Source organism: Streptomyces panaciradicis (genome assembly GCF_023516615.1).
GTDB classification, from domain to species: Bacteria; Actinomycetota; Actinomycetes; order Streptomycetales; family Streptomycetaceae; genus Streptomyces; species Streptomyces panaciradicis.
In genome coordinates this window covers 1-114,065 of the sequence record NZ_JAMGBF010000020.1, presented here as the reverse complement: position 1 = coordinate 114,065, position 114,065 = coordinate 1, and the positions used below count along the sequence as shown (strand labels likewise).

The following is a 114,065-nucleotide window of genomic DNA, read 5'->3' as shown; positions in this document are numbered from 1 at the left end:
GTGTTCTTCTCCGGGGATCTGCTGTTCGCCGGCTCCATCGGACGCACCGACCTGCCCGGCGGTGACATGGCCGAGATGCTCGACTCGCTGGCCCGCGTGTGCCTGCCGCTCGACGACTCGACCGTGGTGCTGTCCGGCCACGGCGCCCAGACGACCATCGGCCAGGAGCGCGCCACCAACCCGTATCTGCGGCAGGTGGCCGCCGGCCAGGGAGCCGCAGAGGCTCCCCGACGAGGAATGTGACGAGAGACTTCGTGAGCACCTTCAAGGCCCCCAAGGGCACGTACGACCTGATCCCGCCGGACTCCGCGAAGTTCCTGGCGGTGCGCGAGGCGATCGCCGCCCCGCTGCGCGCCGCCGGCTACGGCTACATCGAGACCCCCGGCTTCGAGAGCGTCGAGCTGTTCGCGCGCGGTGTCGGCGAGTCCACCGACATCGTGACCAAGGAGATGTACGCCTTCGAGACCAAGGGCGGCGACCGGCTCGCCCTGCGCCCCGAGGGCACCGCCTCCGTGCTGCGCGCCGCTCTGGAAGCCAACCTGCACAAGACGGGCAACCTCCCCGTCAAGCTCTGGTACTCCGGCTCGTACTACCGCTACGAGCGCCCGCAGAAGGGCCGTTACCGCCACTTCTCGCAGGTCGGCGCCGAGGCGATCGGCGCGGAGGACCCGGCGCTCGACGCCGAGCTGATCATCCTCGCCGACCAGGCGTACCGCTCGCTGGGCCTCAGCGACTTCCGCATCCTGCTCAACAGCCTGGGCGACAAGGAGTGCCGTCCGGTCTACCGGGCCGCGCTGCAGGACTTCCTGCGCGGTCTCGACCTCGACGAGGACACCCTGCGCCGCGCCGAGATCAACCCGCTGCGCGTCCTGGACGACAAGCGCGAGTCCGTGCAGAAGCAGCTGGGGGAGGCCCCGCTGCTGCGCGACTACCTCTGCGACGCCTGCAAGGCGTACCACGAGGAGGTCCGTGAGCTGATCACGGCGGCGGGCGTGGCCTTCGAGGACGACCCCAAGCTGGTGCGCGGCCTGGACTACTACACCCGTACGACCTTCGAGTTCGTGCACGACGGTCTGGGCTCGCAGTCCGCGGTGGGCGGCGGCGGCCGCTACGACGGCCTGTCGGAGATGATCGGCGGCCCCGCGCTGCCGTCCGTCGGCTGGGCCCTCGGCGTCGACCGCACGGTCCTGGCCCTGGAGGCGGAGGGCGTCGAGCTCGAACTGCCCTCCACCACCAGCGTGTTCGCGGTACCCCTCGGCGAGGAGGCCCGCCGAATCCTGTTCGCGAAGGTCACCGAACTGCGCAAGGTCGGCGTCGCCGCGGACTTCTCCTACGGCGCCAAGGGCCTCAAGGGCGCGATGAAGAACGCCAACCGCAGCGGCGCCCGCTACGCGATCGTCGCCGGCGAACGCGACCTCGCCGAGGGCGTCGTCCAGCTCAAGGACATGGAGTCCGGCGAGCAGACGGCCATCGGCGTGAACGAGATCGTGGCGGAGCTGGAGTCACGGCTCGGCTGACGACGGGACAAGGGCGCCGGAGACCGCTCCGGCGCCCTTCTCACTGCTCCAGCAACCCGAACCGCATGGCGCTGGTCACCGCGGCCGTGCGGTCGTCGACGCCCAACTTGCCGAAGGCGCGCAGCAGATGGGTCTTCACGGTCGACTCGCCGATGCCCTGTCGTTGTGCGGCTGCCGCCGCGGGGGCCGTCGTCCGATCTGCGTGTTCATGCGGTTGTGGGGTTCGTCGTCATTGGTCGAGCAGTCCGTGGCGCATGGCGCTGGTCACCGCGGCCGTGCGGTCGTCGACGCCCAACTTGCCGAAGGCGCGCAGCAGATGGGTCTTCACGGTCGACTCGCCGATGCCCTGTCGTTGTGCGGCTGCCGCCGCGGGGGCCGTCGTCCGATCTGCGTGTTCATGCGGTTGTGGGGTTCGTCGTCATTGGTCGAGCAGTCCGTGGCGCATGGCGCTGGTCACCGCGGCCGTGCGGTCGTCGACGCCCAACTTGCCGAAGGCGCGCAGCAGATGGGTCTTCACGGTCGACTCGCCGATGCCCTGTCGTTGTGCGGCTGCCGCCGCGGGGGCCGTCGTCCGATCTGCGTGTTCATGCGGTTGTGGGGTTCGTCGTCATTGGTCGAGCAGTCCGTGGCGCATGGCGCTGGTCACCGCGGCCGTGCGGTCGTCGACGCCCAACTTGCCGAAGGCGCGCAGCAGATGGGTCTTCACGGTCGACTCGCCGATGAACAGGCGCCGGCCGATCTCCGCGTTGGTGCAGCCCTCCGCCACCAGGCGCAGCACCGCCGTCTCGCGCTCCGACAGCCGGGGCCGCTCCGGTTTCGTCCGCAGCCGGTCCACCAGCCGTGCCGCGACCGACGGGGCCAGGACCGTCTCGCCGCGCGCCGCCGCCCGTACCGCCTCCGCCAGTTCACCGCGGGGCATGTCCTTGAGCAGGTAGCCCGCGGCCCCGGCCTCCACGGCCCGCAGGATGTCCCGGTCCGTCTCGTACGTCGTCAGGACGACCACCCGGCAGGGCAGTCCCGCCTCGCTCATCCGCACGATGGAGTCGACGCCTCCGCCGCCCGGCATCCGCAGGTCCATCAGGACGATGTCGGGCCGCAGTTCGGCCGCCAGCGCCTCCGCCTGCGGACCGCTCGCCGCGTCGGCGACCACGTCGAGGTCCGGCTCGGCGCTGAGCATCGCCCGCAGACCCTCGCGGACGACGGGATGGTCGTCGGCGAGGACGATACGGATCACGGGTGACTCCTCACCGGAGAGAGGGGCAGGCTGACCGTCACCGTCGTACCGCCCCCCGGCGTGCTGTCGATCCGTGCCGTGCCGCCGACCTCGGTGGCCCGGGCGCGCAGCCCCGCAAGACCGTAGCCGTCGCAGGGGGCACCCGGGTCGAAGCCGCGGCCGTCGTCCCGTACCCGAAGCGTGAGCACGTCGTCGGCGTACGTCAGCTCGATGCCCACCGAGGCCGAACTCCCCGCGTGCTTACGGGCGTTGGCCAAGGCCTCCTGACAGGAGCGCAGGGCCACGACCTCGGGCCCGGCCGGCAGCGTGCGCACCGGGCCGCGCACCCGCAGCGCCGCCCCGTGGCGGGCGGCCAGGCGGCGCAGGGCGTCGGGGAGGGAGGCGCCGTCGAGGTCGGCCGGCGCGGCACCGGCGACCAGGGCGCGCGCCTCGGCGAGGTTCTGCCGGGCCGTCTCGTCCATCAGCGCGAGGTGCCGGCGGGCCTCGGGCAGGTCGTGGTCCAGTTCCGCCTCCACCGCCTGCACCAGCATCAGCAGGCTGGTGAAGCCCTGCGCCAGGGTGTCGTGGATCTCCCGGGCCATCCGCTCCCGCTCGGCCAGGGCGCCGTGCGCGGCCGACAGCCGGGAGATCTCGTGGCGGCTGGCGTCGAGTTCGGCGATCAGCTCGGCCCGCTCCTCGCTCTGCTCGATGATCCGGATGATCCAACTGCCCACCACCGTCGAGAAACCGAGACTGACCAGCGCGGACAGCGAGTTCCCCAGCAGGTCCCGGCCGTCCGGGCGCCACAGCAGCGCCCAGCCGACCACGGGCGCGACATTGATCAGCGTGACGGCGACGAGCGCCCGCCGCATCCGCAACGCCATGAAGCACTGGGGGACGAGCGCGAACGCCATCAGCCGGGTCTCTCCGGCCAGCACCGACGACGGCAGGAACAGCGCCATCGTCCCGCCCAGATACCGCAGCGCCCGGCGCTCGTCCGGCTGCGCCTGCTGCAACAGGGCACGCCCCAGGGCGATGTACCAGGGCACGAGGGGCACCAGCAGCCCGGCGGCGACCGCGCGCACCGGACCCCGCGAACCCCCGCCGACCAGAACGAACGCCAGGGTGGCGGCCCACGCGAGCGCGAAGTAGACGTCCCACAGCCGGATCGTGCGGTCCCACGCGTGGTCGCCGCGGGCCGCGCCGCGGCCGGTCAGCCGTCGCGCCGGTCCTTCCAGCGAAAGGTCAGCAGACACAGCACCAATCCTCCGACGCACCAGGCGGCCAGCACCAGGGCCACCTTCCCGAACTCCCAGCTCCCGGCCTGCTCCAGGACTTGCGCCGAGTCCGGCAGGAAGACGCCCCGAAGACCCTGGCACAGCCACTTCAGCGGGAACAGGGCACCGACGTTCAGCATCCAGTCGGGGATCGTGTCGATGGAGATGTACACCCCGGAGATGAACTGCAGGACCAGGAAGGGCAGGACGACCACGGAGCTCGCGCTCTTCGCCGACCTGGGCACCGAGCTGATCGCGATGCCGAGCAGCGAGCAGCCCGTCAGCCCGAGCACGAGGATCCAGCCGAAGTCGGCCCAGCGGGAGGCGTCCGACGGCAGCCGCACGCCGTAGAAGGCGGTGCCGACGAACAGCAGGATCGCCGTCTCCAGGGCCCCGGTGAACAGAACCAGCCAGATCTTGCCCAGGAAGTACGCGGCCGGCGGCATCGGTGTGCCGCGCAGCCGGCGCAGCACCTTCTCGTCGCGCTCCACGGCGATCGAGATGCCCAGCGACTGGAAACTGGTCGACATGATGCCGGAGGCCATCATCGCGGGGACGTACAGCTGGGAGGCGTTGACGCCGGAGCCGCGCACGTCGTCGTGGAAGATCGCCGCGAACAGGAACAGGAAGACGACCGGGAAGGAGAAGGTGAAGACGACCTGGTCGCGCTGGCGGAAGAACTGTTTGATCTCCAGCGCTCCCCGGCTCAGCCCCAGGGTCCAGGCCCCGGGCAGCCGCCCGGTCCGCGCCCGGGTCCGGCTCGCCACGGCGGTCGTGGTCATCGCGCGTCCTCCTGTCCGGTCAGCCGGAGGTAGACGTCCTCCAGAGTGGGGCGGGTCACCAGCAGCCCCGGGATCTCGCCGTCGAAGCGGTGCGTGAGCTCGGCGACCGTCCTGGTCGGGGTGTCGGTGCGCTCGCGGCGCGCGGTGCCGTCGGCCTCGGTCCACTCCACCGTGGCCCCGGTGCCGTACCGCTCCCGGAGGGCGGCGGGCTCGCCCTCGGCCACCACCCGGCCCCGGGCGACCACCGCGAGCCGGTCGGCCAGGGCCTCCGCCTCCTGCAGGTAGTGCGTGGTCAGCAGGATCGTCGTGCCCTCGTCGGCCAGCAGCCGGATCAGGTCCCAGAACCGGCGGCGGGCGGCCGGGTCGAAGCCGGTCGTCGGCTCGTCCAGGAGCAGCAGTTCGGGATCGCCGATCACGCCCAGGGCCACGTCGAGACGGCGGCGCTGGCCGCCCGACAGCGCCTTGACGCGGCTGCCCGCCTTCGCCTCCAGACCCACCAGCGCGATGACCTCCTCGGGGTCGCGCGGTGCGGGGTAGCAGCGTGCGAAGTGCCGCACCGTCTCGTGGACCGTCAACTCCGCGGGTGCCGATTCGTCCTGCCAGACGATTCCCACACGCGATCTCCACGCGCGCGTGCCGTTCGCCGGGTCGGACCCGAGCACCGACACCTCGCCCGCGTCCCGGCCGCGGTTGCCCTGGAGGATCTCCACGGTGGTGCTCTTGCCCGCGCCATTGGGTCCGAGCAGGCCGAACACCTCACCGCGCCGGATGCCGAGGTCGATGCCGTCCACCGCGGTCAGGTCCCCGTACCGCTTGCGCAGCCCCCGAACATCCACCGCGAGTTCGTTCACGTGTGCCGTCATGACGTTGAGCCTCGTCCGGAACCGAACGCTCGGGGACGACCGTGCGTACTTCCTTATGTCCATCGAACGGTGGACAGGGTGCCGGGTGCGGCAGAATGGCCCGTGCCCGATGAAGGTCCATATCCCCAGCAGACGGAATCGACGTGATGAGCAAGACCACAGTCAAAGACGTCTCCACCGAGCCCGAGCCGAGCGACGCGGCGGCCTCCGAGACGCGCACGGTCGGCGGCAGCCGCGCCTTCGCCCTGCTGCTGATCATCACCGGCGCGGCGGGCCTGCTCGCCGCGTGGGTCATCACGATCGACAAGTTCAAACTGCTCGAGGCCAAGGTCGAGGGCAAGACCTTCACCCCGGGCTGCAGCCTCAACCCGGTCGTCTCCTGCGGCAGCGTGATGGAGTCCAAGCAGGCCGCCGCCTTCGGGTTCCCCAACCCGATGCTCGGCCTGGTCGCCTACGGCATCGTCGTCTGCGTCGGCATGAGCCTGCTGGCCCGCGCCCGCTTCCCGCGCTGGTACTGGCTGACCTTCAACTTCGGCACGCTCTTCGGTGTGGGCTTCTGCACCTGGCTGCAGTTCCAGTCGCTGTACCGGATCAACGCGCTGTGCCTGTGGTGCTCGCTGGCCTGGGTCGCGACGATCATCATGTTCTGGTACGTGACCTCGTTCAACGTCCGCAACTCCTTCCTGCCCGCCCCGCGCTGGCTGAAGGGCTTCTTCGGCGAGTTCACCTGGGTCCTGCCCGTCCTGCACATCGGCATCATCGGCATGCTGGTCCTGACCCGCTGGTGGGACTTCTGGACCAGCTGACAGCGCGCGCCGTGTTGTCAGTGCGGTGATTTAGGGTTTCAGCGTGGAGCCCGACCTGTTCACCGCAGCCGCAGAAGAACGCCAGGAGAAGGATCCGGCAGGAAGCCCCCTGGCGGTGCGCATGCGCCCGCGCACCCTCGACGAGGTCGTGGGCCAGCAGCACCTGCTCAAGCCCGGCTCGCCCCTGCGCCGCCTGGTCGGCGAGGGAGCGGGCGGTCCGGCGGGCCCCTCCTCGGTGATCCTGTGGGGCCCGCCCGGTACCGGCAAGACGACCCTCGCGTACGTCGTCTCCAAGGCCACCAACAAGCGCTTCGTCGAACTGTCGGCGATCACCGCGGGCGTCAAGGAGGTCCGCGCGGTCATCGACGGCGCCCGCCGCGCCACCGGCGGATACGGCAAGGAGACCGTCCTCTTCCTGGACGAGATCCACCGCTTCAGCAAGGCCCAGCAGGACTCCCTGCTGCCCGCGGTGGAGAACCGCTGGGTCACCCTGATCGCGGCGACCACGGAGAACCCGTACTTCTCGGTGATCTCCCCGCTGCTGTCCCGCTCCCTCCTGCTCACCCTCGAACCCCTCACCGACGACGACGTCCGCGGTCTGCTCAGGCGGGCGCTGAGCGACGAGCGCGGCCTGAAGGACGCCGTCACCCTCCCCGAGGACACCGAGGACCACTTCCTGCGCATCGCCGGCGGTGACGCCCGCCGCGCCCTGACCGCCCTGGAGGCCGCCGCCGGGGCCGCCCTCGACAAGGGCGAGACCGAGATCTCCCTGACCACCCTGGAGGAGACCGTCGACCGGGCGGCGGTCAAGTACGACCGCGACGGCGACCAGCACTACGACGTCGCCAGCGCCCTGATCAAGTCCATCAGGGGCTCGGACGTGGACGCCGCCCTGCACTACCTGGCCCGCATGATCGAGGCCGGCGAGGACCCCCGCTTCATCGCCCGCCGGCTGATGATCTCCGCGAGCGAGGACATCGGGCTCGCCGACCCGAACGCCCTGCCGATCGCCGTGGCCGCCGCCCAGGCCGTCGCCATGATCGGCTTCCCCGAGGCCGCCCTCACCCTCAGCCACGCCACCATCGCCCTCGCCCTGGCCCCCAAGTCCAACGCCGCGACGACCGCGATCGGCGCCGCCCTGGACGACGTACGCAAGGGACTGGCGGGAGCCGTGCCGCCGCATCTCAGGGACGGGCACTACAAGGGCGCCGCCAAGCTCGGCCACGCGCAGGGGTACGTGTATCCGCACGACCTGGCCGAGGGCATCGCCGAACAGCAGTACGCTCCGGACGACCTCAAGGACCGCGAGTACTACACCCCGACCCGGCACGGGGCGGAGGCGCGGTACGCGGACGCCGTGGAGTGGACCCGGACCCGCCTCGGTCGGAAGCGGTCCTGAGAAGCCTGTAGACTTCGCCGGAGTGCCGAGTCCCGCGCTGTCAGAGCGGGACACCCGGCCGGAACCCCCAGCGGGTTCCAGGAGCGTCGCGCACCGTTCGAATGGTGTCGCGGGCAGCCCACCACCACCCGTCGCGAGGCGGGAGAGGTCGGTGGGCCACTCGCGTGCTGCACGTATGTGCCCAGACCAGGGGAGCGGCTGCCCACCGAGTCCACCAGGACGCGGAGGGTTTCCCCGGCTGCGGATGCGACCTCCCTCAACCCTGACGAGCCGAATATCAGAAGGAAGAAAAAGACAGTGGCGAACCAGTCCCGCCCCAAGGTCAAGAAGTCGCGTGCCCTCGGCATCGCGCTGACCCCGAAGGCCGTCAAGTACTTCGAGGCCCGTCCCTACCCGCCGGGTGAGCACGGCCGTGGCCGCAAGCAGAACTCGGACTACAAGGTCCGTCTGCTGGAGAAGCAGCGTCTGCGCGCGCAGTACGACGTCTCCGAGCGCCAGCTGGTCCGTGCCTACGAGCGTGCCTCCAAGGTGCAGGGCAAGACCGGTGAGGCCCTGATCGTGGAGCTCGAGCGCCGTCTCGACGCCCTGGTCCTGCGTTCGGGCATCGCCCGCACCATCTACCAGGCCCGTCAGATGGTCGTTCACGGCCACATCGAGGTCAACGGCCAGAAGGTCGACAAGCCGTCGTTCCGCGTCCGTCCCGACGACGTCGTGATGGTCCGCGAGCGCAGCCGCAGCAAGACGCTGTTCGAGGTGGCCCGCGCCGGTGGCTTCGCCCCCGACGGCGAGACCCCGCGCTACCTCCAGGTGAACCTCGGCGCCCTGGCGTTCCGCCTGGACCGCGAGCCGAACCGCAAGGAGATCCCGGTGATCTGCGACGAGCAGCTCGTCGTCGAGTACTACGCCCGCTGATCACCAGCAGGCGGTAGCACCACCTCAGCCCGCCGTCTCCCCGCCCTTCCGGGCGCGGGAGGCGGCGGGTTCGTGCGTCTGCGGGCCGGCCGTCGCGTACCGCACGGGCTCCCGCGGCGCCGGCATGGCCCCCAGCGGCCGCCCCAGCGCCCGCGACACGGCGGCCTCCCGCGCCAGCCGCGCCCCCTCCCGTACGCACTCCTCGTACCGCTCGCCGCCCAGCCGCTCCCGGGCCGTCGCCTCGCACAGCTGGTGCGGGGCGTTGAAGTAGGCCGAGCCGAACAGCGGCAGCCCCACCGACGGCCACATCCGGCCCGCCGCCCCCTGCAGCACCGCGGCCTCGGCCGCGTCGCCCTCCACCGCCGTGACCAGGGCCAGCAGCTCCACCGCCAGCACCGAGCCGAGCAGGTCATGGAAGGCGTAGGCGCCGGTGAGGCAGTCGCCGAGCAGGGCACGGGCCCCGGCGGGATCGCCGTCGGCCCAGGCCGCGTACGCCAGGACGAACAGCGCGTAGGTGCGCGTCCACCGCTCGCCGTGGTCCTCGCAGACCCGGCGCACCTCCTCGCACATCCGCACCGCGCCCGGCAGATCGCCCTGGAAGGCGCGCGCCATCGCCAGCTCGACCCGGGCCATCAGCACATTGCTGTTGAGCTCGCCGATCTCCTCGTAGCGCTCCAGCGCCGAGCGCAGCAGCCGCTCCGCGCGCGGCATGTCGTCCGTGACCAGGGCCAGACAGCCGGTGCGGTGCTCCGCGTACGCCACCGCCGCCGGATCGCCGCAGCGCTCCGCCTCCTCCCGGCACTCCCGCAGCGCCGCCAGCGCCGGCACCGTGTCGCCCTGCAGGATCGCCACGTACCCGAGCACCCACAGCGCCTTCAGCCGCGACCGGTCATGGCCCGAGTCCAGCCGCACGACCTGCTCCAGCCAGTGCCGCCCCTCGGCCAGCCGCCCGCAGCCCGCCCAGCAGAACCACAGCGAGCCCGCGAGGTACTGGCCCAGGTGGGCCTCCTCCGGCTCGTTCAGACAGTGCTCCAGGGCGCAGCGCAGATTGGGCAGCTCCGCCTCCACCCTTTCGGCCACCTCGTCCTGGCGCGGCGAGAACCAGTCCAGCTCGCACCAGATCGCCAGCCCCAGGTACCAGTCCCGGTGCCGCCGCCGCAGCCGGGCCGCGTCCCCCGTCGCCTCCAGCCAGTCGGCTCCGTACGCCCGCACGGTGTCCAGCATCCGGTAGCGCACCCCGGCCGGCGTCTCCTCCCGCGCGACCACCGACTGCGCGAGCAGCTCGGTCAGTACGTCGAGGACGTCGTCGGCGTCGAGACCGTGCCCGGCGCAGACGTACTCGACGGCCTCCAGGTCGAACCGCCCGGCGAAGACCGACAGCCGCGCCCACAGCAGCCGCTCCCGTGGGGTGCACAGTTCATGGCTCCAGCCGATCGCCAGACGCAGCGTCCGGTGCCGGGCGAGCCCGTCCGAGCTGCCGCCGGTCAGCAGGCGGAACCGGTCCTCCAGCCGCTCCAGCAGCTGACCCGGGGACAGTGCCCGCAGCCGCCCCGCCGCCAGTTCGACCGCGAGCGGAATCCCGTCCAGGCGCCGGCACAGCGCGCGCACGTCCTCGTCGTCCGGGACCGGCACGCCGTGCAGCGCGGCCCGCTCGGCGAGCAGCCGCACCGCCTCGTCCTCGCCGAGCGGCGCCAGCGGGAACACCCGCTCTCCCGGCAGGCCCAGCGGGCGGCGCCCTGCCGCGAGCACCCGGAGCCCGGGCACGGCCCGCAGCAACTCGCCCACCAGCCCGGCGCACGCCTCCACCAGGTGCTCGAATCCGTCGAGGACCAGCAGGAGTTGACGCCCGGCGAGATCGGCGAGCAGCGTCTCGCGCGGCGGCCGGGCCGTGTGGTCGGTCAGACCGAGCGCTTCCGCGACGGCGTGATCGACGAACCGCGGATCCCGCACCGGCGCCAGTTCCACGCGCCGGACCCCGTCGCGCGGTGCGTGCAGGGCGGCCGCCCGTGCCGCGAGCCGCGACTTGCCGACCCCGCCCGCGCCGGTCACGGTGACCAGCCGGGCGGTGTCGAGCGCCCGTGCCAGCCCGGCGAGTTCGGCCGAGCGCCCCACGAACGCGTCCAGCTCCTCGGGGAGGTTGCCGCCCACGGGACCGCCGTCGCGCTGATGTTGCCGCATGGGATACGGAGCGTACTGAACCGTATTCAGTCCGTACAATCGCCTTGCGCGACCCGGGCCGTGTGTGGAAGGGAATCCGGTGCGGAGCGCCACCCCCGGCGCGATAGGCTCGGCCCACGACTTTTTCGATGTTCGGGCAAGCTGAGGGAGCGGGTGCGCGTGGTGTCCGGTGGTGAGGTGGCCGGGATCCTGGTGGCCGTGTTCTGGGCGATCCTGGTCTCCTTCCTCGCGGTGGCCCTCGCGAGGCTGGCCCAGACGCTCAAGGCGACCACCAAGCTCGTCGCGGACGTGACCGACCAGGCCGTCCCGCTTCTGGCCGACGCCTCCAGCGCGGTGCGCTCCGCGCAGACCCAGATCGACCGGGTCGACGCGATCGCGACCGACGTCCAGGAGGTCACCTCGAACGCCTCCGCCCTGTCGACCACCGTCGCCTCCACCTTCGGCGGCCCCCTGGTCAAGGTCGCGGCTTTCGGGTACGGCGTCCGCAGGGCGCTGGGTACCCGCCGGGACGACATGCCCACGAAGGAGCCGAGGCGTACCGTGATCGTGGGCCGGACCGTCCCGACGTCTCGGCGGGGCAAGCGGAAGAAGGACTGAGACCTAGCGATGTTCCGCCGTACGTTCTGGTTCAGCACGGGCGTGGCCGCCGGTGTGTGGGCCACCACCAAGGTCAACCGCAAGCTCAAGCAGCTCACCCCGGAGAGCCTGGCCGCCGCCGCGGCCAACAAGGCCATCGAGGCCGGCCACCGGATCAAGGACCGCGCGGTCGGCTTCGCGCTCGAGGTCCGCGACAACATGGCCCTGCGGGAGGAGGAGCTGGGGGAGGCCCTCGGCATCAACGCGGCCCCCGAACTCCCCGCGCCCCGGCGCCACACCGCCATCGAGAACCGCAACAACCCGAAGTACGTCGAGGGCTCGACGTACCAGACGCACTCGTACAACCGGAATGAGGACCACTGATGGAGTCGGCCGAGATTCGCCGCCGCTGGCTGAGCTTCTTCGAGGAGCGCGGGCACACCGTCGTCCCTTCGGCGTCGCTCATCGCGGACGACCCGACTCTGCTCCTCGTCCCCGCCGGCATGGTGCCCTTCAAGCCCTACTTCCTCGGTGAGGTCAAGCCGCCCTTCCCGCGCGCCACCAGCGTGCAGAAGTGCGTGCGCACCCCCGACATCGAAGAGGTCGGCAAGACCACCCGGCACGGCACGTTCTTCCAGATGTGCGGCAACTTCTCCTTCGGCGACTACTTCAAGGAAGGCGCCATCAAGCTCGCCTGGGAGCTGCTCACCAGCCCCCAGGACAAGGGCGGTTACGGCCTGGAGCCGGAGAAGCTCTGGATCACCGTCTACAAGGACGACGACGAGGCCGAGCGCATCTGGCACGAGGTCGTCGGCGTGCCCATGGAGCGCATCCAGCGCCTGGGCATGAAGGACAACTTCTGGTCGATGGGCGTCCCCGGCCCGTGCGGCCCCTGCTCCGAGATCAACTACGACCGCGGCCCCGAGTTCGGCGCCGAGGGCGGCCCCGCCGTCAACGACGAGCGGTACGTGGAGATCTGGAACCTCGTCTTCATGCAGTTCGAGCGGGGCGAGGGCACCGGCAAGGACAACTTCGAGATCCTCGGCGACCTGCCCAGCAAGAACATCGACACGGGCCTCGGCCTGGAGCGCCTCGCCATGATTCTGCAGGGCGTGCAGAACATGTACGAGATCGACACCTCCATGGCCGTCATCAAGAAGGCCACCGAGCTGACCGGCGTCCACTACGGCGCCGCCCACGCCTCCGACGTCTCCCTGCGCGTGGTCACCGACCACATGCGCACCGCCACCATGCTCATCGGCGACGGCGTCACCCCCGGCAACGAGGGCCGCGGCTACGTCCTGCGCCGCATCATGCGCCGCGCCATCCGCAACATGCGGCTGCTCGGCGCCACCGGTCCGGTCGTGCTGGACCTCGTCGAGACCGTGATCGGCATGATGGGCCAGCAGTACCCCGAGCTGGTCACCGACCGCGAGCGCATCGAGAAGGTCGCCGTCGCCGAAGAGAACGCCTTCCTCAAGACGCTGAAGGCCGGCACCAACATCCTCGACACCGCCGTCACCGAGACCAAGCAGTCCGGTGGCACGGTCCTGCCCGGCGACAAGGCGTTCCTGCTCCACGACACCTGGGGCTTCCCGATCGACCTCACCCTGGAGATGGCCGCCGAGCAGGGGCTGTCCGTGGACGAGGACGGCTTCCGCCGCCTGATGAAGGAGCAGCGGGAGCGCGCCAAGGCCGACGCGCAGGCCAAGAAGACCGGCCACGCGGGCGCCGGCGCCTACCGGGAGATCGCCGACAAGGTCGGAGAGACCGACTTCATCGGCTACAGCGACACCGAGGGCGAGTCCACCATCGTCGGCATCCTCGTCGACGGCGCCTCCTCCCCGGCCGCCACCGAGGGCGACGAGGTCGAGATCGTCCTGGACCGCACCCCCTTCTACGCCGAGGGCGGCGGCCAGATCGGCGACACCGGCAAGATCAAGGTCGACTCCGGCGCCGTCATCGAGGTCCGCGACTGCCAGAAGCCCGTCCCGGGCGTCTACGTCCACAAGGGCGTCGTCCAGGTCGGCGAGGTCACCGTCGGCGCCAAGGCCGTCGCCTCGATCGACGCCCGCCGCCGCAAGGCCATCGCCCGCGCCCACTCGGCCACCCACCTCACCCACCAGGCGCTGCGTGACGCGCTCGGCCCGACGGCCGCCCAGGCCGGCTCCGAGAACCAGCCCGGCCGCTTCCGCTTCGACTTCGGCTCGCCGTCCGCCGTGCCGCACACGGTGATGACCGACGTCGAGCACAAGATCAACGAGGTGCTCGCCCGCGACCTCGACGTCCGCGCCGACGTCATGGGCATCGACGAGGCCAAGAAGCAGGGCGCCATCGCCGAGTTCGGCGAGAAGTACGGCGAGCGCGTCCGCGTCGTGACCATCGGCGACTTCTCCAAGGAGCTGTGCGGCGGCACGCACGTGCACAACACCGCCCAGCTGGGCCTGGTGAAGCTGCTCGGCGAGTCCTCCATCGGCTCCGGCGTCCGCCGTATCGAGGCCCTCGTCGGCGTCGACGCCTACAGCTTCCTCGCCCGCGAGCACACGGTCGTCAACCAGCTGACCGAGCTGCTCAAGGGCCGCCCGGAGGAGCTGCCGGAGAAGGTCTCCTCGATGCTCGGCAAGCTGAAGGACGCCGAGAAGGAGATCGAGAAGTTCCGCGCCGAGAAGGTGCTGCAGGCCGCCGCCGGCCTCGCCGAGTCCGCCAAGGACGTCCGCGGCATCGCGGTCGTCACCGGTCAGGTCCCGGACGGCACGACCCCCGACGACCTGCGCAAGCTGGTCCTCGACGTGCGCGGCCGCATCCAGGGCGGACGCGCCGCCGTGGTGGCCCTCTTCGCCGTCAACAACGGCAAGCCGCTGACCGTCATCGCGACCAACGAGGCCGCCCGTGAGCGCGGCATGAAGGCCGGTGACCTGGTCCGCACCGCCGCCAAGACCCTCGGCGGCGGCGGTGGCGGCAAGCCCGACGTCGCGCAGGGCGGCGGCCAGAACCCGGCCGCCGTCGGCGAGGCCGTCGACGCGGTCGAGCGGCTCGTGGCGGACACCGCCAAGTGAGCGGAGTACAGGAATCCGGTGAGGACGGCCCGGTGATGCGCCGGGGCCGTCGCCTCGCCGTCGACGTCGGGGACGCCCGGATCGGGGTCGCGTCCTGCGACCCCGACGGGATCCTCGCCACCCCGGTGGAGACGGTTCCCGGCCGGGACGTCCCGGCCGCCCACCGCCGCCTGCGCCAACTGGTCGAGGAGTACGAACCGATCGAGGTCGTCGTCGGCCTCCCTCGCTCCCTCAAGGGGGGCGAGGGCCCGGCCGCGGCGAAGGTCCGCGCCTTCGCCCAGGAGCTGGCCAGGGGCATCAAGCCCGTGCCGGTCCGCCTGGTCGACGAGCGGATGACGACGGTGACGGCCAGTCAGGGACTGCGCGCCTCGGGTGTGAAGTCGAAGAAGGGCCGCTCGGTCATCGACCAGGCAGCCGCTGTGATCATCCTGCAGCAGGCCCTGGAATCCGAACGGGTGTCAGGTAAAGCACCCGGCGAGGGCGTCGAAGTGGTCATCTGATCGCGATACGGTAACGTTCCGCGCGATTGCGCCGCTGAATCGAACAGCCGGTGCACAGCAAGAGGCGGAACCGGGAGCGGGCCCCCACCGAGGCCGCGTGATCAACCGCCTCGCGGCTCGAGGGGTTTGATGACTGAGTATGGCCGGGGCCAAGGCTCCGAACCGTGGCATCCGGAGGACCCGTTCTACGGGGACGACGGATGGGGTGGACAGCAGGCCCAGGTGGGCCCGCAGTCCCCCTACGGCGGCCAGCCGCAGCACTATCCAGAGCAGCCGCAGCAGCAGAACCACGGCGGCTGGCACGACGGCCAACAGACCGGCTACGGGCAGGCGCAGCAGTACCAGCAGTACGACCAGCAGTACTACGCGGGTCACACCCAGCAGCAGTCGTACGACCAGCAGGCGTGGGGCCAGGGCACACACACCCACGTCCAGTACCAGGACGTCCCCTACACGGACCCGCACGACCCCTACGCCCAGCAGGCCGCCGCCTCCTACGGCGGTGAGCAGTCCGACTACTACGGCACCCCGGACGCCTACCCTCCGCCGGAGCCGCCCAGCCGCCGGCAGGCCGAGCCCGAGCCGCCGCAGACCGACTGGGACCCGGGCCCCGACCAGGGCGAGCACGCCTTCTTCGCGGGCGACGACGAGGAAGAGGACGAGGACGACGACCCCGCCGAGGGGCGCAAGGCGCGCGGCGGCAAGAAACCCAAGAAGAAAAAGAGCCGCAACGGCTGCGCCTGCCTCGTGCTCGTGCTGGTCTTCGGTGGCGGCCTCGGTGGCGTCGGCTATTTCGGCTGGCAGTTCTACCAGGATCGTTTCGGCCCGGCTCCCGACTTCGCGGGCGACGGCAACGGCCAGTCGGTCACCGTCGTCATCCCCAAGGGCGCCGGCGGCTATGTCATCGGGCAGAAGCTGAAGGAGGCGGGCGTCGTCGAGAGCGTCGACGCGTTCGTCTCGGCGCAGCAGTCCAACCCCGACGGCAAGAAGATCCAGGACGGCGTCTACACCCTGGAGAAGCACATGTCGGCCGCGAGCGCGGTCGATCTGATGCTGAGCAACAAGAGCCGCGACAACCTCGTCATCGCCGAGGGCCTGCGCAACTCGCAGGTCTACGGACTGATCGACAAACGCCTCGGCGTCCCGGACGGCACCACGGCGAAGGTCGCGAAGAACGACTACAAGAAGCTCGGCCTGCCCTCGTGGGCGCTGGACCACCCCAACGTCAAGGACCCGCTGGAAGGGTTCCTCTACCCCTCCAGCTACGCGGCCAGCAAGGGCCAGAAGCCCGAGGCCGTCCTGAAGGACATGGTCACCCGGGCCAGCGACAAGTACGCGGCGCTCGGCCTCGTGAACAAGGCCAAGGGCCTCGGCCTCGACAACCCCTGGCAGCTGCTCACCGTGGCCAGCCTGGTCCAGGCCGAGGGCGTCAGCCACGAGGACTTCCGCAAGATGGCCGAGGTCGTCTACAACCGCCTCAAGCGCAACAACCCCGAGACCTACGGCTCGCTCGAGTTCGACTCGACGTACAACTACATCAAGAACCAGAGCAAGATCGACCTGAGCATCTCCGAGCTGCGCAAGTACAACAACCCGTACAACACGTACTACGTCAAGGGCCTGCCGCCCGGCCCGATCGACAACCCCGGCGAGGAAGCCCTCCGGGGCGCGCTCAACCCCACGCACGACGGGTGGTACTACTTCATCTCGTTGGACGGCAAGACCAGCAAGTTCACCAGGACGCTCGCCGAGCACAACAAGCTGGTCGACGAATTCAATGCGTCGAGGAACAAGAACTGATGTCACCGACCCACAGGGCGGCCGTGCTCGGCTCGCCCATCGGCCACTCCCTGTCCCCGCGGCTGCACAACGCCGCCTACCGGGCGCTCGGCCTGGACGACTGGTCGTACGACAGGTTCGAGATCGACGAGGCCGCGCTGCCCGGCTTCCTCGAGGGGCTGGGTCCCGAGTGGGCGGGACTGTCCCTGACCATGCCGCTCAAGCGGGCGGTGATCCCGCTGCTCGACGAGATCACCGACACGGCGGCCTCGGTGGAGGCCGTCAACACCGTCGTCTTCCGTGAGGACGGCAAGCGCGTCGGCGACAACACCGACATCCCCGGGCTGATCGCCGCGCTGCAGGAGCGGGGCGTGGAGAAGGTCGAGTCGGCGGCCATCCTGGGCGCGGGTGCCACCGCCTCGTCGGCACTGGCGGCACTGGCCCTGCTCTGCACCGGCGAGGTCACGGTGTACGTCCGCAGCGAGCGGCGCGCCGACGAGATGCGGCAGTGGGGCCAACGACTCGGCGTCCAGGTGCGGCCGGCGGACTGGGCCGAGGCGGTACGCGCCTTCGACGCGCCATTGGTGATCTCCACGACGCCCGCCGGAGGCACCGACGACCTCGCCGCCCGGCTTCCCGCCAGAGTCGGCACCCTCTTCGACGTCCTCTACGAGCCCTGGCCCACGCCCCTCGCCGCCGCCTGGCAGGACCGCGGTGGCCCGGTGCTGAGCGGCCTCGACCTGCTCGTGCACCAGGCCGTGTTCCAGTTCCGGCAGTTCACGGGGGACCCGCGGTCGCCGCTGGCCGCGATGCGCCAGGCCGCGCGGACGGCCTGATCTGTCCGTTTGCCGGACGCGGATCGGAGTCCCATCCCGGACATGGGAGGATCGGGGGTGGCGGGCCGGATCCGCGCACCCGGTCGCGCCGTCGCCGTACGCGAGGACGCGCGTACGCAGGGCAGTACCGGGGCGCGAGCACTGAGGAGCACCGTTGAGCAGGTTGCGCTGGCTGACCGCGGGGGAGTCCCACGGTCCCGCACTCGTGGCGACGCTGGAGGGCCTTCCCGCCGGCGTGCCGATCACGACGGAGATGGTGGCGGACCACCTCGCGAGGCGCCGGCTCGGCTATGGACGCGGCGCCCGTATGAAGTTCGAGCAGGACGAGGTCACCTTCCTCGGCGGCGTCCGGCACGGCCTCACCCTCGGCTCCCCGGTCGCGATCATGGTGGGCAACACCGAGTGGCCCAAGTGGGAGCAGGTCATGGCGGCCGACCCGGTCGACCCGGAGATCCTCGCCGGGCTGGCCCGCAACGCCCCGCTGACCCGCCCGCGTCCCGGCCACGCCGACCTGGCGGGCATGCAGAAGTACGGCTTCGACGAGGCCCGCCCGATCCTGGAGCGCGCCTCGGCGCGTGAGACCGCGGCCCGGGTCGCGCTCGGCGCGGTCGCCCGGTCGTACCTGAAGGAGACGGCCGGCATCGAGATCGTCAGCCACGTGGTGGAGCTGTGCTCGGTCAGGGCCCCGCACGGCGTGTACCCGACCCCGGCCGACGTGGAGAAGCTGGACGCCGACCCGCTGCGCTGCCTGGACGCGGACACCTCCAAGGCGATGGTGGCCGAGGTCGACCAGGCACACAAGGACGGCGACACCCTCGGCGGCGTGGTGGAGATCCTGGCCTACGGCGTCCCGGTCGGCCTGGGCTCGCACGTGCACTGGGACCGCAAGCTGGACGCCCGCCTGGCCGGTGCCCTGATGGGTATCCAGGCGATCAAGGGCGTCGAACTCGGCGACGGCTTCGAACTCGCCCGGGTCCCCGGCTCCAAGGCGCACGACGAGATCGTCGGCACCGACGAGGGCATCCGGCGGGTCTCGGGCCGCTCCGGCGGCACCGAGGGCGGCCTGTCCACCGGTGAGCTGCTGCGGGTGCGGGCCGCGATGAAGCCCATCGCGACCGTGCCGCGGGCCCTGCGGACGGTGGACGTGGCCACCGGCGAGGCCGCCCAGGCCCACCACCAGCGCTCCGACGTCTCCGCTGTGCCGGCCGCCGGCATCGTCGCCGAGGCGATGGTGGCCCTGGTCCTGGCGGACGCGGTGGCGGAGAAGTTCGGCGGCGACAGCGTCGCCGAGACCCGCCGCAACGTGCAGTCGTACCTCGACAACCTGGCCATCCGATGACCGCTGCGCAGGTCGTCCTCGTCGGGCCGATGGGCGTGGGCAAGTCCACGGTGGGACGGCTGCTGGCCGAGGCGCTGGGCGTGGGCTTCCGGGACACCGACGACGACATCGTCGCCGCCCAGGGCCGCACCATCGCCGAGATCTTCGTCGACGACGGCGAGCCGGCCTTCCGGGCGATCGAGAAGGCCGCCGTGCGCGAGGCGCTGGCCGGGCACGACGGCGTGCTGGCGCTGGGCGGCGGCTCGATCCTCGACGCCGACATCCGGGCGCTGCTGGCCGGGCACCGGGTCGTCTACCTCTCGATGGACGTCGAGGAGGCCGTCAAGCGCACCGGGCTGAACGCCGCCCGCCCGCTGCTCGCGGTCAACCCGCGCAAGCAGTGGCGCGAGCTGATGGAGGCCCGGCGCGCGCTGTACGAGGAGGTCGCCACGGTCGTCGTCGCGACCGACGGCCGCACCCCCGAAGAGGTCGCGCAAGTCGCCCTCGACGCTTTGGAGTTGAAGCAGGCATGAGCGAGGCAGTCACCCGGATCCAGGTCGGCGGCACGGCGGGTTCCGAGCCGTACGAAGTCCTGGTGGGGCGTCAACTCCTGGGCGAACTGGCCGGGTTGATCGGGGAGAAGGCCAAGCGCGTCGCCGTGGTCCACCCCGAGGCGCTCGCCGAGACCGGCGACGCGCTGCGGGCCGACCTCGCCGAGCAGGGCTACGAGGCGATCGCCATCCAGGTGCCGAACGCCGAGGAGGCCAAGACCGCCGAGGTCGCCGCCTACTGCTGGAAGGCCCTGGGCCAGTCCCACTTCACCCGCTCCGACGTCGTCGTCGGCGTCGGCGGCGGTTCCACCACGGACCTGGCCGGGTTCGTCGCCGCGACCTGGCTGCGCGGGGTGCGCTGGATCGCCGTACCGACCACCGTGCTGGCCATGGTGGACGCCGCGGTCGGCGGCAAGACCGGCATCAACACGGCCGAGGGCAAGAACCTGGTGGGCGCGTTCTTCCCGCCGGCCGGTGTCCTGTGCGACCTGGCCGCGCTGGACTCCCTCCCGGTCAACGACTACGTCTCCGGGCTCGCCGAGATCATCAAGGCCGGCTTCATCGCCGACCCGGTGATCCTGGACCTGATCGAGTCCGACCCGCAGGCCGCCCGCACCCCCCAGGGCCCGCACACCGCCGAACTCATCGAGCGCTCCATCCGGGTCAAGGCCGAGGTCGTCTCCGCGGACCTCAAGGAGTCGGGACTGCGCGAGATCCTCAACTACGGCCACACGCTGGGCCACGCCATCGAGAAGAACGAGCGCTACCAGTGGCGGCACGGCGCCGCGGTCTCGGTCGGCATGCACTTCGCCGCCGAACTCGGCCGTCTGGCGGGCCGGTTGGACGACGCGACGGCGGACCGGCACCGCACGATCCTCGAGTCCGTCGGCCTCCCGCTGCACTACCGCTACGACCAGTGGCCCAAGCTGCTGGAGGCGATGAAGGTCGACAAGAAGTCCCGCGGCGACCTGCTCCGCTTCATCGTCCTCGACGGCCTGGCCAAGCCCACCGTCCTGGAGGGCCCCGACCCGGCCGTGCTGCTCGCCGCGTACGGCGAAGTGGGCGAGTAAGTCAGCCGGAGCGCCTTCTGTCCCATTTGCCTTGTGGGAGTGGGCACTTCGGGCCGTCCCCGGCCGTTCAGCAAACGGCGGCCGGGGACGGTACCGTTCGGTAGGAAGCGGGGCCCGTGCCCTGCCGCCAGGGTCAATCGCCTGTACGAGACGGAGTGGCACCGGATGCAGCACGCAGTGGGTTCTCCGCTGCCGCCGCCCCACCAGCCGGGGCACGGACCTGGCGCCGGCTGGTCGCCGGCCGCACACCACCCGGGCCACCCGGGGCCGCACCAGGGCTCCGCCCCCGTGCCCGCGCCGCCTCCCGCGCCGGGTTTCGCACCCCAGGGCGCGGTCCCGCCCGGCCCGCCCCACAGCCCGGCCCCGCCGCCCCCGGACACCACCGGCCATGTCCCGCTGCCGCCGGGCGGCCCGGTCACCATGCCCGGCACGGCACCCGCGAGCGCCCCGGACCCGGCCACTACGACCCTCGCGGTCCTGCTGATCGGACCCGCGGGCGCCGGCAAGACGAGCGTCGCCAAGTACTGGGCCGAGCACCGCAGGGTGCCCACGGCCCACATCAGCCTCGACGACGTGCGCGAGTGGGTGCGCTCCGGCTTCGCCGACCCGCAGTCCGGGTGGAACGACAACTCCGAGGCCCAGTACCGCCTGGCCCGCCGCACCTGCGGCTTCGCCGCCCGCAACTTCCTGGCCAACGGCATCTCCTGCATCCTCGACGACGCCGTCTTCCCCGACCGCCCCGTGGTCGGCCTCGGCGGCTGGAAGCGGCACGTCGGCCCGGGCCTGCTGCCGGTCGTCCTGCTCCCGGGACTGGAGATCGTCCTGGAACGCAACGCCGAGCGCTCCGGCAACCGCCGCCTCACCGACGAGGAGGTCGCCCGCATCCACGGCCGCATGGCGGGCTGGTACGGCTCCGGTCTCCCGATCATCGACAACAGCCAGCTGGACGTCCCCCAGACGGCCAGGGTCCTGGACGACGTACTGGCACGGTCGATCGCGAGCCCGCCGAGCTGGTGAACTCCGGTGCGTAAGCGCCCCCGGAGGGGCGCGGGGCTGTGTCGACATGCGGCTCCGCCGCGGGGCGCGACAAGCCCCCACTCATCCGCACCCGGCACACCACCGCCCACGCACCCCATCCCCCGATCGACACCTGAACCGGCACAAATCGCCCACTCCTCCTACGCTCATCTCATGTCAGAGATGCACGCGAACCGCCGAACCCGGCTCAGGGAGCAACACAGCGCGGCCGGCCACGCGGCAGCGCTCGTCTCCCGCCCCGCCAACGTCCGCTACCTCGCCGGCACCGCCCCGCAGGGCGCCGTCCTCCTCCTGGGCCGGACGGAAGACCTCCTGGTCTGCCCCGGCCCGCCCGACGACCGTCCCACGGAGGGCCGGCCCGACGAGGCCCTGCGGGTGCAGTACCTCACCGCCGGCCAGGGCGATCCCGCGGTCGCCGCCGCCGACCTCGCCGCGGCCCAGGGCGCCGACTCCCTCGCCGTGGAGGAACACCACCTCACGGTCGCCCGGCACCGCGAGATCCGCTCCGTCGCCCCCCGCCTGCGCATCGCGGACCTCGGCGGCGCCGTCGAACAGCAGCGGGTGGTGAAGGACGAGGAGGAGATCTCCTGCCTCCGCATCGGCGCCGAGATCGCCGACCAGGCACTCGGCGAGCTCCTGGAGTCCATCCTGGTGGGCCGCACCGAACGCCATCTCGCCCTCGAACTCGAACGCCGGCTGGTCGACCACGGCGCCGAGGGCCCGGCCTTCCCCACCTCGGTCGCCACCGGCCCGAACTCCGGGCGCCGCGCGCACCGCCCCACCGACCGGCGCGTGGAGGAGGGCGACTTCCTCTCCGTCTGCCTGGGCGCCACCTACCGCGGCTACCGCTGCGAGATCGGCCGGACGTTCGTGATCGGCACCTCGCCCGCGGACTGGCAGATCGAGCTGTACGACCTCGTCTTCGCCGCCCAGCGCGCCGGACGGGAGGCCCTCGCACCCGGCGCGGCCTGCCGTGACGTCGACCGCCTCACCCGTCAGGTGCTCGACACCGCGGGGTACGCCGGGGCGCTGCCGTCCCTCACCGGCCACGGCGTGGGACTCGAAATCGACGAGGACCCGCAGCTGGCCCCTGCGGCCATGGGTAAACTGGACGCTTGCGTGCCGGTCACCGTCGAACCGGGGGTCCACCTCCCGGGCCGGGGCGGCGTCCGGATCGATGACACGCTCGTCGTCCGCCCCGAGGCGGACGGCGGACCCGAGCTACTCACCATCACGACCAAGGAGCTGCTCGCACTATAGAGAAGGTGCGTGCGCCGGGGTCGTCCACGTCAGTCCAGGAGATTCCGCAACCGTGGCTTCCACGAACGACCTCAAGAACGGCCTGGTGCTCAAGCTCGAAGGCGGCCAGCTCTGGTCCGTCGTCGAGTTCCAGCACGTCAAGCCCGGCAAGGGCCCCGCCTTCGTGCGCACCAAGCTCAAGAACGTGCTCTCCGGCAAGGTCGTCGACAAGACCTTCAACGCCGGCGTCAAGGTCGAGACGGCCACTGTCGACAAGCGCGACATGCAGTTCTCGTACATGGACGGCGAGTACTTCGTCTTCATGGACATGGAGACCTACGACCAGCTCATGATCGACCGCAAGGCCGTCGGTGACGCTGCCAACTTCCTCGTCGAGGGCTTCACCGCCACCGTCGCCCAGCACGAGGGCGAGGTGCTCTTCGTCGAGCTGCCGGCCGCCGTCGAGCTCACCGTCCAGGAGACCGAGCCGGGTCTGCAGGGCGACCGCTCCACCGGTGGCACCAAGCCCGCCACCCTGGAGACCGGTCACCAGATCCAGGTCCCGCTCTTCATCACCACCGGTGAGAAGATCAAGGTCGACACCCGCACGAGCGACTACCTCGGCCGGGTGAACAGCTAACCGTGGCTGCCCGCAACACGGCCCGCAAGCGCGCCTTCCAGATCCTCTTCGAGGGCGACCAGCGCGGCGCCGACGTGCTGACCGTCCTCGCGGACTGGATCCGGCTCTCCCGGAACGACACCCGGCAGCCGCCGGTGAGCGAGTACACGATGCAGCTGGTCGAGGGCTACGCCACGCAGGCGAAGCGGATCGACGAGCTCATCGCGCAGTACTCGGTCGGCTGGACGCTCGACCGGATGCCGGTCGTGGACCGCAACATCCTGCGCCTGGGCGCCTACGAGCTGATCTGGGTGGACGAGGTCCCGGACGCCGTCGTGCTCGACGAGATGGTGCAGCTGGCGAAGGAGTTCTCCACGGAGGAGTCGCCCGCGTTCGTCAACGGTCTGCTCGGCCGGCTCAAGGAGCTGAAGCCCTCCCTGCGCCGCGACGAGGCGTAGAAGGCAGTTCACATCGCCAGGGGGCCCGCAGCGCGACCGCTGCGGGCCCCCTGGCGTTCCCGCACCGCCCTGGCGCCCGAAGGGCGCAGAAAGCCGCCGGGGTGGCCGGAACCGTGAAGTTCCGGCCACCCCGGCGGCACGTTTCTGCTGTGGTGCGGTGGGGCTCAGCCCTCCTCGTGAGCCACCGCGCGGCGCGCGTCGGCGTCGAGCACGCCCCAGCTGATCAGCTGCTCGGTCAGGACCGAGGGCGACTGGTCGTAGATGACGGCGAGTGTGCGCAGGTCGTCCTGGCGGATCGACAGCACCTTGCCGTTGTAGTCACCGCGCTGCGACTGGATCGTGGCCGCGTAGCGCTGCAGCGGGCCCGCCTTCTCGGCCGGCACGGTGGCCAGCCGCTCCAGGTCCAGGACCAGCTTCGGCGGGGGCTCGGCGGCGCCGCCGGGGGTGGTGCCCGGGAGCAGCTCCTGTACGGGCACGCCATAGAAATCCGCCAGTTCGGCAAGGCGCTGTACGGTCACCGCGCGGTCACCGCGCTCGTACGACCCGACCACGACCGCCTTCCAGCGTCCCTGGCTCTTCTCCTCGACACCGTGGAGGGAAAGGCCCTGCTGGGTGCGGATGGCCCGGAGCTTGGCCCCGAGCTGTTTGGCGTATTCGCTGGACATATAGCTCCCCGGACACTGGGTCGACGCGGCTGCGGATGTTCCGCCGCCGCGCGTCTGGTAACTCACTGTGAGGTTACGCAGCGTGATTCTCCTGCGTCAAGCCGAATGGTCCACACCGACTCTTCCGTGGTGACGGTGGCCGATTAGGCCAGGGGGGTGATCAGGGCAGTCGCACGGGCCTGCTACCGTGGATGGCGCAAATCCGACGTCCTTTAAGGTCCGTCCCGTGAGGCGGAGAAGGAGGTCCGTTTCGTATGGACACGCAAGACACGCACGGCTCCGATGCCCGGCCCGTTCTGGAGGGCCCCGACATCGCGCGGGTGCTGACCCGCATCGCCCACGAGATCGTCGAGCGCGCCAAGGGCGCCGACGACGTGGTGCTCCTCGGCATTCCGACCCGGGGCGTCTTCCTCGCCCAGCGGCTCGCCGCCAAGCTCGAGCAGATCACCGAACGCAAGATCCCGGTCGGCTCGCTCGACATCACCATGTACCGCGACGACCTGCGCATGCACCCGCCGCGCGCGCTGGCCCGCACTGAGATCCCCGGCGACGGCATCGACGGCAAGCTGGTCGTCCTCGTCGACGACGTGCTCTTCTCCGGCCGTACCGTCCGGGCCGCCCTGGACGCCCTGAACGACGTCGGGCGCCCCCGCGCGGTCCAGCTCGCGGTCCTCGTCGACCGTGGCCACCGCGAACTGCCCATCCGCGCCGACTACGTCGGCAAGAACCTCCCCACGTCGCTGCGGGAGACGGTCAAGGTCCAGCTCGCCGAGGAGGACGGTCGGGACACCGTGCTGCTCGGTGCGAAGCAGACCCCGTAGCGGCCGCTGGGCACGCGCCCTTTCGGCGTGCCCTGGTCTGCCCGGAATCTCCCGAATCCCGAATTGCCTTACGGAGCCTGACAGATGCAGCGTCATCTCATCTCGGCCGCCGACCTCACCCGCGACGACGCCGTCCTGATCCTCGACACCGCCGAGGAGATGGCCCGGGTCGCGGACCGGCCGATCAAGAAACTGCCGACCCTGCGCGGCCGTACGATCGTCAACCTCTTCTTCGAGGACTCCACGCGCACGCGTATCTCCTTCGAAGCCGCCGAGAAGCGCCTCTCGGCCGACGTGATCAACTTCACCGCCAAGGGCTCCAGCGTCTCCAAGGGCGAGTCCCTGAAGGACACCGCCCAGACGCTGGAGGCCATGGGCGTCGACGCCGTCGTCATCCGGCACGGCGCCTCCGGGGCCCCGTACCGCCTCGCCAACTCCGGCTGGATCGACGCCGCCGTCATCAACGCGGGCGACGGCACCCACCAGCACCCCACGCAGGCCCTGCTGGACGCCTTCACCATGCGCCGCCGCCTCGTCGGCCGGGACGCCGGGCTCGGCCAGGACCTGGCCGGCCGGCGCATCACGATCGTCGGCGACGTCCTGCACAGCCGCGTCGCCCGCTCCAACGTCGACCTGCTCCACACCCTCGGCGCCGAGGTCACTCTGGTCGCCCCGCCCACCCTGGTGCCCGTCGGCGTCGAGACCTGGCCCTGCGAGGTGTCGTACGACCTCGACTCCACCCTCACCAAGTCCGACGCGGTGATGATGCTGCGGGTCCAGCGCGAGCGCATGAACGCCGCCTTCTTCCCGACCGAGCGCGAGTACTCGCGGCGCTACGGCCTCGACGGCGAGCGCATGGCGCGGATGCCCGAGCACGCCATCGTGATGCACCCCGGCCCGATGGTCCGCGGCATGGAGATCACCGCCGAGGTCGCCGACTCCGACCGCTGCACCGTCGTCGAGCAGGTCGCAAACGGAGTCTCCATCCGGATGGCCGTCCTGTACCTGCTGCTCGGTGGCAACGAACCCGCCGTCACCCACGCCCGTATCGAGGAGAAGTAAGTCACATGAGCAAGATCCTGATCCGTGGTGCGAAGGTGCTCGGCGGCGAGGCGCAGGACGTCCTGATCGACGGCTCCGTCATCGAGGCGGTCGGCACGGGGCTGTCCGCCGAGGGCGCCGAGGTCGTCGAGGCCGACGGCAAGGTCCTGCTGCCGGGCCTGGTCGACCTGCACACCCACCTGCGCGAGCCCGGCCGCGAGGACTCCGAGACCGTGCTGACCGGCACCCGCGCCGCGGCGAGCGGCGGCTTCACGGCCGTCTTCGCCATGGCCAACACCTTCCCGGTCGCCGACACCGCCGGCGTCGTCGAGCAGGTCTACCGGCTCGGCCAGGAGCACGGCTACTGCGACGTGCAGCCCATCGGCGCCGTCACCGTCGGCCTGGAGGGCAGGAAGCTCGCCGAACTCGGCGCCATGCACGAGTCGGCCGCCGGCGTCACCGTCTTCTCCGACGACGGCAAGTGCGTCGACGACGCGGTGATCATGCGGCGGGCGCTGGAGTACGTGAAGGCCTTCGGCGGTGTCGTCGCCCAGCACGCGCAGGAGCCGCGGCTGACCGAGGGCGCCCAGATGAACGAGGGGATCGTCTCCGCCGAGCTGGGCCTCGGCGGCTGGCCCGCGGTGGCCGAGGAGTCGATCATCGCCCGGGACGTCCTGCTCGCCGAGCACGTCGGCTCCCGCGTGCACATCTGCCACCTCTCCACCGCCGGGTCCGTCGAGATCGTCCGCTGGGCCAAGTCCCGCGGCATCGACGTCACCGCCGAGGTGACCCCGCACCACCTGCTGCTCACCGACGAACTGGTGCGCACCTACAACCCGGTCTACAAGGTCAACCCGCCGCTGCGCACCGAGCGCGACGTCCTCGCCCTGCGCGAGGCGCTGGCCGACGGCACGATCGACATCGTCGCCACCGACCACGCCCCGCACCCGCACGAGGACAAGGACTGCGAGTGGGCCGCGGCCGCCATGGGCATGGTCGGCCTGGAGACCGCGCTGTCGGTGGTGCAGGAGACCATGGTGGACACCGGGCTTCTCACCTGGGCCGGCGTCGCCGAGCGCATGTCCTTCAAGCCGGCCGCGATCGGCGGGGCGAAGGGCCACGGGCGTCCCGTCTCGGCTGGTGAGCCCGCCAACCTCACGCTCGTCGACACGGCATACCGTGGGTCGGTGGACCCCGCGGGCTTCGCCTCGCGCAGCCGGAACACCCCCTACGAGGGGCGTGAGCTGCCGGGCCGTGTGACGCACACGTGGCTGCGGGGCAAGGCCACGCTCGTCGACGGGAAGCTCACGTGACACCTGTAATCCTGCTGGCCGCCGAGAAGAAGTCGGCCGAGGTCACCGACTGGGCCGCGCGCATCGGCTGGCTCGTCGGGCTCGCGCTCTTCGTCGCGCTCGTCTACTGGCTGATGCGCGAGGGCTGGAAATGGCGCGGCACGCTCCAGGGCGACCTGCCCGAGCTGCCCAGCGCGCCGGACGAGCCCGGCGAGGCCAGACTGACGATGAGCGGCCGCTACCACGGCTCCACCACCGCCGGTCAGTGGCTCGACCGCATCGTGGCGCACGGCCTCGGCACCCGCAGCCGGGCCGAGCTCACGCTGACGGACGCGGGCCTGGACGTCGTACGCCCCGGGGCGAGCGACTTCTTCGTCCCGGCGGCGCGACTGCGCGAGGCCCGGCTGGACAAGGGCATCGCCGGCAAGGTGCTGACCGAGGGCGGCCTGCTCGTGGTGACCTGGCAGCACGGTGAGCGGCTGATCGACTCCGGCTTCCGCTCCGACCGGGCGGCCGAGCACACGGAGTGGGTCGACACCCTGAACCAGATGATCAACAAGACGGAAGGCGCACGATGACAACCTCCACCAGGGGAGCCAGCAGGACTCCCGCCGTACTCGTCCTGGAGGACGGCCGGATGTTCCGCGGCCGTGCCTACGGGGCCGTGGGGGTGACCTTCGGCGAGGCGGTCTTCTCGACCGGCATGACCGGCTACCAGGAGACCCTGACCGACCCCTCGTACCACCGCCAGGTCGTCGTCATGACCGCCCCGCACGTCGGCAACACCGGCGTGAACGACGAGGACCCGGAGAGCAAGCGCATCTGGGTCGCCGGATACGTCGTGCGCGACCCCGCGCGCGTGCCGTCCAACTGGCGCTCGCGCCGCTCCCTCGACGACGAGCTGCGCCACCAGGGCGTCGTCGGCATCTCCGGCATCGACACCCGCGCGCTCACCCGCCACCTGCGCGAGCGCGGCGCCATGCGCGTCGGCATCTTCTCCGGCAACGCCCTGCCCGACGAGGGCACCATGCTCGCCGAGGTCCGCCAGGCCCCCGAGATGAAGGGCGCCGACCTCTCCGCCGAGGTCGCCACCAAGGAGGCGTACGTCGTCCCGGCGATCGGCGAGAAGAAGTTCACCGTCGCCGCCGTCGACCTCGGCATCAAGGGCATGACCCCGCACCGGATGGCCGAGCGCGGCATCGAGGTGCACGTCCTGCCCGCCACGGCCACCGCCGACGACGTCTTCGCCGTCGAGCCCGACGGCGTGTTCTTCTCCAACGGCCCCGGCGACCCGGCCACCGCCGACCACCCGGTCTCCGTGATGCGGGCGGTCCTGGAGCGCGGCACCCCGCTGTTCGGCATCTGCTTCGGCAACCAGATCCTGGGCCGCGCGCTGGGCTTTGGCACCTACAAGCTCAAGTACGGCCACCGCGGCATCAACCAGCCGGTGCAGGACCGTACGACCGGCAAGGTCGAGGTCACCGCGCACAACCACGGCTTCGCCGTCGACGCCCCGCTCGACCAGATCTCCGAGACCCCCTACGGCCGTGCCGAGGTCTCCCACGTCTGCCTCAACGACAACGTGGTGGAGGGCCTGCAGCTCCTCGACCGCCCGGCCTTCAGCGTCCAGTACCACCCCGAAGCGGCAGCCGGTCCGCACGACGCCGCCTACCTGTTCGACCGCTTCGTATCCCTGATGGAGGGCCAGCGTGCCTAAGCGCACCGATATCCAGTCCGTCCTGGTCATCGGCTCCGGCCCGATCGTCATCGGCCAGGCCGCCGAGTTCGACTACTCCGGCACCCAGGCGTGCCGCGTCCTGAAGTCCGAGGGCCTGCGCGTGATCCTCGTGAACTCCAACCCGGCGACGATCATGACCGACCCGGAGATCGCCGACGCCACCTACGTCGAGCCGATCACCCCGGAGTTCGTCGAGAAGATCATCGCCAAGGAGCGCCCCGACGCCCTGCTGCCCACCCTGGGCGGCCAGACGGCCCTCAACACGGCCATCTCCCTGCACGAGAACGGCGTCCTGCAGAAGTACGGCGTCGAACTGATCGGCGCCAACGTGCAGGCGATCCACAAGGGCGAGGACCGCGACCTGTTCAAAGAGGTCGTCGAGGAGGTCCGCAGGAAGATCGGGCACGGCGAGTCCGCCCGCTCCGTCATCTGCCACTCCATGGACGACGTCCTCGCGGGCGTCGAGACCCTCGGCGGCTACCCGGTCGTCGTCCGCCCGTCCTTCACCATGGGCGGCGCCGGCTCCGGCTTCGCCCACGACGAGGAGGAGCTGCGCCGCATCGCCGGCCAGGGCCTCACCCTCTCGCCGACCACCGAGGTGCTCCTGGAGGAGTCCATCCTCGGCTGGAAGGAGTACGAGCTGGAGCTGATGCGCGACAAGCACGACAACGTCGTGGTCGTCTGCTCCATCGAGAACTTCGACCCCATGGGCGTGCACACCGGCGACTCGATCACCGTGGCGCCCGCGATGACCCTGACCGACCGCGAGTACCAGGTGCTGCGCGACGTCGGCATCGCGATCATCCGCGAGGTCGGCGTCGACACCGGCGGCTGCAACATCCAGTTCGCGGTCAACCCCGAGGACGGCCGGGTCATCGTCATCGAGATGAACCCGCGCGTGTCGCGTTCCTCGGCCCTCGCCTCCAAGGCGACCGGCTTCCCGATCGCCAAGATCGCCGCCAAGCTCGCCGTCGGCTACACCCTCGACGAGATCCCGAACGACATCACGCAGGAGACCCCGGCCTCCTTCGAGCCCACGCTCGACTACGTGGTCGTCAAGGCCCCCCGCTTCGCCTTCGAGAAGTTCCCGCAGGCCGACTCCACGCTGACCACGACCATGAAGTCGGTCGGCGAGGCCATGGCCATCGGCCGCAACTTCACCGAGGCCTTCCAGAAGGCGCTGCGCTCGCTGGAGAAGAAGGGCAGCCAGTTCACCTTCGTCGGCGAGCCGGGCGACAAGGAAGAGCTGCTGCGCGCGTCGGTGCGGCCCACCGACGGCCGGATCAACACCGTCATGGGGGCCATCCGCGCGGGCGCCACGCCCGAGGAGGTCTTCGAGTACACCAAGATCGACCCCTGGTTCGTCGACCAGCTCTTCCTCATCAAGGAGATCGCCGACGAGCTCGCCGAGGCCGCCGAGCTGACGCCGGAGCTGCTCGCCGAGGCCAAGCGGCACGGCTTCTCCGACGTCCAGATCGCCGAGATCCGCGGCCTGCGCGAGGACGTCGTGCGCGAGGTGCGGCACGCGCTGGGCGTCCGCCCGGTGTACAAGACCGTCGACACCTGCGCCGCCGAGTTCGCCGCCAGGACGCCGTACTTCTACTCCTCCTACGACGAGGAGACCGAGGTCGCGCCGCGTGAGAAGCCCGCGGTCATCATCCTGGGCTCCGGCCCCAACCGCATCGGCCAGGGCATCGAGTTCGACTACTCCTGCGTCCACGCCTCCTTCGCACTGAGCGACGCGGGCTACGAGACGGTGATGGTCAACTGCAACCCCGAGACCGTCTCCACCGACTACGACACCTCCGACCGCCTGTACTTCGAGCCGCTGACGCTGGAAGACGTGCTGGAGATCGTCCACGCCGAGCAGCAGGCCGGCCCGGTGGCGGGCGTGATCGTGCAGCTGGGCGGCCAGACCCCGCTGGGCCTGTCGCAGGCGCTCAAGGACAACGGCGTGCCGATCGTGGGCACCTCCCCGGAGGCCATCCACGCCGCCGAGGACCGCGGCGCCTTCGGCCGCGTGCTCGCCGAGGCCGGCCTGCCGGCCCCCAAGCACGGCACCGCCACCACCTTCGCCGAGGCCAAGGCCATCGCCGACGAGATCGGCTACCCGGTCCTGGTGCGGCCGTCGTACGTCCTCGGCGGGCGCGGCATGGAGATCGTCTACGACGAGACCCGCCTCGCGTCCTACATCGCCGAGTCGACCGAGATCAGCCCCTCCCGGCCGGTCCTCGTCGACCGCTTCCTCGACGACGCCATCGAGATCGACGTCGACGCGCTCTACGACGGCCAGGAGCTCTACCTCGGCGGCGTCATGGAGCACATCGAGGAGGCCGGCATCCACTCCGGCGACTCGGCGTGCGCGCTGCCCCCGATCACGCTCGGCGGCTTTGACATCAAGCGCCTGCGGGCCTCGACCGAGGCCATCGCCAAGGGCGTCGGCGTCCGCGGCCTGATCAACATCCAGTTCGCGATGGCCGGGGACATCCTCTACGTCCTGGAGGCCAACCCGCGCGCGTCCCGCACCGTCCCCTTCACCTCGAAGGCGACCGCGGTGCCGCTGGCGAAGGCCGCCGCCCGCATCTCGCTCGGCGCGACCGTCGCCGAGCTGCGCGCCGAGGGCCTGCTCCCGGCGACCGGCGACGGCGGCGAGCTGCCGCTCGACGCGCCGATCTCCGTCAAGGAGGCGGTCATGCCGTGGTCGCGCTTCCGCGACGTCCAGGGCCGCGGCGTCGACACGGTCCTCGGCCCGGAGATGCGCTCCACCGGCGAGGTCATGGGCATCGACGCCGTCTTCGGCACGGCCTACGCCAAGTCGCAGGCCGGCGCCTACGGCCCGCTGCCCACCAAGGGCCGCGCCTTCATCTCGGTCGCCAACCGCGACAAGCGGTCGATGATCTTCCCCGCGCGCGAGCTGGTCGCCCACGGCTTCGAGCTGATGGCCACCTCCGGCACCGCCGAGGTCCTCAAGCGCAACGGCATCAACGCCACCGTCGTGCGCAAGCAGTCCGAGGGCACCGGCCCGAACGGCGAGAAGACCATCGTCCAGCTCATCCACGACGGCGAGGTCGACCTCATCGTCAACACCCCGTACGGCACCGGAGGCCGCCTCGACGGCTACGAGATCCGTACGGCGGCCGTGGCGCGCTCGGTCCCGTGCCTGACGACGGTCCAGGCGCTCGCCGCCGCCGTCCAGGGCATCGACGCCCTCAACCACGGTGACGTGGGCGTGCGTTCGCTCCAGGAACACGCCGAACACCTGACCGCGGCCCGCGACTAGCAGCCGACAGGGGGACACCGGAAACGGTGTCCCCCTCGTCGTGAGGACACCATGTACAAGATCTTCTTCAACCTCGTCTTCCGGCGCATGGACCCGGAAGCGGCGCACTACCTGGCCTTCCGCTGGATCCGCCTCGCCGCCCGCGTCCCCGTGCTGCGCACCTTCGTCGCCGCCGCCCTCGCGCCCCGCCACAAGGAGCTGCGCACCGAGGCGTTCGGGCTGCGCATGCACGGCCCGTTCGGGCTGGCCGCGGGCTTCGACAAGAACGCCGTGGCCATCGACGGCATGTCGATGCTCGGCTTCGACCACGTCGAGATCGGCACCGTCACCGGGGAGGCCCAGCCCGGCAACCCGAAGAAGCGGCTGTTCCGCCTGGTGCCGGACCGGGCGCTGATCAACCGGATGGGCTTCAACAACGAGGGCTCGCTGGCCGTCGCGGCCCGCCTCGCCTCCCGCGAGCCGGTCTTCAAGACGGTCGTGGGCGTCAACATCGGAAAGACCAAGGTCGTCCCGGAGGAGGACGCCGTCGGCGACTACGTGAAGTCGACCGAGCGGCTCGCGCCGTACGCCGACTACCTGGTCGTGAACGTCTCCTCCCCGAACACGCCCGGGCTGCGCAACCTGCAGGCCACCGAGGCCCTGCGGCCGCTGCTGAGCGCCGTCCGCGAGGCCGCCGACCGCACCGTGACCACGCGCCGGGTGCCGCTCCTCGTCAAGATCGCGCCGGACCTCGCCGACGAGGACGTCGACGCCGTCGCCGACCTCGCCGTCGAACTCGGCCTGGACGGGATCATCGCCACCAACACCACCATCGCGCGCGAGGGCGTCGGTCTGACCTCCGACCCCGCGCTGGTGAAGGAGACGGGCGGGCTCTCCGGCGCCCCGCTCAAGGCGCGCTCCCTGGAGGTGCTGCGCCGCCTCTACGCGCGCGTGGGCGACCGCATCACCCTGGTGGGCGTCGGCGGCGTCGAGAACGCCGAGGACGCCTGGCAGCGCATCCTCGCCGGCGCCACGCTCGTGCAGGGCTACAGCGCGTTCGTCTACGAGGGGCCCTTCTGGGGCCGAGCCATCCACAAGGGCCTCGCCGCGCGCCTGCGCACGAGCCCGTACGCCACCCTCGCCGACGCGGTCGGCGCCGACGTGAGGAAGTCCGCATGAGCGTTCTCGAACCCTTCGGCACCCGTCTGCGCCGCGCCATGGACGCCCGCGGCCCGCTGTGCGTCGGCATCGACCCGCACGCGTCCCTGCTCACCGAGTGGGGCCTGAACGACGACGTGGCCGGCCTGGAGCGGTTCAGCCGCACGGTGGTCGAGGCGGTGGCCGACCGGGTCGCCGTCCTCAAGCCCCAGAGCGCCTTCTTCGAGCGCTTCGGCTCGCGCGGGGTCGCCGTCCTGGAGAAGACGGTCCAGGAGGCGCGCGCGGCCGGGGCGCTGGTCGTGACGGACGCCAAGCGCGGCGACATCGGCTCCACCATGGCCGGGTACGCCGAGGCGTTCCTGCACAAGGACTCCCCGCTGTTCTCGGACGCCCTGACCGTCTCGCCCTACCTGGGCTACGGATCGCTCAGCCCGGCCGTCGCGCTGGCCCGGGAGAGCGGCACGGGCCTGTTCGTGCTGGCCCTGACCTCCAACCCGGAGGGCGGCGAGGTCCAGCACGCGGTGCGCCCGGACGGCCGGAACGTCGGCGCGACGATCCTGGGCCATCTGGCGGCCGAGAACGAGGGTGAGGAGCCGCTGGGCTCCTTCGGTGCCGTCGTGGGCGCCACGCTGGGCGACCTGTCCTCGTACGACCTGGCGATCAACGGACCGCTCCTGGCGCCCGGGGTCGGCGCCCAGGGGGCCACCCCGGCGGACCTTCCGAAGGTCTTCGGGGCCGCCGTGCGCAACGTCGTGCCGAACGTCAGCCGGGGCGTGCTCCGCCACGGACCCGACCTCGCCGCGCTGCGCGCTTCCGCGGACCGTTTCGCGGAGGAGATCCGGACGGCGCTGGCCGGCGTGTGAGCTGTACCACGTGAAGGGCCCCCGGGACGGCCGCATGAGGCGTTCATGACGGCCGTCTTCGGCGTTCCAGAAGGTCGCGGGAGTCTTCCAACAGGTGTTCGGGAGCCCGCTTGAGTCTGAATACATCCTCAAATCCGGGGCATTATGTCCTAAATGTCCGGCCTGACGGAGGCTGACCAGGACTTTTCCGCTGTTCTCGCTGACTCTGGCGGACTTGACCGCTAGTCTCCGACGAGAGTCAAAGGGCAAGCGTGTTGCTCGTGGCTCCCCAGGTGTGGGGCGACTAGGTTCCTCACCGGTCCGTATCCGACAGTTCGACATCCGAGGTGACGTAGGCGTGGCTCTTCCGCCCCTTACCCCTGAACAGCGCGCAGCCGCGCTCGAAAAGGCCGCCGCGGCTCGCCGGGAGCGGGCCGAGGTCAAGAATCGACTCAAGCACTCCGGCGCCTCCCTGCACGAGGTCATCAAGCAGGGCCAGGAGAACGACGTCATCGGCAAGATGAAGGTCTCCGCGCTGCTCGAGTCCCTGCCGGGCGTGGGCAAGGTCCGCGCCAAGCAGATCATGGAACGACTCGGCATCTCCGAGAGCCGCCGGGTTCGCGGCCTCGGCTCCAACCAGATCGCTTCCCTGGAGCGTGAGTTCGGCAGCACCGGTTCCTGAGTCCGGGACCTTGGGACCGGGAGTCCCGGGCACACCGGGATTGCTGGAATAATCGCTGCATGGCTGCAACATTCCGGGGGACGACCCCCGAGCCCCCGGACGCACGTCCGCGGCTGACCGTGCTCTCCGGCCCCTCCGGGGTCGGCAAGAGCACGGTCGTCGCCCATATGCGCAAGGAACACCCCGAGGTCTGGCTCTCGGTGTCGGCGACGACCCGCAGGCCCCGCCCCGGCGAGAAGCACGGCGTCCAGTACTTCTTCGTCACCGACGAGGAGATGGACAAGCTGATCGCCAACGGCGAGCTGCTGGAGTGGGCCGAGTTCGCCGGCAACCGCTACGGCACGCCGCGCGCGGCCGTCCTGGAGCGGCTGGAGGCGGGGGAGCCCGTCCTGCTGGAGATCGACCTCCAGGGCGCCCGGCAGGTGCGCGAGTCGATGACCGACGCCCAGCTGGTGTTCCTGGCCCCTCCCTCATGGGAGGAGCTCGTGCGCCGGCTCACCGGACGGGGCACCGAACCGCCCGAGGTGATCGAGCGTCGCCTCGACGCGGCGAAGGTCGAACTGGCCGCCGAGCCGGAGTTCGACGTGACCTTGGTCAACACCTCCGTCGAGGACGTGGCTCGCGAGCTGCTAGCCTTGATGGATGTTCTGTGATCGCACGTGATGTGATCACGACCGATCTTTTCCCATCCATCGGAAGGTAGAGCGTGTCCTCTTCCATCTCCGCGCCCGAGGGCATCATCAACCCGCCGATCGACGAGCTCCTCGAGGCCACCGACTCGAAGTACAGCCTCGTGATCTACGCGGCCAAGCGGGCCCGCCAGATCAACGCGTACTACTCGCAGCTCGGCGAGGGCCTCCTCGAGTACGTCGGTCCGCTCGTCGACACCCACGTGCACGAGAAGCCGCTCTCGATCGCCCTGCGTGAGATCAACGCGGGTCTGCTGACGTCCGAGGCCGTCGAAGGCCCCGCGCAGTAGGACTCTCATATCGCGGTTGACTTATCCACAGGCCCGGCAGCGCGACTGTCGGGCCTGTGGTGTGTAGTGGGACCTGCACGTTGCCGAGCCGGGGAGAGACGGTGGACAAGCCCAAGGTCGTTCTGGGGGTCAGCGGTGGCATCGCCGCGTACAAGGCCTGTGAGCTGCTGCGCAGGCTGACGGAGTCGGGTCACGACGTCCGCGTGGTGCCGACGGCCTCCGCGCTGCACTTCGTCGGCGCCGCCACCTGGTCCGCGCTCTCCGGTCACCCCGTCTCCACCGAGGTCTGGGACGACGTCCACGAGGTCCCGCACGTCCGCATCGGCCAGCACGCGGACCTGGTCGTCGTGGCCCCCGCCACCGCGGACATGCTCGCCAAGGCCGCCCACGGACTCGCCGACGACCTGCTCACCAACACCCTCCTGACCGCCCGCTGCCCGGTCGTCTTCGCCCCCGCCATGCACACCGAGATGTGGGAGCACCCGGCCACCCAGGAGAACGTGGCGACGCTGCGCCGCCGCGGCGCCGTCGTCATCGAGCCCGCCGTCGGCCGCCTCACCGGCGTCGACACCGGCAAGGGCCGGCTGCCCGACCCCGCCGAGATCTTCGAGGTCTGCCGGCGCGTCCTCGCCCGGGGCGTCACCGCACCCGACCTCGTCGGCCGGCACGTCGTCGTCAGCGCGGGCGGCACCCGCGAACCCCTCGACCCGGTCCGCTTCCTCGGCAACCGCTCCTCCGGCAAGCAGGGCTACGCCCTCGCCCGCACCGCCGCCGCGCGCGGCGCCCGCGTCACGCTGGTCGCCGCCAACACCGGCATGGCGGACCCGGCCGGCGTCGACGTCGTCCAGGTCGGCACGGCCGTGCAGCTGCGCGAGGCGGTGCTCAAGGCCGCCGCGGACGCCGACGCGGTCGTCATGGCCGCGGCCGTCGCGGACTTCCGCCCCGCGGCCTACGCCGCCGGGAAGATCAAGAAGAGGGACGGCCAGGACCCCGAGCCGGTCGTGCTGGTGCGGAATCCGGACATCCTCGCGGAGATCTCCTCCGAACGGCCCCGTGAGGGGCAGGTGATCGTGGGCTTCGCCGCCGAGACCGACGACGTCCTGGCCAACGGCCGTTCCAAGCTGCGGCGCAAGGGCTGCGACCTCCTCGTGGTGAACGAGGTGGGCGAGCGCAAGACGTTCGGCTCCGAGGAGAACGAGGCGGTGGTGCTGGGCGCGGACGGCACCGAGACGCCGGTGCCGCACGGGCCGAAGGAACATCTGGCCGAAATCGTCTGGGACCTGGTGGCGGAGCGGCTCCACTGAAGGTTTCATTCGCTTCTCGGACCTCTCAAACCTCTGCCACAGGGGTGTGGCGACCCTGGCCAAGCCCGCAGGGGATTGGGCAGAATGCCCGTGCCGCTGGTCACAGCCCTCCCGAGAGGCGAGACGGGGAGGCCAGTGGCCGAGACCGACCGATAAACTGTTCTCGGACGGTGCCGGGCGCAGCCCCCGAGCCCGTCCGCCCATGATCAGCCAGCAGCCGCTGCAACCCCAGGGAGCGTTGTGTCCCGTCGCCTGTTCACCTCGGAGTCCGTGACCGAGGGTCACCCCGACAAGATCGCTGACCAGATCAGCGACACCATTCTCGACGCGCTCCTGCGGGAGGACCCGACCTCCCGGGTCGCCGTCGAGACGCTGATCACCACCGGCCTGGTGCACGTGGCCGGAGAGGTCACCACCAAGACCTACGCGGACATCGCGACCCTCGTCCGCAACAAGATCCTCGAGATCGGCTACGACTCCTCCAAGAAGGGCTTCGACGGCGCTTCCTGCGGTGTCTCGGTCTCGATCGGCGCCCAGTCGCCGGACATCGCGCAGGGCGTGGACACGGCGTACGAGTCCCGGGTCGAGGGCGACGAGGACGAACTCGACAAGCAGGGCGCCGGCGACCAGGGCCTGATGTTCGGCTACGCCACGGACGAGACGCCGACCCTCATGCCGCTGCCGATCTTCCTGGCGCACCGCCTGTCCAAGCGCCTGTCCGAGGTCCGCAAGAACGGCACCATCCCCTACCTGCGCCCCGACGGCAAGACGCAGGTCACCATCGAGTACGACGGCGACAAGGCCGTCCGCCTCGACACGGTCGTCGTCTCCTCGCAGCACGCGTCCGACATCGACCTCGACTCGCTCCTCGCACCCGACATCCGCGAGTTCGTCGTCGAGGCGGAGCTCAAGGCGCTCCTGGACGAGGGCATCAAGCTCGACACCGAGAACTACCGCCTCCTGGTCAACCCGACCGGCCGCTTCGAGATCGGCGGCCCGATGGGCGACGCGGGCCTGACCGGCCGCAAGATCATCATCGACACGTACGGCGGCATGGCCCGCCACGGCGGCGGCGCGTTCTCGGGCAAGGACCCGTCCAAGGTGGACCGCTCGGCCGCCTACGCGATGCGCTGGGTCGCCAAGAACGTCGTCGCGGCGGGCCTCGCCTCCCGCTGCGAGGTCCAGGTCGCCTACGCGATCGGCAAGGCCGAGCCCGTCGGCCTGTTCGTCGAGACCTTCGGCACCGCCACCATCGACCACGAGAAGATCGAGAAGGCGATCGACGAGGTCTTCGACCTGCGTCCGGCCGCCATCATCCGCGACCTCGACCTGCTCCGCCCGATCTACGCCCAGACGGCGGCCTACGGCCACTTCGGCCGCGAGCTGCCCGAGTTCACCTGGGAGCGGACGGACCGGGTGGAGGCGCTGCAGAAGGCCGTCGGCCTGTAACCCTCCCCGTCGTCGCAGGGCCCGGTTCCCCTCGGGGGGCCGGGCCCTCTTCGTCGTTCCCGGGGATCGCCACGGCGCCGTCTGTCAGTGGCATTTGGTAAGAATGCAAGCGTGAGCAGCGAGAACGGATCGGGGGGCGGTGGCGGCGAGGGTGCGCCGCCGGAGCAGCTTGCGCTCATCAGGGAGAGTGTGCGGAAGGCCAGGGAGCCGCGGGCCAAGCCGCGGACCTGGCGGGGCGCCGCGCTGGCCGGGCAGTTGCCGGTCGCCCGGGTGCTCGTCGACAAGGGGGTGCTGCACCTCGACCGGTACTTCGACTACGCGGTGCCGGAGGAACTCGACGCCGACGCCCAGCCCGGCGTCCGGGTGCGGGTGCGGTTCGGGGCCGGGCGGCACCGCGTGCGGGACGGGCGCCGCGAGGGCGGCGGGCTGATCGACGGCTTCCTGATCGAGCGGCGCGCCGAGTCCGACTACTCGGGGCCGCTGGCCGCGCTCGCCCAGGTCGTCTCGCCCGAGCCGGTGCTGAGCGAGGAACTGCTGGGGCTCGCCCGAGCCGTCGCCGACCGGTACGCGGGCAGCCTCGCCGACGTGCTGCAGCTCGCCGTGCCGCCGCGCAGCGCCCGCGCCGAGCAGCGGCCCTCGCCCGAGCCCCTGCCGCCGCCCGGAGCGCCGGAGACGGGGTCCTGGGCGCGGTACGAGCGGGGGGCCGCGTTCCTGGAGTCGCTGGCGTCCGGCGGAGCCCCCCGTGCCGTGTGGAACGCGCTGCCCGGGCCGGCGTGGAGCGAGGAGATCGCGCGGGCCGTGGTGGCGACGCTGGCCTCCGGACGCGGGGCCCTCGTCGTCCTGCCGGACGGGCGGGCCGTCGCGCGCGTGGACGCCGCGCTGACCGCTCTGCTGGGGGAGGGGCGGCACGCGGTGCTCACCGCCGACGCCGGGCCCGAGAAGCGGTACCGGGAGTGGCTGGCGGTGCGGCGCGGGTCCGTACGGGCCGTCGTCGGAACCAGGGCCGCCATGTTCGCTCCCGTGCGGGACCTCGGGCTCGTGGCCATCTGGGACGACGGCGACGACAGCCACAGCGAACTGCACGCCCCTCAGCCGCATGCGCGCGAGGTGCTGCTGTTGCGGGCCGCGCTGGACAAGTGCGGCTTCCTGCTGGGCGGGTGGAGCTGCACCGTGGAGGCGGCCCAGCTCGTCGAGAGCGGCTGGGCGCGGCCGCTCGTAGCAGCGCGGGAGCAGGTGCGGGCTTTCGCGCCGCTCGTGCGGACGGTGGGGGACACCGATCTAGCGCGCGACGAGGCCGCCCGGGCCGCCCGGCTGCCGACCCTCGCCTGGCAGGCCGTCCGCGAGGGGCTGCGCCACGGGCCGGTGCTCGTACAGGTGCCCCGGCGGGGATACGTGCCGCGGATGGCGTGCGCCAACTGCCGTGCGCCCGCCCGGTGCCGGCACTGTTCCGGGCCGCTGGAGGGGCAGGAGTCGGGGGCGGCGCTGCGGTGCGGCTGGTGCGGGCGTGAGGAGAGCGGCTGGCACTGCCCGGAGTGCGGCGGATTCCGGCTGCGGGCGCAGGTCGTGGGTGCGCGCCGGACCGCTGAGGAACTCGGGCGGGCCTTCCCGGCCGTGCCGGTGCGGACCTCGGGGCGTGAGCAGGTGCTGGACACCGTGCCGGAGGCGCCCGCGCTGATCGTCAGCACCCCGGGGGCCGAGCCCGTCGCCGAGGGCGGTTATGCGGCCGCGCTGCTGCTGGACGGCTGGGCGATGCTCGGGCGGCCCGATCTGCGGGCCGGCGAGGACGCGCTGCGGCGGTGGATCGCGGCCGCCGCGCTGGTCCGGCCGCAGGGCGCCGGGGGCACCGTGGTCGTCGTGGCGGAACCGACGCTGCGGCCCGTGCAGGCGCTGGTGCGCTGGAACCCCGTCGGACACGCGGTGCGCGAACTCGGCGAGCGGGCCGAGCTGAGCTTTCCGCCCGTGTCACGGATGGCGGCGGTGTCGGGGACGTCGGAGGCGGTCGCCGAGTTCCTGCGCATGGCCGAACTGCCGTCGGAGGCCCAGGTGCTGGGGCCCGTTCCTCTGCCGGTCACGTCGGTGGGCCGGCCGCGGCGGGTGGGGGCGCCGCCTCCCGGTGAGCACTGGGAGCGGGCGCTGGTGCGTGTGCCGCCCGGCAGCGGAGCCGCGCTCGCCTCGGCGTTGAAGGCCGCACAGGCGGCGCGGACGGCCCGGGGCGCCGGGGCCGGCGAAGCGGCGGCGGTCCGGGTGCGCATCGATCCACCGGACATCGGCTGAGTCTCCTCGACTCTCGCCTCGGGCGCCGCCGTTGCCGCGGTTCGCGCGGCTGTGACGGTTGCGGCGGCGCCGGCCGGGCCCGTACCGGAGGCCGCGGGGCGGCCCGGCGTGCGGGTGCGCCGCGGCACGAGGCGGGCCTTCTGCCCACACAGAGGGCGCGGCACCAGGCGGGCCCTCTGCCCACACAGAGGCCACCCGCCTTCTGCCCACACAGAGGCCACCCGGAGGAAGCGCTGCCCCGGCGGCCGAGCCGGCACGTCCCTGCCCGCGTCCCGGGCAAGCGTCTGCCCTCCCGGAGCCGGATGTGGGCCGGGAGGGCAGGAGGAAAAGGTGGTTCAGCCGTTGCGTGGGCCGGGGAAGGCCGTCGGCCGGGCCTCCTCGCGGAGGGCGGGGCTGCCCGCCGTCGGCTGGGTGGGCATGGCGCGGGCCGCGGGAACCGTCGGCACCGTGGGGAGGCCCGTGTTCACGCCGACCGTCCTGCTCGCCGACGGCTCGGCCGTGCGCTCGGCCTCGGCGGCGGCCTGGGCCGCGGCACGACGGGCGCCGTAACGGCGGTGCACCGCCTGCTTGGTGACGCCGAGTGCGGAACCCACCGCGTCCCACGAGAAGCCGAGGGAGCGGTCGAAGTCGACCGCCGCCGTCACCAGGGTCTCGACGCTGTCCCGCAGTTCCTGGGCGAGCCGGACGGTCGGGGCGGGGGCCCGTCCGTAGACGACGAAGCCCGTGGAGGGGCCGGAGCGGCGCGGGCGGTAGACGTTGCCCAACTGGGCGGTGAGCGTGCGCAGTGCGTCCACCTGCCGGCGGACCCGCTCGATGTCCCGCACCAGCAAGTGCAGGCTGGCCCGAGCCTGGGCGTCGTGGGTTGCATGGTCGGCCATGAACAAGCCTCTCGAACCGGCGTTGAAAAGGATCGGGCCGCGCTGAAGCGGCCCTTTGTGGTCAACTCTTTCTTGACCAACGCGGCAACGCTCCGCGGGTCACGCAGTGGGGGCGTGTGGGCATATGCGCGCGCCCCGGCCGCAGGCGGCGCGCCTCGGCCGACGGCCGCGGGCCGGCCCTTCCGCCGCCCGCACCAGCCGTTTCCCGTCGGCCCCGAGGTCATAGACTGGGTCGCTGCCCGCACCCCGCTCCCCGAGAGGTCCGAACCCACCCATGAAGCTCGTCTTCGCCGGGACCCCCGAGGTCGCCGTTCCCGCCCTGGACGCTCTGATCTCCTCCGGGCGGCACGAGGTCGCCGCCGTCGTCACGCGGCCCGACGCGCCGGCGGGACGAGGGCGGCGGCTGGTCGCGTCGCCCGTGGCCCAGCGGGCGGAGGAGGCCGGCATCGAGGTGCTGAAGCCGCTCAAGCCGCGCGACCCGGAGTTCCTGGAGCGGCTGCGGGAGATCGCGCCCGACTGCTGTCCCGTCGTGGCCTACGGCGCCCTGCTGCCGCGCGTGGCCCTCGACGTCCCCGCCCACGGCTGGGTCAACCTGCACTTCTCACTGCTGCCCGCCTGGCGGGGCGCGGCGCCCGTGCAGCACTCCCTGATGGCCGGGGACGAGATCACGGGAGCCTCGACCTTCCTGATCGAGGAGGGACTGGACTCCGGGCCCGTCTACGGCACCGTCACGGAGGAGATCCGGCCCACCGACACCAGCGGCGACCTGCTCACCCGGCTCGCCTTCGCCGGCGCCGGCCTGCTCGCCGCGACCATGGACGGCATCGAGGACGGCACGCTGAAGGCCGTACCGCAGCCGGCCGACGGCATTACCCTGGCCCCGAAGATCACCGTCGAGGACGCCCAGGTGGACTGGCGGGCACCCGCGTTGCGGGTCGACCGGGTCGTGCGCGGCTGCACGCCCGCGCCCGGCGCCTGGACCGTCTTCCGGGGCGAGCGGCTCAAGCTCATCCAGGTCGCGCCCGTGCCGGAGCGGACCGACCTCGCGCCCGCCGAGCCGGCCGTCGGCAAGAACAGCGTGCACGTCGGCACCGGCTCGTACGCCGTGGAGCTGCTGTGGGTGCAGGCCCAGGGCAAGAAGCCGATGCGGGCCGCCGACTGGGCCCGTGGGGTGCGCATCGCGGACGGCGAGAGCCTCGGCTAGCAACCGGCCGGCCCGGGCGACGTACGCTGGGGACGTATTTCCCTGATCTCACCTCCGGAGCACCTTTTTCGTGAGCGACACCCCCCGTGGGCCCCGCAAGCCCGGCAAGCCCTACCGGCGGCCCAAGAAGGACCCCGTCCGCATCCTCGCCTTCGAGGCGCTGAGGGCCGTGGACGAGCGGGACGCCTACGCCAACCTCGTCCTGCCGCCGCTGCTGCGCAAGGCGCGGGAGAAGGAGGGGCCCGAGCGGTTCGACGGGCGGGACGCGGCGCTGGCGACCGAGCTGGTCTACGGGACGCTGCGGTGGCAGGGGACGTACGACGCGGTCATCGCGGCCTGTGTCGACCGGCCGCTGCGCGAGGTCGACCCGCCGGTGCTCGATGTGCTCAGCCTCGGCGTGCACCAGCTGCTGGGCACCCGGATCCCGACGCACGCCGCCGTCTCCGCCTCCGTGGAGCTCGCGCGCGTCGTGCTCGGCGACGGGCGGGCCAAGTTCGTCAACGCCGTGCTGCGCAAGGTCGCCCAGCACGATCTCGCCGGGTGGATCGAGCAGGTCGCGCCGTCCTACGACGAGGACCCCGAGGACCATCTCGCCGTCGTGCACTCGCATCCGCGCTGGGTGGTCTCCGCGCTGTGGGACTCGCTCGGCGGCGGACGCGCCGGCATCGAGGCGCTGCTGGCGGCCGACAACGAGCGGCCCGAGGTGACCCTCGTCGCGCGTCCCGGCCGCTGCACGACCGAGGAGCTGCTCGACGAGGAGGCCGCGGTGCCGGGGCGCTGGTCGCCGTACGCCGTGCGGCTGGCCGAGGGCGGCGAGCCCGGGGCGATCGGGGCCGTGCGGGAGGGGCGGGCCGGCGTGCAGGACGAGGGCAGCCAGCTCGTCGCGCTCGCACTGGCCAACGCGCCGCTGGACGGGCCCGACGAGCGGTGGCTCGACGGGTGCGCGGGACCGGGCGGGAAGGCCGCGCTGCTGGCGGCCGTGGCCGCCGCCCGCGGGGCCGTGCTGCTCGCCTCCGAGAAGCAGCCGCACCGGGCCGGCCTGGTCGCCAAGGCACTCAGCGGCAACCCCGGGCCGTATCAGGTCATCGCGGCCGACGGCACCCGCCCGCCGTGGCGGCCCGGCTCCTTCGACCGGGTGCTGATGGACGTGCCCTGCACCGGGCTCGGCGCTCTGCGGCGGCGACCCGAGGCGCGCTGGCGGCGCCGCCCCGAGGACCTGGAGGGTTTCGCGCCCCTGCAGCGGGCCCTGCTGCACTCCGCCCTGGACGCCGTGCGCGTCGGCGGCGTGGTCGGCTACGCCACCTGCTCGCCGCATCTCGCCGAGACCCGTGCCGTCGTCGACGACGTGCTCAAGCAGCGCACCGAGACCGAACTCCTCGACGTCCGGCCGCTGCTGCCGGGCGTACCGGACCTGGGCGGGGGCCCCGACGTACAGCTGTGGCCGCATCTGCACGGGACCGACGCCATGTATCTGGCGCTCATTCGGAGGACTGGCTGACCCTGGGCCCGACCGCCTCGGCGGGACGGGTCTCCCCGTCGGCGCGGGACAGGTGGTGCGGCCACCACACCTTCTTGCCCACGTCCAGGAAGAGCGACGTCACCAGCACCGACCGCACGATGAACGTGTCCAGCAGCACGCCCAGCGCCACCGCGAAGCCGATCTCGGCGAAGCCCACCATGGGCAGCGTGGCCAGCGCGGCGAAGGTGCCCGCGAGGACCAGGCCGGCCGAGGTGATGACCGCGCCGGTGGCGGCGAGACCCGTGACCACGCCGGGGCGGGTCCCCTGGCGCACGGCCTCCTCGCGGATGCGGGTGGTCAGGAAGATGTTGTAGTCGATGCCGAGAGCCACCAGGAAGACGAAGACGAAGAGCGGGAAGGCCACGTCCTCGCCCGCGTAGCCGAATATGTGCCGGAACACCAGGGCGCTCAGCCCCAGCGCGGTGGCCAGCGACAGACAGACGGTCGCGACCAGCAGCAGCGGGCCCACCAGCGCGCGCAGCAGGAGGGCGAGCACCAGCAGGACGACGGCCAGGACCAGCGGGATCACCAGGTAGTTGTCGTGGACCTGGGCGTTCTCCATGTCCAGCAGCGCCGCCGTGCCACCGCCCACCAGGGCGTGGGCGCCCGGCACGGCGTGCGCCGCGTCGCGCACCCGCTGCACGGTCGCCTTGGCCGCGTCGCTGTCGGAGGGCGCCCGCATGGTCGCCTCCAGCAGCACCTGGCCGTTGTGCTCGGGCGCCGCGCCGGGCGGTATGCCGATGCTCTGCGGGACGACACCGCGGTCCGCGGCGACGGCGCGGCCCACCTGCTCGGCCCGCGCCCGGTCGGCGACGATGACGAGCGGATCGCCGGTGCCCGCCGGGAAGTAGCGTGCGGAGACCTTCTGTCCGGTGATGGAGTCCGGGGTGTTGGTGAAGGCGTCCGCGTTGGCGATCCCGTCCGCCCGCAACTGGAACAGGCCCAGCGACAGCGCGACCAGCACCGCGGTCGTGATGCCCCAGATCATCCGCGGGCGCACGGCGATACTGCGGCCCATGCGGGCCCAGATTCCCCGCTCGGTGGGATCGGCCGAGCCGTGGTGCGGGATCGCGGGCCAGAAGATCCACCGGCCGAAGACCAGCAGCAGGGCCGGGAAGAGGGTGAGCATGGCCAGCAGCGCGACCACGACGCCGATGGCGGCCACCGGCCCCAGGCCGCGGGTGGAGTTCATCTCGGCGACCAGGAGCACCAGCATGCTCAGCACGACGGTGGCGCCGGAGGCGAGGACCGCGGGGCCGGCCCGGTTCATGGCGAGCTCCATCGCCTCGTGGCGGTCCGTGTGCCGCCGCAGCTCCTCCCGGTAGCGGGCGACGAGCAGCAGCGCGTAGTCGGTGCCCGCGCCGAAGACGAGGACCGTCAGGATGCCCGCGCTCTGCCCGTTGACCGTCAGACCGGCGTGTTTGGCGAGCACGTAGATCAGCGCCTGTGCCGTGAACAGGGCGGCCACCACCCCGATCAGCGGCACGAACAGCAGCGTCGGACTGCGGTAGGTGAACAGCAGGATCACCACGACGATGGCCATCGCCGAGAACAGCAGCGTGGAGTCGATGCCCTCGAAGGCCTTGGAGAAGTCCGCGGACGTGCCGCCCGGCCCGGTGATGTGCACCGCCAGTCCGCCGCCGCCCCTGCCCACCTGTTCGCGGATGGAGTCGACCGCGGGCGCGATGCGCTGCCAGCCCTGCGCGTCCATGGTGATGGGCACGTAGATCTGCGCGGCGCGCGGCGCGGTCGCACGGTCGTAGACCGGGCCGCGGGTCTCGGCGCCGCGAACGCCGTGGGCACTCAGCGTCCTGATCTGCCGGACGTCCTGCGCGATCTGCTGCCGGTCGCGGACCGTCAGGCCGTCCGCGCGGACGTAGACGACCACCGCCGGGATCTGCTCGGGCCTGAAGTGCTCGGAGGCGTTCAGGGCCCGGGTGGACTCGGCGGAACCGGGCAGCCAGGACTGGGCGTCGTTGTCCTGGGCGCTGTTGAGCTTCGAACCGAACGGGGCCGCGATCACCAGGACCACCAGCCACAGGATCACGATCAGCCACTTCGAGCGCCGGCCGCACACGAACCGGACGGCGTTCCGCTTCCAGACGTACAGCTGCCGCATGGCTACCCCCGTGGATGTACGTGGTGCCGTACGGCGGCCCAGCATGGCACGCGGCGGCCGCGGACGGCATCCGATGAACGGCTCAGGTCCGGACCGGCGCGAACAAACGTGCCCGGACATGGCAGGCTTGGGTCATGGCCGTGCAGATCAACCCCAGCATCCTGTCCGCAGACTTCGCCCGCCTCGCGGACGAGGCGAAGGCGGTCAAGGGAGCCGACTGGCTCCACGTCGACGTCATGGACAACCATTTCGTCCCGAACCTCACGCTCGGTGTGCCGGTCGTAGAGTCCCTGGCCCGTGCGACGGACACCCCGCTGGACTGCCATCTGATGATCGAGGCCCCCGATCGGTGGGCGCCCCAGTACGTGGAAGCGGGGGCCGGTTCCGTCACCTTCCACGTCGAGGCGGCCACCGCCCCGGTGCGGCTGGCCCGGGAGATCCGGGCCAAGGGCGCCCGAGCCTCCATGGCGCTGCGGCCCGCGACGCCCATCGAGCCGTACGAGGATCTGCTGCCGGAGCTCGACATGCTGCTGATCATGACGGTCGAGCCGGGCTTCGGCGGGCAGGCGTTCCTGGACATCATGCTTCCGAAGATTCGGCGCACCCGCGAGTTGATCAGCAAGCACGGGCTGGAGCTGTGGCTCCAGGTCGACGGCGGGGTCTCGGCCGCCACCATCGAGCGCTGCGCGGAGGCCGGCGCGGACGTCTTCGTCGCGGGTTCCGCGGTGTACGGGGCCGACGACCCCGCCGAGGCGGTACGTGCCCTGCGCAACCAGGCGGAGTCGGTGACCGCTGAGGCGTCCTGGGCGTGCGACCACTGAGCCACAGGTCGGTGAACAGCTGTGAACGGCGCCCATCGGGGCGGATCAACTACGCCGGATCTGCAAGGATGAACGGCGAATCCAGAGTGTGAACAGCAGTGAGGAGAACGCCGTGTCGGGTATGACGGCGGGCGGCCGGTCAGCAGTGCGGATGGGACCCGCCGAGCTGGTGCAGGCGGCGGCCATGGCCCGCCGCTTCTACCTCGAGGGCAAGTCCAAGATCCAGATCGCGGAGGAGTTCGGCGTCAGCCGCTTCAAGGTGGCCCGGGTCCTGGAGACCGCCCTCGAACGGGATCTCGTACGCATCGAGATCCGAGTCCCGGCCGAGCTGGACGCGGAGCGCTCGGACGCGCTGCGCGCCCGCTACGGCCTCAGGCACGCCGTCGTGGTGGAGTCGCCGGCCGAGGCCGAGGACACCCCCGACCCCGAGAACCTCGGTGAGGTGGCCGCCGACCTGCTCGGCGAGCTCGTCAACGAGGGCGATGTGCTCGGGCTCGCCTGGGGCCGCTCCACCATCCACATGGCCGCCGCCCTGGACCGGCTGCCACCGTGCACCGTGGTGCAGCTGACGGGCGTGTACGACGCCGGTACCGCCGAGCGCGGCTCCGTCGAGGCCGTGCGCCGCGCCGCCCAGGTCTCCGGCGGCGACGCCCACCCCATCTACGCGCCGATGCTGCTGCCGGACGCGGCCACCGCGGCGGCGCTGCGCCACCAGACCGGCATCGCGCGGGCCTTCGAGTACTTCGACAAGGTCACCGTCGCCTGCGTCTCCATCGGCTCCTGGGAGCCCGGCATCTCGACGGTGCACGACATGCTCAGCGACGAGGAGCGCGCGCACTACGCCTCCCTCGGTGTCGCCGCCGAGATGTCCGCGCACCTGTTCAACGCCGAGGGACGCCGCGTCGGACGGGACCTCGGCGAGCGGTGCATCACGGTCAAGGCCGACCAGCTGCGCCGTATCCCGGAGGTCGTCGCCATAGCGGGCGGCGCGCGCAAGGCGGCGGCGATCGACGCGGTGCTGCGCTCCGGGCTGGTGACCAGCCTGGTGACGGACACCTCGGCCGCGGACGTGCTGATGACGGCGGGGCCGACGCCGCGGCCGGCCCTCAACAGGGCGGACCCCGACGGGCCCTGACGGAAGGTCATGAGGGGACGGCCGTGGCAGCATCGGGCGCATGGTGCTCCGGTTCGTCCCCCGTGTGCTGCTCTGCCTGCTCCTCGCGCTGCTGACGGCGTGCTCGCCGGGCGACGCGACGATCCCGCGTTCCCCTTCCGGCACGGCGACCGTCCAGGCGTCCCGGCTCCCCGCCGAGGCCCGGCACACGCTCGCCCTCATCGACGAGGGTGGCCCCTTCCCGTATGCCAAGGACGGCGCCGTCTTCGGCAACTTCGAGGGGCTGCTGCCCCGGCGGCGGCGCGGCTACTACCACGAGTACACGGTCCCCACGCCGGGCTCGCACGACCGCGGAGCCCGGCGCATCGTCACCGGGCAGGGCGGCGAGATCTACTACACCGATGATCACTACCAGTCGTTCGAGGTGGTACGGAGATGACGGAGCACGTGGTCACGCTGGACCTGGACGGGGTCCGGGACAAGGCCGGGCTGATGGACCGGTGCACGCGGGACCTGATGCTGCCGGACTGGTTCGGCCGCAACTGGGACGCGCTGGCCGACGTCCTGTCGGACCCGGGCGTGTGGCCCGAGGAGGCCGCCGGCAAGGGTCTGCTGGTCGTCGTGCGCAACTGGCGGCCCTACGCCGAGGCGCGGCCGGAGGAGTGGGAAACCGCCGTGGACGTCTTCACGCACGCCTCCGGCGCCACCGTGGCCCTGGCTCTTGGAGCATCCTCCTAACACCCCCCTGACCTGCCTGGACGATTCGCCCGGGCATCGCATTCCGGCCGCCATGGGACAATGAAGTACGTGCTCTTCCCCCTGGCTGACCTGTCCGGGGGCCACCTCTGATCGACTGGGATGTGCAGCACGTGCGTTTCCTCAACGACATCCAGCCCCCGTACGACCTGACGTACGACGACGTCTTCATGGTCCCGAGCCGCAGCGCGATCGGCTCGCGGCAGGGCGTGGACCTCCGCTCCCCGGACGGCACGGGCACCACGATCCCGCTGGTCGTCGCCAACATGACCGCCATCGCCGGCCGCCGCATGGCCGAGACGATGGCCCGGCGCGGCGGACTGGTGGTCATCCCGCAGGACATCCCGATCGAGGTCGTCACCGACGTCGTCTCCTGGGTCAAGAGCCGCCACCTCGTCCTCGACACCCCGATCGTCCTCACCCCGCACCAGACCGTCGCCGACGCGCTGTCCCTGCTGCCGAAGCGGGCGCACAACGCCGGCGTCGTCGTCGACGCGGAGGGCCGGCCCGTCGGCGTCGTCACCGACCGGGACCTCTCCGGCGTCGACCGCTTCACCCAGCTCGAGGTCGTCATGTCGAGGGATCTGCTGCTCATCGACGCCGACATCGACCCGCGCGAGGCCTTCAACCGCCTCGACGGCGCCAACCGGCGCTACGCCCCCGCGGTCGACGCCGAGGGCCGCCTGGCCGGCATCCTCACCCGCAAGGGCGCCCTGCGCGCCACGCTCTACACGCCGGCCGTCGACGCGAACGGCAGGCTGCGCATCGCCGCCGCCGTCGGCATCAACGGCGATGTCGCGGGCAAGGCCAAGCAGCTCCTCGACGCGGGCGTCGACACCCTCGTCATCGACACCGCGCACGGCCACCAGGAGTCGATGATCAGCGCGATCCGCACGGTCCGCGCGCTCGACCCGGGCGTGCCGATCGTGGCCGGGAACATCGTCGCCGCCGAGGGCGTCAGGGACCTCGTCGAGGCCGGCGCCGACATCATCAAGGTCGGCGTCGGACCGGGCGCCATGTGCACCACCCGCATGATGACCGGCGTCGGCCGGCCGCAGTTCTCCGCCGTGCTGGAGTGCGCGGCCGAGGCCCGCAAGTTCGGCAAGCACGTGTGGGCCGACGGCGGTGTCCGGCACCCCCGGGACGTCGCCATGGCCCTCGCGGCCGGCGCCTCCAACGTGATGATCGGCTCCTGGTTCGCGGGCACCTACGAGTCGCCGGGCGACCTCCAGCAGGACTCCTCCGGCCGGCTCTACAAGGAGTCCTTCGGCATGGCGTCGGCCCGTGCCGTGGCCAACCGCACCTCCGAGGAGTCGGCCTACGACCGCGCCCGCAAGGCGCTGTTCGAGGAGGGCATCTCGACCTCCCGCATGTTCCTCGACCCGGCCCGTCCGGGCGTCGAGGACCTGATCGACTCGATCATCGCGGGCGTCCGCTCCTCCTGCACCTACGCCGGCGCGGGCTCCCTGGAGGAGTTCACCGAGAAGGCCGTCGTCGGCATCCAGAGCGCCGCCGGCTACGCCGAGGGCCAGCCGCTGCACGCCAGCTGGAACTAGACGCCCCGCTGGGGGTGCTCGGGACGTGGGGTCGCTGCGGGCCGGTCCTGGCCGGTCGCGCAGTTCCCCGCGCCCCTGGGGCGTCGTCCTCCGCGGCCCTGACACGTTCCGACGGCACCGGTGCAACGAACCCCCATCCCCCCTCCGATGAACGCAACGATCTTGCGTGGATGCGCAAGGTTGCTGCATTTCGCCTGCGAAGGCCCGGCCCGTAGGGTCATGCGCTGTACCTGGCGTGGCACGGACCCCGCTCGACGGGTCCCTGCTCGCGCGGGGACGCCTGACGGTCCCGCCGCGCCGACCGCAGCGACGAAGGAGTCAGCGCGTGCTCGACCAAGGCGCACCCCCGCACAGCAGTACCACCGAAGCCCCGCCGTCCCCGGGCCTCGGCGCGCGCCTCATGCGTCGCAAGCCGGTGGAACGCCTGGTCGCGGAGGGCGGTCAGGGCGAGGGCGGCAGTCTGCGCCGGTCCCTCGGGCTCTGGCAGCTCACCATGATCAGCATCGGTGCCACCCTGGGCACCGGCATCTTCGTGGTCCTCGGCGAGGCCGTCCCCAAGGCCGGCCCGGCCGTCACCCTCTCCTTCGTCATAGCCGGCCTGACCGCGCTGTTCTCGGCGCTGTCCTACGCCGAACTCGCCGGCACCATCCCCGTCTCCGGCTCCTCGTACTCGTACGCATACGCAACGATGGGCGAGCTGATCGCCTGGATCTGCGGCTGGTGCCTGGTGCTCGAGTACGGCGTGTCCGTGGCGGCCGTCGCCGTCGGTTGGGGCGAATACCTCAACGAACTCCTCGACGGCACCATCGGCGTCACCATCCCCGACGCCCTGTCCGCGCCCCCCGGCGACGGCGGCGTCTTCAACCTGCCCGCGCTGATCGTCGTGCTGCTCGCCATGGCGTTCCTGCTCGGCGGCGCCCGGGAGTCGGCCCGCGCCAACACGATCATGGTGTGCGTGAAGATCGCCGCGCTGGTGCTGTTCTGCGCCATCGGCGTCCAGGGCTTCCGCTCCGGCAACTACGCGCACTTCATGCCGCTGGGCATGGCCGGTGTGAGCGCCGCCGGGGCCACGCTGTTCTTCTCCTACATCGGCTTCGACGCCGCCTCCACCGCCGGTGAGGAGGCCAAGGACGCCCAGCGCGACCTGCCCCGCGCCATCATGCTGTCGCTGGTCATCGTCACCGCGCTGTACGTCCTCGTCGCCGCCGTCGCCGTCGGCGCCAAGCCCTGGCGGCGGTTCAACGACTCCGAGGCCGCGCTCGCCCAGATCATGCGCGACGTCACCGGGCAGACCTTCTGGGGCACCCTGCTCGCCGCCTGCGCCGTCATCGCCATCGCCAGCGTCGTGCTGACCGTCCTGTACGGCCAGACCCGCATCCTCTTCGCGATGTCCCGCGACGGCCTGGTGCCCAAGGTGTTCGCCAAGGTCCACCCCAAGACCGGCACCCCCCGCGCCAACACCGTGATCGTCTCGCTGTTCTGCGGTGTCCTCGCCGCCGCGATCCCGCTCGGCCAGCTCGCCGACGCCACCAGCATCGGCACCCTGTTCGCCTTCGCCCTGGTCAACATCGCCGTCGTGGTGCTGCGCCGCACCCGCCCGCACATGAACCGCACCTTCCGCGTCCCGCTCTCGCCCGTCCTGCCCGCGCTCGGCTTCGGCTTCTGCGTGTGGATGATGGGCAGCCTGTCCGCCGTCACCTGGGTGGTCTTCGGTGTCTGGATGGCCGTCGGGCTCGTGTTCTACTTCGGGTACGGCCACCGCCGCTCCCGACTCGCAACGCCTGAAAGCTGAACGACCCACCGTGCTGAACGATCTCGACGAACGCATCGTGCACGCCCTCGCCGAGGACGCCCGCCGCTCCTTCGCGGACATCGGGCAACTGGTCGGCCTGTCCGCGCCCGCCGTCAAGCGGCGCGTGGACCGGCTGCGCGCCACCGGGGCCATCACCGGCTTCACCGTCCGCGTCGACCCCTCGGCCCTCGGCTGGGAGACCGAGGGGTTCGTCGAGATCTACTGCCGGCACAACACCTCGCCGGAGACCATCCGGCGCGGTCTGGAGCGCTACCAGGAGGTCGTGGCCGCGTCGACCGTCACCGGCGACGCGGACGCGATCGTCCAGGTCTTCGCCTCCGACATGCGGCACTTCGAGCGGGTGCTGGAGCGGATCGCCGGGGAGCCCTTCGTGGAGCGCACCAAGTCCGTCCTGGTGCTGTCGCCGCTGCTGCGCCGCTTCTCCTCGGGCTCACCCACCTGACGCCTCCGCCCGGCGCCGGACCGTCGCCAGCAGGCGTCCGGTCAGCAGCGCGTGCGCGCCCGTGCCGATGACCAGCAGCCGGTAGAGGGCGCCCCCGGGCCCGGGGAACCGGGCCCGGGTCTCGGCCCGCAGCCGGGTCCGCCCGCTCCCGGCCGACTCCAGACGGAAGACCAGGGCGTACGTCGAGAAGTGGTGCCGGCCGACGAGGACCAGCTCCCGTCCCGGAACCGCGTCGGCCACCCGGAACCCGGGGAACGCCGACCCCCGGGCGAGGGGCCGGGGCCCGGACGCCGTCCGGTCGGCGACGCCGACGAGACGGGCGTAGCGGGCGGAGCGCGGTCGCCCGAAGGACCGCTCCAGGCTCTCGCCGAGCGCGTGCCAGACGGCACCGTCCCCGGCCGCGACCACCGTCGCGTGCTCGTCGATCCTCGGCAACTCCTGGACGTTCACCGCACCCTCCGCATTCTCGCTGGGCGTAGCGCCCGGAACTCTCTAGCATCGGTCGCATGACCTGGCGACATTGATCCACCGACCGGGCCTCCCGAGGGCCGCCTCGGACGCCGTACCCACGACGTCCGAACCGCCCCTCAGGGAAGGCCACATGACACTCTCCTCCACCCGTCCGCCCGCGACCGCCATCCGCCGGCTGACGACCACCCTGTACGGCTACTCGTTCCTGGACGAGTGCGTGCTGCTCTACCCGGTGTACACGCTGCTGTTCAGCGACACCGGGCTGTCCGTCTGGCAGATCTCCTCCCTGTTCGCCCTGTGGTCGCTCACCGGCGTGCTGCTGGAGGTGCCCTCCGGCGCCTGGGCCGACGCCGTCTCGCGGCGGCTGCTGCTGTGGCTGGGCCCGCTGCTGACCGCCGCCGGCTTCGCGCTGTGGGTGCTCGTGCCGTCGTACGGGGCCTTCGCCGTGGGCTTCGTGCTGTGGGGCGCGCGCGGAGCGTTCGTCTCCGGGGCGCTGGAGGCCCTGGTGTACGAGGAGCTGGAGCGGCTCGGTGCGGCCGAGCGGTACGCCGGTCTCATGGGCCGGTCCCGGGCGGTGGGCCTGGTCGCGGTCATGACGGCGATGGGGCTCGCCGGGCCCGTCCTCGCCCGGGGCGGCTACGGCGCCGTCGGCGCGGCGAGCGTGCTGGCCTGCGTGGCGTCCGCGGTGACGGCGACCGCGTTCCCCGAGCACCGGTCCGCCGCCGCGGACGACGCCGGGAGCGGTGCCGCGACCCTGCGGGCCGGGCTCGCGCGCATCCGGCGCGAGCCCTCGGTGCGCGGGGCGATCCTGCTCGTGCCTTCCGTGGCCGCCGTGTGGGGCGCGCTGGACGAGTACACGCCGCTGCTGGTGCGGGAGACCGGGGTGCCCGACGCCCGGGTGCCCTACCTGCTCCTGCTGATCTGGGCGGGCGCCACGGCCGGCAGCCTCCTCGCCGGCCGCTTCGAACGCCTGGGAATCAGGGGGCTGGCCTGGCTCCTCGGGGTGGCCGCCGTCGCCCTCGCCGCGGGCGCGGCCGCCGGGACACCGCTCGCCCTCGGGCTGGTGGCCGTCGCCTTCGGCGGCTTCCAGCTCGCGACCGTCCTCGCCGACGTCCGCCTCCAGCGGCGCCTCGACGACACCGGCCGCGCCACCCTCACCTCGGTCGCCGGCCTGGGCACGGAACTGGTCACGGTCGCGGTGTACGCCGGATACGCGGCGATCGCGTCCGGGGCCGCCCACAGCACGGCCTTCGTGCTGTTCTCGCTGCCGTACGCGCTGACGGCGCTCGTCCTGGCGTTCCGCGCCCGTACCAGGGTGCGCAACGAATCGCCGCGTCGGGGCTGTCGTACGCAATGAACCGCTCACCGGCGCGCAACGGCTCCTTCTTGCTGGTCGGGGCCCGCCGACCGTACCTTCTAAATGGCCCTTACACCCCTGCGCACCGTCGAGGAACACGCATGCGTACCGCCCTGCTCCAGAGCTCCGGCCGCCCCGGATCCGTCGCCGAGAACCTCAAGGTCCTCGACGCGGCCGCGAGCCGTGCCGCCGCCGGGGGCGCCGCGCTGCTGGCCGCGCCGGAGATGTTCCTCACCGGGTACGCGATCGGCGACGACATCGCGCGTCTCGCCGAGCCCGCCGACGGGGACTCCGCGGACGCGGTCGCCGACATCGCCGGGCGGCACGGGCTCGCGATCGCCTACGGATACCCGGAGCGCGACGGCGAGACGGTGTTCAACTCCGCGCAGCTGATCTCCGCCGACGGCACGCGGCTCGCGAACTACCGCAAGACCCACCTCTTCGGCGCCGCCGAGCGCGAGCACTTCACCCCGGGCGAGCAGTCCCTCGTCCAGGCCCGGCTCGGCGGCCTCACCGTCGGCCTCATGATCTGCTACGACGTGGAGTTCCCCGAGAACGCCCGCGCCCACGCCCTGGCCGGCACCGACCTGCTCGTGGTGCCGACGGCGAACATGCACCCGTTCCAGTTCGTCGCCGAGTCGATGGTTCCGGTGCGGGCCTGGGAGAACCAGATGTACGTCGCCTACGTCAACCGGGTCGGCCCGGAGGGCGAGTTCGAGTTCTTCGGGCTGTCCGCCCTCGCCGGGCCCGACGGCATCGCCCGCACCCGCGCCGGCCGCGGTGAGGAACTGGTCGTCGCCGACGTCGACCCCGCCTTCCTCGCCGCCTCCCGCGAGGCGAACCCGTACCTGAAGGACCGCCGCCCCGGTCTGTACCGGTCGCTCGTCTGAACACCCCTTCCCAGCCCTCACCAGCAGTTCTCGCAAGGAGTCCGTACCCCATGACGTCCACCGTGCCCAACGCCGTCGAGCATGCGGACGAGCAGCAGCTGCCGCCGATCACCATGTTCGGTCCGGACTTCCCCTACGCCTACGACGACTTCCTCGCCCACCCGGCGGGCCTCGGCCAGATACCGGCGACCGAGCACGGCACCGAGATCGCGGTGATCGGCGGCGGGCTCTCCGGCATCGTGGCCGCGTACGAGCTGATGAAGATGGGCCTGAAGCCGGTCGTCTACGAGGCCGACCAGATCGGCGGCCGGCTGCGCACCGTCGGCTTCGACGGCCCCAGCACCGACGGCCTGACCGCCGAGATGGGCGCGATGCGCTTCCCGCCCTCCTCGACCGCCCTCCAGCACTACATCGACCTGGTCGATCTGGAGACCCGCCCCTTCCCCAACCCCCTCGCCGAGGTGACCCCTTCGACGGTCGTCGACCTCAAGGGCGAGTCGCACTACGCCGAGACGATCGAGGACCTGCCGCAGGTCTACCGCGATGTCGCCGACGCCTGGAACAGGTGCCTCGAAGAGGGCGCCGACTTCTCCGACATGAACCGCGCGCTGCGCGAGCGGGACGTGCCGCGCATCCGCGAGATCTGGGGCCGGCTCGTCGAGAAGCTCGACAACCAGACCTTCTACGGCTTCCTCTGCGACTCGGAGGCCTTCAAGTCCTTCCGGCACCGCGAGATCTTCGGCCAGGTCGGCTTCGGCACCGGCGGCTGGGACACCGACTTCCCCAACTCCATCCTGGAGATCCTGCGGGTCGTCTACACCGAGGCCGACGACCACCACCGCGGGATCGTCGGCGGCTCCCAGCAGCTGCCGCTGCGGCTGTGGGAGCGCGCGCCCGGGAAGCTCGTCCACTGGGCCCAGGGCACCTCGCTGGCGACCCTGCACGTGAACGGCGAGCCCCGCCCGGCCGTCACCCGCCTGCACCGCGCGGCCGGCAACCGGATCACCGTCACCGACGCGGCCGGCGACATCCGCACCTACAAGGCGGCCGTCTTCACCGCCCAGTCCTGGATGCTGCTGTCGAAGATCGCCTGTGACGACTCGCTCTTCCCGATCGACCACTGGACCGCCATCGAGCGCACCCACTACATGGAGTCCAGCAAGCTCTTCGTGCCCGTGGACCGGCCGTTCTGGCTGGACAAGGACGAGGAGACCGGCCGGGACGTCATGTCGATGACGCTCACCGACCGCATGACGCGCGGTACCTATCTGCTGGACGACGGTCCGGACAAGCCGGCCGTGATCTGCCTGTCGTACACCTGGTGCGACGACAGCCTGAAGTGGCTGCCGCTGTCCGCGAACGAGCGGATGGAGGTCATGCTGAAGTCGCTCGGCGAGATCTATCCCAAGGTCGACATCAGGAAGCACATCATCGGCAACCCGGTGACCGTCTCCTGGGAGAACGAGCCGTACTTCATGGGCGCGTTCAAGGCCAACCTGCCCGGCCACTACCGCTACCAGCGGCGCCTGTTCACGCACTTCATGCAGGACCGGCTGCCCGAGGAGAAGCGGGGCATCTTCCTCGCCGGCGATGACATCTCCTGGACGGCCGGCTGGGCCGAGGGCGCCGTCCAGACCGCGCTGAACGCGGTCTGGGGCGTCATGCACCACCTCGGCGGCTCGACCGACCCGTCCAACCCGGGCCCGGGCGACCTCTACGACGAGATCGCCCCGGTCGAACTGCCCGAGGACTAGGACCCGCCGGGGCTAGATCCCGGCGGCGCGGACCGCTTCGTGGATCTCGGCGGCCACGTCCTTGAGCTCCTCGGCGTCCCGGGCGCTGCCCTGGAGCTCGAAGAAGAACGCGTCGAGGCCGGTGCCGTCGACGTGGGCCGCGAGGTCCTCGACGATCTGCGCGGTGCTGCCCTGGAAGGGGGAGCGGTCCGCGCCGTCGTACGCCTTCGGGGAGTGCCGGGCGTTGATCCGCACCACCGTCTCGATCGGCTCGGTGCGGCCGCGCTCGGCCGCCAGGTCCTGCAACTGCCGCCACTGCGCGGCCAGTTGCTCGACCCCCATGGCGATGGGCATCCAGCCGTCGGCGCGGTCGACGAGCCGGGTCATCGCCTTCCTGCTGTTGGTGGGCAGCAGGATCGGGATCGGCCGGGCGGGCTTGGGTGCCACCACGGCCGAGGCGATCTTCGTGATCCGGCCCTCGTACGTCACCGGGTCCGGGCCCCACACCGCCCGGCAGACGCCGATGATCTCGTCCAGGACCCGGCCCCGCTCCTCGAACGGCGCCACGCCGGCCGCGGCGTACTCGTCGAGGGACCAGCCCGTGCCGAGGCCCGCCAGCACCCGGCCGCCGCTCGCCGCGTCGAGCGTCGCGAGGGACTTGGCCAGCTGGAAGGGGTTGTGCAGCGGCGCCACCAGGATGCTCGTGCCGAGCCGGGCCCGCTCGGTCGACGCGGCCGCCAGGGTCAGCGTCACCAGGGGGTCGGGAACCCCGCGGTACATGTCGGGCCACGCCAGCCCCTCGATGCCGTACAGGCCCTGGGTCGCGGGCTCGGGGAACAGGGCCCGCTCGTAGACCCACAGGCTCTCGTACCCGATCCGTTCGGCGGCGCGGGCCACGTCGGGCACGTCCCGTCCGATGTCGTACTGCCGCGCTTGGGGAAGGCTCAGTCCCAGCCGGATGGCCATGCGTACGCTCCTTTGCGTCGGTACAACGGTCAACTTAATCGGGGAGCGGCGTCAGCAACATGCGGCCCGCGAAGCCGACGGCCGTATCCAGCCGTTCGGTGAACTCCTCGGCCACGTCGGGCAGTCGGCGCAGTGCCCACAGGGCCCGCGCGGCCGTCCAGGTGGCCTCCCGGGCCCGCTCCAGGCTCCACGACCCCAGCAGGTGGGTGAGCGGGTCGGCGACCTGGAGGAGGTCGGGGCCCGGCATCAGCTCTTCGCGGATGCGCTCCTCCAGCGAGACGAGGAGGTCGCCCACGCGGTCGAACTCGTCCTCCAGATCGGCCGGTTCGCAGCGCAGGCTACGGCAGCTGTCCACCACGGCGAGCGCCAGGTCGTGCCCGATGTGCGCGTTGATGCCCGCGAGCGCGAACTGCAGCGGACGTACCCCGGGATGCCGGCGGAACTGGAACAGGGGCCGCCAGCAGGCGGGCGGACGCCGTCCGTCGGACACCGTGTCGACGGCGGCGAGATAGCGCTCCGCGAACCGCACGTCCAGGGTGATCGCCGCCCGGGCGTCCGGGAAGCGGCCGGCGTCGATCCGGCGGTCGACGGCCTCGGTGACGGCGAGGTAGACGCGGTTGAACACCGCGATCCCGTCCCGCTCGGGCAGGGCCGCGTCGAGGGCGCGCATACGCGAGACCACCGCGTCCACGGTCGGGTCGAACTGTTGCAGTTGCGGCATGGGGGAAGGGTCCCAGTCCTACGCTGACCGCAGTGGCGGCGGGCCCGAGGCTTCCCCGAAACGGGGGAACGCCCCGCCGTGGGGGAGGGGGAGCGACGCGGTGTCAGGCTTGCGCGCCCAGCGTCTGGCAGCCCGCCGGGCCCGGCGCGCACGCGCCCGGCGCGCCGCGATGGTCGCGGCGGCCTCGGCGGTGGTCGCCGTGGCGACGGTGACCGGAGCGATCTCCGCGCTCGACGACGGCCGCGGCGCCGATGCGGCGAGGTCCACGGCGAGCGGTTCGCCGCACCTCGACCGGCGGACGGCGGCGCCCTCCCCGTCCGCCGCCACCCCATCCCCCTCGCCGACCCCGACTTCGCCCGTTTCGTCACCGGGCCGGACCGCCTCCGCGCCCACGGCGTCCAAGAAGAAGCAGCCCTCCCCGGCCGTCTCCGCCCTCCTCTACCGCCATCCCGACTCCCACGTCCTGGACTGGGTCCGCGCCCACCCGACCGATCCGCGTACGCCGGTCATCCAGTCCCGGATCGCCGACCGGCCCGCCGCGGTGTGGCTCACCGACCCCTCGCCGTCGGCCGTCGCCTCCCAGGTCCGCGCGGTCACCTCGGGCGCCGCCGCGCAGCGCCGGGTGCCGGTGCTCGTGGCGTACGCGATCCCGGACCGCGACTGCGGCGGGGCCTCCCGGGGCGGGGTGCCGGATCTCGCCGCCTACGACGGCTGGATCGACGCGTTCGCGTCCGGCCTCGGCTCCGGCGAGGTGGTCGTCGTGCTGGAGCCCGACTCCCTCGCCCAGGCCGGCTGCCTGTCCGCCGCCCGGCGTGCCGCGCGTCTCGCGTCGCTGGCCCGCGCGGGCCGCGTCCTGAAGGCCGCCGACCCCGAGGCCCGGGTCTACTACGACGCCGGCCACTCCGGCTGGCACCCCGCCGGGGTGCAGGCGGCCCTGCTCCGGCAGGCGGGCGCCGCCTCACCGGCGTCCTCCGACGGGATCTTCAGCAACGTCTCCAACTTCCGTCCGACCTCGGACGAGATCACCTACGACCGCCGGGTCCTGGACGCCCTCGGCGGCCCCGCGCGCCTCGGCGCCGTCATCGACACCAGCCGCAACGGCAACGGCGCCCCGGCCGACGGCTCCTGGTGCGACCCGGCCGGCCGCAGACTCGGGCAGGCGCCGACGCTGCGCACCGGGCAGGCGCGGGTCGACGCCTACCTGTGGGTGAAGCTGCCGGGGGAGTCCGACGGGTGCAAGGGGGCGCCGGGGACGTTCAGCCCGTCGTACGCCTACGCCTTGGCCTCGTCGTAGGAGGAGGTGCCCTCGTCGAGCAGCGGTTCCTGCCGCTTGAGGTGGGCGGGGGCCAGGGCGCGCAGCGCGTGGTAGCCGGTGATGACGACGATCGTCCCCAGCGCGATGCCGCTGAGGGAGAAGTGGTCGGAGAACTTCATGGTCACGTCGCCGACGCCGATGATGATGCCCGCGGCGGCCGGGACCAGGTTGAGCGGATTGCGCAGGTCCACCCGGGCGTTGGTCCAGATCTGCGCGCCGAGCAGGCCGATCATGCCGTACAGGATGACGGTGATGCCGCCGAGGACGCCGCCCGGGATCGCGGCGACGACCGCGCCGAACTTCGGGCACAGGCCGAACAGGAGGGCGAAGCCGGCGGCGGCCCAGTAGGCGGCGGTGGAGTAGACGCGGGTCGCGGCCATCACGCCGATGTTCTCGGAGTACGTGGTGTTGGGCGGGCCGCCGAGCGCCGTGGACAGCATGGAGCCCACGCCGTCGGCCGAGATCGCCGTGCCGAGCCTGTCGTCGAGCGGGTCACCGGTCATCTCGCCGACCGCCTTGACGTGGCCGGCGTTCTCCGCGACCAGGGCGATGACGACGGGGAGCGCGACGAGGACCGCCGACCACTGGAAGGTCGGCCCGTGGAAGGACGGCAGGCCGATCCAGTCCGCCTTGCCGACGCCGGAGAGGTCCAGCCGCCAGTGGTCGGTGACCTTGCCGCTCGCGTCGGCCGAGTGGATGCGGCCGAAGATCCGGTCGAAGGCCCACGAGATGCCGTACCCGAAGACCAGCCCCAGGAAGATCGCGATCCGTGACCAGAAGCCGCGCAGACCGACGACCGCCAGCGCGGTGAAGACCATGACCAGCAGGGCCGTCCACTGGTCCTGCGGCCAGTAGGTGGAGGCCGTCACGGGCGCCAGGTTGAAGCCGATCAGCATCACCACCGCGCCGGTGACCACCGGCGGCATCGCGGCGTGGATGATCCGCGCGCCGAACCGCTGCACGGCGAGACCGACCAGGAACAGCGCGAAGCCGACGACGAGGACCGCGCCGGTGACGGTGGCGCTCGTGCCGCCCTGCGCGCGGATCACGGCCGCCACGCCGACGAACGACAGCGAGCAGCCCAGGTAGCTCGGCACCCGGCCGCGCGTGGCCAGCAGGAAGATCACCGTCGCGACGCCCGACATCATGATCGCGAGGTTGGGGTCCAGGCCCATCAGCACCGGCGCCACGAAGGACGCGCCGAACATCGCCACGACGTGCTGGGCGCCGAGGCCGACGGTGCGGGGCCAGGAGAGCCGTTCGTCGGGGCGTACCACCGCTCCGGGCGCGGGCGACCGCCCGTCTCCGTGCAGTTTCCAGCGCACGCCGAGGTCCATGGTGAGGGTTCGCTTTCTTCGTACCTGAAGTCTTGTCCGGACCATTGTCACGGGTACCTCGGGCTTCTACGCTCGCACGGTCCCCCTCGTGAACGACGTTCACATTTCTGACCGCTCCTCGATGGGATGGATCGGAGTCCGGATGAGTGGAAGATCCCGCACGGCCGTGCTGCTCGCGACGGTGGTGACCCTCGCGGTCGCCCTGGTCCCCTCCGCGCACGCGAGCCCCAGGGCGCCCGCGACCGTCGTCCTCGACGGCGCCCGACTCCAGCGGACGAAAGCCCTCCTCGACGACGGCGACCCGCAACTCCGGCGGGAACTGGCGGCGTTGACCTCCCGCGCCGACGACTGGCTGCACCAGGGCCCCTGGACGGTCGTCGACAAGCCCCGGCCCACCCCGGGCGGCGACCCCCACGACTACCTCAGCCAGGCCCCCTACTGGTGGCCCACCACCACCCCCACCGCCGACAACCCCTGGGGCTGCCCGTACGTCCAGAAGGACGGACAGCGCAATCCCGAGGTCGACACCGGCACCGACCGCCAGGACGCCGAGAAGGTCTTCGACTCGACCTACGACCTCGCGCTGGCCTGGTACTACACGGGCCGGAAGGTCTACGCCGAGAAGGCTGCCGGGATCCTGCGCACCTGGTTCCTGGACCCGGCCACCCGGATGAACCCGAACCTGGACCACGCCCAGTTCATCCCGTGCAGGTACGACGGCCGGGCCATCGGGATCATCGACTTCTCCCAGTCGTACACGAGCGTCCTGGACGCCCAGGCACTCCTGGCCGGCGGGGCGCCCGGCTGGAGCGCAGAGGACCGCGCCGCGATGCGCCGGTGGAACACCGACTTCCGCGACTGGCTGGAGAACAGCGACTTCGGCAGGCAGGAGGGAGCGGCCGCCAACAACCACGGCACCTTCTACGACCTGCAGCTCGCCGCCCTCGCCCGCGCCACCGGCGACCGGGCGCTGGCCCGGCGGACGGTCCTCGACGCACGGACCCGGCGCATCGACCCGCAGATCGCCGCCGACGGCAGTCAGCCGCAGGAGCTCGCGCGGACCCGGAGCTGGCACTACTCCACCTTCGACCTGGTCGCCTACACCCGGCTCGCGGCGATCGGCCGGCACGTCGGCGTGGATCTGTGGGCCTACCGGGGGCCGCAGGGGCAGAGCCTGTCCAAGGCCGTCGACTACCTGCTGCCCGCCGCCACCGCGGCCGCGCAATGGCCGCACCCGGAGCTGGAGTTCCACCGGTACGCCGCGAGCGACGTCGTGCACGCGGCGGCGGACGCGGGCGACGAAGCGGCCCGCGCGGCCGTAGGGAAGCTTCAGGCCCCGCCCGGCGGCGACCTCTGGGCGCTGCGCCCGGCGGCCGAGCAGCTGGACTCGATCGCGGGCTGACCAGGCCCTTCCCGACCGGGACTCCTGAGCGTCCGCTTAGGATGGGGTGACCCCACCGCTTCACCCTTGACGTTCAGGAGTCCCACCCGTGACCGCCGAAGCCCCGATCGCCCCCGCCCTGTCGTACGGCCGGCTGATCCCCGTCACCGTCCACTTCGACGACCTGGACGCGCTCGGACTGCTGCACAACGCCCGCTACCCGCTGAAGGTCGAGCAGGCATGGACCGAGCTGTGGCAGGAGCACGGCATCCACTTCGAGGGGGACTGGGCCGCGGCCGGAGACGCCTGCAACGCGGTCAAGGAGCTGACCGTCAGCTACGAGGCGCCGGTGACCCGGCCCGGCGAGTACGCCGTCCACCTGTGGCTGGAACGGCTCGGCAACACCGGCCTGACCTACGGTTTCCGGTTCTGCTCGGCCGACGGGACCGCGACCTACGCGCGGGGCACCCGGGTCCTGGTCCGGCTGGACGCGGCCACGATGCGTCCCGCGCCGTGGAGCGAGACCTTCAGGGCCGCGGGTCGGGCACTGCTGCGGCCTGCGGACTGACCGCGGCACGCACCCCGCGCTCGCCCGTGCGCAGGACGCCCGCGAAGACGGCGAGCCCCGAGGCCAGGACGGTCACCAGTACGAAGGACACCACCAGGCTCGTCGCCTGGGCCACCCCGCCGATCAGACTGGGCGCGATCAGGCCCGAGGTGTAGGTGATGGTGGCGACGCCCGCGATGGCCTGGCTCGGGTTCGGTCCGCTGTGCCCGGCCGCCGCGAAGCACAGCGGCACGACGACGGCGATGCCCAGACCCAGCAGCGCGAAGCCCGTCATCGCCACCGCCGGATGACCCGCCAGGACGATCAGCACGCCGCCGAGCACCGCGAACGCCCCGCCCGCCCGGACCGTGCGGACCGCGCCGAGCCGGTCGACCACCGCGTCGCCCACCAGCCGGGCCGCCGCCATGGTCAGCATGAACCCGGTCGTGCACGCGGCCGCCAGGCCGGCCGAGGTCTCCAGCTGGTCGCGCAGGAAGACCGCCGACCAGTCGAGGCTGGCGCCCTCCGCGAACACCGCGCAGAACCCGACCGCGCCGATCAGCAGCGCGGACTTCGGAGGCAGCGCGAACCGCGGCGGCGGCTCCTCGTCCTCGGCGGGCTGCAGGTCGAGCACCCAGGAGCAGGCCAGGACGCCGAGGAAGGTGAGGGTCGCCGCCGCCAGTGCGAAGTGCAGCCGCGCGTCCGCCCCCAGGTGCGCGGCGAGCGTGCCGCCCGCCGAGCCGATCAGGGCGCCCGCGCTCCACATGCCGTGCAGCCCGGACATGATCGACTTGTTCAGCCGGTGCTCGATCTCCACGCCCAGCGCGTTCATGGCCACGTCCGCCATGCCCGCGCTCGCGCCGTAGACGAACATCGCCAGGCACAGGGTGAGCATGTTCGGCGCGACGGACGGCAGGACGAGGGAGAGCGTCCACAGGGCGATCAGCCCGCGCAGGGCGTTACGGCTGCCGAAGCGGTGGCTGATCCGGCCGGCCAGCGGCATCGAGCAGGAGGCGCCGAACGCGGTGAAGGCGAGCGCGAAGCCCAGCTCGCCCGCGCTGAGGTGCGCGTGCTCCTGGATCCACGGCACCCGGGTCGCGAACGAGCCGGTGACGGCGCCGTGCACGGCGAACACCGCGGCCACGGCGTACCGGGAGCGCCTCACCTCACGCAGGTCCTCTGCCACGTCGCTCATTCTCCGTCCCCTCCCGTTTCTTCCCGGACCTCACTCGCGCCGCGTAAACTATCAGGGTCCCTTCCTGATAGATAGAGGATTACTGGCCGAGCGGGGTCCCGAGCCCCGCCCTCGCGGCCCCGCCGATCTGGAAGGATCCCCGGCATGCCCGCATCCCCCAGCACCGCCCGGGCCATCAACGACCGGCTCGCCCTGCGTCTGCTGCAGCAGGAAGGCCCGTTGACGGCCGGGCAGTTGAAACAGCTCACCGGACTGTCCCGGCCGACGGTCGCCGACCTCGTGGAGCGGCTGACCGAGGCCGCTCTCATCGAGGTGGTCGGAGAGGCGGGGGAGCAGCGCCGCGGACCGAACGCCAGGCTGTACGGGATCGTGGCCGACCGCGCCCGGCTGGCCGCGCTGGACGTGCGCACCGACGGCGTCGCGGTGGTGGTCGCCGACCTGGTGGGGCGGGTGCTGGCCGAGGCGTCGGTGCCGATCGGCGGGGAGACGGGCACGGGCCCGGTGGTGGAGCAGGCGGTGGCGCTGGTCGAGCGCGTCGCGAAGGAGGCCGAGGCGAGCGGTGCGCCGCCGCACGCCGGGGTGCGGGGCTGGGGGAGCCTGCACACCGTGGGCATCGGCGCGCCCGGCCTCATCGACCCCGCCACCGGCGAACTCCGCGACTCCTCGGGGCTGCCCGCCTGGCACCGCCGCCTGGCCGCCGCCCTCCAGGACCGGTTCCCCGAGGCCCATGTGAGCATCGACAACGAGGCCAACCTCGCCGCCCTCGCCGAACAGCGCGACGGCGCGGCCCGCGACCGCGACACGTTCGTCCTGCTCTGGCTGAGCTACGGCACGGGCGCGGCGGTCGTGCTGGACGGCGCGCTGCGCCGGGGGGCCTCCGGCGGCACCGGTGAGATCGGCTTCCTGCCGGTCCCCGGCACGACCGGACTGCCGTCCGCGACGGACTGCGACGGCGGCTTCCACTCCCTGGCCGGCTCGGCGGCCATCACGGAACTGGCCCGCCGGCACGGCGTGAACGTGACGACGACGGGAGAGGAGCCGCCTGCCGCTGCGCTGGTGAGAGCGGCGGTGGAGGCGACGGCGGGGGAGCGGACGCCGAGCGGGCCGGGTCGCTTTCTCGACGAGCTCGCCGACCGGCTCGCCGTGGGGGTGGCCTCCGTCGTGGCGATCCTCGATCCGGGGTGTGTCGTGCTGGGCGGCGAGGTGGGCCAGGCCGGCGGCCAGGAGCTCGCCGCACGGGTGGAGGAACGCGTGCGGCGGATGTCGCCCCTGGTCACCGAGGTCCGGCCGGGCGCCCTGGGCGGCGGCGCCGTACTGCGCGGCGCCCTGCTCACCGCCCGGGACCGGGCCCAGGACGACCTGTTCGCGCCGGCGGAGCGGTGACCCGGTCTATTCCTCCAGCCGCGCCAGGTAGTCCTCGAACGTTCCCTTGCCGACCGCGTGTTGCGAGGTCAGGTGGCCGCCCTCGCGGAAGGCGCGGTACGCCTTGCCGAACAGGGGGACCTGGAGCACGGCGCGGCGGCGCCCGGTCGCCTTGAGCCAGGAACGGGCCAGCGACTCCAGGGTGCGGATCTGCGGACCGCCCATGTCCGCGACCCGCCCGGCGGGCTCGCCCTGCGCCAACTCGGCCAGCCGGTCCGCCACTTCGGCCACCTCGATCGGCTGGTCCGCCACCCTGGCGGGCAGCAGCAGCACCGGCAGCCTGGCCAGCGTCCGGAACAGCATCACGGGCAGGTCGTGGAACTGGGTCGCGCGCAGCACCGTCCAGCCCAGCCCCGACTCCTCCACCGCCTTCTCGACGGCGAGCTTGGCCCGGTAGTACGGGAAGGGCACCCGGTCGACGCCGACGATCGAGATGTAGACCAGATGGCGCACGCCCGCCCGCCGTGCCGCCGCGATCAGGTGCGCCGCCGCCTTCTCGTCCCCGCCGGTCTGCGTGGAGGCGCAGTGCACGACCGTGTCCACGCCGTCGACCGCCGCGTCCAGCCCGGCACCGCCCTCGCGCAGATCGACGGCGTACGGCGGGGTGCGCCGGCTGAGCACGCGCACCTCGTGGCCGTCCGCGCGCAGCCGCTCGGTGACGAGTCGGCCGAGGGTCCCCGTCCCGCCGGTCACCAGAATCGTGGTCATGCCGTCAGTCCCTTCGAACGAGGGCGCTCCCCGCTGGAACGCCCCACGTCAGCTGAGACCGCGCGGCCCCGGCGAAATGTGACATGCCCCTACGGCCGCGCGAGCTGACGCCGTACGAAGTCCAGCTTGTCCGGGTTCACCACGACCCGCAGATGGGCGATCAGACCGTCGCGCACCTCGAACGCGACCACGCCGGCCAGCACGTCGCCCGCCCACGCGGCCAGCCCGTACTCGCCGTTGATCTCGGCCGGCGTGTACCTGAGCCCGGCCGCGAACCGCTCGGCGCCGCCCACCGCGAGCCGCGCGACCTTCTCGCGCCCCTCGACCGGCCGGCGGGCCGCGCTGATCTTGCCGCCGCCGTCGCTCGACCAGGTCACGTCCGCCGTGAGCAGCTTCTCCAGCCCGGCGAGATCCCCGTCCCGGGCCGCCCCGAGGAACGAGGCGACGAGCTCCGCCTGCCGCTCGGGCACCGGTTCGAACCGCGAGCGCTCCTCGCCGACCCGCCGCACCGCCCGCCGGTACAGCTGACGGCAGTTGGCCTCGGTCACGTCCAGCACCCCGGCGATCTCCCGGTGGCCGTAGCCGAAGGCCTCCCGCAGCACGTACACCGCCCGCTCCGTCGGCGTCAGCCGCTCCAGCAGGACCAGCAGCGCCATCGACACGGCCTCCCGCTGCTCGGCCGACTCCAGGGGGCCCAGCGTGCCGTCCGAGGTGACCACGGGCTCCGGCAGCCAGGGCCCGACATACCGCTCGCGCCGTGCCCGCGCCGATGTCAGGCGCGTGAGGCAGAGGTTGGTGACGACCTTGGCCAGCCAGGCCGCCGGATGCTCGATGCCCGCGCGATCGGCGCCGCTGAAGCGCAGATACGCGTCCTGGACGGCGTCCTCGGCCTCCTCGGCCGAGCCCAGCATGCGGTAGGCCAGCCCGAACAGACGGGGGCGGTGGAGCTCGAACTCCTCGGCGGTCGCGCTGCTCATGGCATCACCCTGCCAGAGCGTGCCGGACACGCGGTGGGGAGGCCCGGCGGCGGGCAAGGGCCGTCGTCACCGCCGCCGGACCGGTCCGAGAGATCCAAAAAGGACTAGACCATAGGGTCCACCAGGGAGGCGGTCATTGAGAAGTCCAGTGACGTCCGCTGTGAGCCAATGCACACCCCTCACCCGTATGGACGTCGATCGGGCGTGGCACACTGGCCCTGTACCAGAAGCAGCGCACTCCGGGGTCGGTGAAATTCCGAACCGGCGGTTACAGTCCGCGACCCGTCCGCTTCCAGCGGCCGGTTGACCAGGTGGAATTCCTGGACCGACGGTTAAAGTCCGGATGGGAGGCAGTGCGCGGCGGGCGGGCATTCGTGCGCGCCGCCGTATGCGCTCATCCATGTGGATGAGTCTGTCCGGCGTCGCCCCCGGTGTCCTCGCTCGTACTCTGTCGTCTTCGACAGCCCCGGAGTCCGTGCCCCCATGAGGCAGGAGGACCCGGGAAGTGTTCACCGGAATCGTCGAAGAGCTGGGCGAGATCACCGCGGTCGAGAACCTCGGCGACGCCTGTCGCTTCCGAGTGCGCGGCCCCGTCGTCACCGAGGGCGCGAAGCACGGGGACTCCATCGCCGTCAACGGCGTCTGCCTCACCGTCGTCGACCACGAGGACGACGAGTTCACCGCCGACGTCATGGCGGAGACCCTCCAGCGCTCCAGCCTCGGCGCCCTCGCGGCCGGCTCCCGCGTCAACCTCGAACGCCCCACGGCCGTCGGCGCACGCCTCGGCGGGCACATCGTGCAGGGCCATGTCGACGGCACGGGCGAGGTCCTGGAGCGCAAGCCCTCCGAGAACTGGGAGATCGTCAAGATCTCGCTCCCGGCGGACCTTTCGCGCTACGTCGTGGAGAAGGGCTCCATCACCGTCGACGGCATCAGCCTCACCGTCGTCGACGCCGGACCCGACTACTTCACGATCAGCCTCATCCCCACCACCCTCGCCCTGACCACCCTCGGCATCAAGCAGCCCGGCGACCCGGTCAACCTCGAGGTCGACGTCGTCGCCAAGTACGTCGAGCGCCTGCTCGCGAGCGGTCGGGGGGCGGCCAAGTGAACTGGCTCAACTCCAAGGCGTTCGTCATGTTCGGCCAGCACATCATCTGGTCCGACATGATCGGCAACATCCTCGGCCTGATCACCCTCGCCCTCGGCTGGCGCCGCTCGCTGCTGACCTGGCCCGTGCAGTTCCTCTCCGGCCTGGTGCTGTTCGTCGCCTTCTACGGCCACCTCGCCGGCAGTGCCGGCAAGCAGGTCGTCGTCATGGTGGTCGCCCTCTACGGCTGGTGGCGCTGGAACCGCGACAAGGACGGCTCGGCCGACGGCCACATCAACCCGCGGTTCGCCACCTGGCGCGAGCGCGGCGCGATGGTCGCCGCCGCCGCGGCCGGCACGGTCGCCGTCGCCCTGCTCTTCAAGGCGTACCCGAGCCTGTCCTGGGACCCTTGGCCCGACGCCTACATCTTCGTCGGCACCGTCGTCGCCATGTACGCACAGGCGCGCGGCATGGTCGAGTTCTGGATCGCCTGGCTCCTCGTCGACGTCGTGGGCGTGCCCCTGAACTTCGCCAACGGCTACGCCTTCTCCGGCTTCGTCTACGTCATCTACGGCGCACTCGTCCTGTGGGGCATGCGCGACTGGTGGCTGCGCTCCCGCAGGACGCCGCAGCCCGTCCTGGAAGGAGCGCCGGCATGAGTACGGCACCGATCCTGTACAGCGCGGACGGCATCGAGGACTGGTCCCTCGACCCGATCGAGCAGGCCGTCGCCGACATCGCGGCGGGCCGCCCGATCGTGGTCGTCGACGACGAGGACCGCGAGAACGAGGGCGACCTCGTCATCGCCGCCGAGAAGATCACCCCCGAGATCGTCGCCTTCATGATGAGCGAGTGCCGGGGCCTGATCTGCGCCCCCATGGAGAGCGAGGAACTCGACCGGTTGAACCTTCCGCAGATGGTCGACGACAACACCGAGTCGATGAAGACCGCCTTCACCGTCTCCGTCGACGCCTCCGGCGCCCACGGCGTGACCACCGGCATCTCCGCCGCCGACCGCGCCACCACCCTGCGGCTCCTGGCGAGCGGCGACGCCGAGCCGGGCGACTTCGTCCGCCCCGGCCACATCTTCCCGCTGCGCGCCCGCTCCGGCGGCGTGCTCGTGCGCAACGGCCACACCGAGGCCGCCGTCGACCTCGCCCGGCTCGCGGGCCTGCGCCCGGCCGGCGCGATCGTCGAGATCGCCGGTGAGGACGGCCGCATGCTGCGCCTGCCCGAACTGATCCCGTTCGCCCGCAAGCACGGCCTGACGATCATCTCCATCGAGGACCTGATCGCCTACCGCCGCAGCGCCGAGCCCACCGTCCGCCGCGAGGCCGAGACCCGGCTGCCCACCGCCCACGGCGAGTTCACCGCCTACGGCTACCGCTCCACCGTCGACGGCGTCGAGCACGTCGCCCTCGTCCACGGCGAGATCGGCGACGGCGATGACGTCCTGGTCCGCGTCCACTCCGAGTGCCTGACCGGCGACATCTTCGCCTCCCTGCGCTGCGACTGCGGCCCCCAGCTCAACGCCTCCCTGGACCGCATCCAGGAAGAGGGCCGGGGCGTGGTGGTCTACCTGCGCGGCCACGAGGGACGCGGCATCGGCCTGCTGTCCAAGCTGCGCGCCTACGAGCTCCAGGAGCGCGGCCGCGACACCCTGGACGCCAACCTGGAGCTCGGCCTGCCCGCCGACGCCCGGGACTACGGCGCCGGCGCCCAGATCCTGAAGGACCTCGGCGTCCGCAGCCTGCGTCTGATGACCAACAACCCCGACAAGACCGACGCGCTCGTCCGCCACGGCCTCAAGGTCACCGGCCGCGAGCCGATGCCCGTACAGGCGGGCGAGCACAACCTCCGCTACCTGCGCACCAAGCGGGACCGGATGGGACACGACCTGCCCTGGCTGGACACCGTCCCGGCGTCCACCTGCAACAACCAGTAACAGCACCCCGAGGAGACAGAAGAACGTGAGCGGCAAGGGCGCACCGGAGCTGTCCGTACGCAACGTCGGAGACCTGCGGGTCGCCGTCATCGCGGCGCAGTGGCACGAAAAGGTGATGGACGGCCTGGTGGACGGCGCGCTGCGCGCCCTGCACGACCTCGGCATCGACGAGCCGACCCTTCTCAGGGTCCCCGGCAGCTGGGAGCTCCCGGTGGTCGCCAAGGTCCTCGCGGGCCGCGGCTACGACGCGATCGTCGCCCTCGGCGTCGTCATCCGCGGCGGCACCCCGCACTTCGACTACGTGTGCCAGGGCGTCACCCAGGGCCTCACCCAGGTCTCCGTCGACACCGGCGTCCCGGTCGGCTTCGGCCTGCTGACCTGTGACAACGAGGAGCAGGCGCTGGACCGGGCGGGCCTTGCGGGCTCCAACGAGGACAAGGGGCACGAGGCGGTGACGGCGGCGGTGGCGACCGCGGCCACCCTCCGCTCAGTATCTGAACCGTGGCACTGAGCCAACGTCCCTTTGGCGTAGTCTGACGCTCACCATGTCCAATAAGACGTTCGAGGAGCTCTTCACCGAGCTCCAGCACAAGGCCGCCCACGGCGATCCCGCCACCTCCCGCACCGCTGAACTGGTCGGCAAGGGCGTCCATGCCATCGGCAAGAAGGTCGTCGAGGAGGCCGCCGAGGTCTGGATGGCCGCCGAGTACGAGGGCAAGGAGGCGGCCGCCGAGGAGATCTCGCAGCTGCTGTACCACGTCCAGGTGATGATGGTCGCCCGCGGCATCTCCCTGGACGACGTCTACGCCCACCTGTAAGCCGCACCACCGTTCCCACCCGAAACACACGCGAAGGAAGCCGACCTCATGCTGCGCATCGCCGTCCCCAACAAGGGTTCCCTCTCAGGACCTGCGGCGGAGATGCTGCATGAGGCCGGCTACCGGCAACGCCGCGAGTCCAAGGAACTGCGGACCGTCGACCCGACGAACGACGTCGAGTTCTTCTACCTCCGCCCCCGCGACATCGCGATCTACGTCTCCTCCGGTCAGCTCGACATCGGCATCACCGGCCGTGACCTGCTGGTCGACTCCGGCGCCGACGCCGAGGAGATCCTGCCGCTCGGCTTCGCCCGCTCCACCTTCCGCTTCGCCTCCAAGCCGGGTGCCGCGACGGGCCTGGCGGACCTCAAGGGCAAGACCGTCGCCACCTCCTACGAGGGCATCGTCGCCGGCCACCTGGCCGAGAACGGCGTCGACGCCTCCGTCGTCCACCTCGACGGCGCCGTGGAGACCGCCATCGAGCTCGGTGTCGCCGAGGTCATCGCCGACGTCGTCGAGACCGGCACCTCGCTGCGCAACGCCGGCCTGGAGGTCTTCGGCGAGCCCATCATGAAGTCCGAGGCCGTCGTCATCCGCCGCACCGGCGCGGACGGCCAGGAGCCCAAGGTGCAGCAGTTCCTGCGCAGGCTCCAGGGCGTCCTGGTGGCCAGGACGTACGTGATGATGGACTACGACTGCCGGGTCGAGCAGCTGGAGAAGGCCGTCGCGCTCACCCCCGGCCTGGAGTCCCCGACCGTCTCCCCGCTGCACAACGAGGGCTGGGTCGCCGTCCGCGCGATGGTCCCCGCCAAGGAGGCCCAGCGGATCATGGACGACCTCTACGACATCGGCGCCCGGGCCATCCTGACCACGGCCATCCACGCCTGCCGTCTGTGACAGCCGTCTCTGACACCCGCAGGAAGCCCCGGAGAGCCTGAGAGATGTCCGACCTGCCCACCCTTCCCGTCACGTTCCGGCCGGGCCGCACCCGCGCGGTCCTGCTCACCGCCGCCGTCGCGATCTTCGTCGTCATCACCGCGGTCGCGCTGCTGCTGGAGGGCCTCGGCCCGGGGGAGCGGCTCAGCTTCATCCTCACCGGCGCCCTGATGGCCGGCGTTCTGGCGCTGCTCGCCAGAGTGAAGGTGGTCGCCGACGACACCGGCGTCACCGTGGTCAACATCGCCACCCGGCGGCACCTGGACTGGCCCGAGATCCTGCACGTCAACCTGCGCCCCGGCGACCCCTGGGTGTTCCTCGACCTCAGCGACGGCACCAGCCTGCCGGCCCTCGGCATCCAGCCCGGCATCGCCAGGGACCGGGCCATCGCCGACGCGCGCACCCTGCGCGCCCTCGCCGAAGCCCGCTCGCCGAGGGATCTGCCCTAGAGACCCCGGTCTTGATTAATCTGTTGGCGGAGGCGTTTTCGTCGCGCCTCCGCCGCCGGTGCTCCCGCGGACACCGGCTGCCCCTGCTACCCGAGGAGTGACTCCCTCCAGCGATGGACGGATCGTCCTGTAGTACCTGCGCCGCCCCCTCCCGACATACCGAGGCGGCGGCATCATGACCACCCCCCTGCTGCTCCTCGGAGCGGCGTTCCTGCTGATCCTCGCGAACGGCTTCTTCGTGGCCGCCGAGTTCGGCCTGGTCACGGTCGAGTCCACGGACGCCGAGAAGGCCGCCGCCGAGGGCGACAAACGCGCCCGCAGGGTCGCCGAGTCGCTGAAGGAACTCTCCTTCCAGCTCTCCGGCACCCAGCTCGGCATCACCATCACCTCCCTCGTCGTCGGCATGCTCGCCGAACCGGCGCTGGCCCGGCTGCTGCACGGCCCGTTCACGGCCGTCGGCGTCCCCGCCGGCGCGGTCTCGGGCGTCGCGGTCGTCGTCGGGATGCTGCTGGCCTCGGCCGTGCAGATGGTGATCGGCGAACTCGTGCCCAAGAACTGGGCGGTGTCCAAGCCCATGCAGGTCGCCCGTTTCGTGGCCGGCCCGCAGCATGTCTTCGCCCGGCTGTTCCGCCCGGTCATCGCCGCGCTGAACACGGTCGCCAACCGCCTGGTGCGCGCCCTGGGCGTCGAGCCCGCCGAGGAGCTGGCCTCCGCCCGCACCCCCGGCGAACTGGTCTCCCTGGCCCGGCACTCCGCGCAGGCCGGCGCCCTGGAGCAGGACACCGCCGACCTCTTCGTGCGGACGCTGTCGCTCGCCGAGCTGACCGCCCAGCACGTCATGACCCCGCGCGTGAAGGTCAGCGCGCTGCAGTCCTCGGCGACCGCCGAGGACGTGGTCAACCTCACCCGGGCCACCGGCCTGTCCCGCTTCCCCGTCTACAAGGAGAAGATCGACGAGGTCGTCGGCATGGTCCACCTGAAGGACGCGCTCGCGGTCCCCGTGCACGAACGGCTGCGCACCCCCGTGGTCCGCATCGCCCGCCCGGCCCTGCTGGTCCCCGAGACCCTGCCGGTCCAGCCGCTGCTGGCCCAGCTGCGCAGCGAGCAGCCCATCGCGGTCGTCGTCGACGAGTACGGCGGCACGGCGGGCGTGGTGACGCTGGAGGACATCGTCGAGGAGATCGTCGGCGAGGTCCGCGACGAGCACGACGGCCAGGACGTGCCCGAGCTCGCCGCCGCCCCGCCGGAGGACGGCAAGCCCGCCTGGGACGCCGACGGCAGCTGCCGCGTCGACATCCTGCAGCGCATAGGCCTGGACGTGCCCGAGGGTCCGTACGAGACCGTCGCCGGGCTCGTCGCCGACCTGCTCGGCCGCATCCCGGCCGCCGGCGACCGGGCCGAACTGCCCGGCTGGCGGCTCACCGTGCGCCGCGTCGGCCACTACCGCGCCGAGCGGGTCCGCCTGGTGCGCACCGGCCCGGTCGTGGAGGTCGCCCGATGAGCGTGCTCCAACTCCTGTTCGCCGGCCTGCTCGTGCTCGCCAACGGCTTCTTCGTCGGCGCCGAGTTCGCCCTGGTCTCGGTCCGCCGCAGCCAGATCGAACCGCTCGGCACGGCACGGTCCCGCCAGGTCCTCTACGGCCTGGAGCGGCTGCCCCAGATGATGGCGGCGGCCCAGTTCGGCATCACGGTCTGCTCGCTGACCCTGGGCGCCGTCGCCGAACCGACGGTGGCCCACCTGCTGGAACCGGTCTTCGAGTGGATCCACCTGCCGGAGGGCATGATCCACCCGCTGGGCTATGTCATCGCGCTGGCCGCGGTGGTCTTCTTCCACCTGGTCATCGGCGAGATGGTCCCGAAGAACCTGGCCATGGCCGCCCCGGAGAAGGCCGCGCTGTGGCTGAGCCCCGGGCTGGTCTACTTCGCCCGCATCTGCAAGCCGATCACCGTGGCCCTCGGCGCCTGCGCCCGGGGCATCCTGCGGCTCTTCCGTGTCGAGCCGAAGGACGAGGTGGAGTCCGTCTTCACCAGCGAGCAGCTCAACCGGCTGGTGGAGGACGCCGGTCAGGCCGGCCTCCTCGACCCCGAGGAGCAGGAACGCCTGGAGGACGCCCTCGAGCTGGGCTCCCGCCCGGTGACGGACGTGCTCCTGAAGCGGGAGTCGCTGGTGACGGTCCCGCCGTCGGTCACCCCGGGGCGGATCGTCGAGCTGACCGCCCGCACCGGGTACTCCCGTTTCCCGGTCGCCGCGGTCAACGGCGCCTTCATGGGCTACCTGCACGTGAAGGACGTACTCGACCTGGAGGACTCCGAGCGGGCCGTGCCGCAGCAGCTGTGGCGGCCGATGACGACCCTGCGCTCCGACCTCCCGCTGGACGACGCCCTGACGGTCATGCGCCGCGCGGCCACCCATCTGGCGCAGGTGGCCGACGGGTCCGGCAAGGTGCTGGGCCTGGTGGCGCTGGAGGACGTCCTGGAGCTGCTGGTCGGCGAGGTGACGGACCCGGCGCACCGGGAGGTCCCGCCCGCCCCGCGGCTGGCCGAGCCGAAGGAAGAAGCGGCCCTGCCCGGCTGACGCGGAGTCCCCGCGCCCTGAAAGGGGTGCGGGGAACCGCGCGACAAGCCGGCTCGTAGGCGCCCGGCTCAGGTCCCCGAAGGGTCCTGCGGGCCCCGCCCGGACAGCACCTCGCCGTACGCCTGCATCAGGTCCGGCAGTCGCAGCGTCGACAAGTCGTCACGGGACAGCGCGCCCGGATACGTCGACAGCCGCAGGTCGCGGTACGCGCAGCTCTTCTCGTACAGCGTCCGCAGGAACCGTCCGTTGCCCAGCTCGTCGATCCACCCCTGGTCCACGACGTGCCCGGCGATCGAGCGCAGCTCGTCCAGCGCCTCCTCGTCCCACACGTCACCGTTGTCGGCGGCCAGCACCTCACCGATGGAGGTCAGTTCGAGGGGCCGGTAGGACGGGAAGTCGACGCGGGTGGTGAAGCGGGACGACAGTCCGGGGTTGGCGGCCAGCAGCCGGTCCATGCCCTCCGGGTAGCCGGCCAGGATCACCACCAGGTGGTCCCGGTTGTCCTCGGCCCGCTTCAGCAGGACCTGCAGCGCCTCGTCGCCGTACGCGTCGCCCTTGCCGTAGCCGGAGTTGGAGAGCGAGTAGGCCTCGTCGACGAAGAGCACGCCGCCGATGGCGGAGTCGATCAGCTCGTTGGCCTTCACGGCCGTCTGGCCCAGGTACTCGCCCACCAGGTCGGCGCGCTGGGCCTCCACCAGGTGGTCGCCGCCGAGCAGCCCGAGGGCGTAGAAGACGCGGCCCAGGATGCGGGCCACCGTGGTCTTGCCGGTGCCGGAGGGGCCGGAGAAGACGAAGTGCCGCTTGGGCGGCTGGACCGGCAGCCCCTGGCCGGTCCGCAGCCGCGCCATGTTCAGTTGCGCGGACAGCGCCTTGACCTGGCGCTTGACGGGTTCCAGGCCCACCATGCGCTCGAGCTCGGCGAGCGCCTCCTCCAGCAGCGCGGGGTCGGTGGGACCGGCGGGCAGCGGCGTGCCGGGGACGGTCTTCTCCCGCACCAGCGGATCGATCGTGGACGGCATTGACCCGGCCGGCGGCAGGTCGGGCTCGGGGAACCTGAGCTCCCGGCCGTCGGAGCCGAAGAGCGGGTCGAACCCGTCGGGGCCCTCCAGCACGTCCTGGCCGCCGGACAGCGCGATCGCCGCGAGATCGGCGGAGTCGTCGTAGCCGTCGCCCTCGGCGATCGCGGCGAGCCGGGCCGAGGTGTCCATGAAGGCGGGGTCGACGCGGTGCACGGCCCGGTACAGGGGGAGCGCGGCGGCGGAGCGGCCCGTCCCCTCGTGCGCGCGGGCCAGCCAGTAGCGCAGCTCCTTGCGCTGCGGCTGTTCGCTGCGGCAGCGCATCAGGGCGGCCGCCAGCAGGGGTTCGGCCTGGCGGTACATCTCCAGCCGGACCCGGGCCATCCCGCCGAACAGGCCCGCCTCGATGCCCAGCAGCGGGTCGTCGATCAACGGGTCGGTGTGCCGGACGAGTTGCTCCCAGTCCTTGACCAGGTAGGCGCGGCAGGCGTGCAGGAACCGGACCTGGTGGTCGGTGTCGACGGGCGGCAGCCCGGCCAGCGCCCGGTCCAGCTCCGGCACGTGGCGGCCGTCCAGCCAGTGCGAGGCGTGGGCGAGCAGCAGGTCGCGCGGGCTCTCCAGCACCGGCTGCACCCACCAGCCCAGCCAGTACCAGGAGTTGAGGGCGCGGCGGTGCCGGGCGCGCTGTTCCCCGAAGCGGTCCCGGTGGCGGAACATCCTGAGCAGCGCGGTCGTCGTGTCGACGCGCAGCGCGTGCAGCCCGAGCCAGCCGTCGGCCATCCCGGGGTCCATCCGCACCGCGGCCCGGAACTCCTCCTCCGCCTGTGGATAGGCGCCCATCGTGTAGGCGTCCACACCTCGCAGCCAGGCGAGGTCGGCCGGGGCCTCGGGGCCCTGCGTGCCGAAGTCCATCACGTCCCCCACAAACCGTGCCCCCGTCGGTTGGCCGCCGGGCGGTCACCCGGTGGCCTCCTTGATCGAACCGCCGTACCGCGGACCGGAGTTGCGGTGCGCGCAGCCGTCGTCCTAGGTCGCACCGAGGGCATCGTACCTGCGCTGTGTCGCCCGTCGAAGGGTGCCGCACAGGACGTTTGGCGAGGTGGGAGCGGATGAGCCCCGGATCGGACGGTGACCGAGGGTGAGCAAAACGCGGCGCACAGCGTCCGGATGGGCGGCTGAGGGCAGAACGAAGCCCCCGATCACGGGGGAACAACCGGGGGCTTCGCGTGCGTGGGCGGCCGCGCTTGACCGCACATTGGAAACGTAAGACCTGTACGGCCCCTCGGTCAAGCCGAGTTGAGGCCCTCCGGGAAGTTCCCGCGCGCCGATCTTCACAAGTTCAGCACACTGCGGATGGTCCGTCACTGTGCGTGTTCGCCTGGTCCGGTCCAAGTGTGTGCGCGGGTCCCGGCAGCACCACATATCCCTTTTCGCCCTGCCGTACCAGCAGGTCGGCGAAGGGCCGGGAGGGATCCTCGGCGAAGTGCCGCCGTTCCGCGCGGACCCACGCGGCCCAGAACTCCCGCTGCTCCTCCCCGTCCCGCAGGCGCCCTCGATTCCAGGACTCCTCGTGCGGCAACTCCATCCACAGCAGCTGGGCGAGGTGCGGGCGCAGGGCGCTGCGGCCCGCGCCGACGCCCTCGACGAGGATCACGGGGGCCGGCGGCAGGGCCCGGGGGGCGGTGGGGCGGCGGGCCCGCCAGTCGTAGGGGGCGTAGTGGGCGGTCTCGCCGCGCAGGAGCGGGTCGATCACCTCGGCCCGGAGCCGGCCGGTCCACGCGAACAGCTCGTCGTGGGTGGCGATGTCGTCGAGGTGCAGCACCGGGGCGTCGTCCAGGGCCCGGGCCAACCGCCCGGCGAACGTGGTCTTCCCCGACCCGGCGTGTCCGTCGACGCCGACCAGACGGACCGGGCCGCAGGACGGGGGCAGCCGGCGGAGCAGGGAGGCGAGGTGCTGAATCGTCGTTCCTTGACTCGGGGGAGGGGTGGGGTCCTCGGGGCCAGTCTAGACCGGCCCCGGCCGCGTCCTGGCAGGTGACGCCAGTGGTGCAGACCAATATTGATGCGCGCGGCACGGCCCGAAGTGCTGGCCGCGGGGCCGGTCGGCGGCCATAGTGGGCGCACAACGGTGCATGTCAAAAGTGGTGCACCGCTGTGCGATCGGACCTGCCCCGACTCGGACACCTGGGGGTCATCCCACCCATGAGCAGAGCCGAACAGCCGTCCCGCCGAACCGTTCTCGCCGCGGCGGTCGCCGCGGCGGTGGCCGGCCCCTCGGTCACCCAGGGCGTGGCCGACGCGGCGGACACCGCCGAGGAGCCCGCCCGCACGGTGGACTACCGTGCCTGGACCTCGTACACCGACTGGCGCGCCGGCAGCGCGCAGGGCGCCCGTGCCGTCGCGGGGGTGCGTCCCGGCGTCGTCCTCGCGCACCCGGCCGGCACGGTGGACTACACCGACCCGCACACCGGCAGGACCGCCTCCTGGGAGTACGCGACCTGGACCTCCCCGGTGCACCGGCTGCGGGTGCCGGCCACCGAGGCGATCGCCTCCTGGAACGCGCACACCCCGGCCGGCACCTGGCTCCAGGTCGAACTGCACGGCACGTACTCCGACGGCACCGAGACCCCCTGGTACGTGATGGGCCGCTGGGCGGCGGGCGACGAGGACATCAGGCGGACCTCGGTCGACGGCCAGGGCGACGGCAGGAGCAGCATCTGGACCGACACCTTTGCCGTCGACGACGCCACCACCGGGCTGCGCCTGGTCGCCTACCGCCTCCGCCTCACCCTCTACCGCAGGCCCGGCACCGACCTCACCCCCACCGTGTGGCGGCTCGGCGCGATGGGCTCCGACGTCCCCGACCGCTTCACCGTCCCGGCCTCCACCCCCGGCCCGGCCAAGGAGCTGCTCGTCCCGCGGTACTCGCAGGAGATCCACAAGGGCCAGTACCCCGAGTACGACAACGGCGGCGAGGCGTGGTGCAGCCCCACCTCCTCGCAGATGATCATCGAGTACTGGGGCGGGCGGCTCACCCCCGAGCAGCTGTCCTGGGTGGACCCCTCCTACGCCGACCCGCAGGTCGATCACGCGGCCCGCTACACCTACGACTACCAGTACGAGGGCTGCGGCAACTGGCCGTTCAACGCCGCCTACGCGGCCACGTACAAGGGACTGCAGGGCGTCGTCACCCGGCTCGGCTCGCTCACCGACCTGGAGACGCTGATCGGCGCCGGCATCCCGGCCATCACGTCCCAGTCGTTCCTCAAGGGGGAGCTGACCGGGGCCGGTTACGGCACCGCGGGGCACCTGATGACCGTCATCGGCTTCACCGCCGACGGCGACGTGATCGCCAACGACCCGTTCTCGCCGGACGACGAGGCGGTGCGACGGGTGTACGCGCGGCGGGAATTTGAGAACATCTGGCTGCGGACCAAGCGGTACAACGCCTCGGGCAAGGTCGTCTCGGGCAGCGGCGGCGTCTGCTACCTGTACTTCCCCGCGCGGCTCGGCATCCGTATGCGCAGGGCGCTGGCCGCGGTGGGTGTGCGCTGACGGCACGGTGGGAGCGTGCAGGCCCCGGACGAACCGGGGCCTGCACGCTGTGACCGACGTCTCCGCCGCGAAAGCCGTCCGGGGTGGCAAGGTGGACAGAAGGGTGGGGGGAGTCCACCGCACGCGTCCGACCTCAGTGAGACACCATGACCGCACACTCCGCCACCGCCGTCCGCACCCGCACCGGCGGTCCCGGGAACGACGGCTCGAAGGTCCTCGAGCACGTCATGGGCTGGACCCTCGTCATGGTCGTCGCCATGCTCGTCACCCAGCTCGGCCTGCTGTGATCCGGCGGGGGACGGCCCGCGTCCGCCGCGCGCCCGCTCGTCGATCAGAGTCGAACGAGTGGACGTTGTTGTTCTGACATACTTCGGATGTCCCGCCACCCCGCCCGAGACCAGGGTCGAAATTGAAGATCAGCGAACGGCGCGACGGCGCCCGTCCCCGAGCGCGCGGCACCGAACGCTCGCTGGCGCGCCGCGCCGAACTCATCGCCATCGGGCGGAAGTTGTTCGCCGACACCTCCTACGACGCACTGTCCATGGACGACATAGCCAAGCAGGCGCGGGTCGCCAAGGGGCTGATCTACTACTACTTCCAGTCCAAGCGCGGCTACTACCTGGCGATCATCCACGACTCGGTCGCCGACCTCGTCAGTTTCGCGGCGAGCGGCGTCGAACTGGAGCAGCTGGACCGGGTCCACCGCACCATGGAGAGCTATCTGCGCTGGGCCGAGCACAACCAGGCCGCCTACCGCACGATCGTCAGCGGCGGGGTCGGCTTCGACGCCGAGGTGCAGGCCATCCGGGACGGGGTGCGCGAGGCGATCGTGGCCACCATCGCCGACGGCGCCTACGGCCGCACCGACATCTCGCCGCTCGCCCGCATGGGCCTGTTCAGCTGGGTGTGCGGCGTCGAGGGCGCCGTCCTCGACTGGATCGACCGCCCCTCGCTCACCCGTGACCAGATGCGCGAACTGCTGGTCAAGAACCTCGGCGGCTCGATGCGCGCCGTCGAGGAACTCGACCCGGCCTACCCGGCCCCGGCCCCGGCCCGCCGCGACACCTGAGGCGAGGCGCCCGGGACGGTCCCGCGCCCTTGCCCCAAGTGCCTTGCGCTCACGGTCAGTTGATGGCCTTGATCAGCTCCCCGCTCGCCGTGTCCCCGCTCAGCTCCCAGAAGAACGTGCCGCCGAGCTCCTGCTGGTTCTTGTACGTCATCTTCGTCGCGATGGTCGAGGGCGTGTCGTAACTCCACCAGTCGCTGCCGCACTTGGCGTAGGCGGTGCCGCCCACCGTGCCGTTCGCCGGGCACTTGGCCTTGAGGACCTTGTAGTCCTCGATGCCCTGCTCGTAGGTGCCCGCCGCCGGGCCGGTCGCCGTGCCGCCCGGTGCGGCCTGGGTCACGCCCGTCCAGCCGCGGCCGTAGAAGCCGATGCCGAGCAGCAGCTTGGCGGCCGGAACGCCCAGTCCCCTGAGCTTGGCGATGGTGGCCGACGTGTTGAACTCGGGCTTGGGGATGCCCGGGTAGGAGGTCAGCGCGGAGTGCGGGGCCGTCGGGCCGCTCGCGTCCCAGGCGCCGAAGTAGTCGTACGTCATCGGGTTGTACCAGTTCACGTACGGGGCCGCGCCCGCGTAGTCCGCCGCGTCGATCCGGCCCCCGGCGGTGGCGTCGGCGGTGATCGCGGCGGTGACGAGCGCGCCGCCGCCGAACTTCGAACGCAGCGCCGCCATCAGGTTCTTGAAGGCTTCCCGGCCGCTGGAGTCGCAGGTGTTGCCGCAGGCGTTGGGGTACTCCCAGTCGATGTCGATGCCGTCGAACAGGCCCGCCCACTTGGGGTTGTTCACCAGGTCGTAGCAGGACTGGGCGAACGCGGCCGGGTTCTTCGAGGCCTCACCGAAGCCGCTGGACCAGGTCCAGCCACCGAAGGACCAGATGATCTTCAGTCCCGGGTGCTTCTTCTTCAGCTTCAGCAGCTGGTTGAAGGTGCCGCGCAGCGGCTGGTCCCAGGTGTCGGCGACCCCGTCCACCGACTCGGCGGCGGTGTAGGCGCGGTCGGTCGCCGCGTAGGAGTCGCCCATCGCGCACTTGCCGCCGGTGACGTTGCCGAAGGCGTAGTTGATGTGCGTGAGCTTCGCCGCCGAGCCGGAGGTCTCGATGTTCTTGACGTAGTACTTGCGGTCGTAGGTGCCCCATTCGGTGAAGTAGCCGACGACCTTGGAGCCGGCCGCCTCCCGGGCCGAGGGCTCCGCGGTGGCCGTGCTCGCGCCGGCCAGCAGCCCGGCGCCGAGAGCGGCGCAGCAGGCGGCGGACAGCAGTGCCCGGAAGCGGGCGTGGTGGGGGAAGTGCATCGGGTGTCTCCTCGTGGGGGAGAGGGGAACGCGCGCCGATTGGCATGAACGCGGTAAAGCGTTGGTCATGAACCCTAGGAGGACTAGACCAGTCGGGTCAATGGTGCGGACCAATGAGGTGCCGGCCGGAACGCGTCGTGAGCCGCTTCGGATATTCTTGAAGTAAGCGGTCGTTAACTGGTGACGGGATGGCCCCGATCGGGCATACTCACAGCGCACAGCCGCTGGTCAGCAGCTTCCGAGACCCGGGAGGGCGAGCGTCGGCTGGGCCCGTGGAAGACCCGGCGGCCGCCCCCACCCAAGGCGCACGTCCGCCGATGTGCCCGAAAGAGGGAGGAGAGCGTCGCCATGCCCGATCGCGCCGCGCAGCCGGTGGACCGTCAACTGCCCACGGACGAGGCCCGGGATCTGATCTCGCTCGTCCGCGACATCGCCCAGCGCGAGATCGCTCCGAAGGCGGCCGAGGAGGAGGACGCGGGACGCTTCCCGCGCGAGGTCTTCACGCTGCTGTCCAAGGCGGGACTGCTCGGTCTGCCCTACGACTCCGAGTGCGGCGGAGGCGACCAGCCCTACGAGGTCTACCTCCAGGTGCTCGAGGAGCTCGCCGCGGCCCGTCTCACCGTGGGCCTCGGAGTCAGCGTCCACACCCTCGCCTGCTACGCGCTCGCCGCCTACGGCTCCAAGCAGCAGCAGATCGAGTACCTGCCCGCGATGCTCGGCGGGGGCCTGCTGGGGGCGTACTGCCTCTCGGAGCCGTCCTCCGGCTCGGACGCGGCCTCCCTGCGAACGAGGGCGGTGCGGGACGGCGAGGACTGGGTGATCACCGGCACCAAGGCCTGGATCACGCACGGCGGGATCGCCGACTTCTACACGGTCATGGCCCGCACGGGCGAGGAGGGGCCGCGCGGCATCACCGCGTTCCTGGTCCCGGGCGACGCCGAGGGCCTCAGCGGCGCGGTGCCCGAGAAGAAGATGGGCATGAAGGGCTCACCGACCGCCCAGGTTCACTTCGACGGGGTGCGGGTGCCCGACGAGCGGCGCATCGGGGAGGAGGGCCAGGGCTTCGCGATCGCCCTGTCCTCGCTCGACTCCGGCCGGCTCGGCATCGCGGCCTGTGCGATCGGCCTGGCCCAGGCCGCGCTCGACGAGGCGGTCGCGTACGCCACCGACCGGCGGCAGTTCGGACGGCCGATCGCCGACTTCCAGGGCCTGCGCTTCATGATCGCCGACATGGCGACCCAGATCGAGGCGGGCCGGGCGCTGTATCTGACCGCCGCGCGGCTGCGCGACGCCGGACGGCCGTTCGCCAAGGAGGCGGCGATGGCCAAGCTGCACTGCACCGACACGGCCATGAAGGTCACCACGGACGCCGTGCAGATCCTCGGCGGCTACGGCTACACCGCCGACTTCCCGGCCGAGCGCTACATGCGCGAGGCCAAGGTCCTGCAGATCGTCGAGGGCACCAACCAGATCCAGCGGATGGTCATCGCCCGTCACCTCGCGGGTCCGGAAACCCGCTGAACTCGCCGGTTCTGACCTGCGGCGCCGCGAGCCGGGCCCACTCGGGGTCGTGGCGCCCGGGCAGGGTGCGGCCCCGGTCGGCCCAGGCGCGCAGCAGATCACGGTAGATGGGCGGGTCCTGGGGCGGCGCCGGGGGACGCGGAACCGTTCCTGTGGGCGGAGGCACGAACACCCGGCGCTGCCGCTGGGCCGCTGCGTAGGTCGAGGTCATACCAAGGCAACGGAAAGGCAATGGGGCAGGTCACCCGTCCCCGGAATCGACCGTGAGTTCGCGGTTGTCCGCCCGCGGATCTGGTGGGTCGACGCCACCTGACGTACCGTCAGCCAAGCCGTCCCCAGGGAGGTGTGGCATGGCCGACGACCGTCCCGTACCGCTCGACGAGTACCCCGTGCACCAGGTCGCCCTGTCCATGAGGCACGTCGCGACCGGCGACCGCAACGCCTACGACCGGTGCATCTTCCATGTCCTCGACCACGAGGGACGGGCGCTGCTGATCACCGGTCTCGGCGTCTACCCGAACGTCGGCGTCATCGACGCCTACGCGACCCTGCGCACCGGCGACATGCTGCACGCCGTCCGGGCGTCGGACGCGCTCGGCGAGGACCGCATGCGGCTCTCGGTGGGCCCGCTGCGCATCGAGGTGGAGGAGCCGCTGCGCCGGATCCGGCTGCGCTGCGACGACGAGTCGTTGTCGTACGACCTCTTGTGGACCGCCGGCTTCCCCGCTCTGTGGGAGCCCCACCACCTCCAGCGCCGCGGCGACCGGCTCACCCTGGAAGGGCGCCGCTTCGTGCAGGCGGGGAGCGTGGAGGGGGTCGTCCGGGCCGCCGGGGAGGAGTTCCGCGTCACGGCCGGCGGCTGGACGGGCACCCGCGACCGCAGCTGGGGCGTACGGCCGCTGCCGGGGGAGGAGGGCGGCCGGCTCGCCGAGGAGCACCCCACCGAGGGCTTCCACTGGCTGTGGTGCCCGGTCCGCTTCGAGGACCGGTTCCTGATGGTGATCGTGCAGGAGGACGCCGACGGCTACCGCACCCTCAACGACGCCACCCTCGTCCGCCCCGGCCACCGCGATCGTCAACTGGGCTGGCCCCAGCCCGAGATCACCTACCGCCCGGGCACCCGTCACCCCGAGCGCGCCCTCGTCCACCTCGGCGACCCGCGCAAGCCCCAGGAGCTGGAGGTGGAGATCCTCACCTCCTCCCCGCTCGCCGTCGGCGCCGGCTACCCGCCCGCCGACGACTGGCAGCACGGCACCTGGCGCGGCCGGGGCTGGACCGACCGGCGCACCTACGACCTGACGGCGGTGCACCCGCTCGCCGCCTACGGGGTCACCGACCACGCGGCACGCTTCCGCCTGGACGGGCGGGTGGGACACGGCATCTTCGAGCACGGCTCGTTCGGGCGGCACGACCCGAGCGGCTTCACGGACTTCACATCGGTCGCACCCTAGGCGGTATGTGACATGGCACCCACCGCGCCGCGTCCCCGCACCACCACCCGTGACCCCGAGGACATCGCCCGCCGCCTCACCGCCTGGCTCGGCACCCGCCTGCCCGGCGCCAAGGCGACCGGCGTCCGCGTCCCGGAGTCCAACGGCATGTCCAGCGAGACCCTGCTCTTCGACCTCGAGCACCCCGAACCCCCACTGCGCGCCTGCGCGTTGAGACTGGCGGCCGATCCCGCGGCGTACACCGTCTTCCCGGTGTACGACATGCCGCGCCAGTACCGCACCATGCGCCTGGTCGCCCGGCACACCGACCTGCCGGTGCCGAGGGTGCTGTGGCTGGAGGAGGACCGAGCACCGCTCGGCGCGCCGTTCTTCGTCATGGAGCGGGTGGCGGGACGCGTGCCGCCGGACGTCATGCCGTACACCTACGAGGGCAACTGGCTGCACGCGGCGAGCGACGCCGAGCGCGGGCACCTGGAGGCCGCCTCGATCGGGCTGCTCGCCCGACTGCACGACCAAGTACCGCCGGAGCAGGCCGAGTTCCTCGCGCTTCCCGGCGAGGGCGACGCGCTGCACCGCCATGTCGAGGCCCAACGCGCCTACTACGACTGGGTCGTCGACGGACGCGCCCGTTCACCCCTCATCGAGGCGGCCTTCGACCGGCTCGCCCGGACCTGGCCCGCCGATCCGGGCCCACCGGTCCTCAACTGGGGCGACGCACGCATCGGAAACGTCGTCTACGACGGGTTCGAGCCCGTCGCCGTCCTGGACTGGGAGATGGCGGCCCCGGCCCCGCGCGAGGTCGACCTCGGCTGGACCGTCTACCTGCACCGCTTCTTCCAGGACCTGACGGTCTCCTTCGGCCAGCGGGGCCTGCCGGACTTCCTGCGCCGCGACCGCGTCGAGGCCCGCTACGCCGAACTCACCGGCCACACACCGCGCGACATGGACTTCTACATCCTGTACGCGGCCCTGCGGCAGGCGATCGTCATGCTGCGCGTCGCCTACCGGCAGGTGCACTTCGGCGAGGCCGTGGTCCCCGCGGACCCGGACACACTGATCCTGCACCACGGCAGTCTGCGCGCCATGGTGCAGGGCAGTTACCGGTACTGAGCGGGCTCAGGCGGCCTGGCGACGCATCACCGGCACGCGCATCGGGCGCGAGGCCGGGCCGCCGACGTGCGAGAAGGGCTGCGTACGCCAGTCGAGCCCCTGAGGGAGCGTCAACAGCAGTGCGGTGTCCTGCTCCTGGGGCTCGGCCGACTCGTCGGCCGAGCGCGCCTCGGTGGCCTGGCGGCCGGTGCCGGTGCAGACGGTGAGGCCGAACGGATTCCACGGCGAGGCGCACAGCGCGTGCTCCGGCAGCACCTCCTCGTCGGCCAGCAGCGCGATGGGCTGGGCGCAGTCCGGGCAGATCACCCGGTACATCTCGAAGGTGTCGTACGCGTCGAGCTCGTCGTCGAACTCGTCGGGTTCGACGCCCTCCGGCTCGGGCTCGACCACCGGCTGGAGCCGCTTGGGCGCGGTACGACCAGGGCGCTTAAGACTCTGCATGGATAACTCCCCCTTGGGCTGGGGCCGTGAAGGCGCTGCGGCCTCGACCACAGCAAGCACTTCCCGCCCGGTCTCGGCGGTAATCACGAGACCATCACGCAGACGCGTCCGGGGGTGTGGCGTTCGTCACATGCCGTGCGCAGGTGCCCGCGGCGGAGGCCCACATCACGAACCGGGCATGACCTGGGGTGCTGAGGTATCGGAGGAGATCAAGCGCCCTGTAGGTTCTTGCGCCATGGAGGAGCTCGACCGACAGATCGTTCAGCTGCTCGTCAAGGACGGGCGGATGAGCTACACGGACCTGGGCAAGGCCACGGGCCTGTCCACGTCTGCCGTGCACCAGCGGGTGCGGCGGCTGGAACAGCGGGGCGTCATCCGCGGCTATGCCGCGGTCGTCGACCCCGAGGCGGTCGGACTGCCCATGACCGCGTTCATCTCGGTCAAGCCCTTCGACCCCAGCGCCCCCGACGACATCGCCGAACGGCTCGCGGGAGTGCCCGAGATCGAGGCGTGCCACAGCGTCGCGGGCGACGAGAACTACATCCTCAAGGTGCGCGTGGCCACCCCCCACGAGCTGGAGGAGCTGCTGGCCCGGCTGCGGTCCCTGGCCGGGGTCTCGACCCGGACGACGGTGGTGCTGTCCACGCCCTACGAGGCCCGGCCCCCGCGCATCTGAAACCGACCCGCGTACGAGCGCGGCACCGCGGCACGAGAAACTGTCGGTCATGAGTGAACGCACCGACCAGCCGAAGACCGTCCTGCTCCGCCGAGGCGAGGTGCACAGCCCCGCCGACCCCTTCGCGACCGCGATGGTCGTGGAGGCCGGACAGGTCGCCTGGGTCGGCTCCGAGGGCGCCGCCGACGCCTTCGCGGACGGTGTCGACGAGGTCGTCGACCTGGACGGCGCCCTCGTCACCCCGGCGTTCACCGACGCCCATGTGCACACCACCTCCACCGGCCTCTCCCTCACCGGCCTCGACCTGTCCGGCGCCCCCTCCCTGGACGCGGCCCTGGCCCTCGTACGGGACTTCGCCGCAGCTCGGCCGGGCGATCGCGTTCTGCTCGGGCACGGCTGGGACGCCGCCCGCTGGCCCGGCGGCCGCCCGCCGACCCGCGCCGAACTGGACGCGGCCACGGGCGGCCGCCCCCTGTACCTGAGCCGGATCGACGTCCACTCGGCCGTCGCGACCTCGGCCCTGCTCCACATGGCCGGACTGGGCGCGGTGGACGGCCCGCTCACCGCCGACGCCCACCACGCCGTGCGCGCCGCCGCGTTCGCGGCCGTGACCCCGGCCCAGCGGGCCGACGCCCAGCGGGCCGCCCTCGCGCAGGCCGCGTCCCTCGGCATCGGGTCGGTGCACGAGTGCGCGGGACCGCAGATCTCCTCCGAGGAGGACTTCACCGGCCTGCTGCGGCTCGCGGCCGAGGAGGCCGGGCCCCGGGTGGTCGGCTACTGGGCCGAGCAGGACGTCGAGAAGGCGCGTGAGCTCGGCGCGGTGGGCGCCGCGGGGGACCTGTTCGTCGACGGCGCCCTGGGCTCGCACACCGCCTGCCTGCACCTGCCGTACAACGACGTCGACCACGTCGGCTCCGCCTACCTGGACGCGGACGCCGTCGCCGCGCACGTCGTCGCCTGCACCGAGGCAGGCCTCCAGGCGGGCTTCCACGCCATCGGCGACGCCGCCGTGACCACCGTCGTCGAGGGCGTCCGCGCCGCCGCGGAGAAGGTCGGCCTCGCGCGCGTCCGCGCCGCCCGGCACCGGGTCGAGCACGCCGAGATGCTCACGCCGCAGACCGTCGCGGCCTTCGCCGAACTGGGCCTGACCGCCTCCGTGCAGCCGGCCTTCGACGCGCTCTGGGGCGGCGACGACGGCATGTACGCCCAGCGCCTCGGCGTGGAGCGCGCCCGGACCCTCAACCCCTTCGCCGCCCTGCTGCGCGCCGGCGTCCCGCTGGCCTTCGGCTCCGACACCCCGGTCACGCCCTTCGACCCGTGGGGCACCGTCCGCGCCGCCGCCTTCCACCGCACGCCGGAGCACCGTGTGTCCGTGCGCGCCGCCTTCACCGCCCACACCCGCGGCGGCTGGCGGGCGACCGGCCGCGACGACGCCGGTGTCCTGGTGCCGGGAGCGCCCGCCGACTACGCCGTATGGCGTACCGGCGACCTCGTGGTCCAGGCGCCCGACGACCGCGTCGCCCGCTGGTCCACCGACCCCCGCTCCGGCACCCCCGGCCTGCCCGACCTCGGCCCCGGCCGTGACCTGCCCGTCTGCCTGCGCACGGTGGTGGGCGGCCGCACGGTCTTCGTACGGCCGGGCGAGTGATCTCCCGGGCCGGCGCACCGCCGATCGTGGTCCGCACGCGCGCGGCACGACCTGCGCCTCCACCCCGTTGACCAGGCATTTGCCCGAAGAGTCGCAGGTCGAACGGCTGTTGACAGGCGGAGGCGGGGGGCCGGTAGGTTCGGCGGAGTCCACCACCGGACGCCCGACCGGGGAACTTCCGCGCACTCGCCCGCGGCGCCGCTGGGTCAGGGACGGTGTGCCGCACCGGGGCACCGTCACTGGGAGCCAGGCTCAGCGCCCGCGCCGCTGCGAGGGAACGTTCCGGCCGGTAGGGGAGGTGCGACCCGGGTGGGGCCCGGACGCTCAGTAGACAACGGCTTTCGGTCGACCCGCAGCCAGCGGGCCCCAGGTCGGCCCGAAGGGCGCCGGGCCCCCATCCGCAGTGAATCCCCTAAAACGGTTGCTCTTACCCCGCTCTTGCGGAATCGACACCACGATACGAACGTCCTTGAACCGTCATCGCAGGCCGTGGCCACTATGGTGGACCTCTGCGTACGGACATGAAGGGGCAGCAGTGAACGACGGCGACGAGACCCTCGCGGCATCGGACCGGGGGAAAAAGTTCGGCCCGCTCGGCACGGCCTTGGTGATCATTCCGACCTACAACGAGGCGGAGAACATCAAGAAGATCGTCGGCCGGGTCCGTGCGGCCGTCCCCGAGGCGCACGTCCTCGTGGCCGACGACAACAGCCCCGACGGCACCGGCAAGCTCGCCGACGAACTGGCGGCCGAGGACGACCACGTCCAGGTCATGCACCGCAAGGGCAAGGAGGGCCTCGGCGCCGCCTACCTCGCGGGCTTCCGCTGGGGCCTGGAGCACGGGTACGGCGTCCTGGTGGAGATGGACGCCGACGGCTCCCACCAGCCCGAGGAACTGCCCCGCCTCCTGACCGCCCTGAAGGGCGCCGACCTGGTGCTCGGCTCCCGCTGGGTGCCCGGCGGCCGGGTGGTGAACTGGCCCAAGAGCCGCGAGTTCATCTCCCGCGGCGGCAGCCTGTACTCCCGGCTCGCCCTCGACCTGCCGCTCAGGGACATCACCGGCGGCTACCGCGCCTTCCGCCGCGAGACCCTCGAAGGCCTCGGCCTGGAGCAGGTCGCCTCGCAGGGCTACTGCTTCCAGGTGGACCTGGCCCGCCGCGCGGTCAAGGCCGGCTACCACGTCGTCGAGGTCCCCATCACCTTCGTCGAGCGCGAACTCGGCGACTCCAAGATGAGCCGCGACATCCTTGTCGAGGCCCTGTTCAGGGTCACGGCCTGGGGTGCCACGGAGCGGGTCGACAAGGTCCTGGGCCGCGGCAAGAAGGCCTGACCCGGCCCCGCCGCGGGGCGTCCCCGACCCCGCCGACCATCGTTTATCCCGTCCTGAGCCGCCGCCAGGCACACTGGACGCATGACGACTGGCGCATCCACCCCCACCACCTACCCCGCCCGGCCCCGGCGCTCCCGGCTGCGGACGTTCCTGCCGCTGGGCGTCGCGGCCTGGCTGGTGCTGGAGATCTGGCTGCTGTCCGTGGTCGCGGGCGCGACCAGCGGGTTCGTGGTCTTCCTGCTGCTCGTCGCCGGGTTCGTGCTCGGCGGCGCGGTGATGAAGAAGGCCGGCCGGCGCGCCTTTCGGAACCTCAACGAGGCGATGCAGCGGGGCGGAACCCCGCAGGGCGGCGGGGGCAACGGCCTGCTCATGCTCGGCGGCCTGCTGCTGATGATCCCCGGCCTGATCTCGGACGCCGTGGGTCTGCTCCTGCTGATCCCGCCCGTCCAGCGGGCCGTGAGCCGGTTCACCGAGCGCACGGTCGACCGCAAGCTGCGCGAGGCCGTCCCGGGCGGCTTCGGCGACGCCTTCCGGCAGGCCCGCATCCACCGCCCCGACGGCAAGATCGTCCAGGGTGAGGTCATCCGCGACGACGAGCGCCCCGGTGACGCCCCGCGGGAGCCGCGCCCGCCCCTGACGCACTGACGGCGGCACGCCGCCCCGGATCTCGGCACACACGACGGCGGGCGCCCACGTGAATCCACGTGGGCGCCCGCCGTCTGGTGCGTGTGTGTTGGTGTCTACCCGACCCCGGCAGGGACTAGGCCGACTTGCGGCTGTCCCGCGGATGGATCGCGATGTTCATCGCTCCCGAACGCAGAACCGCCAGACGCTCCTCGAGGACCTCTTCGAGCTCCTCTCGGGTGCGTCGCTCCATCAGCATGTCCCAATGGGTACGCGCGGGCTTGGCCTTCTTCTCTTCCGGGCCGTCGCCGTCAACGAGGAGTGCCTGGGCCCCGCAGACCTTGCACTCCCACTCCGGCGGGATCTCCGCCTCGACCGAGAAGGGCATCTCGAAGCGGTGCCCCTTCTCGCATGCGTACTCCACGGCCTGGCGCGGGGCCAGGTCGATGCCGCGGTCCGTCTCGTAGCTGGTCACCACGAGGCGCGTGCCGCGAAGAGCTCGCTCACTCATGAATCGTGCCTCCCGGGCTTGTCGCCCACAGGACAGGTGTCGCTGTCGTCGTCATCCGGTCAACGTCCGGTCGGCGTTAAAGATTCCCGTTCCGGGACATGTGTCGCCGTCGTAGCCGCCCCTTGTTGTACCCACCGGCGCCCGGTTTGTCACATCTGCTAGCAGATGTCACCCAGCGTTTCGGCATCTTTGACGCGCAGTAACGGTACGCCTGGCAGGCCAAACGCGTACACTACAGCCCTTTCGCCTTGAGTGCTAAATCATCTCGGGAACGGGATTTCCCGCGTCGTGGATCGCCCTGCGCACCGGAACCCGTGCGAGCAGCACGAACCCGATGACGAAGAACGCCACCAGCGAGATGATCGCGTCCCGGTAGCTTCCCGTCAGCTGGTAGGTGACGCCGAACAGAAGCGGACCGAGCCAGCTCATACCCCGGTCGCTCATCTCGTACGCCGAGAAGTACTCGGCCTCCTTGCCGGGCGGGACGAGATGGGAGAAGAGGGAGCGGGACAGGGCCTGGCTGCCGCCGAGGACGAGCCCGATGCCGGCCGCCAGCACGAAGAACCACACCGGCGCCCCGGCCGGCAGGAAGTACCCGGCCGCCAGCGTCACCGTCCACGCCACCAGCGAACCGAGGATCGTGCGCTTGGCGCCGTACGCCCGCGCCAGCCGCCCCATGCCCAGCGCCCCCGCCACCGCCAGCACCTGGACCATCAGCACGGCCATGATCAGCGTGGACTGGCTCAGGCCCAGCTCCTCGGAGCCGTACACCGAGGCCTGGGAGATCACGGTCTGGATGCCGTCGTTGTAGATGAGGTAGGCGAGCAGGAACGCCAGGGTGAGGGGCTTGCCCCGCATGTCCCGGACGGTCGAGGCCAGCTGCCGCCATCCGTGCACGGCCGGCGCGGCGGACGCCGTACGCCGGTCGTGCAGCCGCCTCAGCGGTACGAGGGTGAAGGCGCCCCACCACAGTCCGGCCGACGCCAGACAGATACGGACCGCCACCGACTCCGAGACGCCGAAGGAGTCGTGGGCCGTGAACAGCACCAGGTTCACGATCAGCATCGACGAGCCGGCCGCGTAGCCGAAGGCCCAGCCGCGCGAGGAGACCCGGTCGCGGTCCTCGGGCGGGGCGATCTGCGGCAGGTAGGAGTTGTAGACGACCATCGAGACGGCCACGGAGGAGTTGGCGACGATCAGCAGCAGGCCGCCCAGCAGATACCGGTCGCCCGAGAGGAAGAACAGCCCCGTCGTGGCCGTCGCGCCCACGTAGGCGCAGGCGGCGAGCAGCGGCTTCTTGCGGCCCGTCCGGTCGGCCGCCGCGCCCACCAGGGGCATCACCACGATCGAGACGATCACGGACGCCGAGACGCAGTACGCGAAGAACGACCCGGCCCGCACCGGGATGCCCAGCGGGTGCACGAACCCGTCCGCGTCCGCCGCCGACTTGGCGACGGCGGTCAGGTAGGGGCCCAGGAACACGGTGAGCACGCTCGTCGAGTAGACGGAGCAGGCCCAGTCGTAGAAGTACCAGCCGCGCTGCTCGCGCCGCAGGTCGGTGGTGGCCGTCCGCACGGTGTCGGTGGTGCTCACCCGCGCCTCGCTTTTCCGGTGGATGTCCCGCGCGCGGGCTGCGGGGTGCGGGGGTCAGGGGTGGGGGACCCAGACGCCGCGGTCCTCCATGACCTTGCGCAACGTGTCGATGTGATCGGTCATGATGCCATCGACTCCCAGGTCCAGGAGACGGTGCATGCGCTCGGCCTCGTTGACGGTCCACACGTGCACCTGCAGCCCGCGCGCGTGGGCGGCGCGCACGAAGCGGTGGTCGACGACCTGGATGCCGGACTGCGCCTCGGGCACCTGGGCGGCGACCGCCGAGCGGCGCAGCGCCGCCGGCACGCCCCAGGAGCGCAGCCGCAGGTTGAGCACGCCGCGGGTGCCGTACGACGTCGCCAGGCGCGGTCCGGCCAGGCGCTGGGCGCGGACCACCCGCGCCTCGGAGAAGGAGCCCACGCAGATCCGGTCCCAGGCGTTCGTGCGCTCGACCAGCTCCAGGAAGGGCATGAGCGAGGACTCCGCCTTCAGGTCGACGTTCCAGCGCACCTCGGGGAAGGTCTCCAGCAGCTCCTCGAACAGCGGGATCGGCTCCCTGCCCGCCACCCGCGCCCGGCTCACCTCCGCCCACGGCAGGTCGGCGATCCGGCCGCCGCCGTCCGCCACCCGGTCCAGCGTCGCGTCGTGGAAGGCGACGAGCCGGCCGTCCGCCGTGGTGTGGACGTCGGTCTCGATGTACCGGTAACCCGCCGCCACCGCCCGCCGGAACTGCAGCAGGGTGTTCTCCAGGCCGTCCGCGGCACCGCCCCGGTGGGCGAAGGCGATCGGACCGGGATGGTCGAGATAGGGGTGGCGTATCGCTGGGGTCACCGTCGCAGTATGGCTCGCCGCGGTTGCCCGCCGGCAACGACCGTGCTGCCGCCGGATGCCGGGGGAACGTCGAACACCCGCAGGAACAGCTGGGCGAGCGGGCCGATCGACAGCGCGTACAGCAGCGTGCCGATGCCGACCGTGCCGCCGAGGACGAATCCCGTCGCCACGACCGCCACTTCGATCGCCGTCCGCATCGAGCGGATCGAGCGTCCGGTACGGCGGTGCAGGCCCGTCATCAGCCCGTCGCGCGGACCCGGACCGAAGCGGGCGGAGATGTAGAGCCCGGTGGCCACGCCGTTGAGCACGATGCCGGCCAGGAGAAGGGGGAGCCGTACGGCCAGGGAGCGGACGTCGGGGGAGAGGGCGAGCGTGCCGTCCATGGCGATGCCGACCAGGAACACGTTGGAGACGGTGCCGAGGCCCGGGCGCTGGCGGAGGGGTATCCACAGCAGCAGCACCGCGGCGCCCACGATGATCGACACGACGCCGATGGTGAGGCCGGTCAGCCGGGCGAGCCCCTGGTGCAGCACACCCCAGGGTTCGAGTCCCAGGCCCGAGCGGACGAGGAGCGCCGAGCTCGTGCCGTACAGCGTGAGCCCGACGTACAACTGGATCAACCGTCGTCCGAAACGGTCCCTGGTGGCCAAGGGACACCCCCTGTGGTCGTAGTGGCCTGGTGCATGCCACCCTGGTGGGTGAGTGGAAACCTCATCCATGGCCAATCCGGGGAAGGTGGACTGATTTCCATGGGGCAGTGGACCTCGGCGATGGGGGCCGCGCAGCTCGCCCGGCTCCTGAAGTCGCAGCAGGACCGGCCGGCCGGTCCGGGCACCCGCCGTCCGCCCGCCTACCGGGCGCTCGCCGACGGCATCCGTCTGCTGGTCCTGGAGGGCCGCGTCCCGGTCGCCGCCCGGCTGCCCGCCGAACGCGAGCTGGCCCTCGCCCTGTCGGTCAGCCGCACCACGGTCGCGGCCGCCTACGAGGCGCTGCGCACCGAGGGCTTCCTGGAGTCCCGGCGCGGCGCCGGGAGCTGGACGGCCGTACCGGCCGGAAACCCGCTCCCCGCGCGCGGTCTCGAACCTCTCCCGCCCGAGGCCCTGGGCTCGATGATCGACCTCGGCTGCGCGGCACTGCCCGCACCCGAACCCTGGCTCACCCGGGCCGTCCAGGGAGCCCTGGAGGAACTGCCCCCGTACGCCCACACGCACGGCGACTACCCGGCCGGGCTCCCCGCCCTGCGCTCGATGATCGCCGACCGCTACACCGCGCGCGGGATCCCGACCATGCCCGAGCAGGTCATGGTCACCACCGGTGCGATGGGCGCGATCGACGCGATCTGCCACCTGTTCGCCGGACGCGGCGAGCGCATCGCCGTCGAGTCGCCGTCGTACGCCAACATCCTGCAGCTGATGCGGGAGGCGGGGGCGCGCCTGGTGCCGGTCGCGATGGCCGAGGGGCTGACCGGCTGGGACCTGGACCGCTGGCGCCAGGTCCTGCGGGACGCGGCTCCGCGGATCGCGTACATCGTCGCCGACTTCCACAACCCGACCGGCGCGCTCGCGGCCGAGGACCAGCGGCGGCAGCTGGTCGAGGCGGCCCGGTCGGCGGGGACGGTGCTGATCGCGGACGAGACGATGAGCGAGCTGTGGCTGGACGAGGACCTCGACGAGGACTCGATGCCGCGGCCCGTCTGCGCCTTCGACCCCGCCGGGTCCAGCGTCATCACCGTCGGATCGGCCAGCAAGGCCTTCTGGGCGGGGATGCGCATCGGCTGGGTGCGGGCGGCACCGGACGTGATCCGCAGCCTGGTCGCCGCGCGGGCCTACGCCGACCTGGGCACGCCGGTGCTGGAACAGCTCGCCGTGAACTGGCTCTTCAACACCGGCGGCTGGGAGCAGGCCGTGGAGATGCGGCGCGGACAGGCCCGGGAGAACCGGGACGCGCTGGTCGCCGCGGTACGGCGGGAGCTGCCCGGGTGGGAGTTCGAGGTGCCCCGGGGCGGACTGACCCTGTGGGTGCGCACGGGCGGCCTGTCCGGCTCGCGGCTCGCGGAGGCGGGGGAGCGGGTCGGTGTACGGGTGCCCTCGGGGCCCCGCTTCGGGGTCGACGGCGCCTTCGAGGGGTATGTACGGCTGCCGTTCACCGTGGGAGGCGCGGTGGCCGAAGAGGCGGCCGTGCGGCTCGCGGCGGCGGCGAAGCTGGTGGAGTCGGGGGCGTCGGGCGGCGGCGGGGAGACGCCGCGCACGTTCGTGGCGTGAGGCCCACGCGGGTCCCGGAGTGCGGCGCGTCCACGGTCGTGGCGTGAGACGCGCCGCCTCCCCATCACATCAGGTGCTGGCCCCGGCTCACGAGCTCTCGGCCACCACGGCTTCTACGGCCTCCACGGGCAGGGCCTCGGCCTGGATCGGCTCCGTCTCGACCTGCCCGGTCTCCACGGTCTCCCCGTCGGCCGGCGTCGTCCGCGGGGGCAGCAGCGCGAGCACCGCCTGCCGGTCCGCGTCGCTCGTCGCGTCGTCGTAGGGGTCCGGTGTCGACGGCACCTGCAGGCGGTGCACCGGTCCGGCGCCCAGGCGCGCGTACCCCCGGCCGGGCGGCACCTGCGCCACCGGCGTCGTGTTCGGGGGCGCTCCCAGGACCGCCCGCAATTGCTCGGCCGTGGCGGGTCCGAGCACGACACGCGCGCGGGTGTGCTGGCGTACCGCGTCGCTCAGCGCGTCCGCGCTGTCGAACTGGTCGGCCACCACCACCGTGACGTTGGCCGCGCGGCCGTGCCGCAGGGGGACCTGGAGCAGGGCCTGCGGGTCCTTGCGGCCGTCCGCCGCCGCGAGGTGGGAGAAGGCGGTGGGGCGGTCCAGCAGGAGCCACAGCGGGCGCTTGGTGTCCTCCGGCGGCGGGTGGCCGGCCTGACGGGCGCGGTTGGCGGCGATGAGCCGGCGTTCCGTCTCGGTGGCCGCCCACTCCAGGCTGGCCGTCGCCCCGGAGAGCCCGCACTCGACGGCGAGGACGCCGTCCCGGCCGGTCAGGCACGCGTACTCGCCGGTGCCGCCGCCCTCGACGATCACGACGTCGCCGTACTGCAGGGCCTGCAGGGCGATCGAGCGCAGCAGTGTGGAGGTGCCGCTGCCCGGCTGGCCCATCACCAGCAGGTGCGGCTCGGTGGAGCGGACGCCGGTGCGCCAGACGACCGGCGGGACGTCGCGCTGCTCCTCGCCGTAGCCGAGCGGGAGCGTGCGCTGGACCTGGGTGGGGTCGGTGAAGCCGAGGACCGTCTCGCCGGGGGCCGTCACGAAACGCTGGGCGGCGATGTCGGTGGGCAGCGGGGACAGGACCGTGACGGTCAGCTGGTTGCCCTCCTCGTCCCAGGCGAAGTGGTACTCGCGGCCGCGACCCGACTTGGCGTGCAGCAGCTGCTCGATCCGGGCGCGGGCCTCGGCCTCGCCGTCCGGGAAGTAGGCGGGGTAGCGGATCACCAGTTCGGTGGTGCGGCCCGTCTGGTCGAACTCGTACGCCGGGAACGCCTTCTCCCACTCGCCGCCGTGGGCGTACAGGGGGTCCGGGTCCTCGGGGGTCGAGAAGTACGGCACCAGGGCCTCGTACAGGGACTTGAGGCGCTGGGTCTGCGAGTCGTCGGGGCCGTCCGGCTCCGGCGGCTTGCGGTCGCGGCCCTGCCAGGCCGCCGCCGACATCAGGACGACGGCGGCGAGCAGCGGGCCGTACGGCACCAGCGCCACGACCAGGACCACCGACGCCACCAGGAACAGCAGCGGCCCGCGCTTGTCCTTGGGTGTCTCGGCCCATCTGCGCCGGCCGGCCGCCGCCAGCCGGCGCAGACCGCGCGTGATCGTGATCAGCGGATGGAGGACGTCGGTGGCGCTGTCGGCCGCCGTCCGGGCCAGCTCCCGGCTTCGGGCGATCTGCGCGCTGCCTGTGCTCAGGATGCGGGGGAGGGGGCGCCGGGCCACTGATGTCTCCTCGGGGTGCGTACGGGACGGAGGGGCGGCGTCAGAACTTGATGCCGCCGAGGAGGCTGGCCAGGCTCTCGCCGCCCGCCTTGATGCTCGGGGCGATGGCCGTGCTCGACAGATAGAAGCCGAAGAGGGCCGAGACCATGGCGTGCGAGGCCTTCAGGCCGTCCTTGCGGAAGAAGAGGAAGACGACGATGCCGAGCAGGACCACGCCTGAAATGGACAGGATCATTTGAGTTCTCCTGGTTCGCGGGGACAGTCACCATGAGTACTTCCAGGATCACAGGATGTATCCATACGATAAAAGGTGCAACTGGGTGAATTTCGGCTGATTTCCCCCGGATGGCTGAGCCCTGCTGGCCCTATTGAGCAGGGCTTTTGCGTCCGACCGGGTCTGTGGTGATCTTTACCTCCGGCACATCGGGTCATGTGCGGCGCGAGCCAGTACCCTTGCGATTCACCTGAACGGTTGTATGAGAGGCGGACCGGCCGATGACTGAAGCGCCCGACCCCGAGGTCGTGGAGCTGGCGACCAAGATCTTCGATCTGGCCCGTCAGGGTCCGGCCGAGGCACTCGTGGCGTATGTCGACGCAGGCGTTCCGGCCGACCTCACCAACGACAGGGGCGACTCGCTCCTCATGCTCGCCGCCTATCACGGGCACGCCGACGCGGTGCGCGAACTGCTCGCCCGGGGCGCCGCCGCCGACGAGATCAACGACCGCGGGCAGACGCCGCTCGCCGGGGCCGTCTTCAAGGGTGAGACGGACGTCATCAAGGCCCTCCTGGAGGGGGGCGCCGACCCGTCCGCGGGCACGCCGTCAGCCGTGGACACCGCCCGGATGTTCGGCCGGACAGAACTGCTCGAATTGTTCGGCGCACACTGATCCGTATGTTCTGACCAGCGAAAACACAGAAAACGGGGGAGGCGGTACAGGGCCGCCGAAATTTCGGTCGCGGCAGGTCGAACTGCCGAGTCATCATGACGTCGTGATTCACGGACGCGATGGCTGGGCAGGTGATGCCGCACCGCGCGGGCCGTGACGCGGCCCGCATGGGCCACCGACGAGAGGCAGAGAGAAATGGTCTACAGCAAGCAGGAAACGGCGGGCGCCCCGACGTGTTGTCACGCGGCCAGGTGAAGCAGAATCCCCGGTTGCGTCGACGCTTGATGTGAGGCTGTTTCCCATGTTCGAACCGGTCATAGCGCCCAGCGGTACGCTGCTCGGCCTGCTTCAGCGGGGCCGCGGCGACGGAACACTGCACGCGCTCACCGCGCCGCGCGCCGAAGCGCTCGCGGCTCTCAACCACTGTGTGCTGCGCGATCCCCGCCACGACTGGCAGGTGGAGAACCGCTCCCTCTACTACGCCCGCCTCTACCTCGACCTGCACGGCGAGCTGGACGAGATCGAGGCCCACCTCTTCGACGTCGAGGACGCCTTCGACACCGAGGAGTCCCGCACGGGCCTGGCCCTCGCGGTCCTCGGCCACCTCGCCTCCTACGGCCGGCGGGACGCGCTCCAGCTGCTGCGCCGGTACGCCGCCTCCGGCTCCAACTGGGCCTGGGCCCTGGACGAGCTGGCCCTGCGGGACGACGACGCCGGTCTGCGGTCCCTGGCCGCGCCCGTCCTCGCCCGCTTCGCCACCGACGCCGAGGGCGAGGCCGAGCTCGCCGCCGCCGTACGGGACGCCTTCGAGCCCCGGCCCTGGCGGCTGTGGGCCGAGGATCCCCGCGAATCGATCGCCACGCGTGTGCGTGCCGCCCACGAGGCCGGCTGCTTCGACCGCTGGCAACGGCAGATGCGACCGACCGGGCCTCGTCCGGGGTGGAGCGTGCAGGCCGTCTTCGAGTGGGCCCAGCAGGGCTTCGAGCGGGGCGCGGCCCTGCACGTGCCCGCCGCCCGCTGTCTGGTCGCCGTCGCAGGCCCCGAGGACCGGGCGGAGATCGTCCGGGCCGCCGAGGACGGCTTCGACGGGGCGCGTTGCACCGCCCTGCGCTACCTCGCCGACGGCAACGATCCCGACGCCCTCGATCTGATCGAGGGCGCCGTGGCCACGGGCACACCGGCCGTCGTGGAGGCCGCCGTGGACGCCTTCGAACGGATGCGGAGCATCGCCGCCGTCGACCGCGCGCGCGGCTGGGCCCGCCGCCCCGACCCGCTCGGCGCCGCCGCCGGCCGCATGCTCGCCTGCCGCGGCGGGGTCGAGGACAAGGACCTGGTCCTCGGCGCACTGCGGGAAGCCGTCCGGGGCGAGGGCCCCGACGCCCCCACGCTGTGGACCCTCGTGGACGGCACCGGCCGGCTCGGCATCGCCTGCGCCGCCCCCGTCCTGCGCCACATCTACCGCGAGACCGCCTCCTCCCACCTGCGCGGCCGGGCCGCCCGGGCCCTCGCCGCCACCGACCCCTCCTTCCCCGCCGGCTTCGCCGTCGAATGCCTCTGGGACTGCGAGGAGTCCACCCGCGAGATCGCCGCCCGGCACGCCGAGACCGGCGACGCCCGGGTCGTCGAACAGCTCCGCCGCCTCGCCGCCGATCCGGCCGAGGAAGCCGAGGTGCAGACGGCGGTACGCAGCCGGATCGCACCCGAGGGGCCCGCCGTGTGAGGCGCGCGGACGGAAGGGCGCGGGCGGCGGGATCCGGGCAGGCGCGGTGCTCGGGACACCCCCCGGACCGTGACGCCGGATGGTGGCACGGCCGCCGGATGAACGAGGGATGACCCGCGGGTCAGCCGGTCATGGACACGGTCTGACCTGCCCGGGTGTGCGAAGGAACGCTCACGGGACGTTCATCGTGCGCAAAGATCCACGTTGACGCGGCCACGTCCGGCACGGCGAGAACACCGGTATGCGTGTCGTCATCGTGACCGAATCCTTTCCCCCCGATGTGAACGGCGTGGCCCACTGCGCGCTCCAGACCGCCCGGCACCTCGTAGATCGCGGTCACCATCCGCTCGTCGTCGCCCCTGCCACCGCCGCCCTGCTCGGCCGGGCCGGGACCGGGCCCGACGCCCAGGCGCCGTGCCCCGTCGTCCGTGTCCCCTCCCTCCCGCTCCCGGGCTACCCCCAGGTCCGCGTCGCCCTGCCCAGCCGGCGCCTCGCCGCCGCCGTGGTCGAGCACCGGGCCGACATCGTGCACCTGGCCAGCCCCTTCGTCCTCGGCGTCCGCGGCATGGCCGCCGCCGCCCGGCTCGGCATCCCCGCCGTGGCCGTCTACCAGACCGACCTGGCCGGATACGCCCGCACCTACATGGGCGCCGGCGAGGCCGCGGCGTGGCGGCGCATCCGCTCCGTCCACGCGGCCGCCGACCTCACCCTCGCCCCCTCCAGTGCCTCCCTGCGCGACCTGCGGACCCACGACGTCCCCCGGGTCAAGCTGTGGCCGCGCGGCGTGGACACCGTCCGGTTCCGTCCCGACCTGCGCGACGACGCCCTGCGCCGCGAACTCGCCCCCGACGGCGAGCTGATCGTCGGCTACGTCGGCCGCCTCGCCCCCGAGAAGCACGTCGAACTCCTGTCGGGTGTGTGCGGACTCGACGGCGTGCGCGTCGTGGTCGTCGGCGACGGCCCGAGCCGGCCGAGCCTGACCGAGGCCCTCCCGGGCGCGGTCTTCCTCGGCCGCCGCACCGGCGAGGAACTCGCCCGGATCTACGCCTCCCTGGACGTCTTCGCGCACACCGGCCCCTTCGAGACCTTCTGCCAGACCGTGCAGGAGGCCATGGCCAGCGGTGTCCCGGTCGTCGCGCCCGCCGTCGGCGGCCCGCTGGACCTGGTCGCCCACGAGCGCACCGGGCTGCTGGTGCCGCCGCACGACGCGGACGCCGTCCGCGAGGCGGTGAGGACCCTGATCGCCGACCCCGAACGGCGCTTCGTGTTCGGTGCCACCGCCCGCGCCACGGTCGAGGGACGCACCTGGGCGGCCGTCGGCGACCAGCTGATCGGGCACTACGCGGACGTGCTCGCCGCCCGGAAGAAGACGGCGGTGGCGGCATGACCCCCCTTCGGATCGTCCGCCTCGCCAACTTCGTCGCGCCCGCCTCCGGCGGACTGCGCACCGCCCTGCGCGAACTCGGCAAGGGCTACCGGGCGGCCGGGCACGAGCCCGTGCTCATCGTCCCCGGCGCACGCGCGGACGACCGCGACACCGAACAGGGCCGCGTCATCACCCTGCCAGGGCCGCTGCTGCCCGCCACGGGCGGCTACCGCGTGCTGACCGACAAGCGGCGGGTCGCCGCCCTGCTGGAGGAACTGGCGCCGGACCGGCTGGAGGTCTCCGACCGGACGACCCTCAGGTGGACCGGCAAGTGGGCCCGGCGGCACCGGGTGCCCGCCGTGATGGTCTCGCACGAGACCGCCGACGGAGTGCTGCGCACCTGGGGCCTGTCCGAGGGCGCCGCCCGGCGCGCCGCGGACGCCCTCAACACCCGTACGGCGCACACCTACGCGCGCGTGGTGTGCACGACCGAGTTCGCCGAGCGGGAGTTCGTACGGATCGGCGCGCGCAACGTCGTACGGGCACCGCTGGGCGTCGACCTGGTGGAACGCCGTCCCGCCCTGTACGACGCGGCGCTGCGCGCACACTACGCGCGCGAGACCGAGACGCTGCTCGTGACCTGCACACGCCTGTCCGTGGAGAAACGCCCCGGCACGGCGCTCGACGCCCTGGAGGCGCTGATCCGTCGCGGCCGCCGGGCGGTGCTGGTGGTCGCCGGCGACGGGCCGCTGCGGGGACGGCTCGAACTGCGGGCGCGTGAGCGCCGGCTGCCGGTGACGTTCCTCGGGCATGTCTCCGACCGCGCCAGGCTCGGCGCGCTGCAGGCCTCGGCCGACCTCTGCCTGGCCCCCGGACCCGCCGAGACGTTCGGTCTGGCCGCGCTGGAGGCCATGGCCTGCGCCACCCCCGTGGTGGTGAGCGCGTCGTCGGCGCTGCCGGAGGTCATCGGCTCGGCCGGGGCCGTCGCGGCGGACCACGGGGAGGCGTTCGCGGACGCCGTGGACACCCTGCTCCGGCTCCCCGAACAGGAACGGCGCGAGGCGGCACGCGCGCGTGCGGAGTGCTTCGGGTGGAACGCGGCCGTGGACGCCTTCCTCGCCGCGCACGACGCGACGGTCCCGGAGCGTCGCGCCGTCCCCGGGGGCGTGGCATGAGAGCCACGCGTTTCGTCGCCCTCGGGGACTCCCTGACCGAGGGCGTGGGCGACCCGGCCGGCGACGGGTGGCGCGGCTGGGCCGCGCTGCTCGCAGGCGGACTCGCCGAGGCGGACGTCGAGTTCACCAACCTCGCCGTCAGCGGCGCGCAGACCAGGGAGGTGCTGGAGGTCCAGACGCCGGCCGGTCTCGCCCTGGAGCCGGACGTCGTGTCCGTGGTGATCGGCGTCAACGACACCTTGCGCCGCACGTTCGACATCCACGCCGTCGCCGCGCGTCTGGACCGGGTGTACGCCGCCTTCACCGCGCAGGGGGCGACCCTGCTCACCGCCTGTCTGCCCGACCCCGGATCGATGCTCGGCCTGCCGGGCTCCCTGGCCAGGCCCCTGGCCAGACGGCAGCGGGCGGTCAACGAGGTGGTCCACGTGCTGTCCGACCGCTACGGGGCGGTGCATCTGCACGCGGCCGAGGAGGGCTGGATCACGGACCGCGCGATGTGGAGCGCGGACCGGCTGCACCCCGGCGAGCGCGGGCACCGGCAGCTGGCCGTGCGCTTCCACGCGCTGCTGGCGCAGGCGGGTCGTGCGACGGGGGCGGCGCCCTCGCCGGAGCCGGAGCATCCCGTGCCCACGAGGTCGGCGAGCCTGTGGTGGCTGGCCACGGCGGGCACCGCCTGGGTGGCGCGGCGGTGCACCGATCTGCTGCCGCAGCTGCTTCGGCTGGCCGCCGACGAGGTGCGGCACGGGGTGCGGGGGACGAGCGGGCGGCTGGACATCGGGGCCGCGGCGGCGGTGTCGGCGGCGCTGGCCGCGGTGTCGGACGTCGCGTGAAGCGCTCGGCCGTGGGGCTCAGCGGGTGCGTGGGGGCTGGTCGCGCGGTTCCCCGCGCCCCTTCACGGCGTCATGGTCGCCGTGTCCCCACGAAGCGGACCGGTGTTCCCGGTGCCGCCTGGGCGGCGGCCGGGAGGTCCGGGGGGCGGACGACCGCGATCACCGGGTAGCCGCCGGTGGTCGGGTGGTCGGCCAGGAAGACCACCGGCCTGCCGTCGGGCGGTACCTGGACCGCGCCCAGCACCATGCCCTCGCTGGGGAGTTCGCCGGGGCGGGCTCGCTCCAGGGTGGGGCCCTCCGTGCGCAGGCCGATGCGGTTGCTCGCCGGGGACACCCGATAGGTGCGGGAGGTGAAGGCGTGCAGTGCCGCCGGGGTGAACCAGTCGTCGCGCGGACCCAGCGTCACCCTCAGGACGAGCTCGGCCGGCGGCGCCGGCTGCGGGGCGGCGTCCACGCGCGCGGGAGGCGCCTGCGGCGTGCCCAGGGGCAGCACCGTGCCGTCCGTGAGCGGTGCCGGGCCCAGACCGGACAACAGGTCCGTGGAACGGCTCCCCAGCACCGGGTCGACGGCGACGCCCCCGGAGACGGCGACGTAGCCCCGTACGCCCGAGACGACGGTGCCGATGTCCAGGAGGGCGCCGGCGGGGACGCGTACGGGCGCGCCCCAGGGCACCGGGCGGCCCTCCACCGTCACCGGGCAGGGCGCGCCCCCGACCGCCACCGTGACCGCCGAACGCGGCCGCAGCGAGCAGCCGTTGACGGTGGTCTCCAGGACGGCGGCGCCGGGCGGATTGCCGACGAGACGGTTGACGAGCGCCGCCGTGGGGCCGTCGAGCGCCCCGGAGCGCGGCACCCCGAGATGGGCGTGGCCCGGGCGGCCCTGGTCCTGGACGGTCGTCAGGGCTCCGGCGCGTACGACGACGAGCGCTCGGTCCGTCATGAGCGTCCCACCGGGACGAACCGCACGCGCGTGCCGGGCGACAGCAGCGCGGCCGGCACGCGCGCGTGGTCCCACAGGACCGTGTCCGTGCTGCCGATCAGCTGCCAGCCGCCGGGGGAGGAGCGCGGGTACACGCCCGTGTAGGGGCCCGCGAGGGCCACGGCGCCCGCCGGGACGGCCGTGCGCGGGGTGGCCCGGCGCGGGACGTCGTAGTGCCGGGGCAGACCGGTGAGGTAGCCGAAACCGGGGGCGAACCCGCAGAAGGCGACGCTGAACTCGGTGCCGGCGTGGATGCGGGCCACCTCGCGGGTGTCGACGTCCCAGTGCGCGGCCACGTCCGCCAGGTCGGGGCCGTCGTAGCGCACCGGGATCTCGACCACGTCCCGCGCGCGTGGGGGAGCGGGGGGAATCTCGGCGGCCGTCAGCTCGGCGGTGAGCCTGGCCGGATCGTCCACTCCGTCCAGGAGGACCGTGCGGGCGGCGGGGACGATCTCGCGGGCCGTCAGCGTGCCCTCCGCGCGGCGGCGCAGCAGTTCGGCGTGCAGCGCCCGCGCCTCCTCGCCGGAGGCCGCCTCGACCAGGAGGGCGCCGTCGCCGACGGGCAGCACCCTCATGCGAAGGCCTCCACCCGCACCCCGGACGCCTGCAGGCGCTCCCGTACCAGCCGGGCCAGTTCGACGGCGCCCGGGGTGTCGCCGTGCAGGCACAGGGACCGCGCGCGTACCTCGACCCGCGCCCCGGAGTGCGCGTCGACCCACCCGTCGCGGGCGAGGCCCACCGAGCGCTCCACGACCGCCTCCGGGTCGGTCACCACGGCGCCCTCGTGCGCGCGTGGCACGAGCGTGCCCTCCTCGGTGTAGGCGCGGTCGGCGAACGCCTCGGTGACGGCCGGGAGCCCGGCCTTCTCCGCGTACTCCAGCAGCCGTGAACCGGGCAGGCCGAGCACGGGCAGCGTGGCGTCGGCGAGCAGGACGCCGTCGACGACCGCTCCGGCCTGCTCCTCGTCGCGCACCACGCGGTTGTAGAGCGCGCCGTGCGGTTTGACGTACGACACGCGCGTGCCCGCCGCGCGCGCGAAGACCTCCAGGGCGCCGATCTGGTAGGCCACCTCGGCCGCCAGTTCGGCGGGCGGCACGTCCATCGCCCGCCGTCCGAAGCCGGCCAGGTCCCGGTAGGAGACCTGGGCACCGATCCGGACGCCGCGCTCGGCCGCGAGCTCGCACACGCGCCGCATGGTGGCCGCGTCGCCGGCGTGGAAGCCGCAGGCCACGTTGGCGCTGGTGACCACGGACAGCAGCCGCTCGTCGTCGGTGAGCTGCCAGCGGCCGAAGCCCTCGCCGAGGTCGGCGTTCAGATCGATCGAGGTCATGGGTCCTTCGTTCTCTCAGGCGACGCGGTACTGCTCGTCGCGGGCGTCCGTCAGGAACATCTGCCCCGGTGCGTGCGTGATGGCGAACGGCGGGCGCGAGGCCATCACCGCGGCCTGCGGGGTGACTCCGCAGGCCCAGAACACCGGGATGTCGTCCGGCGCCGCGTCCACCGCGTCGCCGAAGTCGGGCCGGCCGAGGTCGCCGATGCCGAGCCCCGAGGGATCGCCGCAGTGCACGGGGCTGCCGTGCACCGCCGGGAGCAGACTGCTCTCCCGGATCGCCGCCGCCAGGTGCTGCGGCGGCACCGGCCGCATGGACACCACCATGGGGCCGTGCAGCCGTCCCGCCGGGCGGCACTGACGGTCCGTCACGTACATCGGCACGTTGCGGCCCTGCTCGACGTGCCGGATCGGCACGCCCGCCTCGGCCAGCGCCCACTCGAAGGTGAAGCTGCAGCCGATCAGGAACGACACCAGATCCCGGCGCCAGTGCGCGCGCACGTCCGTGGGCTCGTCCACCAACTCGCCGTCCCGCCACACCCGGTAGCGCGGCAGGTCGGTGCGCAGGTCCGCGCCGTCGGCGAGGACGGTGCCCCAGGAACCGGCGTCCGTCACGTCGAGCACCGGGCACGGCTTGGGGTTGCGCTGGCAGAACAGCAGCATGTCGTACGCCCAGTCGGCAGGCACCGAGATCAGGTTGACCTGGGTGTGGCCCGCCGCGACCCCGGCGGTGGGGCCGGTGAGGCCGTCCCGGAAGCGGGCGCGGGCGGCTTTCGGGCTCCACGCGTGCGCGTGCTCGTCGACGAGGGTCAGGGGGAGGTCGGCGACCATGTCCTCGGTCCGGTTCACGCCAGCTCCTTCCCGCGCGTCTCCGGCAGCCCGAGCAGCGCCAGCGCCGCGAGGCCGTACCCGATCGCGCCGAACACCAGGGCTCCGCCGACGCCCCAGCTGTCGGCCAGGAAGCCGACCGCGGTGGGGAAGACGGCACCGACGGCGCGCCCGGTGTTGTACGTGAAGCCCTGGCCGGTACCCCGCACAGCCGTCGGGTACAGCTCGCTCAGGTAGGACCCGAAGCCGCTGAAGATGGCCGACATGCAGAACCCGAGCGGGAAACCGAGCACCAGGAGCAGGGTGTTGGCGCCCTGCGGGATGTTGGCGTACGCCAGGATGCAGAGCGCGGACAGCAGGGCGAACAGCCAGATGTTGCGCCGGCGCCCGAGCCGGTCGGTGAGGTAACCACCGGTCAGATAGCCGAGGAAGGCGCCGGAGATCAGGAAGGTCAGGTAGCCGCCGGTGCCGACCACCGACAGGCCGCGGTCGGTCTTCAGGTACGTGGGCACCCAGGTGGCCAGCGTGTAGTAGCCGCCCTGGACGCCGGTGGACAGCAGGCCGGCGAAGACGGTGGTGCGCAGCAGACCCGGCTTGAAGATCGCCGTGAACGAGCCCTTCTCTGTGCTCCGTTCGCGTACGGCGGCCGCCTGCGGGGCGTCGTGCACCCGGCGCCGCATCCAGATCACCAGCAGCGCGGGCAGGGCGCCGGTCCAGAACATGATGCGCCAGGCCAGGTCGTCGCCCGCGTACGAGAACACGACCGTGTACACGATCACGGCCAGCGCCCAGCCCACGGCCCACGAACTCTGGATCGCGCCGAGGGTGCGCCCGCGGTGCCGGGCGCTCGCGTACTCGGCGACGAGGATCGCGCCGACCGCCCACTCGCCGCCGAAGCCGAGGCCCTGCAGCGCCCGGAAGACCAGCAGCGTCTCGTAGTTGGGCGCGAAGCCGCAGGCCACGGTGAAGACCGCGTACGTGATGACCGTGATCATCAGGGCCTTGACCCGGCCCACCCGGTCCGCCACCACGCCCGCCAGGGCGCCGCCGACCGCGGAGACCACGAGCGTGACCGTGGTGAACAGGCCGGTCTGGCCGCTGTCCAGGCCGAAGTACGCGGACAGCGCGACCATGCTCAGCGGCAGCGTGAAGTAGTCGTACGAATCCAGGGCATAACCGCCGAAAGCGCCGGCGAAGGCGCGCCGGCCACGCGGCCCCAGGGCGCGCAGCCAGCCCAAGGCGCCGTCGTGGTCGGGGAGTTCACCGGTGGCGGCGCCGGTGGCCAGCGCCTGCGGTGGAGGGGTCGTGCTCATGGGCACCTCGCAGAGGGAGGACGGAGGGTGCATCAGGAGTGAGCCGTGCCGTGCGGGAAGGGTCGGCGCCGCGGGTGTTCGGAGCGGTGCCGCGAGGAGAACCGTAGAGGATTGTTCAACGATCCCTCAATACCCATGTTGGTTCGTTCTTCTGATCTGCGATTGAATTCCGGCATGGCAGAGCAGCTGACGTCACTCGCCGAGGACCGCGCCCTCCTGGGGCGCACCAGCACCGCCGAACGGGTTTCGGACATCCTCAGAAGCCGCATCGCCGAGGGCTTCTTCCCGCCCGGCACGCGGCTGTCGGAGGACAGCATCGGGGGCGCGCTCGGGGTCTCCCGCAACACCCTGCGCGAGGCGTTCCGGCTGCTCACGCACGAACGCCTGCTCGTCCACGAGCTCAACCGCGGCGTCTTCGTCCGGGTCCTCGCGGTCGAGGACGTCGAGGACATCTACCGCACCCGCGGCCTCGTCGAGTGCGCCGTCGTCCGCGGCCTCGGCGAGCCGCCGTACGGGCTCGACGCACTGTCGGAAGCCGTCGACGAGGGGCAGCGGGCGGCGCGCGAAGGTGACTGGAAAGCGCTGGGTACCGCCAACATCCACTTCCACCGGGAACTGGTCGCCCTCGCGGGCAGCGCCCGCACCGACGAACTGATGCGCAGCGTCTTCGCCGAACTGCGGCTCGCCTTCCACGTCGTCGACGACCCCAAGCGGCTCCACGAGCCCTATCTCGCCCGCAACCGCCAGATCCTCCAGGCGCTGGAGGCGGGGGACCGGGCCGAGGCCGAGCAGCTGCTCGCGGTCTACCTGCAGGACTCCCTGGAGCGGGTCGTCGAGGTGTACCGCAGGCGGGTCGGCGAGGAGGCGTAGGCGCCCGGGCCGGATACGGCAGGGGTCTTGTCGCACTGAGGTGCAAAGTGTGACGCCAGGGCCCGTCTGAGTCGTTTGGGCCGTTGTCAGACCGAGGACCTAGTCTGTGCACCGTGACTTCGCCTGCACCGACGGACCGTGTTCCGCCCCAGCTCAGCGCGGGGCCGCGCCCCGCACCGGGCCCGGCCGCCGACGAGGGGCTGGCGCGGCGGCTGCGCGCGCTCGCCTGCACCGCGCCGCTGCACGACCTCGACGCCCGCAAGGCCAACCTCGCGGGGGAGTACTCGGTCTACGGCATGGCGGAGGTGGCCCTCGCGGCCATCGACCTGGTCACCCTGAACATGGACTTCGACACCGGCGCCGACCACGACCAGATAGTCGCCCGCCTCATCCCCCGCATCGCCGCCCAGGCCCCGCAGCGGCCCGTCGCCGAGCACGAGCGGGTGGCCCGCTGGGTCCTGGAGAACCTGATCAACGTCGGCAGCGTCGACCGCGGCTTCCGCGCCGTCTACGGCACCTTCACGACCGACGGCAGCTATGTCCGGCGCGACTACGACTTCAAGCTCATCGAGGAGGTGCCCGGCCCCGGCGGCACGGTGTACCTCCGCACGACCGACGAAGCGGTCAACGTCCTGGTCGGCGCCCTCGACACGGACGTCACCAGCGCCCAGATCGCCGCCGAGGTCAAGCTCGAGGTGCTCATCAACCGGGGCCGGCTCGCCGACGCGCAGCTCGCCGCCGAGCAGGCCCGCTACCGCACCGTCCAGTACTCGGAGACCCTGCGCCGCGCCCTGGACGCGACCCGGCGCAACGTGCGGGCGGTGGACTGGCTCAACTCCGTGCCCGACATGATCGCCGAGGCCCTGGACCACGTGGCCGACCGGTACCGCCACGAGAACGCCATCCTCACCAACATCCGCAAGGCGCGCGACGAGACCGAGGACGCCGAGCACAAGCGGCGCGCGGCCGAGCTCGTCGACATCGTCAAGGACTGCATCCGCCGGCACACCCAGCTGCAGTCCCGGCTGCTGGAGGCCGGGCCGCTGTTCCGCGCCGAGCAGGACCGACAGGCGTTCGCCACCCCCATGACCTCGTCGGGGATAGACCTGTACGGACATCTGGTCGCCCCCGTGCTGCCCCTGCCGCTGGAGCAGGCGGTCCGGGTCACGGACGCCTTCTTCGCGCGCGGGACGGGCCTGCGCACCCCGGTGTCGGTCCGGGTGGGCGACCTCGTCGACATCCTGCTGACGCCCCCGGTGGAGCGGGAGCACCTCGGCGCGGAGATGCCGGAACCCGATCTCATCGCGACGCCGGACGACAGCCGGTTCAGCGAGGAGCAGCTGGCCGCGGCGAACGAACTGCTCGACCTGCCCGCCGACGCGCCACGCCGGCTGTCCGGACTGCTGGCGGAGGCCCGCCGGCTCGACCCCGAGCTGCCGTACCTGGTCGCCCTGCTGGCGGTGCACGCCGCCAGCCCGCCGGTCGGGACGGCCTACCGGCAGGGCGAGGAGAAGCTGCTGTTCGCCGTCGACGACGGCACCGAGCTGGACGATCCCGAGTTCGGCGGCGCCGACCTGATCGTCGGGACCGCCCTGCTGGACGCGGCGGGGATGGCCGCGGACCGGACGGAAGCGGCATGACCGAGGAACGAAGCGACACCAAGGAGCCCGAGCAGTGACCGAGCACGTCGACCGGAGCGACACGGAGGCACCGGCGCCCTCGGCGCCCAGTGCCGTCACGCCCGCCGACGCCGCCGACGCGGCGCGGCTCGTCGCCTTCGGGCTGCAGCCCAAACTGCAGCCCGCGCGGGACCAGGAGTACGCCGAACTGCTGCGGCGCTACCGGGAGGACCCGCCCTTCGCGCGGCTCGCGGACGCCGTGGCCGCCGGGCTCGGGCTGATCGTGCTGGAGGTGTCCCCGCGCGCGGGGATGGCCGTGACCGCGGCCGAGGACTCGGTGTTCGCCGTCCGCATGGGCGACTACGCACGTCGTACGTCCGCCGACGGCGGGGACCGCTTCCTGCACGGACTGGCCCACCTCGCCGTCGCCGCCATGGCCTTCCCGCGCCCCGAGGACCTGGCCGACGACGGCTACATCGGCCGCGTGACCGTCAACGGCGTCGACGCCTTCGTCCGGCAGGCCTGCCGGCGGCTGGAGGAACGCGCCGAGGAGCAGGGCGAGAACACCGACCCGGCCACCGACGCGCCCGGGCTGGAGGCCGCGTGGCGGATCTGGATGAGACGCAGCGCGGCCGGCGCCACCAAGGACGCGCGCAGACTCGCCGGTTCGACGACCGGCATCGTCGGCAAGGCGGTCGCCTTCCTCACCGACTCCGGCTTCCTCCAGCGCACCGGTGACGACCACGGCGGCACCTACCGCACCACCGCCCGCTACCAGCTCCAGGTGCGGGACATGGCGGGCAGCGCCGCGATGGCCGAACTGCTGGAGCTGGGCGTCGTCCCGGTGACCGACGGCACCCCCACACTGCTGCCGCCCGAGGACACCGACGACCTGCACCTGGCGGCCGACGCCGGGCTGCCCTTCCACTCGTCGTCCCCGTCCTGACCCCCCACCTGCCGAAGACCTACGAGAGTCCGCCATGTACGAGCTGTCCCGCGTCCGCCTCTACTCCATCGGGCCCGCCGGTGCGCGCTACGCCGACACCGTGCTCGACCTGCGCGGCGTGGGCGAGCCGGTGCCCGACCCCGCGCCCACCCAGGCGGAGTTCTTCGAGGAGGAGCCCGTCGGGCCGCCGCGCCGCCCCGCGCCCGCCGGCGTCCTCTTCCTGGAGAACGGCGGCGGCAAGTCGGTCCTGCTGAAGCTGATCTTCTCGGTGATGCTGCCCGGCCACCGCAACACCCTCGGCGGCGCCAGCTCCGGCGTGCTGCGCAAGTTCCTGCTCGCCGACGACTGCGGGCACGTCGCCCTGGAGTGGCAGCACACGCTGACCGGCGAGTGCGTCGTCGTCGGCAAGGTCAGCGAGTGGCGCGGCCGGCAGGTCTCCAACGACCCGCGCAAGTTCGCCGAGGCCTGGTACTCGTTCCGGCCCGGACCCGGGCTGTCCCTGGACAACCTGCCGGTCGCCGAGTCCACCGCCGTCCGTCCCGTGGTCGAGGGCCAGTCGGGTGCCCAGGGCCGCCGCCGCACCATGAAGGGCTTCCGGGACGCCCTCACCGAGGCCGGAAAGGCCTACCCCCACCTGGAGGTGCACTGGGAGGAGATCCACGACCGGTGGATCGAGCACCTCGGCGACCTCGGCCTCGACCCCGAACTCTTCCGCTACCAGCGCGAGATGAACGCCGACGAGGGCGAGGCGGCCGGTCTCTTCGCGGTCAAGAAGGACTCCGACTTCACCGACCTGCTGCTGCGCGCCGTCACCGACACCCGGGACACCGACGGGCTCGCCGACCTCGTCAGCGGCTTCGGCAACAAACTGGGCCGCCGCGCCGAGCTGATGGCCGAACGGGACTTCACCGCCGGATCGGTGGACCTCCTCGGCCGGATCATCGAGGCCGCGGAGGCACGCGCGCGGGCGCGCGACGTCCACGCCGGCGCCGAGCGCCGCACCCGCACGCTGGCCCGCCGGCTGTCCGCCCGC

At 72.2% G+C, this 114,065-nt stretch carries 107 protein-coding genes, 3 pseudogenes and 1 riboswitch (1 of these 111 running past the window's edge); of the genes and pseudogenes, 77 read left to right on the top strand and 33 right to left on the bottom strand.

Features of this window, described 5'->3' with window-relative positions; translation table 11 throughout:
* Positions 1-243, top strand: the 3' portion of a protein-coding gene (locus M8J74_RS09270; RefSeq protein WP_249835921.1) for an MBL fold metallo-hydrolase. The gene continues 465 nt to the left of window position 1, outside the view; the window shows 243 of its 708 coding nt (coding positions 466-708); the start codon falls outside the window, past its left edge; its stop codon occupies positions 241-243.
* An 11-nt stretch (positions 244-254) separates the two neighbouring features.
* Complete coding sequence (gene hisS / locus M8J74_RS09265) at positions 255-1,517, top strand: histidine--tRNA ligase (RefSeq protein WP_249835920.1); 1,263 nt, start codon at positions 255-257, stop codon at positions 1,515-1,517.
* Positions 1,518-1,557: 40 nt separating this feature from the next.
* Here the strand turns inward: hisS and M8J74_RS45135 are convergent.
* The 6 genes and pseudogenes from M8J74_RS45135 to M8J74_RS09230 all read right to left on the bottom strand — a co-directional run.
* Positions 1,558-1,680, bottom strand: a pseudogene (locus M8J74_RS45135) (DNA-binding response regulator); the annotation flags it as partial.
* Positions 1,681-1,746: 66 nt separating this feature from the next.
* Positions 1,747-1,869: pseudogene (locus M8J74_RS44795) on the bottom strand (DNA-binding response regulator); the annotation flags it as partial.
* 255 nt (positions 1,870-2,124) lie between these two features.
* Positions 2,125-2,751, bottom strand: coding sequence for a response regulator (locus tag M8J74_RS09245; RefSeq protein ID WP_249835919.1), 627 nt, complete (start codon positions 2,749-2,751; stop codon positions 2,125-2,127).
* Positions 2,748-3,947, bottom strand: a complete 1,200-nt coding sequence (locus M8J74_RS09240; RefSeq protein ID WP_283947961.1) for a sensor histidine kinase — start codon at positions 3,945-3,947, stop codon at positions 2,748-2,750. The genes M8J74_RS09245 and M8J74_RS09240 overlap by 4 nt, the downstream gene beginning before the upstream one ends.
* Positions 3,944-4,789 (bottom strand): ABC transporter permease, encoded by an 846-nt coding sequence (locus M8J74_RS09235; protein WP_249835917.1) that lies wholly within the window; start codon positions 4,787-4,789, stop codon positions 3,944-3,946. The genes M8J74_RS09240 and M8J74_RS09235 overlap by 4 nt, the downstream gene beginning before the upstream one ends.
* Positions 4,786-5,652, bottom strand: coding sequence for an ABC transporter ATP-binding protein (locus M8J74_RS09230; RefSeq protein ID WP_249835916.1), 867 nt, complete (start codon positions 5,650-5,652; stop codon positions 4,786-4,788). The genes M8J74_RS09235 and M8J74_RS09230 overlap by 4 nt, the downstream gene beginning before the upstream one ends.
* Before the next feature lie 146 nt (positions 5,653-5,798).
* Between M8J74_RS09230 and M8J74_RS09225 the strand changes: the two genes are divergently transcribed.
* The 3 genes from M8J74_RS09225 (at position 5,799) to rpsD (ending at position 8,769) form a co-directional block, all read left to right on the top strand.
* On the top strand, positions 5,799-6,458 hold the full coding sequence (locus tag M8J74_RS09225) for a vitamin K epoxide reductase family protein (RefSeq protein ID WP_058926495.1): 660 nt from the start codon (positions 5,799-5,801) through the stop codon (positions 6,456-6,458).
* 43 nt (positions 6,459-6,501) lie between these two features.
* A complete protein-coding gene (locus M8J74_RS09220) occupies positions 6,502-7,857 on the top strand; it encodes a replication-associated recombination protein A (RefSeq protein WP_249835915.1) in 1,356 nt (451 codons plus the stop codon).
* Between the two features lie 297 nt (positions 7,858-8,154).
* Positions 8,155-8,769: a 30S ribosomal protein S4 gene (gene rpsD, locus M8J74_RS09215; protein WP_058926497.1), complete on the top strand. Its 615-nt coding sequence runs from the start codon at positions 8,155-8,157 to the stop codon at positions 8,767-8,769.
* A gap of 24 nt (positions 8,770-8,793) precedes the next feature.
* Here the strand turns inward: rpsD and M8J74_RS09210 are convergent, their stop codons facing one another.
* Positions 8,794-10,947 (bottom strand): ATP-binding protein, encoded by a 2,154-nt coding sequence (locus M8J74_RS09210; protein WP_249835914.1) that lies wholly within the window; start codon positions 10,945-10,947, stop codon positions 8,794-8,796.
* Positions 10,948-11,100: 153 nt separating this feature from the next.
* Here M8J74_RS09210 and M8J74_RS09205 point away from each other — a divergent pair, with 153 nt between their 5' ends.
* From M8J74_RS09205 to nusB, 13 genes are all read left to right on the top strand, one after another.
* Positions 11,101-11,544, top strand: coding sequence for a DUF948 domain-containing protein (locus tag M8J74_RS09205; RefSeq protein ID WP_249835913.1), 444 nt, complete (start codon positions 11,101-11,103; stop codon positions 11,542-11,544).
* Between the two features lie 9 nt (positions 11,545-11,553).
* Positions 11,554-11,907: a hypothetical protein gene (locus M8J74_RS09200; RefSeq protein WP_249835912.1), complete on the top strand. Its 354-nt coding sequence runs from the start codon at positions 11,554-11,556 to the stop codon at positions 11,905-11,907.
* Positions 11,907-14,579: an alanine--tRNA ligase gene (alaS, locus tag M8J74_RS09195; protein WP_249835911.1), complete on the top strand. Its 2,673-nt coding sequence runs from the start codon at positions 11,907-11,909 to the stop codon at positions 14,577-14,579. The genes M8J74_RS09200 and alaS overlap by 1 nt, the downstream gene beginning before the upstream one ends.
* A gap of 35 nt (positions 14,580-14,614) precedes the next feature.
* Positions 14,615-15,079 carry a Holliday junction resolvase RuvX gene (gene ruvX / locus M8J74_RS09190; protein WP_058926501.1) on the top strand — a complete coding sequence of 155 codons (465 nt, stop codon included), beginning with the start codon at positions 14,615-14,617 and terminating at the stop codon, positions 15,077-15,079.
* A 129-nt stretch (positions 15,080-15,208) separates the two neighbouring features.
* Entirely contained in the window at positions 15,209-16,879 is a 1,671-nt protein-coding gene (mltG, locus tag M8J74_RS09185; RefSeq protein ID WP_249835910.1) for an endolytic transglycosylase MltG, read from the top strand.
* The gene (locus tag M8J74_RS09180; protein WP_249835909.1) at positions 16,879-17,694 is read left to right on the top strand and encodes a shikimate dehydrogenase; all 816 of its coding nucleotides are present in this window, start codon (positions 16,879-16,881) and stop codon (positions 17,692-17,694) included. The genes mltG and M8J74_RS09180 overlap by 1 nt, the downstream gene beginning before the upstream one ends.
* Before the next feature lie 154 nt (positions 17,695-17,848).
* Complete coding sequence (aroC, locus tag M8J74_RS09175; protein ID WP_249835908.1) at positions 17,849-19,033, top strand: chorismate synthase; 1,185 nt, start codon at positions 17,849-17,851, stop codon at positions 19,031-19,033.
* Complete coding sequence (locus M8J74_RS09170) at positions 19,030-19,545, top strand: shikimate kinase (RefSeq protein ID WP_058926505.1); 516 nt, start codon at positions 19,030-19,032, stop codon at positions 19,543-19,545. The genes aroC and M8J74_RS09170 overlap by 4 nt, the downstream gene beginning before the upstream one ends.
* On the top strand, positions 19,542-20,633 hold the full coding sequence (aroB, locus tag M8J74_RS09165; protein WP_249835907.1) for a 3-dehydroquinate synthase: 1,092 nt from the start codon (positions 19,542-19,544) through the stop codon (positions 20,631-20,633). The genes M8J74_RS09170 and aroB overlap by 4 nt, the downstream gene beginning before the upstream one ends.
* Positions 20,634-20,798: 165 nt before the next feature.
* Positions 20,799-21,650 (top strand): Pro-rich N-terminal domain-containing protein, encoded by an 852-nt coding sequence (locus M8J74_RS09160; protein ID WP_249835906.1) that lies wholly within the window; start codon positions 20,799-20,801, stop codon positions 21,648-21,650.
* Between the two features lie 174 nt (positions 21,651-21,824).
* Positions 21,825-22,931 carry an aminopeptidase P family protein gene (locus tag M8J74_RS09155; protein ID WP_249835905.1) on the top strand — a complete coding sequence of 369 codons (1,107 nt, stop codon included), beginning with the start codon at positions 21,825-21,827 and terminating at the stop codon, positions 22,929-22,931.
* 52 nt (positions 22,932-22,983) lie between these two features.
* Positions 22,984-23,550, top strand: a complete 567-nt coding sequence (efp, locus tag M8J74_RS09150; protein ID WP_058926509.1) for an elongation factor P — start codon at positions 22,984-22,986, stop codon at positions 23,548-23,550.
* Between the two features lie 2 nt (positions 23,551-23,552).
* On the top strand, positions 23,553-23,987 hold the full coding sequence (gene nusB / locus M8J74_RS09145; RefSeq protein WP_058926510.1) for a transcription antitermination factor NusB: 435 nt from the start codon (positions 23,553-23,555) through the stop codon (positions 23,985-23,987).
* Positions 23,988-24,151: 164 nt separating this feature from the next.
* On the opposite strand, the gene bldD is transcribed toward nusB, so the two are convergent.
* Positions 24,152-24,652, bottom strand: coding sequence for a transcriptional regulator BldD (gene bldD / locus M8J74_RS09140; protein WP_007829306.1), 501 nt, complete (start codon positions 24,650-24,652; stop codon positions 24,152-24,154).
* Positions 24,653-24,906: 254 nt separating this feature from the next.
* On the opposite strand from bldD, the gene pyrR reads away from it, so the two are divergent.
* From pyrR to M8J74_RS09070, 14 genes are all read left to right on the top strand, one after another.
* Entirely contained in the window at positions 24,907-25,473 is a 567-nt protein-coding gene (gene pyrR, locus M8J74_RS09135) for a bifunctional pyr operon transcriptional regulator/uracil phosphoribosyltransferase PyrR (RefSeq protein ID WP_249835904.1), read from the top strand.
* Positions 25,474-25,557: 84 nt separating this feature from the next.
* Entirely contained in the window at positions 25,558-26,535 is a 978-nt protein-coding gene (locus tag M8J74_RS09130) for an aspartate carbamoyltransferase catalytic subunit (RefSeq protein ID WP_249835903.1), read from the top strand.
* A 5-nt stretch (positions 26,536-26,540) separates the two neighbouring features.
* Positions 26,541-27,827: a dihydroorotase gene (locus M8J74_RS09125; RefSeq protein ID WP_249835902.1), complete on the top strand. Its 1,287-nt coding sequence runs from the start codon at positions 26,541-26,543 to the stop codon at positions 27,825-27,827.
* A complete protein-coding gene (locus M8J74_RS09120; protein WP_249835901.1) occupies positions 27,824-28,384 on the top strand; it encodes a PH-like domain-containing protein in 561 nt (186 codons plus the stop codon). Before M8J74_RS09125 ends, M8J74_RS09120 begins: the two co-directional genes overlap by 4 nt.
* Positions 28,381-29,523 carry a glutamine-hydrolyzing carbamoyl-phosphate synthase small subunit gene (carA, locus tag M8J74_RS09115; protein ID WP_249835900.1) on the top strand — a complete coding sequence of 381 codons (1,143 nt, stop codon included), beginning with the start codon at positions 28,381-28,383 and terminating at the stop codon, positions 29,521-29,523. Before M8J74_RS09120 ends, carA begins: the two co-directional genes overlap by 4 nt.
* Positions 29,516-32,824 carry a carbamoyl-phosphate synthase large subunit gene (carB, locus tag M8J74_RS09110; protein WP_249835899.1) on the top strand — a complete coding sequence of 1,103 codons (3,309 nt, stop codon included), beginning with the start codon at positions 29,516-29,518 and terminating at the stop codon, positions 32,822-32,824. Before carA ends, carB begins: the two co-directional genes overlap by 8 nt.
* 51 nt (positions 32,825-32,875) lie before the next feature.
* Complete coding sequence (locus M8J74_RS09105) at positions 32,876-33,982, top strand: quinone-dependent dihydroorotate dehydrogenase (protein ID WP_249835898.1); 1,107 nt, start codon at positions 32,876-32,878, stop codon at positions 33,980-33,982.
* A complete protein-coding gene (pyrF, locus tag M8J74_RS09100; RefSeq protein WP_249835897.1) occupies positions 33,979-34,824 on the top strand; it encodes an orotidine-5'-phosphate decarboxylase in 846 nt (281 codons plus the stop codon). The genes M8J74_RS09105 and pyrF overlap by 4 nt, the downstream gene beginning before the upstream one ends.
* Before the next feature lie 337 nt (positions 34,825-35,161).
* Positions 35,162-35,485 carry an integration host factor gene (locus M8J74_RS09095; protein WP_003977346.1) on the top strand — a complete coding sequence of 108 codons (324 nt, stop codon included), beginning with the start codon at positions 35,162-35,164 and terminating at the stop codon, positions 35,483-35,485.
* 59 nt (positions 35,486-35,544) lie between these two features.
* Complete coding sequence (gene gmk, locus M8J74_RS09090) at positions 35,545-36,138, top strand: guanylate kinase (RefSeq protein WP_249835896.1); 594 nt, start codon at positions 35,545-35,547, stop codon at positions 36,136-36,138.
* A gap of 53 nt (positions 36,139-36,191) precedes the next feature.
* Positions 36,192-36,464 (top strand): DNA-directed RNA polymerase subunit omega, encoded by a 273-nt coding sequence (gene rpoZ / locus M8J74_RS09085; RefSeq protein ID WP_003988945.1) that lies wholly within the window; start codon positions 36,192-36,194, stop codon positions 36,462-36,464.
* Between the two features lie 101 nt (positions 36,465-36,565).
* Positions 36,566-37,768: a bifunctional phosphopantothenoylcysteine decarboxylase/phosphopantothenate--cysteine ligase CoaBC gene (gene coaBC / locus M8J74_RS09080; RefSeq protein WP_249835895.1), complete on the top strand. Its 1,203-nt coding sequence runs from the start codon at positions 36,566-36,568 to the stop codon at positions 37,766-37,768.
* Positions 37,769-38,008: 240 nt separating this feature from the next.
* Positions 38,009-39,217 carry a methionine adenosyltransferase gene (gene metK / locus M8J74_RS09075; protein ID WP_249835894.1) on the top strand — a complete coding sequence of 403 codons (1,209 nt, stop codon included), beginning with the start codon at positions 38,009-38,011 and terminating at the stop codon, positions 39,215-39,217.
* A gap of 111 nt (positions 39,218-39,328) precedes the next feature.
* On the top strand, positions 39,329-41,491 hold the full coding sequence (locus tag M8J74_RS09070) for a primosomal protein N' (protein ID WP_249835893.1): 2,163 nt from the start codon (positions 39,329-39,331) through the stop codon (positions 41,489-41,491).
* A 335-nt stretch (positions 41,492-41,826) separates the two neighbouring features.
* Here M8J74_RS09070 and M8J74_RS09065 read toward each other — a convergent pair whose 3' ends face one another.
* Entirely contained in the window at positions 41,827-42,369 is a 543-nt protein-coding gene (locus M8J74_RS09065) for a hypothetical protein (protein WP_249835892.1), read from the bottom strand.
* Positions 42,370-42,643: 274 nt separating this feature from the next.
* Between M8J74_RS09065 and fmt the strand changes: the two genes are divergently transcribed.
* Together fmt and M8J74_RS09055 are read left to right on the top strand one after the other, a co-directional pair.
* Positions 42,644-43,573 carry a methionyl-tRNA formyltransferase gene (gene fmt, locus M8J74_RS09060; RefSeq protein WP_249835891.1) on the top strand — a complete coding sequence of 310 codons (930 nt, stop codon included), beginning with the start codon at positions 42,644-42,646 and terminating at the stop codon, positions 43,571-43,573.
* Positions 43,574-43,643: 70 nt separating this feature from the next.
* Complete coding sequence (locus M8J74_RS09055; protein WP_249835890.1) at positions 43,644-45,071, top strand: RsmB/NOP family class I SAM-dependent RNA methyltransferase; 1,428 nt, start codon at positions 43,644-43,646, stop codon at positions 45,069-45,071.
* On the opposite strand, the gene M8J74_RS09050 is transcribed toward M8J74_RS09055, so the two are convergent.
* Positions 45,052-47,211, bottom strand: coding sequence for an MMPL family transporter (locus M8J74_RS09050; protein ID WP_249835889.1), 2,160 nt, complete (start codon positions 47,209-47,211; stop codon positions 45,052-45,054). The genes M8J74_RS09055 and M8J74_RS09050 overlap by 20 nt on opposite strands.
* 134 nt (positions 47,212-47,345) lie before the next feature.
* On the opposite strand from M8J74_RS09050, the gene rpe reads away from it, so the two are divergent.
* The 7 genes from rpe (at position 47,346) to M8J74_RS09015 (ending at position 53,713) form a co-directional block, all read left to right on the top strand.
* The gene (gene rpe / locus M8J74_RS09045) at positions 47,346-48,032 is read left to right on the top strand and encodes a ribulose-phosphate 3-epimerase (protein ID WP_058926527.1); all 687 of its coding nucleotides are present in this window, start codon (positions 47,346-47,348) and stop codon (positions 48,030-48,032) included.
* An 88-nt stretch (positions 48,033-48,120) separates the two neighbouring features.
* A complete protein-coding gene (locus M8J74_RS09040; protein ID WP_058926528.1) occupies positions 48,121-49,167 on the top strand; it encodes a sugar-binding transcriptional regulator in 1,047 nt (348 codons plus the stop codon).
* A 40-nt stretch (positions 49,168-49,207) separates the two neighbouring features.
* Positions 49,208-49,585: a guanyl-specific ribonuclease gene (locus M8J74_RS09035; RefSeq protein ID WP_249835888.1), complete on the top strand. Its 378-nt coding sequence runs from the start codon at positions 49,208-49,210 to the stop codon at positions 49,583-49,585.
* On the top strand, positions 49,582-49,884 hold the full coding sequence (locus tag M8J74_RS09030) for a barstar family protein (protein ID WP_249835887.1): 303 nt from the start codon (positions 49,582-49,584) through the stop codon (positions 49,882-49,884). The genes M8J74_RS09035 and M8J74_RS09030 overlap by 4 nt, the downstream gene beginning before the upstream one ends.
* 131 nt (positions 49,885-50,015) lie before the next feature.
* Positions 50,016-51,458: a GuaB1 family IMP dehydrogenase-related protein gene (locus M8J74_RS09025; RefSeq protein ID WP_249835956.1), complete on the top strand. Its 1,443-nt coding sequence runs from the start codon at positions 50,016-50,018 to the stop codon at positions 51,456-51,458.
* A gap of 325 nt (positions 51,459-51,783) precedes the next feature.
* Positions 51,784-53,250, top strand: coding sequence for an amino acid permease (locus M8J74_RS09020; protein ID WP_249835886.1), 1,467 nt, complete (start codon positions 51,784-51,786; stop codon positions 53,248-53,250).
* A 10-nt stretch (positions 53,251-53,260) separates the two neighbouring features.
* Complete coding sequence (locus M8J74_RS09015; protein WP_058926532.1) at positions 53,261-53,713, top strand: Lrp/AsnC family transcriptional regulator; 453 nt, start codon at positions 53,261-53,263, stop codon at positions 53,711-53,713.
* Here the strand turns inward: M8J74_RS09015 and M8J74_RS09010 are convergent.
* Entirely contained in the window at positions 53,702-54,163 is a 462-nt protein-coding gene (locus M8J74_RS09010) for a hypothetical protein (protein ID WP_249835885.1), read from the bottom strand. The genes M8J74_RS09015 and M8J74_RS09010 overlap by 12 nt on opposite strands.
* 151 nt (positions 54,164-54,314) lie before the next feature.
* Here M8J74_RS09010 and M8J74_RS09005 point away from each other — a divergent pair, with 151 nt between their 5' ends.
* From M8J74_RS09005 to M8J74_RS08995, 3 genes are all read left to right on the top strand, one after another.
* A complete protein-coding gene (locus tag M8J74_RS09005; RefSeq protein WP_249835884.1) occupies positions 54,315-55,541 on the top strand; it encodes an MFS transporter in 1,227 nt (408 codons plus the stop codon).
* Between the two features lie 101 nt (positions 55,542-55,642).
* Positions 55,643-56,431: a carbon-nitrogen hydrolase family protein gene (locus M8J74_RS09000; RefSeq protein ID WP_058926535.1), complete on the top strand. Its 789-nt coding sequence runs from the start codon at positions 55,643-55,645 to the stop codon at positions 56,429-56,431.
* Between the two features lie 50 nt (positions 56,432-56,481).
* Positions 56,482-58,185 (top strand): flavin monoamine oxidase family protein, encoded by a 1,704-nt coding sequence (locus tag M8J74_RS08995; RefSeq protein WP_249835883.1) that lies wholly within the window; start codon positions 56,482-56,484, stop codon positions 58,183-58,185.
* A 12-nt stretch (positions 58,186-58,197) separates the two neighbouring features.
* On the opposite strand, the gene M8J74_RS08990 is transcribed toward M8J74_RS08995, so the two are convergent.
* Entirely contained in the window at positions 58,198-59,130 is a 933-nt protein-coding gene (locus M8J74_RS08990) for an LLM class F420-dependent oxidoreductase (protein WP_249835882.1), read from the bottom strand.
* Positions 59,131-59,164: 34 nt separating this feature from the next.
* On the bottom strand, positions 59,165-59,851 hold the full coding sequence (locus M8J74_RS08985; protein WP_058926538.1) for a DUF5995 family protein: 687 nt from the start codon (positions 59,849-59,851) through the stop codon (positions 59,165-59,167).
* Positions 59,852-60,020: 169 nt separating this feature from the next.
* Here M8J74_RS08985 and M8J74_RS08980 point away from each other — a divergent pair, with 169 nt between their 5' ends.
* Complete coding sequence (locus tag M8J74_RS08980; protein ID WP_249835955.1) at positions 60,021-61,145, top strand: glycoside hydrolase family 6 protein; 1,125 nt, start codon at positions 60,021-60,023, stop codon at positions 61,143-61,145.
* On the opposite strand, the gene M8J74_RS08975 is transcribed toward M8J74_RS08980, so the two are convergent.
* Positions 61,124-62,503 (bottom strand): uracil-xanthine permease family protein, encoded by a 1,380-nt coding sequence (locus M8J74_RS08975; protein ID WP_249835881.1) that lies wholly within the window; start codon positions 62,501-62,503, stop codon positions 61,124-61,126. The two genes, M8J74_RS08980 and M8J74_RS08975, sit on opposite strands and share 22 nt — an antisense overlap.
* Before the next feature lie 142 nt (positions 62,504-62,645).
* Between M8J74_RS08975 and M8J74_RS08970 the strand changes: the two genes are divergently transcribed.
* Positions 62,646-63,905, top strand: coding sequence for an alginate lyase family protein (locus tag M8J74_RS08970; protein ID WP_249835880.1), 1,260 nt, complete (start codon positions 62,646-62,648; stop codon positions 63,903-63,905).
* An 88-nt stretch (positions 63,906-63,993) separates the two neighbouring features.
* Positions 63,994-64,452, top strand: coding sequence for an acyl-CoA thioesterase (locus M8J74_RS08965; RefSeq protein ID WP_058926541.1), 459 nt, complete (start codon positions 63,994-63,996; stop codon positions 64,450-64,452).
* On the opposite strand, the gene M8J74_RS08960 is transcribed toward M8J74_RS08965, so the two are convergent.
* On the bottom strand, positions 64,412-65,626 hold the full coding sequence (locus M8J74_RS08960; RefSeq protein WP_249835879.1) for an MFS transporter: 1,215 nt from the start codon (positions 65,624-65,626) through the stop codon (positions 64,412-64,414). The genes M8J74_RS08965 and M8J74_RS08960 overlap by 41 nt on opposite strands.
* A gap of 144 nt (positions 65,627-65,770) precedes the next feature.
* Here M8J74_RS08960 and M8J74_RS08955 point away from each other — a divergent pair, with 144 nt between their 5' ends.
* Positions 65,771-67,009 (top strand): ROK family transcriptional regulator, encoded by a 1,239-nt coding sequence (locus tag M8J74_RS08955; protein WP_249835878.1) that lies wholly within the window; start codon positions 65,771-65,773, stop codon positions 67,007-67,009.
* A 6-nt stretch (positions 67,010-67,015) separates the two neighbouring features.
* On the opposite strand, the gene M8J74_RS08950 is transcribed toward M8J74_RS08955, so the two are convergent.
* Positions 67,016-67,756, bottom strand: a complete 741-nt coding sequence (locus tag M8J74_RS08950) for an SDR family oxidoreductase (protein ID WP_249835877.1) — start codon at positions 67,754-67,756, stop codon at positions 67,016-67,018.
* Between the two features lie 89 nt (positions 67,757-67,845).
* Positions 67,846-68,733 (bottom strand): RNA polymerase sigma-70 factor, encoded by an 888-nt coding sequence (locus tag M8J74_RS08945; protein ID WP_249835876.1) that lies wholly within the window; start codon positions 68,731-68,733, stop codon positions 67,846-67,848.
* Between the two features lie 230 nt (positions 68,734-68,963).
* Positions 68,964-69,094, top strand: a riboswitch (FMN riboswitch).
* 144 nt (positions 69,095-69,238) lie between these two features.
* Between M8J74_RS08945 and M8J74_RS08940 the strand changes: the two genes are divergently transcribed.
* The 9 genes from M8J74_RS08940 to M8J74_RS08900 all read left to right on the top strand — a co-directional run bounded on the left by M8J74_RS08940 (position 69,239) and on the right by M8J74_RS08900 (position 76,545).
* Positions 69,239-69,844 carry a riboflavin synthase gene (locus M8J74_RS08940; protein WP_249835875.1) on the top strand — a complete coding sequence of 202 codons (606 nt, stop codon included), beginning with the start codon at positions 69,239-69,241 and terminating at the stop codon, positions 69,842-69,844.
* Positions 69,841-70,482, top strand: a complete 642-nt coding sequence (locus M8J74_RS08935; protein ID WP_249835874.1) for a nicotinamide mononucleotide transporter family protein — start codon at positions 69,841-69,843, stop codon at positions 70,480-70,482. Before M8J74_RS08940 ends, M8J74_RS08935 begins: the two co-directional genes overlap by 4 nt.
* Entirely contained in the window at positions 70,479-71,768 is a 1,290-nt protein-coding gene (locus M8J74_RS08930) for a bifunctional 3,4-dihydroxy-2-butanone-4-phosphate synthase/GTP cyclohydrolase II (protein ID WP_249835873.1), read from the top strand. The genes M8J74_RS08935 and M8J74_RS08930 overlap by 4 nt, the downstream gene beginning before the upstream one ends.
* A gap of 25 nt (positions 71,769-71,793) precedes the next feature.
* On the top strand, positions 71,794-72,279 hold the full coding sequence (gene ribH / locus M8J74_RS08925) for a 6,7-dimethyl-8-ribityllumazine synthase (protein WP_249835872.1): 486 nt from the start codon (positions 71,794-71,796) through the stop codon (positions 72,277-72,279).
* A 34-nt stretch (positions 72,280-72,313) separates the two neighbouring features.
* Positions 72,314-72,586: a phosphoribosyl-ATP diphosphatase gene (locus tag M8J74_RS08920; RefSeq protein ID WP_030946750.1), complete on the top strand. Its 273-nt coding sequence runs from the start codon at positions 72,314-72,316 to the stop codon at positions 72,584-72,586.
* 48 nt (positions 72,587-72,634) lie between these two features.
* Complete coding sequence (hisG, locus tag M8J74_RS08915) at positions 72,635-73,483, top strand: ATP phosphoribosyltransferase (RefSeq protein ID WP_249835871.1); 849 nt, start codon at positions 72,635-72,637, stop codon at positions 73,481-73,483.
* A gap of 44 nt (positions 73,484-73,527) precedes the next feature.
* Positions 73,528-73,971: a PH domain-containing protein gene (locus M8J74_RS08910; RefSeq protein WP_058926551.1), complete on the top strand. Its 444-nt coding sequence runs from the start codon at positions 73,528-73,530 to the stop codon at positions 73,969-73,971.
* A gap of 175 nt (positions 73,972-74,146) precedes the next feature.
* Positions 74,147-75,472: a hemolysin family protein gene (locus M8J74_RS08905; protein WP_249835870.1), complete on the top strand. Its 1,326-nt coding sequence runs from the start codon at positions 74,147-74,149 to the stop codon at positions 75,470-75,472.
* Positions 75,469-76,545 (top strand): hemolysin family protein, encoded by a 1,077-nt coding sequence (locus M8J74_RS08900; RefSeq protein WP_249835869.1) that lies wholly within the window; start codon positions 75,469-75,471, stop codon positions 76,543-76,545. The genes M8J74_RS08905 and M8J74_RS08900 overlap by 4 nt, the downstream gene beginning before the upstream one ends.
* A 68-nt stretch (positions 76,546-76,613) precedes the next feature.
* Here M8J74_RS08900 and M8J74_RS08895 read toward each other — a convergent pair whose 3' ends face one another.
* Together M8J74_RS08895 and M8J74_RS08890 are read right to left on the bottom strand one after the other, a co-directional pair.
* Positions 76,614-78,473 (bottom strand): AAA family ATPase, encoded by a 1,860-nt coding sequence (locus M8J74_RS08895; protein WP_249835868.1) that lies wholly within the window; start codon positions 78,471-78,473, stop codon positions 76,614-76,616.
* A gap of 427 nt (positions 78,474-78,900) precedes the next feature.
* Positions 78,901-79,521 (bottom strand): uridine kinase family protein, encoded by a 621-nt coding sequence (locus M8J74_RS08890; RefSeq protein WP_249835954.1) that lies wholly within the window; start codon positions 79,519-79,521, stop codon positions 78,901-78,903.
* Between the two features lie 242 nt (positions 79,522-79,763).
* On the opposite strand from M8J74_RS08890, the gene M8J74_RS08885 reads away from it, so the two are divergent.
* From M8J74_RS08885 to M8J74_RS08875, 3 genes are all read left to right on the top strand, one after another.
* Positions 79,764-81,116: a C39 family peptidase gene (locus M8J74_RS08885; protein ID WP_249835867.1), complete on the top strand. Its 1,353-nt coding sequence runs from the start codon at positions 79,764-79,766 to the stop codon at positions 81,114-81,116.
* Between the two features lie 146 nt (positions 81,117-81,262).
* Positions 81,263-81,403: an SCO1431 family membrane protein gene (locus M8J74_RS08880; RefSeq protein ID WP_107416191.1), complete on the top strand. Its 141-nt coding sequence runs from the start codon at positions 81,263-81,265 to the stop codon at positions 81,401-81,403.
* 122 nt (positions 81,404-81,525) lie between these two features.
* The gene (locus M8J74_RS08875; RefSeq protein ID WP_249835866.1) at positions 81,526-82,185 is read left to right on the top strand and encodes a TetR/AcrR family transcriptional regulator; all 660 of its coding nucleotides are present in this window, start codon (positions 81,526-81,528) and stop codon (positions 82,183-82,185) included.
* Between the two features lie 55 nt (positions 82,186-82,240).
* On the opposite strand, the gene M8J74_RS08870 is transcribed toward M8J74_RS08875, so the two are convergent.
* Positions 82,241-83,467 carry a glycoside hydrolase family 18 protein gene (locus tag M8J74_RS08870; RefSeq protein ID WP_249835865.1) on the bottom strand — a complete coding sequence of 409 codons (1,227 nt, stop codon included), beginning with the start codon at positions 83,465-83,467 and terminating at the stop codon, positions 82,241-82,243.
* Between the two features lie 348 nt (positions 83,468-83,815).
* On the opposite strand from M8J74_RS08870, the gene M8J74_RS08865 reads away from it, so the two are divergent.
* Positions 83,816-84,988 (top strand): acyl-CoA dehydrogenase, encoded by a 1,173-nt coding sequence (locus tag M8J74_RS08865; protein ID WP_249835864.1) that lies wholly within the window; start codon positions 83,816-83,818, stop codon positions 84,986-84,988.
* Here the strand turns inward: M8J74_RS08865 and M8J74_RS08860 are convergent.
* Positions 84,951-85,199 (bottom strand): hypothetical protein, encoded by a 249-nt coding sequence (locus M8J74_RS08860; protein ID WP_107416192.1) that lies wholly within the window; start codon positions 85,197-85,199, stop codon positions 84,951-84,953. The two genes, M8J74_RS08865 and M8J74_RS08860, sit on opposite strands and share 38 nt — an antisense overlap.
* 139 nt (positions 85,200-85,338) lie before the next feature.
* Here M8J74_RS08860 and M8J74_RS08855 point away from each other — a divergent pair, with 139 nt between their 5' ends.
* Both M8J74_RS08855 and M8J74_RS08850 read left to right on the top strand, forming a co-directional pair.
* Entirely contained in the window at positions 85,339-86,439 is a 1,101-nt protein-coding gene (locus M8J74_RS08855) for an Rv3169 family protein (RefSeq protein ID WP_249835863.1), read from the top strand.
* Positions 86,440-86,451: 12 nt separating this feature from the next.
* Entirely contained in the window at positions 86,452-87,549 is a 1,098-nt protein-coding gene (locus M8J74_RS08850; RefSeq protein ID WP_249835862.1) for a phosphotransferase family protein, read from the top strand.
* 6 nt (positions 87,550-87,555) lie between these two features.
* Here M8J74_RS08850 and M8J74_RS08845 read toward each other — a convergent pair whose 3' ends face one another.
* The gene (locus tag M8J74_RS08845) at positions 87,556-87,990 is read right to left on the bottom strand and encodes a hypothetical protein (protein WP_249835861.1); all 435 of its coding nucleotides are present in this window, start codon (positions 87,988-87,990) and stop codon (positions 87,556-87,558) included.
* Between the two features lie 235 nt (positions 87,991-88,225).
* Here M8J74_RS08845 and M8J74_RS08840 point away from each other — a divergent pair, with 235 nt between their 5' ends.
* The 4 genes from M8J74_RS08840 to fxsA all read left to right on the top strand — a co-directional run bounded on the left by M8J74_RS08840 (position 88,226) and on the right by fxsA (position 92,289).
* Entirely contained in the window at positions 88,226-88,666 is a 441-nt protein-coding gene (locus tag M8J74_RS08840; protein ID WP_030677853.1) for an Lrp/AsnC family transcriptional regulator, read from the top strand.
* Between the two features lie 49 nt (positions 88,667-88,715).
* Complete coding sequence (locus M8J74_RS08835) at positions 88,716-90,314, top strand: amidohydrolase (RefSeq protein ID WP_249835860.1); 1,599 nt, start codon at positions 88,716-88,718, stop codon at positions 90,312-90,314.
* 535 nt (positions 90,315-90,849) lie between these two features.
* The gene (locus M8J74_RS08830; protein WP_249835859.1) at positions 90,850-91,644 is read left to right on the top strand and encodes a polyprenol monophosphomannose synthase; all 795 of its coding nucleotides are present in this window, start codon (positions 90,850-90,852) and stop codon (positions 91,642-91,644) included.
* An 81-nt stretch (positions 91,645-91,725) separates the two neighbouring features.
* Positions 91,726-92,289: an FxsA family membrane protein gene (gene fxsA, locus M8J74_RS08825; protein ID WP_249835858.1), complete on the top strand. Its 564-nt coding sequence runs from the start codon at positions 91,726-91,728 to the stop codon at positions 92,287-92,289.
* Between the two features lie 115 nt (positions 92,290-92,404).
* Here the strand turns inward: fxsA and M8J74_RS08820 are convergent, their stop codons facing one another.
* From M8J74_RS08820 to yczE, 4 genes are all read right to left on the bottom strand, one after another.
* Entirely contained in the window at positions 92,405-92,779 is a 375-nt protein-coding gene (locus M8J74_RS08820) for an RNA polymerase-binding protein RbpA (protein ID WP_010046329.1), read from the bottom strand.
* A 255-nt stretch (positions 92,780-93,034) separates the two neighbouring features.
* On the bottom strand, positions 93,035-94,372 hold the full coding sequence (locus M8J74_RS08815; RefSeq protein ID WP_249835857.1) for an MFS transporter: 1,338 nt from the start codon (positions 94,370-94,372) through the stop codon (positions 93,035-93,037).
* 54 nt (positions 94,373-94,426) lie between these two features.
* A complete protein-coding gene (locus M8J74_RS08810) occupies positions 94,427-95,203 on the bottom strand; it encodes a glycerophosphodiester phosphodiesterase family protein (RefSeq protein WP_249835856.1) in 777 nt (258 codons plus the stop codon).
* Positions 95,200-95,922 (bottom strand): membrane protein YczE, encoded by a 723-nt coding sequence (yczE, locus tag M8J74_RS08805; RefSeq protein WP_372500141.1) that lies wholly within the window; start codon positions 95,920-95,922, stop codon positions 95,200-95,202. Before yczE ends, M8J74_RS08810 begins: the two co-directional genes overlap by 4 nt.
* 30 nt (positions 95,923-95,952) lie before the next feature.
* Between yczE and M8J74_RS08800 the strand changes: the two genes are divergently transcribed.
* Entirely contained in the window at positions 95,953-97,464 is a 1,512-nt protein-coding gene (locus M8J74_RS08800; protein ID WP_249835854.1) for an SCO1417 family PLP biosynthesis transcription factor, read from the top strand.
* An 87-nt stretch (positions 97,465-97,551) separates the two neighbouring features.
* Here M8J74_RS08800 and M8J74_RS08795 read toward each other — a convergent pair whose 3' ends face one another.
* On the bottom strand, positions 97,552-99,168 hold the full coding sequence (locus M8J74_RS08795; RefSeq protein ID WP_249835853.1) for an ATP-binding cassette domain-containing protein: 1,617 nt from the start codon (positions 99,166-99,168) through the stop codon (positions 97,552-97,554).
* Positions 99,169-99,208: 40 nt separating this feature from the next.
* Entirely contained in the window at positions 99,209-99,403 is a 195-nt protein-coding gene (locus tag M8J74_RS08790; protein WP_058926570.1) for a hypothetical protein, read from the bottom strand.
* A gap of 260 nt (positions 99,404-99,663) precedes the next feature.
* Here M8J74_RS08790 and M8J74_RS08785 point away from each other — a divergent pair, with 260 nt between their 5' ends.
* From M8J74_RS08785 to M8J74_RS08765, 5 genes are all read left to right on the top strand, one after another.
* Positions 99,664-100,056: an ankyrin repeat domain-containing protein gene (locus tag M8J74_RS08785; RefSeq protein WP_249835852.1), complete on the top strand. Its 393-nt coding sequence runs from the start codon at positions 99,664-99,666 to the stop codon at positions 100,054-100,056.
* Between the two features lie 301 nt (positions 100,057-100,357).
* Positions 100,358-101,776 carry a HEAT repeat domain-containing protein gene (locus tag M8J74_RS08780; protein ID WP_249835851.1) on the top strand — a complete coding sequence of 473 codons (1,419 nt, stop codon included), beginning with the start codon at positions 100,358-100,360 and terminating at the stop codon, positions 101,774-101,776.
* A 241-nt stretch (positions 101,777-102,017) separates the two neighbouring features.
* Positions 102,018-103,163, top strand: a complete 1,146-nt coding sequence (locus M8J74_RS08775; protein WP_249835850.1) for a glycosyltransferase family 4 protein — start codon at positions 102,018-102,020, stop codon at positions 103,161-103,163.
* Positions 103,160-104,317: a glycosyltransferase gene (locus tag M8J74_RS08770; RefSeq protein WP_249835849.1), complete on the top strand. Its 1,158-nt coding sequence runs from the start codon at positions 103,160-103,162 to the stop codon at positions 104,315-104,317. The genes M8J74_RS08775 and M8J74_RS08770 overlap by 4 nt, the downstream gene beginning before the upstream one ends.
* On the top strand, positions 104,314-105,147 hold the full coding sequence (locus M8J74_RS08765; RefSeq protein ID WP_249835848.1) for an SGNH/GDSL hydrolase family protein: 834 nt from the start codon (positions 104,314-104,316) through the stop codon (positions 105,145-105,147). The genes M8J74_RS08770 and M8J74_RS08765 overlap by 4 nt, the downstream gene beginning before the upstream one ends.
* Before the next feature lie 70 nt (positions 105,148-105,217).
* Here the strand turns inward: M8J74_RS08765 and M8J74_RS08760 are convergent, their stop codons facing one another.
* The 5 genes from M8J74_RS08760 to M8J74_RS08740 are packed head-to-tail and all read right to left on the bottom strand — an operon-like array spanning position 105,218 to position 109,597.
* Complete coding sequence (locus tag M8J74_RS08760) at positions 105,218-106,087, bottom strand: 5-oxoprolinase subunit C family protein (RefSeq protein WP_249835847.1); 870 nt, start codon at positions 106,085-106,087, stop codon at positions 105,218-105,220.
* Positions 106,084-106,701, bottom strand: coding sequence for a 5-oxoprolinase subunit B family protein (locus M8J74_RS08755; protein ID WP_249835846.1), 618 nt, complete (start codon positions 106,699-106,701; stop codon positions 106,084-106,086). Before M8J74_RS08755 ends, M8J74_RS08760 begins: the two co-directional genes overlap by 4 nt.
* Positions 106,698-107,456 carry a LamB/YcsF family protein gene (locus M8J74_RS08750; RefSeq protein ID WP_058926578.1) on the bottom strand — a complete coding sequence of 253 codons (759 nt, stop codon included), beginning with the start codon at positions 107,454-107,456 and terminating at the stop codon, positions 106,698-106,700. Before M8J74_RS08750 ends, M8J74_RS08755 begins: the two co-directional genes overlap by 4 nt.
* 15 nt (positions 107,457-107,471) lie before the next feature.
* Positions 107,472-108,287: a putative hydro-lyase gene (locus tag M8J74_RS08745; protein WP_249835953.1), complete on the bottom strand. Its 816-nt coding sequence runs from the start codon at positions 108,285-108,287 to the stop codon at positions 107,472-107,474.
* Between the two features lie 14 nt (positions 108,288-108,301).
* Entirely contained in the window at positions 108,302-109,597 is a 1,296-nt protein-coding gene (locus tag M8J74_RS08740; RefSeq protein WP_249835845.1) for an MFS transporter, read from the bottom strand.
* Between the two features lie 174 nt (positions 109,598-109,771).
* Between M8J74_RS08740 and M8J74_RS08735 the strand changes: the two genes are divergently transcribed.
* From M8J74_RS08735 to M8J74_RS08720, 4 genes and pseudogenes are all read left to right on the top strand, one after another.
* Positions 109,772-110,467 carry a GntR family transcriptional regulator gene (locus M8J74_RS08735; protein WP_249835844.1) on the top strand — a complete coding sequence of 232 codons (696 nt, stop codon included), beginning with the start codon at positions 109,772-109,774 and terminating at the stop codon, positions 110,465-110,467.
* Positions 110,468-110,580: 113 nt separating this feature from the next.
* Positions 110,581-112,107 carry a hypothetical protein gene (locus tag M8J74_RS08730; RefSeq protein ID WP_249835843.1) on the top strand — a complete coding sequence of 509 codons (1,527 nt, stop codon included), beginning with the start codon at positions 110,581-110,583 and terminating at the stop codon, positions 112,105-112,107.
* Between the two features lie 34 nt (positions 112,108-112,141).
* Positions 112,142-113,032: a hypothetical protein gene (locus tag M8J74_RS08725; protein ID WP_249835842.1), complete on the top strand. Its 891-nt coding sequence runs from the start codon at positions 112,142-112,144 to the stop codon at positions 113,030-113,032.
* Positions 113,033-113,066: 34 nt separating this feature from the next.
* Positions 113,067-114,065: pseudogene (locus tag M8J74_RS08720) on the top strand (hypothetical protein); the annotation flags it as partial.

Coding starts and splice junctions, on each gene's coding strand:
- M8J74_RS08950 (WP_249835877.1), bottom strand. CDS start 67,756: ATGACCACGATTCTGGTGACCGGCGGGACGGGGACCCTCGGCCGACTC.
- M8J74_RS08800 (WP_249835854.1), top strand. CDS start 95,953: ATGGGGCAGTGGACCTCGGCGATGGGGGCCGCGCAGCTCGCCCGGCTC.
- M8J74_RS08755 (WP_249835846.1), bottom strand. CDS start 106,701: ATGAGGGTGCTGCCCGTCGGCGACGGCGCCCTCCTGGTCGAGGCGGCC.
- M8J74_RS09125 (WP_249835902.1), top strand. CDS start 26,541: ATGAGCAAGATCCTGATCCGTGGTGCGAAGGTGCTCGGCGGCGAGGCG.
- hisG (WP_249835871.1), top strand. CDS start 72,635: ATGCTGCGCATCGCCGTCCCCAACAAGGGTTCCCTCTCAGGACCTGCG.
- M8J74_RS09000 (WP_058926535.1), top strand. CDS start 55,643: ATGCGTACCGCCCTGCTCCAGAGCTCCGGCCGCCCCGGATCCGTCGCC.
- M8J74_RS08850 (WP_249835862.1), top strand. CDS start 86,452: ATGGCACCCACCGCGCCGCGTCCCCGCACCACCACCCGTGACCCCGAG.
- M8J74_RS09030 (WP_249835887.1), top strand. CDS start 49,582: ATGACGGAGCACGTGGTCACGCTGGACCTGGACGGGGTCCGGGACAAG.
- M8J74_RS09035 (WP_249835888.1), top strand. CDS start 49,208: ATGGTGCTCCGGTTCGTCCCCCGTGTGCTGCTCTGCCTGCTCCTCGCG.
- M8J74_RS09105 (WP_249835898.1), top strand. CDS start 32,876: ATGTACAAGATCTTCTTCAACCTCGTCTTCCGGCGCATGGACCCGGAA.
- M8J74_RS08920 (WP_030946750.1), top strand. CDS start 72,314: ATGTCCAATAAGACGTTCGAGGAGCTCTTCACCGAGCTCCAGCACAAG.
- gmk (WP_249835896.1), top strand. CDS start 35,545: ATGGCTGCAACATTCCGGGGGACGACCCCCGAGCCCCCGGACGCACGT.
- M8J74_RS08980 (WP_249835955.1), top strand. CDS start 60,021: ATGGTCGCGGCGGCCTCGGCGGTGGTCGCCGTGGCGACGGTGACCGGA.
- M8J74_RS08740 (WP_249835845.1), bottom strand. CDS start 109,597: ATGAGCACGACCCCTCCACCGCAGGCGCTGGCCACCGGCGCCGCCACC.
- ruvX (WP_058926501.1), top strand. CDS start 14,615: ATGCGCCGGGGCCGTCGCCTCGCCGTCGACGTCGGGGACGCCCGGATC.
- fxsA (WP_249835858.1), top strand. CDS start 91,726: ATGACGACTGGCGCATCCACCCCCACCACCTACCCCGCCCGGCCCCGG.
- M8J74_RS09230 (WP_249835916.1), bottom strand. CDS start 5,652: ATGACGGCACACGTGAACGAACTCGCGGTGGATGTTCGGGGGCTGCGC.
- M8J74_RS09235 (WP_249835917.1), bottom strand. CDS start 4,789: ATGACCACGACCGCCGTGGCGAGCCGGACCCGGGCGCGGACCGGGCGG.
- M8J74_RS08930 (WP_249835873.1), top strand. CDS start 70,479: ATGAGTACGGCACCGATCCTGTACAGCGCGGACGGCATCGAGGACTGG.
- M8J74_RS09225 (WP_058926495.1), top strand. CDS start 5,799: ATGAGCAAGACCACAGTCAAAGACGTCTCCACCGAGCCCGAGCCGAGC.
- M8J74_RS08785 (WP_249835852.1), top strand. CDS start 99,664: ATGACTGAAGCGCCCGACCCCGAGGTCGTGGAGCTGGCGACCAAGATC.
- M8J74_RS08895 (WP_249835868.1), bottom strand. CDS start 78,473: ATGGACTTCGGCACGCAGGGCCCCGAGGCCCCGGCCGACCTCGCCTGG.
- M8J74_RS09200 (WP_249835912.1), top strand. CDS start 11,554: ATGTTCCGCCGTACGTTCTGGTTCAGCACGGGCGTGGCCGCCGGTGTG.
- M8J74_RS08975 (WP_249835881.1), bottom strand. CDS start 62,503: ATGGACCTCGGCGTGCGCTGGAAACTGCACGGAGACGGGCGGTCGCCC.
- M8J74_RS08945 (WP_249835876.1), bottom strand. CDS start 68,733: ATGAGCAGCGCGACCGCCGAGGAGTTCGAGCTCCACCGCCCCCGTCTG.
- M8J74_RS08835 (WP_249835860.1), top strand. CDS start 88,716: ATGAGTGAACGCACCGACCAGCCGAAGACCGTCCTGCTCCGCCGAGGC.
- rpe (WP_058926527.1), top strand. CDS start 47,346: ATGGCCGTGCAGATCAACCCCAGCATCCTGTCCGCAGACTTCGCCCGC.
- M8J74_RS09005 (WP_249835884.1), top strand. CDS start 54,315: ATGACACTCTCCTCCACCCGTCCGCCCGCGACCGCCATCCGCCGGCTG.
- M8J74_RS08860 (WP_107416192.1), bottom strand. CDS start 85,199: ATGACCTCGACCTACGCAGCGGCCCAGCGGCAGCGCCGGGTGTTCGTG.
- fmt (WP_249835891.1), top strand. CDS start 42,644: ATGAAGCTCGTCTTCGCCGGGACCCCCGAGGTCGCCGTTCCCGCCCTG.
- M8J74_RS08960 (WP_249835879.1), bottom strand. CDS start 65,626: ATGAGCGACGTGGCAGAGGACCTGCGTGAGGTGAGGCGCTCCCGGTAC.
- M8J74_RS08910 (WP_058926551.1), top strand. CDS start 73,528: ATGTCCGACCTGCCCACCCTTCCCGTCACGTTCCGGCCGGGCCGCACC.
- M8J74_RS09210 (WP_249835914.1), bottom strand. CDS start 10,947: ATGCGGCAACATCAGCGCGACGGCGGTCCCGTGGGCGGCAACCTCCCC.
- M8J74_RS08750 (WP_058926578.1), bottom strand. CDS start 107,456: ATGACCTCGATCGATCTGAACGCCGACCTCGGCGAGGGCTTCGGCCGC.
- bldD (WP_007829306.1), bottom strand. CDS start 24,652: ATGTCCAGCGAATACGCCAAACAGCTCGGGGCCAAGCTCCGGGCCATC.
- M8J74_RS08845 (WP_249835861.1), bottom strand. CDS start 87,990: ATGCAGAGTCTTAAGCGCCCTGGTCGTACCGCGCCCAAGCGGCTCCAG.
- M8J74_RS09170 (WP_058926505.1), top strand. CDS start 19,030: ATGACCGCTGCGCAGGTCGTCCTCGTCGGGCCGATGGGCGTGGGCAAG.
- M8J74_RS08995 (WP_249835883.1), top strand. CDS start 56,482: ATGACGTCCACCGTGCCCAACGCCGTCGAGCATGCGGACGAGCAGCAG.
- M8J74_RS08840 (WP_030677853.1), top strand. CDS start 88,226: ATGGAGGAGCTCGACCGACAGATCGTTCAGCTGCTCGTCAAGGACGGG.
- M8J74_RS08775 (WP_249835850.1), top strand. CDS start 102,018: ATGCGTGTCGTCATCGTGACCGAATCCTTTCCCCCCGATGTGAACGGC.
- M8J74_RS09050 (WP_249835889.1), bottom strand. CDS start 47,211: ATGCGGCAGCTGTACGTCTGGAAGCGGAACGCCGTCCGGTTCGTGTGC.
- M8J74_RS08985 (WP_058926538.1), bottom strand. CDS start 59,851: ATGCCGCAACTGCAACAGTTCGACCCGACCGTGGACGCGGTGGTCTCG.
- M8J74_RS09065 (WP_249835892.1), bottom strand. CDS start 42,369: ATGGCCGACCATGCAACCCACGACGCCCAGGCTCGGGCCAGCCTGCAC.
- M8J74_RS08900 (WP_249835869.1), top strand. CDS start 75,469: ATGAGCGTGCTCCAACTCCTGTTCGCCGGCCTGCTCGTGCTCGCCAAC.
- M8J74_RS08735 (WP_249835844.1), top strand. CDS start 109,772: ATGGCAGAGCAGCTGACGTCACTCGCCGAGGACCGCGCCCTCCTGGGG.
- M8J74_RS08955 (WP_249835878.1), top strand. CDS start 65,771: ATGCCCGCATCCCCCAGCACCGCCCGGGCCATCAACGACCGGCTCGCC.
- M8J74_RS08745 (WP_249835953.1), bottom strand. CDS start 108,287: ATGGTCGCCGACCTCCCCCTGACCCTCGTCGACGAGCACGCGCACGCG.
- M8J74_RS09130 (WP_249835903.1), top strand. CDS start 25,558: ATGCAGCGTCATCTCATCTCGGCCGCCGACCTCACCCGCGACGACGCC.
- carA (WP_249835900.1), top strand. CDS start 28,381: ATGACAACCTCCACCAGGGGAGCCAGCAGGACTCCCGCCGTACTCGTC.
- yczE (WP_372500141.1), bottom strand. CDS start 95,922: ATGGATGAGGTTTCCACTCACCCACCAGGGTGGCATGCACCAGGCCAC.
- M8J74_RS08820 (WP_010046329.1), bottom strand. CDS start 92,779: ATGAGTGAGCGAGCTCTTCGCGGCACGCGCCTCGTGGTGACCAGCTAC.
- alaS (WP_249835911.1), top strand. CDS start 11,907: ATGGAGTCGGCCGAGATTCGCCGCCGCTGGCTGAGCTTCTTCGAGGAG.
- mltG (WP_249835910.1), top strand. CDS start 15,209: ATGACTGAGTATGGCCGGGGCCAAGGCTCCGAACCGTGGCATCCGGAG.
- M8J74_RS09180 (WP_249835909.1), top strand. CDS start 16,879: ATGTCACCGACCCACAGGGCGGCCGTGCTCGGCTCGCCCATCGGCCAC.
- M8J74_RS09155 (WP_249835905.1), top strand. CDS start 21,825: ATGTCAGAGATGCACGCGAACCGCCGAACCCGGCTCAGGGAGCAACAC.
- M8J74_RS08970 (WP_249835880.1), top strand. CDS start 62,646: ATGAGTGGAAGATCCCGCACGGCCGTGCTGCTCGCGACGGTGGTGACC.
- M8J74_RS08770 (WP_249835849.1), top strand. CDS start 103,160: ATGACCCCCCTTCGGATCGTCCGCCTCGCCAACTTCGTCGCGCCCGCC.
- aroB (WP_249835907.1), top strand. CDS start 19,542: ATGAGCGAGGCAGTCACCCGGATCCAGGTCGGCGGCACGGCGGGTTCC.
- M8J74_RS08780 (WP_249835851.1), top strand. CDS start 100,358: ATGTTCGAACCGGTCATAGCGCCCAGCGGTACGCTGCTCGGCCTGCTT.
- M8J74_RS08905 (WP_249835870.1), top strand. CDS start 74,147: ATGACCACCCCCCTGCTGCTCCTCGGAGCGGCGTTCCTGCTGATCCTC.
- M8J74_RS08855 (WP_249835863.1), top strand. CDS start 85,339: ATGGCCGACGACCGTCCCGTACCGCTCGACGAGTACCCCGTGCACCAG.
- M8J74_RS08870 (WP_249835865.1), bottom strand. CDS start 83,467: ATGCACTTCCCCCACCACGCCCGCTTCCGGGCACTGCTGTCCGCCGCC.
- M8J74_RS08765 (WP_249835848.1), top strand. CDS start 104,314: ATGAGAGCCACGCGTTTCGTCGCCCTCGGGGACTCCCTGACCGAGGGC.
- M8J74_RS08865 (WP_249835864.1), top strand. CDS start 83,816: ATGCCCGATCGCGCCGCGCAGCCGGTGGACCGTCAACTGCCCACGGAC.
- M8J74_RS08880 (WP_107416191.1), top strand. CDS start 81,263: ATGACCGCACACTCCGCCACCGCCGTCCGCACCCGCACCGGCGGTCCC.
- M8J74_RS09160 (WP_249835906.1), top strand. CDS start 20,799: ATGCAGCACGCAGTGGGTTCTCCGCTGCCGCCGCCCCACCAGCCGGGG.
- pyrR (WP_249835904.1), top strand. CDS start 24,907: ATGGACACGCAAGACACGCACGGCTCCGATGCCCGGCCCGTTCTGGAG.
- M8J74_RS08990 (WP_249835882.1), bottom strand. CDS start 59,130: ATGGCCATCCGGCTGGGACTGAGCCTTCCCCAAGCGCGGCAGTACGAC.
- pyrF (WP_249835897.1), top strand. CDS start 33,979: ATGAGCGTTCTCGAACCCTTCGGCACCCGTCTGCGCCGCGCCATGGAC.
- M8J74_RS08885 (WP_249835867.1), top strand. CDS start 79,764: ATGAGCAGAGCCGAACAGCCGTCCCGCCGAACCGTTCTCGCCGCGGCG.
- M8J74_RS08790 (WP_058926570.1), bottom strand. CDS start 99,403: ATGATCCTGTCCATTTCAGGCGTGGTCCTGCTCGGCATCGTCGTCTTC.
- M8J74_RS08760 (WP_249835847.1), bottom strand. CDS start 106,087: ATGACGGACCGAGCGCTCGTCGTCGTACGCGCCGGAGCCCTGACGACC.